General features: G+C 46.1%; 113 protein-coding genes, 1 rRNA gene, 1 other RNA gene and 1 pseudogene (1 of these 116 running past the window's edge). 64 read left to right on the top strand and 52 right to left on the bottom strand.

Annotation, left to right across the window (positions count from 1 at the left end; translation table 11 throughout):
• On the bottom strand, positions 1-115 hold the 5' end (the start) of the coding sequence (locus FTT89_RS11240) for a universal stress protein (protein ID WP_005178628.1). 329 nt of this gene lie to the left of the window's left edge; only the first 115 of its 444 coding nucleotides appear in the window; its start codon is at positions 113-115; the stop codon falls past the left edge of the window.
• Between the two features lie 284 nt (positions 116-399).
• Here FTT89_RS11240 and FTT89_RS11235 point away from each other — a divergent pair, with 284 nt between their 5' ends.
• Positions 400-1,419 carry an alpha/beta hydrolase gene (locus FTT89_RS11235; RefSeq protein ID WP_180006352.1) on the top strand — a complete coding sequence of 340 codons (1,020 nt, stop codon included), beginning with the start codon at positions 400-402 and terminating at the stop codon, positions 1,417-1,419.
• 25 nt (positions 1,420-1,444) lie between these two features.
• Here the strand turns inward: FTT89_RS11235 and FTT89_RS11230 are convergent, their stop codons facing one another.
• From FTT89_RS11230 to FTT89_RS11215, 4 genes are all read right to left on the bottom strand, one after another.
• Positions 1,445-2,623, bottom strand: a complete 1,179-nt coding sequence (locus tag FTT89_RS11230) for a benzoate/H(+) symporter BenE family transporter (protein ID WP_016659069.1) — start codon at positions 2,621-2,623, stop codon at positions 1,445-1,447.
• 108 nt (positions 2,624-2,731) lie between these two features.
• Complete coding sequence (gene leuE, locus FTT89_RS11225; protein ID WP_005178625.1) at positions 2,732-3,385, bottom strand: leucine efflux protein LeuE; 654 nt, start codon at positions 3,383-3,385, stop codon at positions 2,732-2,734.
• A gap of 91 nt (positions 3,386-3,476) precedes the next feature.
• Positions 3,477-4,460, bottom strand: a complete 984-nt coding sequence (tal, locus tag FTT89_RS11220) for a transaldolase (RefSeq protein WP_016659067.1) — start codon at positions 4,458-4,460, stop codon at positions 3,477-3,479.
• 95 nt (positions 4,461-4,555) lie between these two features.
• Complete coding sequence (locus FTT89_RS11215) at positions 4,556-5,446, bottom strand: LysR family transcriptional regulator (RefSeq protein WP_005178622.1); 891 nt, start codon at positions 5,444-5,446, stop codon at positions 4,556-4,558.
• A 98-nt stretch (positions 5,447-5,544) separates the two neighbouring features.
• Here FTT89_RS11215 and aceI point away from each other — a divergent pair, with 98 nt between their 5' ends.
• Positions 5,545-5,979 carry a chlorhexidine efflux PACE transporter AceI gene (gene aceI / locus FTT89_RS11210; protein ID WP_016659066.1) on the top strand — a complete coding sequence of 145 codons (435 nt, stop codon included), beginning with the start codon at positions 5,545-5,547 and terminating at the stop codon, positions 5,977-5,979.
• Positions 5,980-6,083: 104 nt separating this feature from the next.
• Here the strand turns inward: aceI and FTT89_RS11205 are convergent, their stop codons facing one another.
• Positions 6,084-7,592, bottom strand: coding sequence for an acetyl-CoA C-acetyltransferase (locus FTT89_RS11205; protein ID WP_016659065.1), 1,509 nt, complete (start codon positions 7,590-7,592; stop codon positions 6,084-6,086).
• 242 nt (positions 7,593-7,834) lie between these two features.
• On the opposite strand from FTT89_RS11205, the gene FTT89_RS11200 reads away from it, so the two are divergent.
• The 5 genes from FTT89_RS11200 (at position 7,835) to dnaX (ending at position 14,346) form a co-directional block, all read left to right on the top strand.
• Positions 7,835-9,226: a 3-oxoacyl-ACP reductase gene (locus FTT89_RS11200; RefSeq protein ID WP_016659064.1), complete on the top strand. Its 1,392-nt coding sequence runs from the start codon at positions 7,835-7,837 to the stop codon at positions 9,224-9,226.
• Between the two features lie 165 nt (positions 9,227-9,391).
• The gene (locus FTT89_RS11195) at positions 9,392-10,246 is read left to right on the top strand and encodes a MaoC/PaaZ C-terminal domain-containing protein (protein WP_180134096.1); all 855 of its coding nucleotides are present in this window, start codon (positions 9,392-9,394) and stop codon (positions 10,244-10,246) included.
• Positions 10,247-10,315: 69 nt separating this feature from the next.
• Positions 10,316-11,581, top strand: coding sequence for a serine hydrolase (locus FTT89_RS11190; protein ID WP_168397878.1), 1,266 nt, complete (start codon positions 10,316-10,318; stop codon positions 11,579-11,581).
• Between the two features lie 71 nt (positions 11,582-11,652).
• Entirely contained in the window at positions 11,653-12,096 is a 444-nt protein-coding gene (locus FTT89_RS11185) for a copper resistance protein NlpE N-terminal domain-containing protein (RefSeq protein ID WP_180006350.1), read from the top strand.
• Positions 12,097-12,231: 135 nt separating this feature from the next.
• Positions 12,232-14,346 (top strand): DNA polymerase III subunit gamma/tau, encoded by a 2,115-nt coding sequence (gene dnaX, locus FTT89_RS11180; RefSeq protein WP_180108516.1) that lies wholly within the window; start codon positions 12,232-12,234, stop codon positions 14,344-14,346.
• 24 nt (positions 14,347-14,370) lie between these two features.
• Here the strand turns inward: dnaX and FTT89_RS11175 are convergent, their stop codons facing one another.
• Both FTT89_RS11175 and FTT89_RS11170 read right to left on the bottom strand, forming a co-directional pair.
• Complete coding sequence (locus tag FTT89_RS11175) at positions 14,371-14,808, bottom strand: thioesterase family protein (protein ID WP_075166843.1); 438 nt, start codon at positions 14,806-14,808, stop codon at positions 14,371-14,373.
• A gap of 73 nt (positions 14,809-14,881) precedes the next feature.
• Entirely contained in the window at positions 14,882-16,042 is a 1,161-nt protein-coding gene (locus tag FTT89_RS11170; protein ID WP_005178603.1) for an iron-containing alcohol dehydrogenase, read from the bottom strand.
• Positions 16,043-16,160: 118 nt separating this feature from the next.
• Here FTT89_RS11170 and FTT89_RS11165 point away from each other — a divergent pair, with 118 nt between their 5' ends.
• Genes FTT89_RS11165 through FTT89_RS11150 form a run of 4 tightly spaced genes read left to right on the top strand, consistent with a single transcriptional unit; the run spans position 16,161 to position 19,906 of the window.
• The gene (locus tag FTT89_RS11165) at positions 16,161-16,667 is read left to right on the top strand and encodes a low molecular weight protein-tyrosine-phosphatase (RefSeq protein ID WP_005178601.1); all 507 of its coding nucleotides are present in this window, start codon (positions 16,161-16,163) and stop codon (positions 16,665-16,667) included.
• A gap of 15 nt (positions 16,668-16,682) precedes the next feature.
• On the top strand, positions 16,683-17,720 hold the full coding sequence (gene murB / locus FTT89_RS11160; RefSeq protein ID WP_180108517.1) for a UDP-N-acetylmuramate dehydrogenase: 1,038 nt from the start codon (positions 16,683-16,685) through the stop codon (positions 17,718-17,720).
• A 15-nt stretch (positions 17,721-17,735) separates the two neighbouring features.
• Positions 17,736-18,863, top strand: coding sequence for a YdcF family protein (locus tag FTT89_RS11155; RefSeq protein WP_127798850.1), 1,128 nt, complete (start codon positions 17,736-17,738; stop codon positions 18,861-18,863).
• Positions 18,863-19,906, top strand: coding sequence for an alpha/beta hydrolase (locus tag FTT89_RS11150; protein WP_168398689.1), 1,044 nt, complete (start codon positions 18,863-18,865; stop codon positions 19,904-19,906). The genes FTT89_RS11155 and FTT89_RS11150 overlap by 1 nt, the downstream gene beginning before the upstream one ends.
• A 41-nt stretch (positions 19,907-19,947) precedes the next feature.
• Here the strand turns inward: FTT89_RS11150 and FTT89_RS11145 are convergent, their stop codons facing one another.
• A complete protein-coding gene (locus FTT89_RS11145) occupies positions 19,948-21,618 on the bottom strand; it encodes an FMN-binding glutamate synthase family protein (protein WP_005178590.1) in 1,671 nt (556 codons plus the stop codon).
• 262 nt (positions 21,619-21,880) lie between these two features.
• On the opposite strand from FTT89_RS11145, the gene FTT89_RS11140 reads away from it, so the two are divergent.
• Both FTT89_RS11140 and FTT89_RS11135 read left to right on the top strand, forming a co-directional pair.
• Positions 21,881-22,567, top strand: coding sequence for a response regulator transcription factor (locus tag FTT89_RS11140; RefSeq protein ID WP_016659055.1), 687 nt, complete (start codon positions 21,881-21,883; stop codon positions 22,565-22,567).
• A complete protein-coding gene (locus tag FTT89_RS11135; protein WP_257227453.1) occupies positions 22,564-24,453 on the top strand; it encodes an ATP-binding protein in 1,890 nt (629 codons plus the stop codon). The genes FTT89_RS11140 and FTT89_RS11135 overlap by 4 nt, the downstream gene beginning before the upstream one ends.
• 4 nt (positions 24,454-24,457) lie before the next feature.
• Here FTT89_RS11135 and FTT89_RS11130 read toward each other — a convergent pair whose 3' ends face one another.
• The 3 genes from FTT89_RS11130 to FTT89_RS11120 form a co-directional block, all read right to left on the bottom strand.
• On the bottom strand, positions 24,458-25,639 hold the full coding sequence (locus tag FTT89_RS11130; protein ID WP_075166836.1) for a cupin domain-containing protein: 1,182 nt from the start codon (positions 25,637-25,639) through the stop codon (positions 24,458-24,460).
• A 169-nt stretch (positions 25,640-25,808) separates the two neighbouring features.
• Positions 25,809-26,399 (bottom strand): nucleoside triphosphate pyrophosphatase, encoded by a 591-nt coding sequence (locus tag FTT89_RS11125; protein ID WP_045795448.1) that lies wholly within the window; start codon positions 26,397-26,399, stop codon positions 25,809-25,811.
• Positions 26,399-26,782, bottom strand: a complete 384-nt coding sequence (locus FTT89_RS11120) for a DUF2237 family protein (RefSeq protein WP_034597805.1) — start codon at positions 26,780-26,782, stop codon at positions 26,399-26,401. The genes FTT89_RS11125 and FTT89_RS11120 overlap by 1 nt, the downstream gene beginning before the upstream one ends.
• 143 nt (positions 26,783-26,925) lie before the next feature.
• Here FTT89_RS11120 and FTT89_RS11115 point away from each other — a divergent pair, with 143 nt between their 5' ends.
• The 4 genes from FTT89_RS11115 to FTT89_RS11100 all read left to right on the top strand — a co-directional run bounded on the left by FTT89_RS11115 (position 26,926) and on the right by FTT89_RS11100 (position 30,663).
• Complete coding sequence (locus FTT89_RS11115; RefSeq protein WP_180061757.1) at positions 26,926-28,113, top strand: phosphoglycerate kinase; 1,188 nt, start codon at positions 26,926-26,928, stop codon at positions 28,111-28,113.
• Between the two features lie 132 nt (positions 28,114-28,245).
• Positions 28,246-28,521, top strand: coding sequence for a hypothetical protein (locus FTT89_RS11110; RefSeq protein ID WP_005178577.1), 276 nt, complete (start codon positions 28,246-28,248; stop codon positions 28,519-28,521).
• A gap of 137 nt (positions 28,522-28,658) precedes the next feature.
• Positions 28,659-29,696, top strand: coding sequence for a class II fructose-bisphosphate aldolase (gene fba, locus FTT89_RS11105; RefSeq protein WP_005178575.1), 1,038 nt, complete (start codon positions 28,659-28,661; stop codon positions 29,694-29,696).
• A 112-nt stretch (positions 29,697-29,808) separates the two neighbouring features.
• Positions 29,809-30,663, top strand: coding sequence for a DMT family transporter (locus FTT89_RS11100; RefSeq protein WP_160243054.1), 855 nt, complete (start codon positions 29,809-29,811; stop codon positions 30,661-30,663).
• Here the strand turns inward: FTT89_RS11100 and FTT89_RS11095 are convergent.
• Together FTT89_RS11095 and nfsB are read right to left on the bottom strand one after the other, a co-directional pair.
• Complete coding sequence (locus FTT89_RS11095; RefSeq protein WP_005178570.1) at positions 30,626-30,859, bottom strand: hypothetical protein; 234 nt, start codon at positions 30,857-30,859, stop codon at positions 30,626-30,628. The genes FTT89_RS11100 and FTT89_RS11095 overlap by 38 nt on opposite strands.
• Before the next feature lie 97 nt (positions 30,860-30,956).
• On the bottom strand, positions 30,957-31,610 hold the full coding sequence (nfsB, locus tag FTT89_RS11090) for an oxygen-insensitive NAD(P)H nitroreductase (protein ID WP_005178567.1): 654 nt from the start codon (positions 31,608-31,610) through the stop codon (positions 30,957-30,959).
• Between the two features lie 248 nt (positions 31,611-31,858).
• Between nfsB and hpaI the strand changes: the two genes are divergently transcribed.
• On the top strand, positions 31,859-32,653 hold the full coding sequence (gene hpaI, locus FTT89_RS11085; RefSeq protein ID WP_075166833.1) for a 4-hydroxy-2-oxoheptanedioate aldolase: 795 nt from the start codon (positions 31,859-31,861) through the stop codon (positions 32,651-32,653).
• A 63-nt stretch (positions 32,654-32,716) separates the two neighbouring features.
• Here the strand turns inward: hpaI and FTT89_RS11080 are convergent, their stop codons facing one another.
• Together FTT89_RS11080 and FTT89_RS11075 are read right to left on the bottom strand one after the other, a co-directional pair.
• Positions 32,717-33,436, bottom strand: coding sequence for a UDP-2,3-diacylglucosamine diphosphatase (locus tag FTT89_RS11080; protein ID WP_180134093.1), 720 nt, complete (start codon positions 33,434-33,436; stop codon positions 32,717-32,719).
• Positions 33,437-33,493: 57 nt separating this feature from the next.
• Positions 33,494-34,003 carry a peptidylprolyl isomerase gene (locus tag FTT89_RS11075; protein WP_005178561.1) on the bottom strand — a complete coding sequence of 170 codons (510 nt, stop codon included), beginning with the start codon at positions 34,001-34,003 and terminating at the stop codon, positions 33,494-33,496.
• A 166-nt stretch (positions 34,004-34,169) separates the two neighbouring features.
• Between FTT89_RS11075 and FTT89_RS11070 the strand changes: the two genes are divergently transcribed.
• Entirely contained in the window at positions 34,170-35,894 is a 1,725-nt protein-coding gene (locus FTT89_RS11070) for a glutamine--tRNA ligase/YqeY domain fusion protein (RefSeq protein WP_180172856.1), read from the top strand.
• Positions 35,895-36,035: 141 nt separating this feature from the next.
• Here FTT89_RS11070 and FTT89_RS11065 read toward each other — a convergent pair whose 3' ends face one another.
• Positions 36,036-36,566: a lecithin retinol acyltransferase family protein gene (locus FTT89_RS11065; protein WP_016659043.1), complete on the bottom strand. Its 531-nt coding sequence runs from the start codon at positions 36,564-36,566 to the stop codon at positions 36,036-36,038.
• 84 nt (positions 36,567-36,650) lie between these two features.
• Between FTT89_RS11065 and FTT89_RS11060 the strand changes: the two genes are divergently transcribed.
• The gene (locus FTT89_RS11060; protein ID WP_180172855.1) at positions 36,651-37,499 is read left to right on the top strand and encodes a phosphodiester glycosidase family protein; all 849 of its coding nucleotides are present in this window, start codon (positions 36,651-36,653) and stop codon (positions 37,497-37,499) included.
• On the opposite strand, the gene FTT89_RS11055 is transcribed toward FTT89_RS11060, so the two are convergent.
• From FTT89_RS11055 to putA, 4 genes are all read right to left on the bottom strand, one after another.
• Entirely contained in the window at positions 37,486-37,740 is a 255-nt protein-coding gene (locus FTT89_RS11055; protein ID WP_045795440.1) for a hypothetical protein, read from the bottom strand. The two genes, FTT89_RS11060 and FTT89_RS11055, sit on opposite strands and share 14 nt — an antisense overlap.
• 166 nt (positions 37,741-37,906) lie before the next feature.
• Positions 37,907-38,131, bottom strand: a complete 225-nt coding sequence (locus tag FTT89_RS11050; protein ID WP_005178553.1) for a hypothetical protein — start codon at positions 38,129-38,131, stop codon at positions 37,907-37,909.
• Positions 38,132-38,374: 243 nt separating this feature from the next.
• Positions 38,375-39,457, bottom strand: a complete 1,083-nt coding sequence (gene trmA / locus FTT89_RS11045) for a tRNA (uridine(54)-C5)-methyltransferase TrmA (RefSeq protein ID WP_087662276.1) — start codon at positions 39,455-39,457, stop codon at positions 38,375-38,377.
• A 252-nt stretch (positions 39,458-39,709) separates the two neighbouring features.
• On the bottom strand, positions 39,710-43,462 hold the full coding sequence (gene putA / locus FTT89_RS11040; protein WP_180134091.1) for a trifunctional transcriptional regulator/proline dehydrogenase/L-glutamate gamma-semialdehyde dehydrogenase: 3,753 nt from the start codon (positions 43,460-43,462) through the stop codon (positions 39,710-39,712).
• A 129-nt stretch (positions 43,463-43,591) separates the two neighbouring features.
• Here putA and FTT89_RS11035 point away from each other — a divergent pair, with 129 nt between their 5' ends.
• Complete coding sequence (locus tag FTT89_RS11035; protein ID WP_005178547.1) at positions 43,592-44,074, top strand: Lrp/AsnC ligand binding domain-containing protein; 483 nt, start codon at positions 43,592-43,594, stop codon at positions 44,072-44,074.
• A 92-nt stretch (positions 44,075-44,166) separates the two neighbouring features.
• Here FTT89_RS11035 and putP read toward each other — a convergent pair whose 3' ends face one another.
• Positions 44,167-45,675 (bottom strand): sodium/proline symporter PutP, encoded by a 1,509-nt coding sequence (putP, locus tag FTT89_RS11030; protein WP_180134090.1) that lies wholly within the window; start codon positions 45,673-45,675, stop codon positions 44,167-44,169.
• Between the two features lie 424 nt (positions 45,676-46,099).
• On the opposite strand from putP, the gene aspA reads away from it, so the two are divergent.
• Positions 46,100-47,548 carry an aspartate ammonia-lyase gene (gene aspA / locus FTT89_RS11025; protein WP_016659035.1) on the top strand — a complete coding sequence of 483 codons (1,449 nt, stop codon included), beginning with the start codon at positions 46,100-46,102 and terminating at the stop codon, positions 47,546-47,548.
• 89 nt (positions 47,549-47,637) lie between these two features.
• Here aspA and FTT89_RS11020 read toward each other — a convergent pair whose 3' ends face one another.
• A complete protein-coding gene (locus FTT89_RS11020; protein ID WP_180056947.1) occupies positions 47,638-48,342 on the bottom strand; it encodes a Sir2 family NAD-dependent protein deacetylase in 705 nt (234 codons plus the stop codon).
• Positions 48,335-49,294 (bottom strand): LysR substrate-binding domain-containing protein, encoded by a 960-nt coding sequence (locus tag FTT89_RS11015; RefSeq protein WP_005178537.1) that lies wholly within the window; start codon positions 49,292-49,294, stop codon positions 48,335-48,337. The genes FTT89_RS11020 and FTT89_RS11015 overlap by 8 nt, the downstream gene beginning before the upstream one ends.
• 247 nt (positions 49,295-49,541) lie before the next feature.
• On the opposite strand from FTT89_RS11015, the gene FTT89_RS11010 reads away from it, so the two are divergent.
• Together FTT89_RS11010 and FTT89_RS11005 are read left to right on the top strand one after the other, a co-directional pair.
• Entirely contained in the window at positions 49,542-50,765 is a 1,224-nt protein-coding gene (locus FTT89_RS11010) for an acyl-CoA dehydrogenase (protein WP_180056945.1), read from the top strand.
• Positions 50,766-50,769: 4 nt separating this feature from the next.
• A pseudogene (locus FTT89_RS11005) lies at positions 50,770-51,072 on the top strand (CoA transferase); the annotation flags it as partial.
• Between the two features lie 93 nt (positions 51,073-51,165).
• On the opposite strand, the gene FTT89_RS11000 reads toward FTT89_RS11005, so the two are convergent.
• Positions 51,166-52,074 (bottom strand): alpha/beta fold hydrolase, encoded by a 909-nt coding sequence (locus FTT89_RS11000; RefSeq protein ID WP_180056943.1) that lies wholly within the window; start codon positions 52,072-52,074, stop codon positions 51,166-51,168.
• Between the two features lie 21 nt (positions 52,075-52,095).
• Complete coding sequence (locus tag FTT89_RS10995; RefSeq protein ID WP_075166819.1) at positions 52,096-52,641, bottom strand: PadR family transcriptional regulator; 546 nt, start codon at positions 52,639-52,641, stop codon at positions 52,096-52,098.
• 134 nt (positions 52,642-52,775) lie between these two features.
• Here FTT89_RS10995 and FTT89_RS10990 point away from each other — a divergent pair, with 134 nt between their 5' ends.
• The 3 genes from FTT89_RS10990 (at position 52,776) to FTT89_RS10980 (ending at position 56,676) form a co-directional block, all read left to right on the top strand.
• Entirely contained in the window at positions 52,776-54,800 is a 2,025-nt protein-coding gene (locus tag FTT89_RS10990) for an NADPH-dependent 2,4-dienoyl-CoA reductase (RefSeq protein WP_180056941.1), read from the top strand.
• Between the two features lie 273 nt (positions 54,801-55,073).
• The gene (locus FTT89_RS10985) at positions 55,074-55,481 is read left to right on the top strand and encodes a nuclear transport factor 2 family protein (protein WP_075166817.1); all 408 of its coding nucleotides are present in this window, start codon (positions 55,074-55,076) and stop codon (positions 55,479-55,481) included.
• A gap of 82 nt (positions 55,482-55,563) precedes the next feature.
• Positions 55,564-56,676: a YheT family hydrolase gene (locus FTT89_RS10980; protein WP_168383749.1), complete on the top strand. Its 1,113-nt coding sequence runs from the start codon at positions 55,564-55,566 to the stop codon at positions 56,674-56,676.
• Between the two features lie 84 nt (positions 56,677-56,760).
• Here FTT89_RS10980 and FTT89_RS10975 read toward each other — a convergent pair whose 3' ends face one another.
• Positions 56,761-57,177, bottom strand: a complete 417-nt coding sequence (locus FTT89_RS10975) for an internalin (protein WP_127800152.1) — start codon at positions 57,175-57,177, stop codon at positions 56,761-56,763.
• Positions 57,178-57,402: 225 nt separating this feature from the next.
• Here FTT89_RS10975 and FTT89_RS10970 point away from each other — a divergent pair, with 225 nt between their 5' ends.
• From FTT89_RS10970 to rodA, 6 genes are all read left to right on the top strand, one after another.
• The gene (locus FTT89_RS10970; protein WP_005178510.1) at positions 57,403-59,040 is read left to right on the top strand and encodes a CTP synthase; all 1,638 of its coding nucleotides are present in this window, start codon (positions 57,403-57,405) and stop codon (positions 59,038-59,040) included.
• A 30-nt stretch (positions 59,041-59,070) separates the two neighbouring features.
• The gene (gene kdsA / locus FTT89_RS10965; protein WP_005178509.1) at positions 59,071-59,928 is read left to right on the top strand and encodes a 3-deoxy-8-phosphooctulonate synthase; all 858 of its coding nucleotides are present in this window, start codon (positions 59,071-59,073) and stop codon (positions 59,926-59,928) included.
• A 44-nt stretch (positions 59,929-59,972) separates the two neighbouring features.
• A complete protein-coding gene (gene eno / locus FTT89_RS10960; RefSeq protein WP_180172854.1) occupies positions 59,973-61,262 on the top strand; it encodes a phosphopyruvate hydratase in 1,290 nt (429 codons plus the stop codon).
• A gap of 7 nt (positions 61,263-61,269) precedes the next feature.
• Entirely contained in the window at positions 61,270-61,671 is a 402-nt protein-coding gene (locus FTT89_RS10955; protein ID WP_180006343.1) for a septum formation initiator family protein, read from the top strand.
• Positions 61,631-62,368, top strand: coding sequence for a 2-C-methyl-D-erythritol 4-phosphate cytidylyltransferase (gene ispD, locus FTT89_RS10950; RefSeq protein ID WP_168399943.1), 738 nt, complete (start codon positions 61,631-61,633; stop codon positions 62,366-62,368). The genes FTT89_RS10955 and ispD overlap by 41 nt, the downstream gene beginning before the upstream one ends.
• Before the next feature lie 106 nt (positions 62,369-62,474).
• On the top strand, positions 62,475-63,611 hold the full coding sequence (gene rodA / locus FTT89_RS10945; protein ID WP_005178500.1) for a rod shape-determining protein RodA: 1,137 nt from the start codon (positions 62,475-62,477) through the stop codon (positions 63,609-63,611).
• Between the two features lie 46 nt (positions 63,612-63,657).
• On the opposite strand, the gene FTT89_RS10940 is transcribed toward rodA, so the two are convergent.
• Positions 63,658-64,512 carry a YbgF trimerization domain-containing protein gene (locus FTT89_RS10940; protein ID WP_180006342.1) on the bottom strand — a complete coding sequence of 285 codons (855 nt, stop codon included), beginning with the start codon at positions 64,510-64,512 and terminating at the stop codon, positions 63,658-63,660.
• Between the two features lie 288 nt (positions 64,513-64,800).
• Here FTT89_RS10940 and ffs point away from each other — a divergent pair.
• An RNA gene (gene ffs / locus FTT89_RS10935) (signal recognition particle sRNA small type) lies at positions 64,801-64,897 on the top strand.
• A gap of 138 nt (positions 64,898-65,035) precedes the next feature.
• Here the strand turns inward: ffs and FTT89_RS10930 are convergent.
• The 4 genes from FTT89_RS10930 to yrfG form a co-directional block, all read right to left on the bottom strand.
• Positions 65,036-65,647, bottom strand: coding sequence for a regulatory protein RecX (locus FTT89_RS10930; RefSeq protein WP_180006341.1), 612 nt, complete (start codon positions 65,645-65,647; stop codon positions 65,036-65,038).
• Positions 65,648-65,736: 89 nt separating this feature from the next.
• Complete coding sequence (recA, locus tag FTT89_RS10925) at positions 65,737-66,780, bottom strand: recombinase RecA (protein WP_005178495.1); 1,044 nt, start codon at positions 66,778-66,780, stop codon at positions 65,737-65,739.
• Between the two features lie 145 nt (positions 66,781-66,925).
• Entirely contained in the window at positions 66,926-67,366 is a 441-nt protein-coding gene (locus FTT89_RS10920) for an RNA-binding S4 domain-containing protein (RefSeq protein ID WP_005178493.1), read from the bottom strand.
• Positions 67,359-68,045: a GMP/IMP nucleotidase gene (gene yrfG / locus FTT89_RS10915; protein ID WP_180134345.1), complete on the bottom strand. Its 687-nt coding sequence runs from the start codon at positions 68,043-68,045 to the stop codon at positions 67,359-67,361. The genes FTT89_RS10920 and yrfG overlap by 8 nt, the downstream gene beginning before the upstream one ends.
• Positions 68,046-68,057: 12 nt before the next feature.
• Here yrfG and FTT89_RS10910 point away from each other — a divergent pair, with 12 nt between their 5' ends.
• From FTT89_RS10910 to FTT89_RS10900, 3 genes are all read left to right on the top strand, one after another.
• The gene (locus FTT89_RS10910; protein ID WP_180006339.1) at positions 68,058-68,915 is read left to right on the top strand and encodes a 3'(2'),5'-bisphosphate nucleotidase CysQ; all 858 of its coding nucleotides are present in this window, start codon (positions 68,058-68,060) and stop codon (positions 68,913-68,915) included.
• Between the two features lie 55 nt (positions 68,916-68,970).
• Positions 68,971-69,705, top strand: a complete 735-nt coding sequence (locus FTT89_RS10905) for a histidine phosphatase family protein (protein WP_005178488.1) — start codon at positions 68,971-68,973, stop codon at positions 69,703-69,705.
• Between the two features lie 361 nt (positions 69,706-70,066).
• Positions 70,067-72,745, top strand: a complete 2,679-nt coding sequence (locus tag FTT89_RS10900) for a M66 family metalloprotease (protein WP_373684874.1) — start codon at positions 70,067-70,069, stop codon at positions 72,743-72,745.
• Between the two features lie 281 nt (positions 72,746-73,026).
• Here the strand turns inward: FTT89_RS10900 and rpsT are convergent, their stop codons facing one another.
• The gene (gene rpsT / locus FTT89_RS10895) at positions 73,027-73,296 is read right to left on the bottom strand and encodes a 30S ribosomal protein S20 (protein WP_005178484.1); all 270 of its coding nucleotides are present in this window, start codon (positions 73,294-73,296) and stop codon (positions 73,027-73,029) included.
• Positions 73,297-73,508: 212 nt separating this feature from the next.
• On the opposite strand from rpsT, the gene FTT89_RS10890 reads away from it, so the two are divergent.
• From FTT89_RS10890 to FTT89_RS10860, 7 genes are all read left to right on the top strand, one after another.
• Positions 73,509-74,174, top strand: coding sequence for an NAD(P)H-binding protein (locus FTT89_RS10890; protein WP_075167976.1), 666 nt, complete (start codon positions 73,509-73,511; stop codon positions 74,172-74,174).
• Between the two features lie 11 nt (positions 74,175-74,185).
• A complete protein-coding gene (gene rraA / locus FTT89_RS10885) occupies positions 74,186-74,698 on the top strand; it encodes a ribonuclease E activity regulator RraA (protein WP_005178481.1) in 513 nt (170 codons plus the stop codon).
• Between the two features lie 54 nt (positions 74,699-74,752).
• Positions 74,753-75,529 (top strand): glutathione S-transferase N-terminal domain-containing protein, encoded by a 777-nt coding sequence (locus FTT89_RS10880; RefSeq protein WP_168383755.1) that lies wholly within the window; start codon positions 74,753-74,755, stop codon positions 75,527-75,529.
• 123 nt (positions 75,530-75,652) lie between these two features.
• Positions 75,653-76,009 (top strand): hypothetical protein, encoded by a 357-nt coding sequence (locus tag FTT89_RS10875; RefSeq protein WP_005178476.1) that lies wholly within the window; start codon positions 75,653-75,655, stop codon positions 76,007-76,009.
• A 129-nt stretch (positions 76,010-76,138) separates the two neighbouring features.
• The gene (mfd, locus tag FTT89_RS10870) at positions 76,139-79,600 is read left to right on the top strand and encodes a transcription-repair coupling factor (protein WP_180006337.1); all 3,462 of its coding nucleotides are present in this window, start codon (positions 76,139-76,141) and stop codon (positions 79,598-79,600) included.
• A 218-nt stretch (positions 79,601-79,818) separates the two neighbouring features.
• Positions 79,819-80,253, top strand: coding sequence for an HIT domain-containing protein (locus tag FTT89_RS10865; protein WP_005178471.1), 435 nt, complete (start codon positions 79,819-79,821; stop codon positions 80,251-80,253).
• Positions 80,254-80,336: 83 nt separating this feature from the next.
• Positions 80,337-81,794: an adenylate/guanylate cyclase domain-containing protein gene (locus FTT89_RS10860; protein ID WP_171525163.1), complete on the top strand. Its 1,458-nt coding sequence runs from the start codon at positions 80,337-80,339 to the stop codon at positions 81,792-81,794.
• A gap of 95 nt (positions 81,795-81,889) precedes the next feature.
• Here FTT89_RS10860 and fdx read toward each other — a convergent pair whose 3' ends face one another.
• The 8 genes from fdx to FTT89_RS10820 all read right to left on the bottom strand — a co-directional run bounded on the left by fdx (position 81,890) and on the right by FTT89_RS10820 (position 88,061).
• Complete coding sequence (gene fdx / locus FTT89_RS10855; RefSeq protein ID WP_005178469.1) at positions 81,890-82,228, bottom strand: ISC system 2Fe-2S type ferredoxin; 339 nt, start codon at positions 82,226-82,228, stop codon at positions 81,890-81,892.
• Positions 82,229-82,243: 15 nt separating this feature from the next.
• Positions 82,244-84,103 (bottom strand): Fe-S protein assembly chaperone HscA, encoded by a 1,860-nt coding sequence (gene hscA, locus FTT89_RS10850; RefSeq protein ID WP_180006336.1) that lies wholly within the window; start codon positions 84,101-84,103, stop codon positions 82,244-82,246.
• A 39-nt stretch (positions 84,104-84,142) separates the two neighbouring features.
• Entirely contained in the window at positions 84,143-84,658 is a 516-nt protein-coding gene (gene hscB / locus FTT89_RS10845; RefSeq protein WP_016659013.1) for a Fe-S protein assembly co-chaperone HscB, read from the bottom strand.
• 104 nt (positions 84,659-84,762) lie between these two features.
• On the bottom strand, positions 84,763-85,083 hold the full coding sequence (gene iscA / locus FTT89_RS10840; RefSeq protein ID WP_160243069.1) for an iron-sulfur cluster assembly protein IscA: 321 nt from the start codon (positions 85,081-85,083) through the stop codon (positions 84,763-84,765).
• A gap of 37 nt (positions 85,084-85,120) precedes the next feature.
• Positions 85,121-85,507 carry a Fe-S cluster assembly scaffold IscU gene (iscU, locus tag FTT89_RS10835; RefSeq protein WP_005178460.1) on the bottom strand — a complete coding sequence of 129 codons (387 nt, stop codon included), beginning with the start codon at positions 85,505-85,507 and terminating at the stop codon, positions 85,121-85,123.
• Positions 85,508-85,609: 102 nt separating this feature from the next.
• Entirely contained in the window at positions 85,610-86,827 is a 1,218-nt protein-coding gene (locus tag FTT89_RS10830; protein ID WP_005178458.1) for an IscS subfamily cysteine desulfurase, read from the bottom strand.
• 1 nt (position 86,828) lies between these two features.
• Complete coding sequence (locus FTT89_RS10825; protein WP_005178455.1) at positions 86,829-87,302, bottom strand: Rrf2 family transcriptional regulator; 474 nt, start codon at positions 87,300-87,302, stop codon at positions 86,829-86,831.
• 111 nt (positions 87,303-87,413) lie between these two features.
• Positions 87,414-88,061, bottom strand: a complete 648-nt coding sequence (locus FTT89_RS10820) for a hypothetical protein (protein ID WP_160243070.1) — start codon at positions 88,059-88,061, stop codon at positions 87,414-87,416.
• A gap of 186 nt (positions 88,062-88,247) precedes the next feature.
• Here FTT89_RS10820 and FTT89_RS10815 point away from each other — a divergent pair, with 186 nt between their 5' ends.
• The 3 genes from FTT89_RS10815 (at position 88,248) to FTT89_RS10805 (ending at position 91,147) form a co-directional block, all read left to right on the top strand.
• Positions 88,248-88,715 (top strand): phasin family protein, encoded by a 468-nt coding sequence (locus tag FTT89_RS10815; protein ID WP_005178447.1) that lies wholly within the window; start codon positions 88,248-88,250, stop codon positions 88,713-88,715.
• Positions 88,716-88,873: 158 nt separating this feature from the next.
• Entirely contained in the window at positions 88,874-89,146 is a 273-nt protein-coding gene (locus FTT89_RS10810) for an HU family DNA-binding protein (protein ID WP_005178445.1), read from the top strand.
• A gap of 129 nt (positions 89,147-89,275) precedes the next feature.
• Positions 89,276-91,147 carry a SurA N-terminal domain-containing protein gene (locus tag FTT89_RS10805; protein ID WP_180006335.1) on the top strand — a complete coding sequence of 624 codons (1,872 nt, stop codon included), beginning with the start codon at positions 89,276-89,278 and terminating at the stop codon, positions 91,145-91,147.
• Positions 91,148-91,215: 68 nt separating this feature from the next.
• On the opposite strand, the gene FTT89_RS10800 is transcribed toward FTT89_RS10805, so the two are convergent.
• Positions 91,216-92,088, bottom strand: coding sequence for a DUF2797 domain-containing protein (locus FTT89_RS10800; RefSeq protein WP_075174536.1), 873 nt, complete (start codon positions 92,086-92,088; stop codon positions 91,216-91,218).
• Between the two features lie 35 nt (positions 92,089-92,123).
• Here FTT89_RS10800 and FTT89_RS10795 point away from each other — a divergent pair, with 35 nt between their 5' ends.
• Both FTT89_RS10795 and FTT89_RS10790 read left to right on the top strand, forming a co-directional pair.
• Entirely contained in the window at positions 92,124-92,594 is a 471-nt protein-coding gene (locus tag FTT89_RS10795; RefSeq protein WP_005178437.1) for a DUF6231 family protein, read from the top strand.
• Between the two features lie 107 nt (positions 92,595-92,701).
• Positions 92,702-93,313: a YidB family protein gene (locus FTT89_RS10790; protein WP_180006334.1), complete on the top strand. Its 612-nt coding sequence runs from the start codon at positions 92,702-92,704 to the stop codon at positions 93,311-93,313.
• 109 nt (positions 93,314-93,422) lie between these two features.
• Here FTT89_RS10790 and FTT89_RS10785 read toward each other — a convergent pair whose 3' ends face one another.
• The 5 genes from FTT89_RS10785 to FTT89_RS10765 form a co-directional block, all read right to left on the bottom strand.
• Positions 93,423-94,535: a porin gene (locus tag FTT89_RS10785; RefSeq protein WP_104487171.1), complete on the bottom strand. Its 1,113-nt coding sequence runs from the start codon at positions 94,533-94,535 to the stop codon at positions 93,423-93,425.
• Positions 94,536-94,887: 352 nt separating this feature from the next.
• Positions 94,888-95,301 (bottom strand): HIT family protein, encoded by a 414-nt coding sequence (locus tag FTT89_RS10780; RefSeq protein ID WP_180006333.1) that lies wholly within the window; start codon positions 95,299-95,301, stop codon positions 94,888-94,890.
• Between the two features lie 27 nt (positions 95,302-95,328).
• A complete protein-coding gene (locus tag FTT89_RS10775) occupies positions 95,329-95,598 on the bottom strand; it encodes a YARHG domain-containing protein (protein ID WP_045795400.1) in 270 nt (89 codons plus the stop codon).
• A gap of 82 nt (positions 95,599-95,680) precedes the next feature.
• The gene (locus tag FTT89_RS10770) at positions 95,681-96,553 is read right to left on the bottom strand and encodes an NAD(P)-dependent oxidoreductase (protein ID WP_180006332.1); all 873 of its coding nucleotides are present in this window, start codon (positions 96,551-96,553) and stop codon (positions 95,681-95,683) included.
• On the bottom strand, positions 96,550-97,656 hold the full coding sequence (locus FTT89_RS10765) for an alpha/beta fold hydrolase (RefSeq protein ID WP_180006331.1): 1,107 nt from the start codon (positions 97,654-97,656) through the stop codon (positions 96,550-96,552). Before FTT89_RS10765 ends, FTT89_RS10770 begins: the two co-directional genes overlap by 4 nt.
• A gap of 137 nt (positions 97,657-97,793) precedes the next feature.
• On the opposite strand from FTT89_RS10765, the gene FTT89_RS10760 reads away from it, so the two are divergent.
• The 9 genes from FTT89_RS10760 (at position 97,794) to trpB (ending at position 105,532) form a co-directional block, all read left to right on the top strand.
• Positions 97,794-98,981: an O-succinylhomoserine sulfhydrylase gene (locus tag FTT89_RS10760; RefSeq protein WP_005178426.1), complete on the top strand. Its 1,188-nt coding sequence runs from the start codon at positions 97,794-97,796 to the stop codon at positions 98,979-98,981.
• An 80-nt stretch (positions 98,982-99,061) separates the two neighbouring features.
• Entirely contained in the window at positions 99,062-99,391 is a 330-nt protein-coding gene (locus tag FTT89_RS10755) for a YbaB/EbfC family nucleoid-associated protein (RefSeq protein WP_005178423.1), read from the top strand.
• Between the two features lie 12 nt (positions 99,392-99,403).
• Positions 99,404-100,000: a recombination mediator RecR gene (gene recR / locus FTT89_RS10750; protein ID WP_005178420.1), complete on the top strand. Its 597-nt coding sequence runs from the start codon at positions 99,404-99,406 to the stop codon at positions 99,998-100,000.
• Between the two features lie 219 nt (positions 100,001-100,219).
• Positions 100,220-101,362, top strand: coding sequence for an HRDC domain-containing protein (locus FTT89_RS10745; RefSeq protein ID WP_168395830.1), 1,143 nt, complete (start codon positions 100,220-100,222; stop codon positions 101,360-101,362).
• Between the two features lie 129 nt (positions 101,363-101,491).
• The gene (locus FTT89_RS10740) at positions 101,492-101,800 is read left to right on the top strand and encodes a YcgL domain-containing protein (protein WP_005178417.1); all 309 of its coding nucleotides are present in this window, start codon (positions 101,492-101,494) and stop codon (positions 101,798-101,800) included.
• Between the two features lie 21 nt (positions 101,801-101,821).
• On the top strand, positions 101,822-102,205 hold the full coding sequence (locus FTT89_RS10735) for a hypothetical protein (RefSeq protein WP_045795396.1): 384 nt from the start codon (positions 101,822-101,824) through the stop codon (positions 102,203-102,205).
• Positions 102,206-102,242: 37 nt separating this feature from the next.
• Complete coding sequence (locus tag FTT89_RS10730) at positions 102,243-103,094, top strand: MoxR family ATPase (protein ID WP_045795395.1); 852 nt, start codon at positions 102,243-102,245, stop codon at positions 103,092-103,094.
• 15 nt (positions 103,095-103,109) lie between these two features.
• A complete protein-coding gene (locus tag FTT89_RS10725) occupies positions 103,110-104,297 on the top strand; it encodes a VWA domain-containing protein (RefSeq protein ID WP_104505803.1) in 1,188 nt (395 codons plus the stop codon).
• A 26-nt stretch (positions 104,298-104,323) separates the two neighbouring features.
• Positions 104,324-105,532 carry a tryptophan synthase subunit beta gene (trpB, locus tag FTT89_RS10720; RefSeq protein WP_016658999.1) on the top strand — a complete coding sequence of 403 codons (1,209 nt, stop codon included), beginning with the start codon at positions 104,324-104,326 and terminating at the stop codon, positions 105,530-105,532.
• Between the two features lie 111 nt (positions 105,533-105,643).
• Here the strand turns inward: trpB and FTT89_RS10715 are convergent, their stop codons facing one another.
• From FTT89_RS10715 to FTT89_RS10705, 3 genes are all read right to left on the bottom strand, one after another.
• Entirely contained in the window at positions 105,644-106,075 is a 432-nt protein-coding gene (locus FTT89_RS10715) for a CBS domain-containing protein (protein WP_005178410.1), read from the bottom strand.
• A 145-nt stretch (positions 106,076-106,220) separates the two neighbouring features.
• Entirely contained in the window at positions 106,221-106,595 is a 375-nt protein-coding gene (locus tag FTT89_RS10710; RefSeq protein WP_180006330.1) for a DUF2750 domain-containing protein, read from the bottom strand.
• A gap of 136 nt (positions 106,596-106,731) precedes the next feature.
• Positions 106,732-106,965 (bottom strand): hypothetical protein, encoded by a 234-nt coding sequence (locus FTT89_RS10705; RefSeq protein ID WP_005178404.1) that lies wholly within the window; start codon positions 106,963-106,965, stop codon positions 106,732-106,734.
• 224 nt (positions 106,966-107,189) lie between these two features.
• Here FTT89_RS10705 and FTT89_RS10700 point away from each other — a divergent pair, with 224 nt between their 5' ends.
• Together FTT89_RS10700 and FTT89_RS10695 are read left to right on the top strand one after the other, a co-directional pair.
• Positions 107,190-107,549, top strand: a complete 360-nt coding sequence (locus FTT89_RS10700; protein ID WP_005178401.1) for a hypothetical protein — start codon at positions 107,190-107,192, stop codon at positions 107,547-107,549.
• A gap of 102 nt (positions 107,550-107,651) precedes the next feature.
• A complete protein-coding gene (locus tag FTT89_RS10695) occupies positions 107,652-107,987 on the top strand; it encodes a hypothetical protein (RefSeq protein ID WP_005178398.1) in 336 nt (111 codons plus the stop codon).
• Here FTT89_RS10695 and FTT89_RS10690 read toward each other — a convergent pair.
• Together FTT89_RS10690 and FTT89_RS10685 are read right to left on the bottom strand one after the other, a co-directional pair.
• Positions 107,911-109,494, bottom strand: coding sequence for a pitrilysin family protein (locus tag FTT89_RS10690; protein ID WP_180134343.1), 1,584 nt, complete (start codon positions 109,492-109,494; stop codon positions 107,911-107,913). The two genes, FTT89_RS10695 and FTT89_RS10690, sit on opposite strands and share 77 nt — an antisense overlap.
• 11 nt (positions 109,495-109,505) lie before the next feature.
• Positions 109,506-110,900: a pitrilysin family protein gene (locus tag FTT89_RS10685; protein WP_180048501.1), complete on the bottom strand. Its 1,395-nt coding sequence runs from the start codon at positions 110,898-110,900 to the stop codon at positions 109,506-109,508.
• Between the two features lie 176 nt (positions 110,901-111,076).
• On the opposite strand from FTT89_RS10685, the gene ftsY reads away from it, so the two are divergent.
• From ftsY to FTT89_RS14455, 4 genes are all read left to right on the top strand, one after another.
• Positions 111,077-112,177 (top strand): signal recognition particle-docking protein FtsY, encoded by a 1,101-nt coding sequence (gene ftsY / locus FTT89_RS10680; RefSeq protein ID WP_016658995.1) that lies wholly within the window; start codon positions 111,077-111,079, stop codon positions 112,175-112,177.
• Positions 112,178-112,452: 275 nt separating this feature from the next.
• Positions 112,453-113,046, top strand: coding sequence for a nitroreductase family protein (locus tag FTT89_RS10675; protein ID WP_016658994.1), 594 nt, complete (start codon positions 112,453-112,455; stop codon positions 113,044-113,046).
• Positions 113,047-113,208: 162 nt separating this feature from the next.
• Positions 113,209-113,868 (top strand): DUF2057 domain-containing protein, encoded by a 660-nt coding sequence (locus FTT89_RS10670; RefSeq protein WP_005178385.1) that lies wholly within the window; start codon positions 113,209-113,211, stop codon positions 113,866-113,868.
• Positions 113,869-114,362: 494 nt separating this feature from the next.
• Positions 114,363-114,425 (top strand): 16S ribosomal RNA (locus FTT89_RS14455); the annotation flags it as partial.

Genomic DNA, 114,425 nt, shown 5'->3' with positions numbered 1-114,425 from the left:
GACTCACCAGACTCAGCTGACTGTTAAAGGCACGGGCAATTTCAGCTGCATGTTGCACCGCAGAATAGGAAATTTGAGAACCATCGACCGGAACGAGAATATGCTGATACGCCATGGAGAAACTCCTTATTGATATAATGAACTTAATGTTTAGCTATACTCTATAGATAGCACATCACCGGGGGGCATTCAATTTATTCCGGTGTTCTGCCTGCAAAAAAGATACAGATTTTCAATCACAATACCACTTAAGTAGGTCTTTGATTTAACAAATAATTCTGACTGGAATACTCTACATTGTCAGATCGCATTGTCGTGAAAAACCGGGTTCCATCTGCGCGGCGGCTGCTTTATAGTGAAGAAAAATAAAACAGCTGTATAAACAGGAAGATGGGTGAAATGAAGTATCTGATGTTAAGTCTGTGCATGAGCTTGCTGCTGGTGCTGAGTGGCTGCCAAAGCACAGCCGGTAATAGCCGTATTATTGCCGGCGCATTTAATCTGACCACCCAATTGCAACAGAAACTGATGGATCGGGATGCACCGCAGCAGGTGCGGGTGCTGGAAAATATCCAGTATCAGCAAGATCCGGATTTAAGCCTGGATGTCTATTTGCCAGCACAGACACCTGATGATACCGGATTACGCCCGGCCGTGGTCTGGATTCATGGCGGTGGCTGGATTTCCGGTTCCAAAGCCCATGCGCGCGGTTATTTTAAACGGCTGGCAGATGCCGGTTATCCGGTGTTTTCACTGCAATATCAACTGGCGCCAGCGGCGACTTATCCCACCCAGTTACACCAGATTAATCAGGCACTGGCCTATATTCAGGAACATGGCGCGCTGTTTGGTGTTGATGCCGAGCAACTATTTCTGGCTGGAGATTCTGCCGGTGCCAATCTGGCCAGCCATTATGCAGCCTTGTTGAGTAATCCGGAATTTGCCGCGCATTCGGAATTTGTGCCGGTTCTGGCCTTAACACAGCTGAAAGGGGTGATTTTGCACTGCGGGATTTATGATTTACCGTATTTTATTAAAACCGCGCCGGATGAAATCAAAATTGTCGAGTGGGGCATTTATAACATGGTGCAGGCCTATACCGGCGACCGCAAACAGGATGCGGAATTTCTGCAGCAGATTTCACCGATTCAGCATATTACTCCCGCGTTTCCACCGGTATTTTTAAGTGGCGGCAATAAGGATTTTCTGACTGATACTCAATCTTTACCGCTGTTAGAGGTGTTAAAGCAGCAGCAGGTGCCAGTAAAAGCAGTATTTTATCCCGACTCTAAACGCTGGCTGATTCATGAATATCAGTTCTTAACGCATCTGCCCGAAAGCCAGCAGACTTTTGAGCAGACCCTGTCATTTCTGGCCGATTATAGTAAAGCGGATCAGACAGATAGATCCGCGCCCTAAAATCTGCTGGTCATCATGTTAGTCTTTAGGATTTGGCTTTCCAGGGAAATTTCATCACCAGTAACACCACCACACCGCAAACCAGTCCCCAGAAGGCCGAGCCAATGCCCCAGAACTGGATGCCTGAAGCGCTTAGTAAAAAGGTCATTAATGCGGCTTCCCGGTCATCGGCCTCTTTAAAGGCAATAAAGGCGTTATGGCCAATGGTGCCAAACAGGGCGATACCGGCCAATGCAGTAATCAGCACTGCCGGAAAAGACATCAGCAGGCTGGTTAAGGTGGCGGCAAACAAGCCCATCAGGATATAAAACAGGCCACAGCTCATGCCGGCAATATAGCGTTTTGATGGGTCCGGATGCACCTGATGATCCAGACTAACGGCGGCACTAATCGCTGCAATATTCACGCTATAACAGCCAAAAGGCGATAACACGGCCTGCGCGGTACCGGTCCAGCCGAGCAACTGATTAACATGCGGCTGATAGCCATAGCTTTTAATAATGGCGATGCCGGGTAAATATTGCGAGGCCAGATTAATTACCAGCAACGGTAAAGCCAGACCTAAAATAGCGGGCAGGCTAAATTCCGGACTGATCCACACCGGTTGCGCCAATGACCAGCTCACCACAGGAAAATGGAAATCCAGTACCAGCGGGCACAGCAGCATCGCGGCAATTACGGTCAGCACAATGCTATAGCGTGGCCAGAAGCGTTTTGACAGTACATAGGCTGCTAGTAAAGACAGGATAAATGCCCATTCATGCTGAATGCTGGCGAACAAGGCAATGCCGAATTTTAGCAGTACGCCGGCCAGCATGGCGCTGGTCAGGCTTTGTGGAATATAGCGAAACAGACGTTCAAAAATCCCGAAAAAACCCAACAGTGCGGTCAGCACGCCGCACACCAGAAAAGCCCCAATGGCCTGATTCAGGCTATAACCACTGCCCGTGGCAATAATCAGGGCCAGCCCGGCGGTTGACCAGGACGTCGACACCGGATATTTGTATTTCCACGAGAGCAGCAAGCCAGACAGGCCAATGCCCAGACCCAAAGCCCAGAACCAGGAGGTAATCTGTTCGGCTGTGGCCCCTAAAGTTTGCGCCGCCTGAATCACCAGTACGGCAGAAACACTAATACCAATTAAAAAAGTGATAAATCCAGCAAAAACAGCCGGAATAGAAAAATCATGTATAAGCTTTTGCATAATCCGTTGCACAATAAAAATGGGAGAGAAAGCCGATAAATCATACGCCTTTCAATGGCCATCTAAAAGTTCAAATCTTTATCAGAAGTTAAAAAAATTGCTTGATTTTTATAGGGTCGAGCTGGCCAGTTTTAAGCCAAAACCACAAAACAGCAGGCCAACTGCGGCCACACCGCTCGCGGTAAGGCGGTAATTCCGGTTGAAATAGGTCGCCAGTTTCATTCCGGAAATAATCAGAATTGACAGATAACTCATGCTGATGATTTGCAGAATAATGGCCAGCAGGGTAAAAGTCAGCGCCGGATAAGGATAGGCCGGATCAACAAATTGCACAAAAAAAGACAGATAAAACAGAATCGCTTTCGGATTTAAAATACTAATGGTTAATGCGGTGCGAAAAGGATGAACCTGTTCTGGCGTACTGCTGCTATTCTTGGTTTGAGTCGAGCGGCTTTTTTCGGGCTGCCAGGTGCGATAGGCGGCAATCATCAGGCGTATGCCCAAATAACTTAAATACAGCGCGCCAATCATTTTCAGCGCTATAAACAGCCACGGAAAACTGTGTAGCACTGAAGCCGCACCAAAGGCAGTACACAGAATTAAAATCAGGTCACCGGTGTAAACGCCTAAAGCACCCAGATAGCCGGCTTTAATGCCAAAGCGCGAGGCAATTGACATCACATATAAAGAGTTGGGGCCGGGCAGGATCACAATTAAAATGGTTCCAATAATGAACGTCATTACGTCAGTGATACCAAACACAGGAAATCCAGAGAACTAAAAAGGCCGATGCAGCATTATATAGCAACATCGGCCTGGAATACGCGCACAGCGGCGCGGCTAAACAGGAAAATTAAGCTTTAATTTCGGCATCAATACCAAAGCTTTGGCGCAATAACTGGCTTAACTGTTCACGCGCTTTAATAAAGCCATCAATACCGCTTTGCAGTAACTGGAAGGCCATTAAGTCATGTTCCAGCTGCTGTTTAAATTTCTCTTTTGTGATCGGCTCCAGCTCGCCTTGAGCTTCAATCGTGTCACTTGAGAGTTGTGCTGTGACTTCACGCTCATCCTGTTCCAGTTCGGCCAGCAGGTTGGGTGAAACGGTTAACAGGTCACAACCGGCCAGCGCCAAGACCTGATCAATACTGCGGAAGCTGGCACCCATGATTTCAGTCTTCACCGCATGCTGTTTGTAGAACTGGTAAATCTTTTTCACGGACAGCACACCCGGATCTTTTTCAATTGGGTAGTACATGACATTTTCGGCTTTTTTGTACCAGTCCAGAATACGCCCGACAAAAGGGGAAATCAGCGTGACGTTGGCATCAGCGCAGGCATGTGCCTGATGCAGACCGAATAGCAAGGTTAAATTGGTATGAATGCCTTCTGCTTCCAGCTGTTTTGCGGCCTGAATGCCTTCCCAAGTTGAAGCAATTTTAATCAGGATGCGTTTCTGATCAATACCATATTCTTTATATAGCGCCAGCAGTTCTTTGGCTTTGGCAATAGTGGCATCTGTATCATAAGACAGCGAGGCATCTACCTCAGTCGATACACGGCCATCAATCAGTTTAAGAATTTCTACCCCGAACTTGACGGTTAAAATATCAATGGTGCGTTCAATCAGTTCGTCTTGCTGATAACCTTCTGCTTTGGCCTGATCAAAGGCTTCGGTTAAAAGCGGTTTACTGTCGGCCTGTTCAGCCGCCGCGGTAATTAAAGACGGGTTGGTTGTTGCATCTAAAGGACGAAACTTTTCAATGGCAGTTAAGTCACTGCTGTCGGCCACAATAGTTGTTAAGCGTTTTAATTGGTTTAAGGCGTTCTGTGTCATTGAATCCGCTTCTCTAGTTGTTCGGTTATTGCTTATGCAATTATTTATAACACAAACTGGATTTAACCCAAGTGAAAAGCGTTACAGATCAGTGTCTAATTTGTGCTTTTTCGTTGATTGCGCAAGTGATTAATCAAAAAACGAGCAGCCAGCCCCAGTTTGCTTTCACGGCTCCAGACCAGATCGACAAAATATTCAAACTTGGGCGAGAAATCCAGAAAGTCCAAAACCTGTAGTTGCTGCTTTAAGTTCGGGTTTTCATTCAGCATTTGCAGCGGCAACACACCCCAGCCCAGACCCTGTAAAATTAACGAGCAGGCAGTATGATGATTATCAGTGCGCCAGTACTGTTTGGAAAATAACAGTTCCGGCTGAATACGACGGTCACGGCTGGCCACCACAATTTGCCGGCTGTGCAAAATAGCTTCAAAGCTGACCGGTGCCTGTTGAGCCAAGGCAAAATCTCGGGCCGCCACCGGCACCAAGGCTTCGCGTTTCAGTTCTACAAACTGCTCGCCACTGTCGAGCTGTTCACGTTCAAACATCACTGCCAGTTGCGCCGACTGTTCGACCAGCATGTGCATGGCATCTTCCTGTGGCGCTGAAAATATATTGATCTGTAGCGTTGGAAATTCCTGCTGCAGCAGGGCAATGTACTGGGTCCAGTCGCTATGAATCAGCTCGGAAACCACCACAATATTCAGTTCTGATTCCAGCCCTTCACTTAACGCTGCGGCATGCTGTTTCCACTGGTTCATTTCAACCAGCAGTTGCTCGGTCTTTTCATACAGGGTTAATGCCTGTGCGGTCGGCACCGGTTCACGCCCGATACGTTGAAATAGATTCAAGTTCAGGTCAATTTCCAGATTGGCAATTGACATACTTACTGCAGATGGCACTTTTCCCAGTTGCCGCGCCGCTGCGGAAAAAGAACCGCATTCAATCACGGTTTTAAAGATGATCAGCTGTTCCTGGTTCACATTCATGGACAGCAACCTGTCAATAATATTGAAAGATTCTAACTCGATTTGTCGATAATTTAAAAATAAGATGGCAGCAATTGATGAAATAGATACGGTTTAACATGTTGTTGTCGAAAAGAAGATTAATTCATGCCTTGAGTTATGAACTGATTTTACTGGTGATTATTGCCCTGGCTTTAAGCCTGATTTTCAAGATGCCGCTGGAAGTGACCGGTAGCCTGGGTGTGGCCATGGCAGTAACCTCGGTCTTGTGGAATATGCTGTTTAATCATTTTTTTGAAAAATTTGAAGCACGCAGACAGCTCCAGCGTACGGTGAAAGTACGGATTTTACATGCCATTGGTTTTGAGGGTGGCTTAATGTTAGCCACCATTCCAATGGTGGCCTATGCCATGCAGATGAGTCTGCCCGAGGCCTTTTTGCTGGATTTAAGCCTGACCTTATGTATTTTGGTCTATACCTTTATCTTCCAGTGGGGTTATGACGCGATTGAGGTACGTTTGGACTATGCACCGGCCTATCGTGAGTCTGTTTAAAATACGTCTGATGAATTTAAGAGCAGACAATAAAAAGGTAATAAAACGTCCATAAAAAAAGCCACTGCACCAGGCAGTGGCTTTTTCAGTGAAGGCAGGGGAAATTACTTCTCGACAATCGCTGTTACACCTTGACCGCCTGCAGCACAGATTGAAATCAGCACACGACCTGAACCTTTTTCATTCAGCAGTTTGGCAGCAGTCGCCAGAATACGTCCGCCGGTTGCAGCAAATGGGTGACCAGCAGCCAGAGAAGAACCTTTTACGTTCAGCTTGTTACGATCAATTGAACCCAATGGTGCTTCTAGACCTAAGCGATCTTTACAGAATTTTGGATCTTCCCAGGCTTTTAAGGTCGACAGCACTTGTGAAGCAAAAGCTTCGTGAATTTCATAGTAGTCAAAGTCTTGTAGAGTCAGACCGGCACGTTCCAGCATCCGTGGTACGGCATAGGCTGGCGCCATAAGCAGGCCTTCTTTCTTCTCGACAAAATCAACTGCAGCCGTTTCCTGGAAGGTTAAGTAAGCCAGTACGTCATGACCATTGGCTTTGGCCCATTCTTCAGAAGCAAGCAGAACACAAGATGCACCATCGGTCAGTGGGGTTGAGTTGCCTGCGGTCATGGTACGCGCATCACCTTTACCAAAGGCTGGTTTCAGTTTAGCCAGTTTCTCTACTGAAGAATCCGGGCGCAAGTTGTTGTCACGCTCTAAACCTAAGAATGGTGTGATCAGGTCATCAAAGAAACCTGCTTCATAGGCGGCTGCCATTTTCTGGTGTGAAGATGCAGCAAGTTCATCCTGCGCTTCACGCGAGATGCCCCATTCCAGCGCAGTAATCGCCTGATGGTCACCCATTGACAGACCGGTACGTGGTTCACCATTTTTCGGTGCATCCATCAGGTCTTTGATATTGATTTTGGTCAGCGCTTTTAAGCGGTCTTTACCGGTTTTGGCAATATTCAGCTCCAGCAGGGCTTTACGTAAACCGTCACCAAAAGCAATCGGGGCATCGGAAGTGGTATCGACACCACCAGCAATACCGACTTCAATTTGGCCCAGAGCAATTTTATTGGCCACTAAAAAAGCTGCCTGCAAACCGGTTCCACACGCTTGCTGAATATCGTAAGCAGGTGTTTCAGGAGCCAATTCAGTGTTCAGTACACACTCACGAGTCATGTTAAAATCACGGCTGTGTTTGAGTACGGCACCGGCAACGACTTCACCAAGGCGTTGGCCTTCTAAACGATAACGTTCTACCAGACCATTTAAAGCGGCGGTGAACATATCGATGTTTGAGGCAGTGAAGTAAGCGCCATTTGAACGTGCAAATGGAATGCGGTTACCACCGATAATCGCAACGCGACGGACAGTGTTTTGGCTCATGGTATTATCCTGTTGACCAGATGTTTCAGTTGTAGTTTCAGAAGGAGGGGTTGTACTTTTTTTACGGGTAGATGCCGCACGGGTGCGTGCAGGTTTAGCCGCAGGGTTTGCTGACGAATTTGCCGTGCCAGAACTTTTGGTTGTACGCGTTGTACTTTTTGATGTATTTGACACAGTTTCTGTAGCAGAATTTTCGACCGCCGGATTTTCTTGAGTTGTTTTGCTCATAAGGCTTTTCCAAGCATGTTGATGATCTTCTTAGGGGTTACATTAGCATAATCTAGAATAGCCTGAATTGACTACAATGACATTGCAGAATGCTTTCAGGTCAAGTCATCTGTATATGATCTCAAGTATTATTCATAACAAACTGATCGATCTATTGAAATACAAAGTATCTGACATCATATTGAAGCTAAAGGATAACTTTAGATTAATCACAAATTCATTTTGTCTGAGAGATAATAATCATGACTGACCAATACCAAGCTTTTGCAAAATCTCCAATTGGTAAATTTGTCATTAAAAATTTAGGCCTGCCATCCCCAACTTTCCTTGAGCGTTTTGACAGCGCGACGCCTGTGGTCAAGGGTGCAGTTTTGTTGGGCGCAGCGCCGGAAAGCACATTATCAGGTGCAATTGCCCAGGTTCTGGCCAATATCCATGCCAACAGCTATGCCGGCAATAATGCAGAATTACAGCAGGCTGCTGCACAAGCCGGTTTAAACCTGTGTGCTTTTAACGCGGGCGATAAAGAATCTAAATTTAAAGCGGTGGTCTTTGATGCCTCAGGCATTCAGAACTCTGAACAGTTAAATGCGCTCTATAACTTCTTTAATCCGGTGGCGCGCCAGATTCAGGCCTCTGGCCGTGTAGTGGTGATCGGCACCACACCGGAAACCGCCAAAACGGTAAAACATGCAATTGCACAGCGTGCGCTGGAAGGCTTTGTTAAATCGGTCGGGAAGGAGTTTAAAAAAGGCATTGCCGCCAATCTGATTTATGTTGATGACGGCGCTGAAGCGAACCTGGAATCGAGCTTACGTTTTGCCTTGTCACCGCGTTCGGCTTATGTATCGGGTCAGGTGATTCGTGTTTCTAAAGCAGACACGGTCGATGTGGATTGGGCTAAACCACTGGCAGGTAAAACCGCGGTTGTGACTGGTGCCAGCCGTGGTATTGGTGAAGCGATTGCGCATGTATTGGCACGTGATGGCGCGCATGTGATTTGTCTGGACGTACCACAGCAACAAGCTGACTTGGACCGTGTTGCCTCTGAAATTGGGGGTTCAACCTTGGCAATTGATATTACCGCCGCTGATGCGGGCGAGCAGATTAAAGCGGCAGCTGCTGCACAGGGCGGTCTGGATATTATCGTGCACAATGCCGGTATTACCCGTGACAAGACACTGGCCAATATGAAGCCTGAACTGTGGGATCTGGTGATTAACATTAACCTGGCTGCTATTGAACGCGTGAACGACTATCTGCTGGAAAATGACGGTCTGAATGCCAATGGCCGTATCATCTGCGTATCGTCTATTTCAGGGATTGCCGGTAACCTGGGCCAAACCAACTATGCAGCATCAAAAGCAGGCGTGATTGGAGTGGTGAAATATACGGCACCGGTGCTGAAAAATGGTGTGACTATTAACGCTGTGGCTCCGGGCTTTATTGAAACCCAAATGACTGCGGCCATTCCGTTTGCCATTCGTGAAGCGGGCCGCCGTATGAACTCGATGAGTCAGGGCGGTTTACCGGTTGATGTCGCAGAAACCATTGCCTTCTTTGCCTCAACTGCATCTACCGGTTTAAATGGTAACGTGGTGCGTGTTTGTGGTCAGAGTCTGTTAGGGGCTTAATATATCCCTCACTCGGAATCCCCCCTAAAATCCCTCTTTAATAAAGGGGGACTTCTTCTCCCTTTTTGAAGGGAGGTCGGGAGGGATTTGAGGGAATTAAAATAGAAAACCCAATTCTTATTAAAGAAAGGGTGATTTAAAAGATAAATATTCCAAAGGTTCAGTATGAATACTCGCCATTTTAGTCAACTTCCCAAGCCGTATTTAGCCTATCCAAAAGTGATTCAGGGCTTAATTTTTAAAAAGCCGAAGGGTGAAAAAGTTCTGCCGCAAGTTGAATATGTGGTGGATTCATTCAAGGTCGACCAGAAACATCTGAAAGCCTATAACGAAGTCTGTGGTTTTAAAAATAACGGCTATATTCCGGCCATTTATCTGGCGGTGTTATCGCAAAGCCTGCAAATGCACATGATGACTGCGGAAGCTTTCCCATTTCCGATTTTAGGTCTGGTGCATATCCGCAATCAGCTCAAGCAATACCGTAAAGTTGGCGTGAATGAGCAGCTGACTTTATCCTGCAAGTTTGTTGAATTGCAGCCACATGACAAAGGCGTACAGTTTGATTTTATCACCACTGCCAAAGTCGGCAATGAAGTGGTGATGGAAGGTTTAACCACCTATTTGTCGCGTCAGAAAAGCGGCAACAAGCCCGCGGTCAAAGCAGCAGAAACTGCCGTACCGGATTATGTGCCGGCAGGACAATGGGATGTGTCGGAAAATACCGGTCGTCGTTATGCGCTGACATCGGGAGATTTTAACCTGATCCATATTCATGCGTTAACCGCCAAAGCCTTTGGTTTTAAACAGGCCATTGCACATGGTATGTGGAGTAAAGCCAAAGCGCTGGCCAATATCCAGTTGCCAGATGCGTATGAAGCTGATGTCTGGTTTAAGTTGCCAATGTATCTGCCATCTCAGGTGGAATTCTTGACGGCGCAGCAGGCACAAAATACTGACTTCCTGATTCGCAGCAAAAAGAATCAGAAGCCGCATGTCAGCGGTAGCATTCGCTCACTTTAAGTCATAGCGCCTAAGTCCAAACCGGATTTAGGCTTTTTTCATTGTTCACCATATTGCTGGAAAGGATGCATGAACAGCGTAAAAGATTATCTGCGTGCAGATATTCAGAATTATCGTGGTTCAGTGGAAGAACCATTTAAAGATTTGGCCCATCTATTTAGCCGTTTTCAGGATGCCCGCTCAACGCAAGGCGGCGCTGCGCTGGTGGTTTATTTTCAGGGTCATAAAGTCGTTGATATTTATACCGGTCAAAAATCTGCCAATGAAGCCTGGCAGCCGGATAGTCTGTCGGTCTGTTATTCCACCGGAAAAGGCGTGCTGGCCACGCTGGCGCATATTCTGGTGAGTCAGGGGCGGCTGGATTATGATGTGCCGGTGGCTGAATATTGGCCAGAATTTGCGTCGCAGGGCAAACAGCAGCTGACCTTAAGAAATATGCTGTGTCATCGCAGTGGTTTATACGATATCCGTAACCTGATTGCCGATGCCTCGGAAATGGCCGACTGGTCGCATATGCTGGAGGTCATTGCCGCGGCCAAACCACGTTTTCTTCCGAACAGTGAGGCAGCCTATCAACCCTTGACCTTTGGCTGGCAGGTCGGAGGTGTCTTGGAAAAAGCCTGTAATGAAAGCCTGGCTGTGCTGATGCAGCGTCATTTAAGCGAACCGTTGGAATTAAACGGAGCTTATTTTGGCGTGCCGGTAGAGCAGTTGGCGCGGGTAGCACGACCGTTTGCCACATCTCAGCCCGCCCAATCTGCCCAGCCTCCCAAAAAGCAGGCTGCTGCTAAACCTGCACGTACGGCATCGCCTTTAGAAAAGCTGCTGGTCTTCAGTGGGCAACATCCGCAAGATTTTCAGGATGCCATGATTCCCAAAGGCATGAAGAAATTTTCATTCTTTAGTGATGCCGGTTTACAGGCGATTGTGCCGGCAGCCTCCGGGGTATTTACCGCGCAAAGTCTGGCCAAAATCTATGCCATGCTAGCGCAGGGTGGCCAATGGCAGGGGCAGCGACTGATTTCACCACAGGTGTTTCAGGCCTTAAGTCAGGTGCAATATACCGCCCGTGACCGGGTGATGCCGCTGCCAATGCATTGGCGTTTGGGCTATCACCGCATTCTGAGCCTGGGCAAGTCGGCATCTTCGGGCTTTGGTCATATTGGTTTTAATGGTTCAGGGGCCTGGTGTGATCCAGAGCGGAATTTAAGTTTTGCTTATACCCATAATTTTCCGACCGGTTCCATCACCGGCGATTATCGCTTGTGGGGATTAACCCAGGAAACCTTACGCTGTGCCGATGGTGTTTTAAAAGGCCGAAAGGGCTGGTTTTAAACAGTTTGAGATGATTTTTGGTCCAGCCTTGTGCTATGTTCTGGCACTAGTCAATTTGATGTTGTGCAAAGATGAAAAAAGTCATTTTGATTCCGCTGGTGGCCAGTTCAGTTGTACTCGGATGTCAGGATCAAAACTCAAGCCAGTCACAGACGGTGGTGGAATCTAAGAGCGCAATTCCTGCGTGGGTTGGTGAGTTCAAAGGCACCACGCCTTGTATGGGCTGTTTATCGCGCTGTGATGATTGTCCGGGAATGGCAGTATCTTTAGAACTTCATCAGGATGAAACCTATACCTTGGTGCGTGAAAGTATGAGCGGGCACAATGCGCCGGAAGTGATTCAAGGGCGGATTCGCTTTGCAGATGCGTCGCGTCAGCAGCTTGAACTGCTGCAAGTCAACACCCAAAATTTGTTATATGTCGATCTTGAGAAACAATTGCTCGAGATTCGTGTAGATCAAACAGGCAAACGCTATCAAATGCAAAGTGATTTTATTCTGGCCAAGTCTGTTTAAATACTGGCTAAATATACTGATTTTTAATCCCTTTTTTGCTGGCGCGAACAAGGGATTTTTCTTTGGATGCGCCCGTCATTTATTTCACTATTTACTAAAAAAACAGTATGCTTAGACCTGTAAAAAGGAGCATACATGTATCAGGTACTTGCGCGTAAATATCGTCCACGTAATTTTAATGAGCTGGTGGGACAAAATCATGTTTCTCGTGCACTGACCAGTGCCTTAGAGCGTGGCCGTTTACACCATGCCTATCTGTTTACCGGGACTCGTGGGGTCGGGAAAACCACTATTGCGCGTATTTTGGCCAAATGCCTGAACTGTGAAACGGGTGTGACCTCTACGCCGTGTGAAGTTTGTCCGACCTGTAAGGCGGTGAATGAAGGCCGTTTTATTGATTTAATCGAGATTGATGCGGCATCACGTACCAAAGTGGAAGATACCCGCGAACTGCTTGATAATGTGCCGTATGCACCAACGCAAGGCCGCTTTAAAGTCTACCTGATTGACGAAGTGCATATGCTCTCGACGCACTCTTTCAATGCCTTGCTAAAAACGCTGGAAGAACCGCCAGAGCATGTTAAATTCCTGTTTGCCACCACCGATCCTCAAAAGCTCCCGATTACGGTCATTTCACGTTGTCTGCAATTTACCTTGCGTCCTTTGGCAGTAGATGAAATTACCGAGCACTTATCTTCAATTCTCAGCAAAGAGCAGATTCAGGCCGAGCAGGATGCAATCTGGCAAATTGCTGAATCGGCGCAAGGTTCATTACGTGATGCCTTGTCCTTAACCGATCAGGCCATTGCCTATGGTCAGGGTGAAATTCATCATCAGGATGTCAAAGACATGCTGGGGCTGATTGACCGTACCATTATTTATGACCTGATTCTGGCGATTCATCAGAACCAGACTGCGCGCGTGAGCGCACTGTTAATGCAGTTTCGTCAGCAGGCACTGGATGTATCACTGGTGCTGGATCAGCTGATTTCGACTTTGCATGAGCTGGCCTTATTGCAATATCTGCCGGATTTAAGCCTGAAATATAGCGCCGAAATTAACCAGAAAATTACCCAGCTGTCGCAGCGCATTTCGGCTCAGGATTTACAGCTGTATTACCAGATTGCCAGCAAAGGTCGCGCAGATTTACAGCTGGCGGTTACCCAGGAGCAGGGCTTTGAGATGTGCGTGCTGCGTCTGCTGGCTTTCCGTCCCTTACAGCCAAATGAAGTGCCCTTGACGCAGGTCAGCGCACAAAGCAACGCAGTTGCTGCAGCACCGGTAGTCGAGTCAGCTACCGCGCAGCCTGAACCGGTGCATCCCGTTGTTTCAGCTGAGGATGAATTAGAAGCTGAAACTGCTGCTATAAACCCACCCGTTGCTGAACCATCATCAGATGATTTTCTGCAGGATGAAGCGTTAGAGGTTGCTGAAGTTGCATCTCCATCCGAACCAGACCATCCGGTGACTACACCGGCAGAAGCGGCATCTGCGCAGATGATTTTTGATCCGGCGGCAGATGAAGTGCTGTTTGATTTAGATGAAGATGATCGTGCTGATCAGCCGGAAACGCAGGATGAGGCCAGCAGTGATGATTTCCTGTTTGATGAAATTGCCCCTTTACCAGAAACCACTCCTGCGCAGCCGATTCAACAGCCTGCTGAACTTGCAGCACCGGTTTCGTCTGTCGCACAACAGCCTGAGCTGACACATCCACAGGATTCCAGCCCGCAAGACAGTTTATTTGCGCAGCCAGCACCGACGTCATCCGTCAACCAGCCTGTCGTTGCTGCTGTAGACAATACCGCTATTCCACGTGCTGATCAGCGCCTGATGCCGCAAGATATTCTGCAACTGCCGGTGCAGTCCTTAGAGGGCGAATGGAGTGTGGAAAAATGGGAATACTGGTTCCGTAATAGTGATTTATCACCGGCAGTTCAGGAACTGGCCCAACACGGCCTGATGACCGGCCAGATTGAAGCTGAGTCGGTTTTCCATATTCCGGAGCAGTATCAGCAATTGTTAAATTCGCAGTTACAGCATTTAGAAGCAGCGCTGAAACAGCAGTGGCCGAACAGCTTCCTGAAAGTGCAGTATGGACAGGTCACAGAGGTGACACCGTATAGCTTGCAGCAGGAACGTAAAGTACGTGCTTATCAACGCGCCAGTGAGCTGCTGCATCAGGAGCCGCAGGTTAAATCGCTGCTCGAAAGTTTTGATGGCGAATTGCAGAATATCCAGTTGAAATAACCACCGTCAGACCATTTCAACCGTTTATTGAGAACGCAGATAAGGCAACAGGGCATTCCGCATTTCGCTTGGAATCGGGGTGCTTTTACGTTGCTGCGCATCGACAAAAACATGCACCATATGTCCTTGAGCTGAAGCCTGCTGCTGATGCTGCTTGAAAATTGCCAGATCATATTTCAGCGAGCTGTTGCCCAGCGCTGCAATCGCCACACCGACCTCAATCACTTCTGGATAACTCAGCTCGGCTAAAAAGCTGCAGCCAGAGTCTACCACCAGCCCCATAATCTCGGCCTGATGAATATTCAGTCCGGCTTTCTCAATCAGCAGTGCATTGGCGGCGGTATCGAAGTAGCTGTAATACATGACATTATTGACATGACCATACATGTCGTTGTCTGACCAGCGGGTTTGAATCGGTAAAAAGAAGGTATATTGATCGCGGGTTTTGGCTACCGGTTTCATAAAAAGACGTCATCCCTGAATAGATCGAAAATTTATATTTTTTGATTTACCACAACTTTAAATAGCTTCAGCCTTATTGATAAATCGCCTGATAGATGGCCAGCGCATCCTGTTTTTCCATGTCGCGTGGATTATTTTGCAGCAGGCGGGTTTGTAACATGGCATCCTCGGCCAGCTGTTCCAGCATGTTTTCAGGTACATTCAGGGCATTCAGTTTTAAGGTCAGACCACTGCGGTCCAGATAGTTTTGCATGTGGTCAATAAACAGATCACACAAGCCATCTACACAGCCTTTGCTGGATGGGTCGAGCAAGGTCATCAATTCGGCATACTGCTGCTTGGCGGCTGGTGCATTAAATTTCAGCACTTCGGTTAAGACCAGCGCATTGCTGTGCCCATGCGACAAATGAAAATGTCCACCCAGCGGATAGGCCAGTGCATGGACTGCTGCCACCGGTGCATTGGCAAAGGCCTGTCCGGCCAGCATCGAGCCGACCAGCATATTCTGACGGGCTTCCATGTTGTTACCATCTTTTAGCACCAGATGCAGATTCTGGTTCAGCAGTTTAAGTGCCTGAATCGCCAGCATATCGGCATAAAAGTTCTTTTTGTGTTTGGAGGTATAGGCTTCAATGGCATGTACCATTGCATCAATACCGGTGGCGGCCGTAATGTGCGCCGGCAGGTTTTGGGTAAAGTTGGCATCTAAAATGGTGACATCGGCATATAGGGCAGCAGATACAATGCCGGTTTTGGTGGTTTCGCCGGTGGTGACAATGGAAATGGGCGTGACTTCCGAGCCGGTGCCGGCCGTGGTTGGAATCAGAATAAGAGGCAAACGCGGTTTTTGCGCCTGATTGACGCCATACATGTCATGCAGTTGCTGTTTTTGTTCAGGATGGGCCAGCAGGGCAATAATTTTGGCCACATCCAGCGAGCTGCCACCCCCAAAACCAATGACTGTATCTATCTGGTTTTGCCGGGCGAATTCGGCGGCTTCCAGCACAATATGTTCCGGTGGATCGGCCTGTACGCTGGCATAAATGCGGTAATCACATTCGGCAGCTTCGAGAGTTTCCAAAACAGGTGCATGCAATTGTAATTGCACCATTCCCGGATCGGTCACCAGCAGCACACGTTGATTGTTCTGTTCAGTCAGGAGGGCTTTGAGCTGTTGGATGCTGCCCAGTCCGGCAATAATGTTGGGCACAGTCTGGAATTGAAATGGGCTCATACGCTTTATCCTTAATTTTTATACTTAAATCAACATTTATCTATAGTGACAATATAGGATTCATCCTGCAAATAACTTAACATAAGACACTTTAAAAGAAAGCAGTTTTGAGGTTGTTATGTCATCCAGAACGCCATACAAGGTGTTATGTGTCTGTTTGGGCAATATCTGCCGTTCACCTACCGCGGAAGTGGTGTTCAGACATTATTGTGATGCACAGCAACTGAATATCTGGGTCGATTCTGCCGGCACCAGTAATTATCATCCGGGCAAAGCGCCCGATGCGCGCAGCCAGCAACATGCCTTGCAGCGTGGCTATGATTTATCTGCCTTGCGTGCCCGTCAGTTAACTACGCGCGATTTTCTGGATTTTGATCTGATTCTGGCGATGGATCAGGAAAACCTGCAAAATATTCAGCATTTAAAGCGTCATGCGGCCGAAGAATATGGTGCAGAACTGCTACGTGCAAAAGTGGCGCTAATGAGCGAACATGATCCACAATATCCACGTCATGAAGTGCCTGATCCTTATTATGGCGAAGCCGATGGCTTTGAACGCGTGCTGGATCAGTGTGAGTCCAGCGCACAGGCCTGGATCAATATTTTAAAAACAGAATTGGCTTAAATCAGGTTTAAGAATATGAACATTCAACATCAGGTCCAGCTTAAGCCTTTTAATACCTTAAATCTGGCTGCAAATGCGTCTCATTATATTAAGGTACATTCTACCGATGATTTAATTGCGGCCTTAAACTATGCCAAGTTACAGCAGCTGAATGTGCTGATTTTATCGGGCGGCAGTAATATGCTGCTGCCAGAGCAGATTCAGGCGCTGGTGTTACATATGGATATTCAGGGCATTGAATTCCTGAATGAAGATGACAATTTCAGCACCATTCGCGTCGGTGCGGGTCAGGTCTGGCATGATTTTGTGCTCTGGACCACCACGCAGCAGTTATTTGGCCTGCAAAATCTGGCCTTAATTCCCGGTCTGGTCGGTGCATCGCCGGTACAGAATATTGGCGCTTATGGGGTTGAGGTTGGTGAATTTATTGAATCGGTACAGGTTTATGACCGTTATAACGGCCAGTTTAATTCGATTCTGGCCAGTGACTGCCATTTTACCTACCGTCACAGTATTTTCAAAGAAAATCCAAACCGCTATATCATCACCCATGTCACGTTCAAGCTGCGGAAACAGCCGGACTTGAAACTGAATTATGGCGATTTAAAAACCGCTGTGGGTGATGAGCAAACCGCGGAAAACCTGCAACGCCAGGTGATCCAGATCCGTCAAAGTAAACTGCCAGATCCACAGCAATTTCCAAATGTTGGCAGTTTCTTTAAAAATCCGGTGGTGACTGCCGCGGTCTATGAACAGCTGGCGACTCAATTCCCGAACATGCCGCATTATCCGCAACCCGAAGGCCTGGTCAAAGTTGCGGCTGGCTGGCTTATTGATCAGGCCGGCTGGAAAGGGAAACAGCTGGGTATGGTTGGTATGTTTCACAAGCAGGCGCTGGTGCTTGTCAATTATGCCAATGCGACCTTGGCCGATGTTCAGGCAACATATCAGGCAGTACAGCAGGACGTGTACCAAAAATTTGGGATACACTTGGAACCAGAACCGGTGCTGTTTAATGACGCCGGGCTGATTATTCCCCACAATACCTTTTAATCAGGTTAGGCATTTATGAATAGAACTCACTGGATGGTGCGTATCGTACAAATGGCGGCTGTGCTATTTGTGCTGATGGGCTGTCTGGTGGTTTTTATCTATTCGCCGTTTTATTCCAAATTTGTGATTAAAGTGCTGAATACCATTGTGCCGGTGGAGGTCAATGAAGTGGCCGCACAAAGCCAGCAGATGGGTGCACTGACCGATCAGGAAAATCTGGAACCTGGCTCGAATTTGTGGATTGCCCGGCAAGCTTATTTAAAAGTGATGGAAGAAGAGATTCAGGCCAAAAATTCACAGAATCTCACCACCATTCAGGCACGCTATAAAGCCTTGCAGGCTTTAATTCAGGATGAGCAGCGCAGTCAGCAGGAACAAGAGCAGGACAGCACACCGCAAATTCCATTGCTGGCCGATGTTTCCGCATCTGAGGCGCAACTTGCACAGCCTTCACAGCAGTTACAGGATTTATTGGAGTTAGACAGCTCTGAAAATCAGGCCCTGATGGAACAGTATCTGAAATTTTTAAGAACCCATGAAGTGGCAGCGGTTGAAACCGTACCGGTTGATGAAGAAATTTTTCAGGATATCGCACTGATTCAACAACAAAATAGCCAGAAGCCGCAAATAACTTCCCAGCCGTATGCAATTGTGGTTTTGGGCGGCGGTCTAACCTTACATGAAAATCAAAAAGATATTATTGTGAATAACTACACACGACTACGTTTAGAAAAAACCTTAGAAATTGAAAAACAGTATAAATTACCCATTGTGCTGAGCGGTGTTGAAGCACCTTATATGCAGAAATGGCTGGCGGAACGCGGGGTTGAAGCCAACTTGCTGGAAGATCGCAGTATGAACACCTGTGAAAACTCGCGTTTTAGTTCCTTGCTGCTACAGAAAAAAGGCGGCGCACCAACGGTGATTTTAATCACCGATCAATATCACATGCCGCGCACACGCCGTTTGTTTGCCTTAAACGGCATTGAAACCGTGCCGGTGGTCGCGCCAATTCCAACCGAGTTGACCCAATGGCAGCCTAGTGAGCAGAACTATGATCATAGCCGCCGTGCCAATTATGAAATGCTGGCCACCATCCGCGATATGCTGTTTGGTTCGAGCGACTGCCGGGAGGTGCCATAATGCCGAATATCCCGTTTTTAAATCCGAGTGTGCTGAAACAGCTGGATTTACCGGTTCCTAGCCGCGATACCACGCCGCAGGTGCTGGAGCCTTTAAACCTGAACCGGCCTTATGCGCCCACGGTGGATATTCAGGCCTATCGCCAGCTTTACGGTTTTGACAGCTTAGAGTGCGAGCATTGGCAGGGTTATGTGCAAATGCCGCTGTTTAAACTGCATGTGCAGGTATTTCAGCCTAAACTTGAAGTGGGTAAACTGGAAAAAAGCAAAGGCACGGTATTTTTACTGCATGGCTATCTGGAGCACAGCGGTATTTACCAGCCAATTGTCAAAGAAATTCTGGAGCAGGGCTTTAGTGTCTTGACTTATGATTTGCCCGGCCATGGTTTAAGTAATGGCTCACCGGCCAGTATCCAGAATTTTGATCATTACCAGCAGGTATTACATGCCATTTACCAATATGTGCGCAATGCCGATCAATTGCCTAAGCCTTGGCTAGGGGTAGGGCAAAGTACTGGTGGTGCGATCTGGATGCATCATTTACTGGAATTTGCTGAGCGCCGGGAAAATCCGTTTGTCGAGCGGGTGTTGTTATTATCACCTCTCATCCGTCCGGCCAAAAGTGCCTGGTGGCATAATTCGGTGGGCCTCGGAATTATCCGCCGGATTAAACGCGAAGTGCCGCGCCATTTTAGACGCAATAACCATAACCCGGAATTTTTACGTTTTGTGCGCTTAAAAGATCCGTTACAACCACGGATGATGGGCATGGACTGGATTCTGGCCATGTCCAAATGGATGCTGGAAATGGAACAGCGGCCAGCGTGTCGAATTCCGGTGTGGCTGGCCCAAGGCGCGCAGGATCAGACTGTGGACTGGCGTTATAACATCGAGTTTATCCGGCGTAAATTCCGCCTGCAAACCTTGCTGATGCTGGAAGAAGGGTCACATCAACTGATTAATGAGCGCCCGGATATTCGTGCGGCCTTAACCGGTTTGATTCCAGCCTTTTTGCATGCTTCGAATTCCAAGACTTATTATTAAGCTTTCCTCCATTTCATAAAAAAGAGGCGGGTGCCTCTTTTTTAAAATTCTTCCGCTTTGGCCAAATTCCACATGCGAAAATAAAAGTTTTCTTCATCTTTATTTTCACAGCTCAGTAATTCGCCTTCTTTGAGCCAGAAATGCAGCTGGGCATAGTTTTTAATTTCCCGGTCGTTAATTCGCTGCGCCAGATGATGGGCACGAATATCGGCCGGGTGTTTTAAACCGGCTGCCGCAATCATTTCCGACAGGGCATGCATGGTATTTTTATGGAAGTTATAGACCCGTTCTGCTTTGGATGGCACATGCAGCGCTTTTTGACGGTCTTTATCTTGGGTGGCGACACCGACCGGACATTGGTTGGTATGACAGCTTTGCGCCTGAATACAGCCAACGGCAAACATAAAACCACGGGCTGAATTGACCCAGTCTGCGCCTAAGGCAAAGGTACTGGCAATATCAAAGGCACTGATAATTTTACCACTGGCCCCGAGCTTGATTTTGCTGCGCAGGCCGGCACCGACCAGGGTGTTATGCACAAATAGTAAGCCTTCACGCAGCGGCGTACCAATATAGTCACTAAACTCAATCGGGGAGGCACCGGTACCGCCTTCTGAGCCATCCACCACAATAAAGTCAGGCACAATTTTGGTCACCAGCATGGCTTTGACGATACTCATAAATTGCCAGGGCTGACCAATACATAGTTTAAAACCCACCGGTTTACCGCCCGATAAATCGCGTAACTGCTGTAAAAACTGCAGCATTTCAATTGGGGTGCTAAAGCTTGGATGGCGCGAGGGCGATACACAATCGCGGTCACGTGGCACACCACGAATCTGCGAGATTTCTTCTGAAATTTTATGTTTCGGCAAAATACCGCCATGGCCCGGCTTGGCACCTTGAGAGAGTTTGAGTTCAATCATCTTGATATTCGGATTACCGGCCTGACGGGCAAACTTTTCCGGATCAAATAAACCTTCTGCGGTGCGGCAACCAAAGTAGCCACTGGCAATTTGCCAGACAATATCGCCGCCATATTCCAGATGATACGGGCTAAGGCTGCCTTCACCGGTGTCATGATAAAAGCCACCGAGTTTGGCACCTTTATTTAAGGCACGGATGGCATTGGCACTCAGGCTGCCAAAACTCATGGCAGAAATATTTAAAATCGACGCGCTATAAGGCTGGCTGCATTGTTCATTGCCAATATGAATCCGGAAGGTTTTTGGATCAGCCGGTGGACAGGGGCGCAAGGAATGCACAATAAAACGGTAGTCGGCTTCGTACACATCCAAAATCGAGCCAAAGGGTTTATCGGCATTTTCATTTTTGGCACGTTGATAGACCAAACTGCGCTGCATGCGGGAAAAAGGCTGGGCATCCTGATCGGCTTCAATAAAATACTGGCGAATTTCGGGGCGGAAATCTTCAAAAATAAACCGGAAATGACCCATAATCGGGTAGTTTTTCAGAATGGAATGCTTGGTCTGAATGACATCATACAGACCGACCAGACTCAGCAGCGTGGTGATCAGCCAGAGCGAGTTAATTACGCCATCGGACAGAAAATAATAAATATAATGTGGCTCATAAAATAGCCTAAGCCATGTAATGCCCAGCGCAATTAAAATACAGGCAAACCAGACCGAGTGACGGGAGAAAAAAGTATTTAAAAGTTTATGGCGAATGGCTTGGGCTGGACTTGGCATTGTTATGATTTTTCCATTGCGAATTCAATCTTGTATTACTGTGCAGATTCTGAATAGGGCATACAAGTAATGATTTGTGAAATTTGGCAAGGGCTTTAGCACAGCTTAAAAGTGAGCAATAAAATCTATAAAAATTAAAAAATAGCTGCTATGCTGAAATCATAAAAATAACAGTGCTAACACTCTGAAATTCCTTAATTCTAGGGATAGAGAACCGTTTAATAATATCGCTATATTGAAAGTTAAAAGATCGGGGAAGACAGTGGACATTACAGAATCAATATTACCGGCCCCTGTGCTGATTGTGGAAGATGAACCCATGATTCAGTCACGCCTCAGACATATCCTCCTTGAAATGGGCTACAGCAATGACATGCTGATTTTTGTTAGCCATTTAAAAGCAGCATTACAGAAAATTGAAGAACAACCGGTGTCTTTGGCGCTGGTCGATTTGGGGTTGCCAGATGGCAATGGGATTGAACTGATTGAACAGCTTCGGGCCAAAGACAGCAGTGTACTGATTCTGGTGATTTCGGCCTGGAGTACACAAAACAGTCTGTTTTCGGCTATTCAGGCGGGCGCCACCGGTTATGTATTAAAAGAACGCGATGATACTGAAGTGATCATGGCCATCCGCAGTATTTTAAGAGGCGGCGCACCGATTGATCCCTTTATTGCCCGGGAAATACTGTCACAGATTTCAGTACAGAAGCCGCAGGAAATTGCCAAGCCGTTTAAACAGCCCGATGAAGATATTGAACAGCTGACCAACCGTGAACATGAAATTCTAAATCTGGTCGCGCAGGGCCTGAGTAATCGGGAAATTGCCGAGCAGCTGTTTGTGTCGCGGTATACCGTGGAAAGTCATATCAAGCATATTTATCGCAAGCTCTCGGTGAGTAAACGTACCAAGGCAGTCAGTACAGCGCGCTCATTAGGCATTTTATGATCTACAGATTGCTCCAGTTTTGGTGCGGCTGTTGTCTTTATCTTTGTCTATCGAGTGCGTATGCAGAGCAAAGCTATGCCATAGACCCGTATTGTCAGGTTAATATTCAGTCGGTCAGCACCGTACAGACACCGGATATTCATAGCCATCCACATACAGGATGGCAACCTGTGACGTTGCCTGATCGCTGGAGTGAACGCTGGCCGGATTATAACGGTGGGGTGTGGTACAAAATTGTCTGGAACTGGTCCTGTCAGGAACCGGCCGTGCTGGATCAGTCGATTGTATTTTCTATTAATTATTTAAACAGTGCGGGTGCGGTGTTTTTAAACCGCGATTTAATCTGGTCAAACCGGCATCTGGAAGAACCACTCTCCAAAAGCTGGAATATGCCACGCTACTGGATTTTACCGATTAGCGGCCTGCGTCCCGACCAGAATGAAATTTTAGTTTATGTGCGGGGCTATGCCTTTCAATCTGCCGGTCTTGGTGATGTTTCCTTCCATAATGTCTATAACAGTTATACGGAATATCAGCAACAGATCTGGGATCGTCGTACCTTATTTGTGATTAATGCAATTTTATCGGCGACCTTGGGTGTGTTGTGTCTGGTAATCTGGCTGTTTCGGCGTAAAGAAGTCAGTTATGGCTGGTTTGCCTTAAGCTGTTTGCTGTGGCTGTTATTCGTCTCCAATATTATTAGTACAGAAACCTATCCCTTCCCGAATACGCTGATAGCGGCACAGGCCAATATCGCCTTTTTTGTGCTGTATATTCTGTCGTTCATTGTCTATTTGCTACGTTTTGTTGATAAAAAATTTCCGATACTGGAAGAAACCGCTTTTATCTGTTCGGTGGCGGTGATTATGGGCATTTTCGTAACGCCACTCGATTATGCACAAACCGTTTTCGGGCTGGTATTTTTAGGCTATAGCCTGTTATTTTTCGGGGTTTTCCTGTATCTGCTGCGTTTAACCTTCCGCGTGCCGCGGGTGGAAAATATCCTGCTGGTGATCTGTTTAAGCCTGATTATTATCTTTGCCGCTTTAGATATTGCACTTTTGGCTGCACCGTTTGATACCGATTTAAAGCCCTTATCGCCGTATACCTCACCGGTGGTGACGCTGTTTATTGCCTTAATTCTCGGGATTCGCACCACCAAAAGCATGCAGAAAATTGAGCAGTTTAACCAGCAACTTGAATATCGCGTGTTTGAGGTTCGTGAAGACTTAAAACAGAGCATGTCGGAAAAGCATTATCTGGAATTGGAAAATGTGCGTTTGCAGGAGCGGATTCATCTTTCGCATGATTTGCATGATGGCTTGGGTGCTTCGCTGGTACGCTCGATGATTATGGTCGACCAGAGCGAGCAGCCCATGAGTAACCGCCAGTTTCTGTCGATCTTGAAATTGCTACGTGATGATTTGCGGCAAATTATTGACAGTGGTTCCTCAATTGGTGCCAAAGTGCCGGAAACGCCGGTGTTGTGGATTGCGCCGGTGCGACATCGGTTCAGCCAGCTCATGGATGAAGTTGAGATGCGGGCCACCTGGAATATTGCCAGTGAATGGGTGGTGCAACCGACACCGCTGCAATGTCTGAACCTGATGCGGGTGCTGGAAGAAAGTCTGACCAATGTGGTGAAGCACAGTCAGGCCAAGCATGTACAGGTGACGCTAGATTTTCCCGATGAACAGACTTTATGTTTAAGTATTCAGGATGATGGGATTGGTTTTGATACCCATGGGGTGCTCGATCATGGGATGAGTATTGGCGTACGCAGTATGAAGCTGCGTCTGGCGCGGATAGGTGCAGAGTTAAAGGTGAACTCTACACCCGGTTATACTTTAATCAAGGCGATTTTAGTGGTATCACCTCAGGATTAAGCCCTTATTCGGCCTCATCTTCTGTATCTTCGGCAGGCAGCAGCATCAGCACAGAATCATTGAGTAACTGGGCCACATCTTCCAGAATGTCTTCATGGTACAGGTCTTCATTCAGCTCGACGAGTTCACCATCAGCAATCTGCTTCAGTAAAGGCGCAAACTCATCCGAAATATATAAACCTTCACCATTGGCCCAGAACAGCAACTCGCCATCTTCTTCGGTATAGAGCAGGCGTGAAGCCGGTTCTAAAATCAGTTGATAGCCCTGATCTAGCGCATCTTCCAGATCGCCAGTACCAATTTCTTCTGCTTCTGGAATATTGTCCGGATATTTTGGCTCTGACATCAGGCTCATGATGGCATCTTCCAGCACGGTCGAGTTGTGCAGTTGTGCCAGCAATTCGGCTTTTAAATATTCCAGTTCCGGCTGGGTAATTTGTCCAATCGGGCTGATCTGGTCGCGGATCAGATCTTGCAACGGATTTTTTAGCAACTGGTTGTCAGAAAACTTGTCACTGACGCGATCCATCATGTCGCTGATGTTTGGCATACGGAAACCGAAAGAGAAGGTCAGACAGTCATCTTCGGCCACGCCATAGTGCGATAAACCTGGTGGCACGTAAAGCAGGTCACCCGGTGCCAGCACTTCATCAAAATTGACATCCATCTCTGGCAGTAATTTCAGCGGCTGACCTGGAACAAATTCGGTTTCGGCATCACACATCTGGCCCAGTTGCCAGCGGCGATGACCATAGCCTTGCACCAGAAATACATCATAGAAGTCGAAGTGTTTGCCGACCGAACCGCCTTTTGGCGCATATGACACCATAATGTCATCACGGCGCCACTGCGGAATAAACGGGAATTTTTTCCACAGTTCCGCCAGATCAAAAGAGTAGTGATCTACCGCTTGGACCAGCAGCGTCCACAGCTTTGGCATTTTCTGGAAATCGGCTTTTAATAGCGGTGAAGATTTTACAGACCACTGGTTCGGATCACGATCTTTCTGTTTAATTAAGCGGGCGCTGATATTTTCGTCCAGTGCCAGCTCCATGACATCACTCGGCTCAAGAATATTGGCGATTTCAGGCAGGGCATTACGCACCAGCAGCGGTTTTTTTTGCCAATATTCGGCAAGGAATTGTTCAGCGGTGATTCCGCCTAAAACGTCTAAAGGTTGAGACATGTCAAATAACTACAACATAAATTTAGCTGTTATTGTCCCTTGAGTTGTGCGGTGGTGCAAGTGATGAACTTCATCTTAAGGAAATTTAGAAAAGTGGCAGAAGGGAAAAGGTGGCGAAAAAAATGATCAGGACAGGCACCTGATCATTTTGGGTATTGCATTACCGTGTTTAGGGAATCTGCAGATTAAGCTGGCGGAGAATCTGGCACAGCTGAATCATTGGCATACCCATCAAGGTGGTCTGGTCCTGGCCAATCATCTGTTCAAATAGGCTAATCCCCAGACTTTCGCATTTAAAACTGCCGGCACAATGCAGCGGCTGTTCCAGTGCCACATAGCGCTCGATTTCATCCAGGCTCAGTTTACGGAATTTGACCTTATAGTGTTCAACCAGGGTCTGTTCAAAGCCGCTGGATTTTTGCTGTACGCTTAATGCGGTACTAAAGTAGACAATTTTGTCCGAGTTGGCCTGCAGCTGGCGAATGGCTTTTTCCGGGCTTAAGGGCTTGCCAATAAAAATATCGGGCGCACCTTCACGCCACGCCACCTGATCGGAGCCAATCACAATGGCTTCAGGATATTGCTCGGCAATACTCTGGGCTTTTTCAAAAGCCAGCCGTTTGGCCAGATCATCGGCATGGCTTTCACCTTGCGGTGATTCATCAATGTCGGGTGTCATACACTGATAGTCGAGCTTTAAACGGTCCATCAGTTCTTTACGGGTCTGGCTGCTGGACGCCAGAATAATCGGACGCTTCATTAGACAGCATATTCCATCAAAATATCTAAGGGAACGTAAGACAGTACCGCCTGATGGCAGGCCTGAATTTTTACGGGTGGTGCTTTACCGGCCTGATAGGCTTCAACCCAGCGGGTCACACAAATACACCAGAAATCACCCGGTTTTAAGCCCGGAAATTCGACTTCAGGCAACGGTGTGATCAGGTCATTGCCAATTTTCTGGGAAAAGTTCAGAAATTCCGAGGTCATTTGTGCACAAACAGTGTGCTGGCCCAGATCCGTGGGCGCCGTATGGCAAAAGCCATTACGAAAATAGCCGGTAATCGGGTCAAAACAGCAGCTGGCCAAAGGCTCGCCTAAAACATTTAAACGGTTCAGGGTTGGATCTGGATGTATAGACATAGGCATAAAAATTATCAGGTCTGTTTTTTTCCTATCATAACAAAACTTTGGCAATCGTTAGCTTTTCTGCAAAAGAAGCTAACCTTTTTCTGCATAATCATTTAGAATCTTGGCGATTTTAATATCTAAAAAGTGAGCTATACATGAATTTTCAGCGTATGACTGACCTCGACCTGGCACAAAAGCGTGTTCTGATCCGCGAAGACTTAAACGTGCCGGTGAAAAATGGTGTGATTACCAGCGATGCGCGTTTACGTGCTGCCTTACCGACAATTAAAGCGGCTTTGGAAAAAGGCGCAGCCGTAATGGTGTATTCTCACCTGGGTCGTCCTGTTGAAGGTGAACCTAAAGCTGAACAATCACTTGCGCCTGTCGCAGCTTACCTGACCGAAGCACTGGGCCAGGAAGTCAAATTATTGACTGACTACCTGGATGGTGTAGAGGTAGAAGCAGGTCAAGTGGTGCTACTTGAAAACTGCCGCTTTAACGTGGGTGAAAAGAAAAACAATCCTGAGCTGGCAGCAAAATATGCAGCGCTGTGTGATGTATTCGTAATGGATGCCTTTGGTACTGCGCACCGTGCAGAAGCATCAACCGAAGGTGTGGCGCGTCTTGCTAAAGTGGCAGCAGCAGGTCCTTTACTGGCTGCTGAACTGGATGCACTTGGCCGTGCACTGCAAACACCAGAAAAACCAATGGTGGCCATTGTTGCCGGCTCTAAAGTATCCACCAAGCTGGATGTATTGACATCACTGTCTGACATTTGCGACCAGTTGATTGTGGGTGGTGGTATTGCCAATACTTTCCTGGCTGCTGCGGGTTACAACGTGGGTAAATCACTGTGTGAAAATGATTTGATCGACACAGCCAAAGCCATTGCTGCCAAAGTATCTGTACCACTTCCAACGGATGTGGTAGTTGCTGATGCGTCTGAAATCAACTTTGATGACTTCTTGGGTTCACTGGCAGCTGCCAAAGCAACCGTGAAAAAAGTAGAAGATGTGGCAGACAACGACATGATTCTGGATGTCGGTCCAGAAACAGCAAAAGTATTTGCTGAGATCTTGAAAACTTCTAAAACCATTCTCTGGAATGGCCCAGTTGGCGTATTCGAAGTGGATCAGTTCGGTGAAGGGACTAAAGCCCTGTCTTTAGCGATTGCTGAATCAGAAGGCTTCTCAATTGCAGGTGGTGGTGACACCTTGGCTGCCATCGACAAATATGAAGTTACAGACAAAATTGGTTATATCTCTACAGGTGGCGGTGCTTTCCTTGAGTTTGTAGAAGGTAAGACCTTACCAGCAGTTGCCGTATTGCTAGAACGTGCTTAATTCGCACACGCTTGCAAGATGACAAAAGGTTGACCTCGGTCAGCCTTTTTTATGCACTTCATTTTTTAGTCATAAAACTGTCATGTTTCTGAAATATTATGATCAAAAATCACCGGGTTGTAGGATATTCTGATGAACCAAAAATTAACTCTTGCCGCGTTACTTGCTGCATCTTTAGCTTTCACTGCATGTGCTAAAAAAGACGACAATGCAACAGCGACCACTGCAGATGCATCAGCAGCTGTAGCGTCAGAGCAAATTTCTGCAGAACAGCAAGCGGCGATTGATGCAATTGATCAGCCAGTACTTGATGAAAACAATACCGATGTGCCTGAAGAAGTGGCCAATGCACCAGCAGATGCCGCAACCCCAGACAGCGCAGCAGCGCCAGCATCTGAAGCGCAATAATCCTAAAAGCTCCACAAATTGTAGTAATTTGTATAAAAGTCCCTGCATTGGCAGGGATTTTTTTTAAATACGACGTTTTGTTGCTGAATTGAAACAAATCCCCATGTAGAATATGCAGCATTACCTGGGAGGATATTATGGCTCTTATTTCAATGCGCCAGCTATTGGATCACGCCGGTGAACACGGATACGGCGTACCAGCGTTTAACGTAAACAACTTAGAACAAATGCGCGCAATCATGTTGGCCGCAGATGCGACGAATTCACCTGTAATCGTACAGGCATCTGCAGGTGCCCGTAAGTACGCAGGCGCACCATTCTTACGTCATCTTATTTTGGCTGCAATTGAAGAATGGCCACACATTCCGGTGGTGATGCACCAAGATCACGGTACCAGTCCTGACGTATGTCAACGTTCTATCCAGCTTGGCTTCTCATCAGTCATGATGGATGGTTCACTGGGTGAAGATGGTAAAACTCCGACCTCATATGAATACAACGTAGATGTGACCCGTCGTGTGGTACAAATGGCGCACGCATGTGGCGTTTCTGTTGAAGGTGAAATCGGTTGTCTAGGCAGCCTTGAAACAGGTATGGCCGGCGAAGAAGATGGTGTCGGTGCAGAAGGTGTACTGGATCACTCTCAATTGCTGACTTCAGTTGAAGAAGCACGTTCTTTCGTAGCAGACACCAATGTAGACGCACTGGCAATTGCAGTGGGTACTTCACACGGTGCGTACAAATTCACCCGTCCACCTACAGGCGATATTCTGGCGATTGACCGTATTAAAGAAATTCATGCGGCACTGCCAAATACGCATCTGGTGATGCACGGTTCAAGTTCTGTGCCACAAGAATGGCTGGCAGTCATTAACCAGTACGGCGGTGACATCAAGGAAACTTATGGTGTACCTGTTGAGCAGCTGGTTGAAGCGATCAAGCACGGTGTGCGTAAAATTAACATCGACACCGACTTGCGTCTGGCCTCTACCGGTGCAATGCGTCGCTTCATGGCTGAAAAACCAAGCGAGTTTGACCCACGTAAATTCTTCGCTAAAACGGTCGATGCAATGAAAGATATTTGTGTTGCACGTTACGAAGCGTTTGGTACTGCGGGCAATGCCGACAAGATCCGTCCAATTTCTTTAGAGAAAATGGTAGATCGTTATAAATAATTCCTGGTGAAGTATTTATAAAAAAAAGCCCACATTGCGTGGGCTTTTCTGTATCTGAACCGCTATAGTGCAGCAGAGCAGATCACATAATGCATATAAATAAGAGTAGATCATGGAACTGATTTTAGCAGCGGCCATTTGTAGTGTGGTGGTGTCGATTCTCTTGAAAGTCGCAAAGAACCGCGGCTATTCACCTTTGCAGATGATCAGCTGGAATTATGCCTCGGCCAGTGTGCTGTGTTTTTGGTGGTTTCAGCCTAATGTACAACAGCTGTCCCTCACCGACACGCCGTGGCTGCTGATTCTGGCTTTAGGGGTATTATTGCCAAGCGTATTCCTGTTTTTAGCCAAAGCATTACAAACTGCCGGAATTTTAAAAACCGAAATTGCCCAGCGGCTGTCGGTGGTGCTGTCTTTAACTGCGGCCTATTTTATTTTCCAGGAACAGTTTAATAGCCTGAAAATTGTCGGGATTGCGTTGGGGATTGCAGCGGTACTGTGTATTTTATATTCGCATCGTGGCGGTGCATCGTCCGCCCAGGCGGGTATGCTGTATTTGGCTTTGGTCTGGGTCGGTTATGCGCTGATTGATGTGTTGCTGAAATACACCACCGGTTTAGGCCTGCAGTTTGCGCTGGTACTGAACCTGATGTTCATCTGCGCTTTTATTTTATCGTTGGGGTATATTCTGATTCAGCACAAAAGCTGGGGCAGTGGCAAAAATATAGCGGCAGGCTTAATTTTGGGGATGCTGAATTTTGCCAATATCGCGTTTTATGTCAAAGCACATATGGCTTTAAAAGATTCACCGGCGGTTGTATTTGCCGGCATGAATATTCTGGTGGTGATTTTAGGGGTAATCAGCGGTTTGCTGTTCTTTAAAGAAAAATTAAAACCCAGCACCGCCATCGGGCTGGGTCTGGGTATCATCAGTGTGATGTGTTTAGCTTATGCGATGACGGCTTGAATTTGATGAAGCTGGCAGCAAAAATCAGCGGATGTTTGATCAGGTCCTGAAGTTCGGCAATGCCCAGTAACAGACCGGCTTTCTGGCAGCTCGGACAATGAGGATAATGGCGTTTTTCCTGCTGATATTGATGCAAATACAGTTTATTGCATTGACGACATTCAAACTTCATTGGGAGCTGGGCAAGGATAGACATCTTTCTTCTCCGGTCTATTATTATTGTGTTGTGAAAGGGAAAGCAAAAATCAAGCCGAAATCAGGGACTTTCGTCCCTGTATTATGTAATGTAGTTCTTACAATTTGGTGAAAATTTCATCTTTATTCAGGCGTGACTTGGGTAGTTTAGCATTAAAGTCCTGCTCACTGCGATAGCCCAAGGTCAGCAGCACCGATGGAATTAAACCCTTGTCCTGTAATTCTAGTTCTTCCGTCAGAATCTGTTCATTAAAGCCGCCAATCGGGGTGGCATCTACACCTTCAATACCGGCAGCCAGTAACATCTGACCCAAGGCAATAAAGGTCTGGTTTTCGGCCCAGCGCTGAATATCACCTTTTTCATTGCGGTAATAATCCACATATCCGCTACGGCTGTCTTTCTGGCCCTGCTTGGCGCTGGCATCTTTAAAGCGGCCGCTGACATCATCTTGCTGCAACAAATTGTCCAGATGTTCATCGCTAATATCGGCTTTGGTACAGAACAAAATGGTGTGAGAAGAATCTAAGACTTTAGGCGCATTGTAGGCATATTTCCCGACCAGGGCTTTGGCAATGCGCTGCTTGGCTGCATCATGCTCGGCAATAAAAAAATGCCAGGGCTGGATATTAATAGAAGAGGGGGTAAAACGGAGAATTTCGAGAAAGCGTTCAAACTGCTCTTGAGGAATTTTTTTTGCAGGATCATAGGCTTTGGTGGTATAGCGGCTGCGTACGACGTCGAGCAAATCCATAAAGATACTCCAGCAATAAGGATAAATTGAGAAAGGCTGAACCTTCAGCATCATACGCCATTTTGATGGCTTTGATGGCATATTCGCTGCAATTTTATTGTCAAAATTAACCTTAAAATGTGCTCATCGTATTTTCAGTTATTGCCCGATTAAGTGTTAAATCAAATCACAACAGCGGTTTTGAATATTGGCAATTTTTAAAAATCGGCATTTAATGGAAGTAGGTGTGGACTATAGCGAGCCTGTCGATGGACTATCGTAATCACTTTAAACATAAATTAAAAACCCAGCAGCAGATTGGTTTATGGGTCGGTCTGGCCGATGCCTATGGCACTGAAATTGCGGCCAATGCCGGTTATGACTGGTTGCTGATTGATGGGGAACATGCGCCCAGTGATTTAAGAACCACACTGGCCCAGCTGCAAAGTATTGCGGCCTATCCGTCACAGGCGGTGGTCCGTCCGCCAATTGGCAGTGTGCAGCTTATTAAACAGTTGCTGGATATTGGCGCACAAACCTTATTGATTCCGATGGTGGAAACCGTGGAGCAGGCCGAACTGATGGTTAAAGCAGTGCGTTATCCACCGGAAGGGATTCGCGGTGTAGGTGCGGCTTTGGCACGTGCCACACGCTGGAACAGTATTCCGGATTATTATGCCACTGCACATGAAAATATCTGTTTGCTGATTCAGATTGAGTCAGTTACAGGGCTGGAAAATCTGGATAACATCTTAAAAGTCGAGGGCATTGATGGGGTATTTATTGGCGCAGTAGATTTATCTGCCACTATGGGTTATGAAGGCAATCCGAACCATCCTGACGTGCAAAACGCAGTGGTTGATGCAATTCAACGAATTCGCGCATCGGGTAAAGCGGCCGGGATTTTATCGACTCAACATGACGTGACGCAAAAATATATTGAACTGGGTACCGAATTTGTCGCTGTCGGTGTCGATACCAGCGTATTAATGAATTCCTTGCGTGAGCTGCTGGCCAAATATAAAACCGGAGCGAGCTGGGTAAAACCTGAAGGGGGGTATTAAGCGGTCATTATTAACCTGACAGATGATGCAGGAGGTGGGGATTTATAGTCATCCACCTGCTGCTTAATAGGTCCAGCGTTTCAGTTGCAGGTGAGTGGCGGGCTGTTCGGGATCAATTTCCAGAATCAGTGCCTCATGCGCACGCCAGTCCCCCAGCACAATCCGCTTTTTGCCATTCAGCTCATGGATGGCTGGTCGATGGGTATGACCATGAATCAGTACATCCACCTCGGCCAAAGCCTGCGTTACCGCAGCCGGATTCACATCCATCACTTCATACGATTTAACTTCTTTAGAAGCGCGGCTTTGTTTGCGAAAACCGTTGGCCAGTTTGCTGCGAAAGGACAGCGGAGTTTTTCTTAACAGACGCAGCACGAGCGGATGACGGATAACTTTTTTAAAGCGCTGATAGGATACATCATCGGTGCACAAGGCATCGCCATGTTCCAGACGATAGCGGGTCTGGCCAATAGTGAGGGTGTCAATTTCAGGTAATAATTGCCCGTTAAACTGCTGTAAAAAAACCTCATGCAGTGCGAAATCGCGGTTGCCGACCTGAAAATACAGCTGATTGCCTGCGGCATTAAACTGTTTTAAAGTGCTGACAATTTCATCCAGCCAAGGGGCGGTGTAGTCATCGCCAATCCAGGCATTGAACCAGTCGCCTAAAATATACAGCTGGGTGTTTTGATCCTGATAAGCACGTAATAAATCTAAAAACCCCCGAACGAGTCGAGGGTGATCAGGTGACAAATGTAAATCTGAAATAAACAGATAGGTCACAATCTTTTCCTTGGAATCTCCCAACGCCCTTAAATAACGGGAGGTTGAGAGGGATTCTTATTCAGAAATGATCTTGGCAGATTCGATGACCACATTTTCTAGTGGAACATCAGCGTGGTAACCACGGTTGCCTGTACGTACGCCTTTGATTTCAGCAACTACATCCATACCTTCAACTACTTTACCAAATACGGCATAACCCCAACCTTGTGCAGTTTTGCCCGTGTGGTTCAGGAAGGAGTTGTTTTTCACGTTAATGAAGAATTGAGCAGATGCAGAGTGCGGAGCCTGGGTACGCGCCATTGCAATGGTCCCTTCGTCATTGCTCAGACCGTTGTCTGCTTCGTTTTCGATTGAATCACGGGTTGCTTTTTCTTTGAAGTTTTCATCAAAGCCGCCGCCTTGAATCATGAAACCATCGATGACACGGTGGAAAATTACGCCATCATAGAAACCGTCACGAACGTATTGAAGGAAGTTCTCAGCAGTTTTAGGTGCTTTTTCAGTGTTAAGCTCAAGAACAATACGACCTTTGTTGGTGTTTAATTCGACTTGAGGAAAACTCATTGTGTTATCTCCTAATCATGGACAAAAAAGCCATGGGTTTTTTGGTTGAGAGAAGCATAAGCAAACTGTAAACTACAAGGCAAGTAAAAACGTTATTTTCTTTGTTAAAAAGTGGGAATAGCGTTTTAATTATCCTAAATTTTTATCTAGAAGTGATTTATTAACTATGAAGCCGAATGATGCTGTTTCATCTCTGCCTAACACCCCGACACCAAGTAACCATGCCTCTGTCGATGCTGCGCAGCAAGAACAACAGCCGGGCTTAGATTTTGTGCGTCAGGTCATTACCGATGATCTGGCAGCAGGCCGTACTGAAAAAGTGATCACACGTTTTCCACCAGAACCGAACGGTTACTTACATATTGGTCACGTGAAAGCAATTTGCCTGAATTTCGGGATTGCCGAAGAATTTAACGGTTTATGTAACTTACGTTTTGACGATACCAACCCGGATGCCGAAGAACAAGAATATGTAGATGGTATTGCCAACGACGTGAAATGGTTGGGCTTTAACTGGAATGGCGAGCCACGCTATGCGTCGAGCTATTTTGACCAGTTGTATAGCTGGGCGGTGCAGTTAATTGAACAGGGTGATGCCTATGTCGATTTGCAAACTCCTGAAGAAATCAAGCTGAATCGTGGTTCATTTGTCGAGCCGGGTAAAAACTCACCATACCGTGATGCGTCTGTAGAAGACAACCTGGCGCGTTTTGAACAGATGCGTAATGGTGAGCTGGGCGAAGGCCAAGCGGTATTGCGTGCCAAAATTGATATGGCATCGCCAAACGTACATATGCGTGACCCAATTTTGTACCGTGTGCTGCATTCCGAGCATCACCAGACCGGTGACAAATGGAAAATGTACCCAATGTACGACTATGCGCATCCATTATCCGATGCGATTGAAGGCATTACTCATTCACTGTGTACGCTTGAATTCCAGGATCACCGTCCGTTCTATGACTGGGTGGTGGAAAAGGTAAAATCAGCGGCGGTACCACGTCAGTATGAATCCAGCCGTTTAAACGTCGATTACACCATTACCTCAAAGCGTAAGCTGCGCCGTCTGGTGGAAGGTGGTTTTGTTAAGGGTTGGGACGACCCGCGTATGCCAACTGTAGTGGGTATGCGTCGTCGTGGCTTTACTCCGGAAGGCTTGCGTGATTTCTGTAAGCGCGTTGGTGTGTCGAAGTCTGACGGGATTGTCGATGTGGCAATGCTGGAATACTGCATCCGTCAGTCGCTAGAAAATACCGCAGCGCGTGGTATGGCCGTGCTGAATCCATTAAAAGTGACGTTAACCAATCTGCCAGCAGAAATGGATCTGACTCATTCGCGTCATCCAAACGTAGATATGGGCGAGCGTATCATTCCGCTAACCTCTGAAATCTATATTGACCGTAAAGATTTCGAAGAAGAGCCACCGAAAGGCTTTAAACGTCTGATTCCGGGCGGTGAAGTGCGTTTACGTCATGCCTATGTGATCAAGTGCGACGAAATCATTAAAGATGACAACGGTGAAATTATTGAGCTGAAATGTTCAATCGACCCTGAAACTTTAGGTAAGAATCCGGAAGGCCGTAAAGTGAAAGGTGTGATTCACTGGGTATCTGCCACTAAAGGCGTGAAAGCTGAAGTGCGTATTTACAACCGTCTATTCACCGAATCTGACCCAGAAGTCGGCGATGACTTCTTGGCGAATCTGAATCCGGACTCATTGAAAGTGGTACAAGCGGTTATTGAGCCGGCTTTAGCGCAAGCGCAAGCAGAAGATCGTTTCCAGTTTGAACGTGAAGGTTATTTCGTGGCAGATCAGTATGATCATTCCAGCGAAACACCAGTGTTTAACCGTATTCTGGACTTAAAAGACAGCTTCAAACCGGGCAAATAAAAGCGTATTTCGCTAGATGATTGAAAAAGCCTGCTGGACTCAGCGGGCTTTTTTATGCGGTGTTGAAAATGGAAAGTAAACGTTGAAAGGAAGTAGCACGTTAAATTAAAAAAAAATTTGATTTACAGATGATCCGGTGTGTTATTTCTTTTCATCGTGTTTATAAAACAGATGGGTCGGCATCTGCATTTTGGCTTTGTCGCGCAATTTCTTTTTAATATACAGCACCAGGGCAAAACAGGTGGTGGTCAGGGTCAGCATCATGCTGTTCATATAGCTCATTAAGGAGCTGACATAACCAATGGTGGTTAAGCGGTTCATCATCCGGAAGACTTGCGGACTGCTTTCCACGCCGGTAATGGCCCAAGTGCATAAATGTTCGCAGTTATTGATAATCAGGTGATAATTGTTTTCATGCATCCGTGAACGCATCCGGCGCACCACTTTACGGCCTTTATATTTGGGTTGATCATAATGCTGCACATGCACCGGTTTGCCATGACTGAACTTGTCTAGGCTGGTGATTTCAATCGGATGTTTTTTAAATAAATGTGCAAAACCGGAATAATGAATGACACGACCACGTCCAGCATAAATCCCGTGGTGGGTATAGCCGAAATGTTTGACAATCAGATGCGCCCCTAAAGGGAACCGTGTGTTCTGCTTGAGCATTGTGACATTAGTAAAGTGACAGGTGTATTTTAAAGCTCTAGTGTACTGCTTCTTGGCACAAGAATCGACAGGGTGGCGACAAGAATGGCTGAATTATACAACGATGAACAGGGAACAGATGCAATGAAAAAGTTAGGACAGTACTTTGCGCAAGTCACGGCCAAACCGCTGTTAAAACTGCTGATTCTGCTGGGTGCTTGCAGTGCAAACTGGGCACAGGCACAGCCGCAAATCTACAGCTGGCAGCTGAAACATACGCTGGGTGATTTTGATGTCACGGAAATCCGATCAATGGCGCAGCTGAAGCTGGTATTAAAGAATACAGCACAGCAGCCCTATCGTTATTTCACTGCGCTCCAGGATGATCTGCAACCGTGCCAGCAGCTGGAATTTGCCATGAATGCCGGGATGTTCCATGCCGATTATGCACCCGTCGGGCTGTATATTGAAGAGGGCAAGAGGGTAAGCCAGTTAAATACCCAGACCCAAGGCTGGGGCAATTTTCTGATTCAGCCGAATGGGGTACTGGCCTGGGACAAGCAGCCACTGTTGATGACCACCCAGCAGTATCCGCAGGCCAATGTGCAACCGAAATATGCCACCCAATCTGGCCCGATGCTGGTGATTGACGGAAAAATTAACCCAAACTTTATTCCGGATTCCGATTCCAGAAAAATCCGCAATGGCGTTGGGCTGAAAGACGCCACCCTGTATTTTGTGATCAGCCAGCAGCCAATAAATTTTTATGACTTTGCCCGGCTGTTTCAGCAGCAGCTTAAGACACCGAATGCGCTGTACTTGGATGGTTCAGTATCTTCTGTGTATATTGCGGCCTTAAAACGCCATCGCCAGTACCGCGCAGTTGGCCCGATGCTGGCGTATATTGATGATTCAGCCTGCGCGACTGAGCCAGAAAAATCTACTGGCCAATAATGCCTAAGGTCTGGGTTTGCTGGCTGCAGAGGCGTTTGGCATCTTCAGTCGACATTTCTTTGATTCCGGCCTCAAACTGTTTTTTCTGGAATTGACGTTGTTCTTCCGAAAGCCCCATTTTTGTGCTCAAGCTGTCCATCTTGTCCCAGGCTTCTTCACATTCTGCCGGCATACGGTCGCAGCCTGTGAGGGCCAGGCAGAGCAGTGGAAGGGTAAGAGCGCCGATCATTTTGTTATTCATAGCGGTATCCTTATTGTTATGTATTGAATTAAAAATACGATCAAGACTGATCTAAGCCCTTGAGCATACATGAAAAAAATTTCAAAACTAAGAAATCTGATTAAAATCAGACCAATAAAAAAGGCACCTAGATATTCTAAATGCCTTTTTCTGTGGTCAGACTCTGCTATTGCAGGGGTAAATGTTGAAGTTCATTCAACTCTTTACGGCTATAGCCGCGCGAAGCGAGAACCTTTTTAATACCGATAATCACATCTTCATCTGTCGCTTTTGCTAAAGCTTCAAGAAGCTGTTCATTTGTCTTACAAGAGCAATCATTTTCAACACAAGCAATCTGATTCTTATGCTCGTTTTGCTGTTCCTGAGCGAACAGCTTTTGCCAAAAACTCATAGAGCCTTCATTTGCAACCTAACATAGCTCGAAATATAGCCAATTTAAAAATTAATGCAAGTCGACTAAAGTGATAAAAGCAGCAAACAGACTCTAGAAATTTCGATAGCTTGTAACAGTTTAAACGTAATTATGATGGCTATAAGCCTTGATTATAACTAAGTTGCTTGTTTTTATAAGAAAAAAGGAAGATTAAAAAATCTTCCTTTTCGGACTGAATAATATAATTTGAAACAAATTGTTTTAGATCTTTTCCAGTAAGACACCAGATTCCACATGATGGGTATAAGGGAATTGGTCAAACAGGGCAAATTGGGTGATCTTGTGGGTGCTGGCCAAAGTCTGCAAATTGTCATGCAGCGTATCCGGATTACAGGAGATATAAATAATCCGCTCAAAACGCTGCAACAGTTTTAAGGTTTCGGCATCAATACCAGCGCGTGGGGGGTCTACAAACACGGTATCAAACTGATAGCTGGACATCTCAATGCCGGCTTCCTGCAAACGGCGGAATTCACGCTCGCCATTGTAGGCCTGGGTAAATTCTTCGGCAGATAAACGCGCCACCTGAATATTGTCAATCTGGTTCTGCTCAATATTCCACTGCGCCGCATAGACTGAAGATTTGGCCAGTTCTGTGGCTAAGACGCGATTAAAACGGGTCGACAGCGGCAGGGTAAAGTTACCATTGCCACAGTACAGCTCTAACAGGTCCTGATTGGCGTGTCCGGCGGCTGTACAGGCCCATTCCAGCATGTGCTGGCAAACGCGCGCATTCGGCTGGGTAAAGCTGCTTTCAATCTGTTTGTATTGATACTGGCGTTCAAAGACTTGCAGTTCTTCCACCACAAACTCATCGCTCAGTACCAGTTTCTGGCCACGGCTCCGGCCAATAATTTTAATCTGCAGTTGCTCGGCCAGCTGTTTGGCCAGCGCTTCCCACTCTGCAGTTAATGGACAGCGATAAATCAGTGAAACTAGCATTTCACCTTTTAAGGTTGCCAGAAAATGCACTTCAAACAGGCGATTGGATAACAGCGGTTCTGCTTTTAAGGCATTCAGCAGTACCGGCATTAACTGGTTGATGCTAGCATCAGCAATTGGAAATTCATCAATTCGAATGACTTTTTTGTTCTGCTGCTCATCGCGTTCAAACATGGCATAAAACAGGTCATCTTCGGTATGCCAAATCCGGAATTCTGCACGCATACGGAAATGCTGTTCAGGCGAGGCAAACACCTCCAGCGCTGGAGGGTTAAATTCGGCAAACTGTGCAGAAATACGTGCAACTTTGGCATCAAGTTGTTGCTGATAAGATGAAGTCATATGCAGTAAAAATCACAAACCCATTGAAACAGGGGATGGTAACAAAGTTTCAGGCAGATGCCTAAAGATATTCTGTGCAAACCTTAAATTGCGGTAGCGTGACGGGAGAAATCGAGCTTAGGCTCAACAGATCGGCAGATTAAAGCCGGGAAATAGATCACTTGCGAGAGCAAAGATAAAAAAAGCCAAACCAACAGAGACCAGGGAGAGTTGGTTTGGCAAAGAGGAATAACACCATGAAAAGGGGTGGCTTTAATCCAGCGTCATCAGGCTGGCGTTCCCTCCAGCTGCAGCAGTATTAATGCTGATGGCCCGTTCAATCACCAGACGTTCCAGCGGAATTTTCGGATCATTCGGTTTGAGATGGCTGATGCCGACAATCGCTCCGGCACGCTGCGCTACCGTTTGCTGTAACTCCAGCAATTGCACCGAGCTGCCATGATGCAGCACTGCATCATAATCGCCATGCAGCAAGTCTGGGATCACGCGAATCCGCTGGGCAATCTCTGGCGGCATTTTCGGCAGATATTTCAGCATGAAGCGGTTTTCTGCCAGAACCACCGGCTGACTGCCGACTGCAAAAATCGCCAGTAACTGATGAATCTGATCCAGCTCCTGTTCGGCCAGGGATAGTACGGCATGGCGGGGCAAAATCGTATACTGGTTACTTTCACCGGTTGGGCCAGTCAGGTTAAAACTCTGACCCGTGGCAATTTTTTCCGGTAGCTGAATCAGCTGCTGCGGGAACTCGGCCTGTACCCAGTCCACCAATTGGTTATACAGGGCAGGCATTGCTGCTGCATGTAGAGTCTGCGCCGCAAATGGTTGAGCCAGCTTTTTCTGCGAGCAGTATTGCATTAAGCGGTAGAGATACAGCGGTCCACCGGCCTTAGGTCCAGTCCCGGACAGGCCTTCGCCGCCAAAAGGTTGCACCCCGACCACAGCACCGACAATATTACGGTTGATATACAGGTTGCCGACTTCGGCCTGGGCAATTACGCTATGAATGGTTTCATCAATACGGGTATGCAAGCCCATGGTCAGGCCATAACCTTTGGCATTGATTTGCGCCAGCAGTTGATCAAGCTGTCCATAACGGTAGCGAATCACATGCAGTACCGGGCCAAACACTTCGCGCTCCAGATCATCCAGATGCGGCAGTTCAATCAGCGTTGGTGGTACAAAAGTGCCGTGTTGCAAGCTTGCATCGCTTTGCTTATTCCACATCAACTGATGCACCGGATAGCCCTTAATGCGCATTTTTTCAATATGACGCTCAATATTGTTCTGCGCTTCCAGGTCAATCACCGGACCAATGTCGGTTTTTAGCACATAAGGATTACCCACGCGTAACTGCTGCATGGCACCTTTGAGCATGGTCAGCACCGTGTCGGCATTATCTTCCTGCACACATAAAATTCGCAGGGCCGAGCAGCGCTGACCGGCACTGTCGTAAGCAGAGCTGACCGCATCCAGAATCACCTGTTCAGTCAGGGCTGAAGAATCGACAATCATGGCGTTTTGCCCGCCAGTTTCCGCAATGAGCGGAATGGCACCACCAGTCTGGCTTAAACGTTTGGCCACGGTCTGATTCAGGATTTTGGCGACTTCAGTCGAGCCGGTAAACATAATGCCCTGAATCCGTTCATCCTGACTCAGCTGCGCACCGACTGTTTCACCGCGTCCCGGCAGCAGTTGCAGTACATTTTGCGGAATGCCGGCATCCCATAAAATCTGCACCGCTTGCGCTGCAATCAGCGGGGTCTGCTCGGCCGGTTTGGCCAGAACGGTATTGCCAGCCACCAGTGCCGCGGCAATCTGGCCGCTAAAAATCGCCAGCGGGAAATTCCACGGGCTGATACACAGCACCGGCCCTAGCGGAATGATCTGGGTATTGATGTCCAGATCACGCATTTGCGCGGCATAGTAGCGCAGGAAATCAATTGCTTCACGCACTTCGGCAATGGCATTGGCATAGGTCTTGCCACTTTCGCGGCAGAGGAGCAGCATGAGCGGTTGCAGGCGTGCCTGCATTAAATCGGCAGCACGTTCCAGACATTGTGCGCGTTCATGTTTGGAAATATTGGCCCAGACGACTTGTGCCTGTACGGCATTTCCCAGCGCCTGATTGACTTGTGCTGCTGTGGCTTCCTGTACATGACCAACAATATCCTGATGCTGCGCCGGGTTTAAAATCGCGTGTACATCGGCACTGTCTTCGGTGGTTAAGCCTTCACCCATGGGCAGGGCAGTCCATTGATGCTGATGCAAACTCTGCGTGGTTGTATTTAATGCCGCCAAGTCCTGATCATTGGCTAAGTCCAGGCCGGCAGAGTTGTCGCGCTGCTCGCCATATAACTCATGCGGTAAGGGAATCGCCGGATGTTTCTGGCCGACTTTCTGTTCCTGTTGAGCCGTGGCTAAAATAGTCTGATGTGGATTTTCGATCAGATCTTCAATGTTCAGGGTCTTATCGGCAATACGGTTGACGAAAGAGGTATTGGCACCATTTTCCAGCAAACGACGCACCAGATAGGCCAGCAGGGTTTCATGGTTACCGACCGGCGCATAAATACGGCACGGCACACCGAGTTTCTGCTGCTGTTTCGAGCCGACCACATTTTCATACAATGGCTCGCCCATACCATGCAGACACTGGAATTCGTATTGGCCAGCGTAGTAACGCGCTGGATCGGCCAGATGATAAATCGTGGCCAGCGTCTGGGCATTGTGAGTCGCAAACTGTGGATAAATCTGTTCCGGTGCCGCCAGTAATTTTTTCGCACAGGCAATATAGGACAGATCGGTATGCACTTTACGGGTAAACACTGGATAATCCGACATGCCATCAATTTGCGCTTTCTTGATTTCGCTGTCCCAATAGGCGCCTTTCACCAGACGGATCATCAGACGTTTCTGGCTGCGTTTGGCCAGATCAACCACATAATCTACCACATAGAAGCAGCGTTTCTGGTAGGCCTGAATCACAAAGCCAATGCCTTTCCAGTTATCCAGTGCCGGTTCAAAACACAGACGCTCCAGCAACTCTAAAGACATTTCCAGTCGTTCAGATTCTTCGGCATCAATATTCAGGCCAATATTATAGTCTTTGGCCAGCACCGCCAGTTGCAGCACCTTGTCATACAGTTCGGTATGCACGCGGTCAATCTGGGCACGCTGATAACGTGGATGCAGGGCAGAGAGCTTGATCGAAATCCCCGGACCGGTATAAACATCTTTATCTTTAGAGGCCTGGCCAATGGCATGGATGGCATTTTGATAGTCATCAAAATAACGCTCTGCATCGTGTTCGGTCAGGGCCGCTTCACCGAGCATGTCATAAGAATAACGGAAACCTTTTTCTTCTAACGGTTCGGCATGTTGCAGGGCTTCGCTAATGGTTTCACCAGTCACGAACTGCTCACCCATCATCCGCATCGCCACATCTACCGCTTTACGGATAATACCACGGCCACTGCGCGCCAGCAGGCCAGTCAGAATACCGCTTAAGCTGTTCTGTTTCGGGGTTTCCATCAGCTTGCCGGTCAGCATTAAGCCCCAGGCGGCAGCATTTACAAACATCAGGTTACTTTGACCTAAATGCTCTTTCCAGTTGCCCTGGTTGATCTTGTCGCGGATCAGCAGATCACGGGTTGCGGTATCAGGAATACGTAATAGCGCTTCGGCCAGACACATCAGGGCGATGCCTTCTTGTGAAGAGAGGGAGAACTCTTGCAACAGGCCTTGCACCAGACCGGCTTTACCGCTGGAATTTTTACGTTCACGCAGGGAGTGGGCCAGCTGAAAAGCCAGCTCATAAATTTGGCTGTTCAGTGCATCAGGAATTTCACTGTGCTCGAGTAAATGGCTGACACATTCACTTTCAGGGCGACGCCATGCGGTATTGATGGCAATTTCTGCCTCATTTTTTTCTTTGAATTCAGTGATGTAATCCAAATGCGGTTTTGCGTCGTCGAAATGGGTTTCGCTATCCATCATGTTCATGCCAACATCCTGTGACGATATATTTTAGTTGAACGGTGTACCTTATATAATTTATGATCACAGAAAATATGCCGAATAACTCACTATAATTTTTGTTATTTTTAGAGATAAATACGGATTATGAATGGAATGATGAGTCTAGATCGCACTGACATTAAAATTCTGGATATTCTGCAAAAAGATGGCCGGATTTCAAATATTAAACTGGCCGAAGCCGTCAATTTATCGCCAACTGCTGCGCTGGCACGGGTACAGAAACTGAGCAAAGATGGTTTTATTCTGGGCTATGAAGCCAAGCTGAATCCGGAGTTGCTGAATAGCAGCTTTGTGGTATTTGTGGAAATTCTGCTGGATAAAACCACGCCGAATGTACTGGAAGAATTTTCAGATGCGATTTTGCAGCATCCGGAAATTGTGGAATGTCACATGATTAGTGGTGGTTTCGATTTTGTAGTAAAAATCCGCTGCGCCAATATGGAAGAATTCCGCAAGATTTCCGGGCAAATTTTATGGCAGTTGCCGGGGGTGAAAGAAACCCGCAGTTATCCGGTGATGGAAGTGATTAAGGAAAGCTCGCAATTGAAACTGAAATACCAGCACAAGGCCAAATAAACCGTCATCTTTGTCTGTATTTTCCGTTAAAACCCAAAAGGAGCCGAAGCTCCTTTTTTATGGATGATCAATCAATTCGGTAGATTGCTGTGCTAGCTGTTCATTTCCTGTATGGCTTTTTTGTACTCGGCATCTGACTGTTCAAAGCGCTCAATCACCTCTGTACTTGGTGCCCGGTCGAGCAGACTGACTATTACAATACTCAGACTGGCCAGAATAAAGCCGGGAATAATCTCATAGAGTCCGGTATCGGCCATGACATTTTTCCAGACAATCACGGTCATCGCACCGACTAGCATCCCGGCAATCGCGCCTTTCAGGGTCATGCGTTTCCAGAACAGCGACAGAATAATGAGAGGGCCAAAAGCTGCACCAAAACCGGCCCAGGCATAGGCCACCAGCCCCAGGACTTTACTCGATGGATTGCTGGCCAGCCAGATTGCCAGCATTGCAATCAACAGCACCATAAAACGGCCGACCCAGACCAGCTCTTTTTGTGAGGCATTTTTGCGTAAAAAGGCTTTGTACAAATCTTCAGTTAAGGTACTGGAGCAGACCAGTAACTGACAGCTGAGCGTACTCATCACCGCGGCTAGAATGGCGGCCAGAATAATCCCGGCAATCCACGGATTAAACAGGATTTTGGTCAGCTCCATAAACACGGTTTCCGGGTTCTGATTCACCACAGTCGCCAGTTCTGGAAATTGCTGGAAATAGGCAATGGCAATGAAACCGGCACCAACTGCGCCGCCCAGACAGAGAATCATCCAGCTCATACCAATTTTACGCGCCGCCGGAATGGTTTTGACCGAATCGGCTGCCATAAAGCGAACCAGAATATGCGGTTGTCCAAAATAGCCTAAGCCCCATGCCAAAGAAGATAAAATAGCAATAAAACTTAAACCGGACAGCATCTGCGTGGCATGTGGGCGCGCAGTTTCCAGTAACAGACCAATCTGCTGGCTATGATCACCCAGTGCCAGATAGGTCATGATGGGAGTAATCAGCAGGGCAAAAATCATCAGCCCGGCCTGGAAGGTATCGGTCCAGCTAATTGCCAGGAAGCCGCCAATACAGACATAGCTGATGGTGGCTATCGCGCCAATCCACAGCGCCGTGGTATAGGACCAGCCAAACAGGCTTTCAAATAAACGCGCACCGGCCACCATGCCGGATGCACAGTAAATCGCGAAAAATACCAGAATCACCAGTGCTGAACTGACGCGCAGGATTTTCTTGCGGTCGCCAAAACGGCTGGTGAAATAATCCGGCAGGGTCAGGGCATTGTTTTGTACTTCGGTATGAACCCGCAAACGCCCGGCGACCAGAAGCCAGTTTAACCATGCACCAATAATCAGGCCGATGGCGATCCAGGCTTCAGATAATCCGGCCAGATAGATTGCACCGGGTAAACCCATCAGCAGCCAGCCGCTCATATCCGATGCGCCGGCAGAAAGCGCAGTCACCACGCTGCCCAGACTGCGGCCCCCAAGAATATAATCCGAGAAATCTGTGGTGGCCTTGTAGGCATACAGCCCGATACCGATCATGGCCACGATATAAAATATAAAGGTAATTAATGTGGGATTCAGTTGACTCATATGCCCATCCTTTGTCTGTAAGCGTTCATCCATCCGAGATGATTTTTTGCGCATTTTTTCAAGGAGCTGATTCAAGCATGGAATTAAAATTACGTTCTGTAACATTTCGACGGGATTTATAGCGGTCTTATGTTGCAGTTTGTAGCTTTAGATACAATTGAAAAAATGGGAGCAATGAGCGGAAAATTATTAAGTCAAAATTTTGAATAAAGCGGTGAATATTTTTATTTTTGCAAATATGGAGAGAATCTGTTAAATCTTGCTTAAAAATGGAGTAAATTTACATTATGTTACATCCCGTACATTTAGAAAGAATATGTAATTAAATATTTCAAAAAGTGTATCAATCTTGTGTAGTTTCAGGATGGCACAGGTTTAAGATTTTCTTATGCACAATATTGGTGCGAAATAGTGAGTAAACAGTGTGATTACGGTTCAGACAGAGAAAACAAGAATAGAGCATGATTTGCTGGGTGCTAAAGAAGTGCCGGCAGACAGTTATTATGGTATTCATACCTTGCGTGCCTTGGAGAACTTCCAGATCTCCAATCAGCAGGTCGGTGAAAACCTGCATTTCATTCGTGCTTTGGCGCAAGTGAAAAAAGCATCTGCACAAACCAATTTACAGTTTGAAAAAATCTCCCCGCAGGTGGCTGAGGCGATTCAGTATGCCTGTGACCAGCTGATTGAACAGCCTGCTGCATGGCGTGCGCATTTCCCTTTAGATGTTTATCAGGGCGGTGCCGGAACGTCGATTAACATGAACAGCAATGAGGTGATTGCCAATATTGCCTTAGAACATCTGGGTCTGGAAAAAGGCAGTTATTTTTCTATTCATCCAAATGATCATGTTAATAAGTCGCAATCGACCAATGATGTCTATCCAACAGCCTTGCGTTTAGCGACTTATTACAGTCTGGATGATCTGTTCGTGCAGATGCGTAACCTGATTGACAGTTTCTACAAGAAAGTAGCTGAATTTCAGTATGTATTAAAAATGGGCCGGACCCAGCTGCAAGATGCCGTGCCGATGACCTTGGGGCAGGAGTTCCGTGCCTTTGCCACCTTGTTAAAAGAAGATTTAAAACTGATTGACCGGACCCGTCAGTTGTTACTGGAAATTAACCTCGGCGCTACCGCGATTGGTACGGGTGTAAATACTCCCAAAGGCTATGCCCAGGAAGCGGTGCAGGCTTTAAAAGAGATTAGCGGCTTGCCATTAATTGGCGCAGAAGATTATGTCGAAGCCACCAGCGACTGTGGGGTTTTCATCATTTTATCCAGCACACTGAAACGTCTGGCGGTGAAGTTATCGAAAATCTGTAATGACCTGCGTTTATTAAGTTCTGGCCCGCGTACCGGTCTGGGGGAAATCCGGTTACCGGAGTTGCAGGCCGGTTCTTCGATTATGCCGGCCAAGGTCAATCCGGTCATTCCGGAAGTGGTGAACCAGATTGCTTTTAAAGTGATTGGCAATGACCTGACCGTGACCATGGCGGCCGAAGCCGGGCAGTTGCAGTTAAACGTGATGGAACCGGTGATTGCCGTGTCGATTCATGAATCCATCCAGTTATTGACTCAAGCCATGAAAAGTCTGGATGAAAAATGTATTCAGGGCATTCAGGCCAATGAACAGGCTTGCCATGATGCGGTGATGCGTAGCGTCGGTATTGTCACTTTGCTTGATCCGATTCTAGGTCATGCCAAATGTGATGAAATCGGGAAACTGTGTATTGCTGAAAACAAAACCATTCAGCAGGTGGTACTGGAGCAGGAGTTGCTGACTCAGGAACAGCTGGATGAAATTTTTGCCCTGCATAATCTGGTCAGTGAGGTAACACCACCGGAAGCAGTTTTTGCCCAAGTCAGCTAAGACACTGACTGCTTCAGTAAAACAGCAAAGGCTCAAGGTCATATATTGGTTTTGAGCCTTTTGTGTTTGGCCGATGGTTTTGATTCAACTTACAGGGCAGCCAGCAGACGTGGTTTTAACTGTACCAAACCTTGGGTTGCAGTGGCGGCAATACATTCATATTGCGCCGGTAAATGCTGCTGATTGGCTTTCGGGTCAATATAATAGGCCTGACAGCTGGCCGGAATTTCATGAACCAGACCAGCCACCGGGTAGACTGCCAGACTGCTGCCAATCACAATAAAAATATCGGCATCCTGCACCCATTCAATCGCCTGTACATAGGCCGGTACCGCTTCACCAAACCAGACCACGTGTGGCCGTAGCGGATAACCCGCATCACAGACATCGCGTTCCAAATCCAGCTCGGCGCCTTCAATCGGGTAAAAGCGGGTAGTGGTTTGTGCATCGGGACCGGAGGTTTTGGCCAGCCGGATATTGCCATGCAAATGTAATACCTGCTGGCTACCGGCACGTTCATGCAGATCATCAATATTCTGGGTAATAACAGCCACATCAAAATACTGTTCCAGTTCGGCAATCAATTGATGTGCCGCGTTGGGGTGGGCATTCAGAATATTTTTGCGTCGTTCATTATAAAAACGCTGCACCAGCGCCGGATTTTTGGCCCAGGCTTCCGGTGTGGCCACATCTTCCACCCGATGCTGTTCCCACAATCCATCACTATCACGGAAGGTATTGATCCCGCTTTCGGCACTCATTCCGGCGCCGGAGAAAACAATCAGTTTAGGCATAGGCAGATTCCTGTGTGGCGATACTGTGCGTGACTTCCTGTTGCATCCATTCTACAAATTTCTGAATTAAAACTGAATTTTCCTGACTAGAATGTACCAGATAATAGGAGCGCCGGCCGCTGAGCTGCTGATCTGAGGCCAGTACCAGTTCACCGCTGGTTAATTCCTGCTGAATCAGCATTTGCGGGATGAGTGCCATGCCCATGCCATGACTGGCGGCCACAGCCAGCATCGAAAACAGTTCATGACGCTGTCCATCATACGGATGGGCATGCTCAATCTGCTGGGTCTGAAACCATTCCTGCCAGATGGTCGGTCGTGTAGTTTGCTGTAATAAGGGCAGTTGCTGCAATTGTTCAGCAGCCAGGTTATAACCATAGCGATGGCTTTTTTGTGCCGCAGGAAAATGCCGGGCAATCAGCTGCGGCGAACACACTGGCACCACATCTTCCTTCATTAAAAAATGGGTGTGGATTCCGGGCCAATGATCAATCTGCTGCTGCGTACCGGCATAAATGGCCGCATCAAAAATATTTTCATTAAATAAAAACGGCTTGGTGCTGGTTTCCAAATGGATAGTAATTTCCGGATAGCGCTGGTTAAAACGATGCAGCTTCGGCACCAGCCAGCGCGTGGCAAAGGTCGGTACCACACCCAGCTTTAAGGTGCCACCTAATCCTTTATGCGACATCACATCGAGCGTGCTTTGCTCCAGCCCCAGTAAATAGGGTTTGATACTTTTATAATAATGCTGTCCTGCAGGCGTCAGTTCGACTCCATGCCGGGTCCGGATAAACAGGCTTAAGCCAAGAAATTCTTCCAACTGCTGGATTTGCCGGGAAACCGCACTCTGGGTAATAAACAGTTCTTGCGAGGCATGGGTATAACTGCAATGCTTGGCTGCCGACTCAAAGCAGAGCAAGGCCTGTAAAGATGGAATATTACGCCGCATTTCAGATCATCCTTTATCTGCACAGGTATTTGAAAATAGCATAGATGAAGGCGCTATGATCGCCAATTTGGTTATTTTTTATTGTTTCTTCACAGGTTTTAACGCGATGCGCAGCTCCAGTATGAATATGCTTATTTAAGATATACGGAGAATGCATATCTGCATTAAAAAATCTCGTTTGAAAATATTATTTTTCACACATAGTATCAACACAAACAACGAGAACATTATTCAGGCAGAGGAAGCTATGAATCAAATGGTAAATTCACATTCAGGCCGTAAAGTACATTTTGACTGGCAAGACCCATTCCTGCTGGAGCAGCAGCTGACTGCAGAAGAACGCATGATCCGTGATACTGCTGCAGCCTATTGTCAGGACAAGCTGATGCCACGTGTATTAGAACAGTTCCGTCATGAAAAAACCGATCCGACCATTTTCCGTGAAATGGGCGAGCTAGGCTTACTAGGCCCAACCATTCCTGAACAGTATGGCGGTGCCGGTTTAAATTATGTCAGCTATGGTCTGATTGCCCGTGAAGTTGAACGTGTTGATTCAGGCTACCGTTCTATGGCCAGTGTACAAAGTTCGCTGGTGATGGTACCGATTAATGAATTTGGCTCGGAAGAACAAAAACAGAAGTATTTACCAAAATTAGCTACGGGTGAATATATTGGCTGCTTTGGTCTGACCGAACCGGATCATGGTTCTGACCCGGGCAGCATGCTTACCCGTGCCAAAAAAGTCGATGGCGGTTATCGTTTAACAGGCGCAAAAATGTGGATTACCAACAGCCCAATTGCCGATGTATTTGTGGTCTGGGCCAAAGAAGTTTCACCTGAAGGCAATGTCGGTGACATTCGCGGCTTTATTCTGGAAAAAGGCTGGGAAGGGCTGTCTGCACCTGCGATTCACGGCAAGGTCGGTTTACGTGCTTCCATCACCGGTGAAATTGTAATGGATAACGTATTTGTCCCAGAAGAAAATGCTTTCCCAGAAGTCCGTGGCTTAAAAGGTCCGTTTACCTGTCTGAACAGTGCCCGTTATGGCATTGCCTGGGGTGCGATGGGTGCGGCGGAGTTCTGCTGGCATACCGCACATCAGTACACCATGGACCGTAAACAGTTTGGTCGTCCTTTGGCAGCAAACCAGCTGATTCAGAAAAAACTGGCCGATATGCAAACTGAAATTGCCCTTGGTTTACAGGTAGCATTACGTTTTGGTCGCATGAAAGATGAAGGTATCGCGTCAGTTGAAGGGACTTCACTGATCAAGCGCAATAACTGTGGTAAGGCCCTGGATATTGCACGTCTAGCACGTGACATGATGGGCGGTAACGGCATTTCGGATGAGTTTGGTGTAGCCCGTCATCTGGTTAATCTGGAAGTCGTGAATACCTATGAAGGTACTCATGATGTACATGCCCTGATTTTAGGACGTGCACAAACCGGCATCGCTGCATTCTGTAATTAATGTAGAGGAATGGGTACGCCGGATTCATGCAGTCAAAGTGCCGGTCGGTGTAATTAACTCGATTGAAGATGCCTTGGCTGAGCCGCAAATTCAGCATCGGCAGATGCTGGTCAATTTGCCGCACAGTTTAAATGCGCAATTTAAAATGATTGCATCACCGATCAAGCTGTCAGATACACCGGTCGAATACCGGCAGGCACCACCGCAACTGGGTGAACATACGGCCTATATTCTGTCCCGCTTTAAATCTGCTGAAGAACTGCAGGCTTTAAAACAGCAGGGCATTATTGATGGGAAAATTGCCTAGTGCTTTGCCTTGATTGTTAGTCTTCACTTGCTTTTTGCCGAACCTTACACCGTTCGGCTTTTTTTATTCAGCTATAAATATTGATGTAGATATTTACTGATGCTGCAATAAAAAGCGTTTAAGTTCGCGGGTAAATTTCAGCGGCTCAGTCAGTAGCGGAGTATGCCCTGATTTTTCAAACAACACCTGCTGTGCCTGTGCCACACTTTGGGCAATCAGGGTTTGTCCCTGTACCGGATAGAGCACCGATTGCACCCCGCTAAAAAACACCGTAGGACAGTTCAGCTGGCTTAAGGCTTCACGATAATCTTCGGCATGTTCTAAATAGTTGCGGATATACCAAGTCATATAGTCCAGTCGAGATGAGGGTAACAGCAGATGTTGCAAGCGTGGCTGTTGCAGGATTTTACAAAAGATAGCTCGCTGGCGCGGGTTGTTATTTTGCAGCTCAATAAACTGCATCCATAAAGCAAACAGTTGATCTTTGGCTGTGTTATTTAAATCGTGAATCCACCGGAGATGTGCGTGTTCCGTAAATAGCGCGGACAGTTCAGATAAAATCTGTTTGAAGCGGCTGTGCTGCTGGCCAAACAGGCCATAGGCCCAGTGTTCATCCACCATGATTTTCGGGGTCTGATCAATATGCAAATAAGCTTTTAACTGCGTTGCTAGCTGTCCATATTGCATGCCATGCATGGCGGTGGTCGCGCCCATCGAATAGGCAATGATTATAAACTGTTGCAGCTGCAGTTGCTGAATTAAGGATTGCACATCCTGCCAGTGGCTGGAAATCGCATCCAGCTCCGGAATGCGGCACTGCTTCGAACCGCCAAAGCCGCGCCAGTCGGGAATAATAAAACGGAACTGTTTGCGTAGCGGCCACAAAAACGGCAACCATTGCCAGCTGTGCATGCCTAAGCCGGATAGCACCAGCACCGGTTGGCCCTGACCAAATTCACGCACAAATAAACCTTCGCCATCGGGCATGACATAATACGGCATGAGATTTCATTCCTTGAAATTTTATTGTTGTTGATCAAAAGCTTTTAGCGCCGGAATCACCGCGTCCAGCCAGCGAATCCAGCCGATTTCCTGCTCGATACCCAGCTGTAAAATCATTTTATGAATATATAAGGTACGATTTTCGTCGGTCTGCTGGGCAAAGTCTTTGGCATAAATGGCCTGATACAGCTGTAATTTTTCCTGATGCAACTGTAAATGCCGCTCTAGCTCGGGCAAGACCTCATTGCCGCCGAGTTGTGCTTCGGCCCGTAAACGCACCATCAGTTCTTCACGGAGCTGCGCCGGAGGACTTTGCTTGACCATCCAGTCGGCCAGTTCGACCCGGCCTGCGCCCTCAACCTGATAGGTTTTTTTACGGCCTTGGGCATCTTCTTCAGCCAAAGTGGAAATCCAGCCTTTGCTGAGCATGCTGTTTAATTCACGATAAATCTGCTGATGGGTGGCATTCCAGAAAAAGCCCATCGAGCGATCAAAGCGCCGGGCCAGTTCAATGCCCGTGCTGGGTTTTTCAATCAGGCTGGTGAGTAACACATGGGCTAAAGACATAGACGAGATCATGCAAGTATGAATCTAAAATATTATGCAACATGTTGCATAAAAGTCAAAATTCGCATATAAATTTATGCAACAAGTTGCATTAACATAAAAATAGCCCGCTTTTGGCCAGCCAAGGAGAGAATATGTCGAATTATCCGCATCTGTTAGCCCCGCTTGATTTAGGCTTTACCACCTTAAAAAACCGCGTACTTATGGGTTCTATGCACGTGGGTCTTGAAGAAGCACCAAATGGTTATGCACGGATGGCAGCATTCTATGCAGAGCGTGCCAAAGGCGGCGTGGGCCTGATTGTGACCGGCGGGATTTCTCCAAATGATGCCGGCTTAACCTTTGCAGGTGGCAATAAACTTGACACCTTGGCCGAAGCTGAAAAACATAAAGTGGTCACCCAAGCCGTGCATGAAGCGGGCGGTAAAATCGCCTTGCAGATTTTGCATACTGGACGTTATTCCTATCAGCCAGATATTGTGGCGCCATCCGCGATTCAGGCACCGATTAACCCGTCTAAACCGCATGCACTTACCTCGGCTGAAGTGCAGCAGACCATCGCCGATTTTGCCAACTGTGCCAAGCTGGCCAAATATGCCGGTTATGATGGCGTTGAAATTATGGGTTCGGAAGGCTATCTGATTAACGAGTTTATTGCCAAGCGTACCAATCATCGTGATGATGAATGGGGCGGCAGCTATGAAAACCGGATTCGCTTTCCAATTGAAATCGTGAAACGTACCCGTGCCGAAGTCGGTGAAAACTTCATTATTATCTATCGTCTGTCGATGCTGGATTTGGTCGAAGGCGGATCAAGTTTTGAAGAAGTGGTGCAGCTGGCCAAAGAAATTGAAAAAGCGGGTGCGACCATTATTAATACCGGTATTGGCTGGCATGAAGCACGTATTCCGACCATTGCCACCAAAGTGCCGCGTGCGGCTTTTAGCTGGGTCACAGAAAAGCTCAAAAGTGAAGTCAAAATTCCTTTAATCACCTCCAACCGGATTAACACCCCGGAAATGGCAGAGCATGTACTGGCGACTGGCCAGGCCGATATGGTGTCGATGGCGCGTCCATTTTTGGCAGATGCCGATTTTGTAGTAAAAGCCGAGCAGGGCCGTAGCGATGAAATTAATACCTGTATTGCCTGTAACCAGGCCTGTCTGGACCATATTTTCTCCATGAAAATTGCCTCCTGTCTGGTCAATCCGCGTGCCTGTCATGAAACCGAACTGATCTTTAAAGAAGCCAGCCAGCCGAAAAACATTGCGGTGATTGGAGCGGGTCCAGCCGGTTTAAGCTTTGCAATTTATGCGGCAGACCGTGGTCATGAAGTGACGATTTTTGAAGCCTCTAACCAGATTGGCGGGCAGTTTAATATTGCCAAGACCATTCCGGGCAAAGAAGAGTTTTATGAAACCTTGCGTTATTTCAAACGTCAAATTGAGTTGCAGCCACGCATTCAGCTAAAACTGAACCATACGGCCAGCTTTGATGAGCTGAGCAAAAGCAGTTTTGACGAAATTGTGGTGGCAACCGGGGTGACTCCACGTCAGCTGGAGATTGAAGGAATTGATCATCCTAAAGTTCTGAGCTATCTGGATGTGCTGAAAGAGCGTCGACCGGTGGCGAAACGGGTTGCGATTATTGGTGCCGGTGGAATTGGTTTTGATACCGCAGAATACTTAAGTCATGCTGGTGAAAGTGGCAGTCTGAATCCGGAAAAATTCTATGATGAATGGGGGATTGATACCGAATATGAGCATGTCGGTGGCCTGAAACCGGCACAGGTAGAAGCCTCCAATCATGAAATCTATTTATTGCAGCGTAAAGCATCTTCGGTGGGAGCAGGCCTGGGCAAAACCACCGGCTGGATTCATCGTACCGGCTTAAAAAACCGCGATGTTAAAATGATGGCCGGCGTAAGCTACCAGAAAATTGATGATCAGGGGCTGCATATTACGGTCAATGACCAGCCGATGCTGCTGGAAGTTGAAAACGTGGTGATCTGTGCCGGACAGGAATCATATATCGCTATGTACGATCAGCTGCAAGCTGCGGGTAAAAATGTGCATCTGATTGGCGGTGCCAAGGAAGCCGGTGAGTTAGATGCCAAACGCGCAATCCGTCAGGGCGCAGAGTTGGCGGCGAAAATTTAATGCAATTCCTTCACCCTCTCCCTATGGAAGAGCACTGGGGAGAGGGTGAATAACCGCCTCTGCCCTGTGCAGCAGGGTTGCTCATCTTCTGGACGCAGAGGGAATTCGCTGAATAGAATCAACTCCTTCCTTTGAAAAAGGGGGGGAGGGATTTTTGTAGAAAAATTCCCCTAAATCCCCCTTTCTTGCACTTCGTTGTAAAGCAATGCTTTAAAACTTGCTTAGGGGGAGTTTATATAGCAATGAAATATCAAAACAAAAAAGGACCCCAAAATGACCTTACACATCACCAAAACCGCGATTGCCCGTTGGCACCAGATGCTTGAACAGCGTGATATGGCCATCCTGAATGAACTGCTGGCCGATGAGGTGGTGTTTCGTTCTCCGGTGGCCTATCAGCCTTATGCCGGCAAGCAGGTGGTGTTTTTTATTCTGACCAATGTAATTCAGGTCTTTGAGAACTTTAGCTATCACCGTGAATTTTATGCTGCAGACGGTAACAATGTTGTGCTTGAGTTTTCTGCCCAGGTGGGAGATAAAAAACTCAAGGGTATTGATATGATCCGCTTCAATGATCAAGGTCAGATTATTGATTTTGAAGTGATGATTCGTCCTAAAAGCGGCCTCGAAGCTTTGGCTGCCGAGATGGGACAACGGATGGCACAATTTATGCCCACCTGATCTAAGCCCTGAACTCAACTGACTTCATAACATGAGAGAACTAGCATGATATAAGCCAAACCATACAAGGGGGGAACAAAACATGAAATTTGTGATCCAGAAAATGGCCCAGCTCACCCAGCGCTTGATTGATGAATGGACCGGCGCCGCAGAACCGACCTTATATTTTAATCCCGAAGGTCAAATCCGGCGCTGTATAGATGTTTTACCGCAACTGAAACAGAAATACCGGCCAACCCCGTGGCTGTCCAATACCCATGCGCATCTGCTTTATTTTGACTTAATCAAGAAAAAAACCATCCGCCTGCATTACGATGCCATTGAGCAGCTGAACATGTCCGATGGTGGCGTAACGGCTATTGCCTGGTACGGTCTGCATCTGCCACCACGCACCCCAACCATTATTGTAATGCACACCATTGTCGGAACTGCCGAGAGCATGAGCGAGCTGGTGCGGGATTTACATCAGCAGACCGGCTGGCGTATTGCCTTATGTTTACGCCGTGGTCATGCCAACTTGCCTATGCCGGTTCCAAAAATCTGCCTGTTTGGTTCCACCGAAGATTTACGGGAACAGATCCAGTTTATTCAGCAAAAATTCCCGGTTTCTGCCCTATATGGCGTAGGTTCATCGGCGGGCACCGGTTTGCTGGTGCGTTATTTAGGCGAAGAAGGCGATAAAACGCCGCTAAAAGCTGCCTTTGCACTGTGCCCGGGGTATGACACCGAAATTGGCTTTAACCATGTTCATCCGTTTTATAGCAAAGTCATGACCAAAAAGGTGATTCAGGCCTTTATTGATCCTTATCGGAGTAGCTGGCAGAAAACCAAATCGTTGGCCAAAGTCATTACCGCGCAAAACCTGGCTGAATTTGAACAGGCCTATTTTGAGATGGCTGGCTATCATGATTATGACAGTTATAGCAAAGCCATTAACCCGATTTATGTGTTCCAGAATGTCAAAATTCCCCTGATGATTTTAAACGCCGAAGATGATCCGGTCTGTCATATTAAAAATCTGGAACCATATAAAGAACGTATTCAGAAAATGCCAAATATTATGGTGGTGACCACCAAAAAGGGCAGTCATTGCGGTTTTTATGAAGGTTTAGGTGCGCCGCAGTCCTGGGCCACACGTTTAATGGCTGATTATTTAAAGAACCAGCATCAACAGGGTGAACGATCTTATTCCTGAATGGAACAGCTTCATAAAAAAGCCAATAAAAAAACCCAGTACATGGACTGGGTTTTTTTATGCAACAGTGCTTGAAGGCTGAAATCAGTTTTCAAGCGCTGGAGTAGCTGCGGCAATGGCTGCGGCAACAGCGTCATCTTGTGACTGGCTGTCTGGGTTCGGGTTGGCTGGACGAGCTTCTACCGGTTTGTCTTCAGCAGGAGCGGCCTGAGCTGGCTGAGGGGCTGGCGCAGGTTCACGCGGCGTCACTTCACGACGAATTTCAGTTGTGGTGTTTTCAGTTTCAGTACGTTCAACTTCGTATTCCACTGGCGCTTCAGTTTCAGACACTTCTGGCGTTTCTGCTTCAAGTGGCTCGAACTGGGCTGGCTCAGTGATCTGCTCAGTTTGCTGAACCTCAACTTCAACCTGTTCTTCTTCCTGAGGTGCTTCTTTTTTAACACAGGCACTCAGGAATAAACTGGTTGCAATTGCACCACAAATTAAAAATTTTTTGTTCATAATCTAAAAAAGGAGGGTTCAACGAGATGCGAGTATTATAACAGCAAAAAATCAGATGAAAATCCTATGAATAAAATCTAATTTTTTATCGGAAATGCTGATAGAATAACCAATTGTTTATTGTTCTATGAATTGATGCGGAATGACTTTGCTTTATAGGTGCAGAGTAAAGTAAAATTGCGCAACATTGCAGGCCAGTTTAGGCTCGATTGTACGAGAAACCCAATGACCCATTTTATTTTCGTGACTGGTGGTGTTGTTTCATCACTAGGTAAAGGTATTTCAGCTGCTTCAGTTGCTGCACTTTTAGAAGCCCGTGGTTTGAAAGTAACCATGGTCAAAATGGATCCATACATCAATGTCGATCCAGGGACGATGAGTCCTTTCCAACATGGTGAAGTTTTTGTCACAGAGGATGGTGCTGAAACTGACTTAGACTTGGGTTATTACGAACGTTTCTTGCGTCGTGCGAAGATGACGAAGTTAAACAACTTCACATCAGGTCGCGTGTACCAAGACGTCTTAAATAAAGAGCGTCGTGGTGATTATCTGGGCGGTACCGTTCAGGTGATTCCACACATCACAGATAATATTAAAGAGCGTGTCCTTCGCGCAGGTGAAGGTTATGACGTTGCCATCGTTGAGATTGGCGGCACGGTCGGTGACATTGAATCTCTCCCATTCATGGAATCGGTCCGTCAGCTCATGGTTGAGCTCGGTCATAAACGTACCATGCTGATGCATTTAACCCTGTTGCCATACATCAAGTCTGCAGCAGAGTTAAAAACCAAGCCAACCCAGCACTCGGTTAAAGAATTACTGTCAATCGGTATTCAGCCAGATATCTTAATCTGCCGTACTGAGCACGATGTAGACGCAGATACTACCCGCAAAATTGCACTGTTCACCAACGTTGAAGCGCGTGCAGTTGTGGTGTGCAAAGATGCCAAAACCATTTATCAAATTCCACGTACCTTCTATGAGCAGGATGTGGATGATTTGATCTGTGAACGTTTTGGTTTTGATGTGCCAGAAGCAGACCTGTCTGACTGGGATAACGTGGTTGAAGCCTTACTGAATCCGGAATACACCGTACGTGTAGCGATGGTTGGTAAATACGTTGAACTGCCAGATGCCTATAAATCGGTGAACGAAGCATTATTGCATGCCGGTATTCAAAACCGTGTCAAAGTACAAATTGACTATGTCAATGCAGAAGACCTGGAAAGCCAGGACGTTGCAGCCGTACTGAAAGATGCTGACGCAATTCTGGTCCCTGGCGGCTTTGGTGAGCGCGGTACTGAAGGTAAAATGGCGGCCATCCGCTATGCACGTGAAAACGGTGTTCCATTCCTGGGCATCTGTTTAGGTATGCAGCTTGCCGTGATCGAATACGCACGTAATGTTGCCGGTATTGCAGATGCGACTTCAACTGAATTTAACCGTTCAACCAAATCTCCATTAATTGGTCTGATTACCGAATGGTTAGATGAGCGTGGTGAAGTACAGCAGCGTTCAGTTGATTCTGACCTCGGCGGTACCATGCGTTTAGGTGCACAAAAATCAGAACTGGTTGAAGGCACCAAAACCTGTGAAGTGTACGGTTCAGCAGAAATTATTGAACGTCACCGCCACCGCTATGAAATGAATAACCGTTATATTCCTGTTCTTGAAGAAAAAGGCATGAAAATCTCAGGTTATTCACCAGTACAGCACTTGGTGGAAACAGTTGAAATCCCTCAACATCCTTGGTTTATTGCGGTACAATTCCACCCAGAATTTACCAGCTCGCCACGTGATGGACATCCGCTGTTTGCAAGCTTTATTGATGCTGCCAAAAAGCAGTACCAAAACAAGCACTAAGCGGTAAAAGGAATAAACCAGGAAGTTTAAATGTCACAATTAAAAGCACAAGAAGTTGTACGTTTAGGCGATATACAAATGGCAAACCACTTGCCATTTGTACTATTCGGCGGCATGAACGTACTTGAGTCCAAAGATTTGGCCTTTGAAATTGCAGAAACCTATATTGATATCTGCACACGTTTGAATATTCCTTACGTTTTTAAGGCCAGCTTTGATAAAGCCAACCGTTCAAGCCTGAACTCATTCCGGGGCCCAGGCCTGGAAAAAGGGATTGAGTGGCTGGCAGACATCAAAAAACACTTCAATGTTCCGATTATCACCGACGTGCATGAGCCGTATCAGGCTGCGCCGGTGGCTGAAGTTGCTGACATTATTCAGCTTCCTGCCTTTTTAAGCCGTCAGACCGATTTAGTTGAAGCTATGGCCAAAACACAGGCCATCATCAACATTAAAAAAGCCCAATTCCTTGCGCCGCATGAAATGCGTCATATCCTGCATAAATGTCTGGAAGCTGGTAATGACAAACTGATTCTTTGTGAACGGGGCTCAGCCTTTGGTTACAACAATCTGGTTGTTGACATGCTGGGCTTTGACATCATGAAAGAGATGAATGTGCCGGTATTCTTCGATGTGACCCATGCGCTGCAAACGCCGGGTGGCCGTGCCGATTCAGCAGGTGGTCGCCGTGCGCAAATCACCACACTGGCGCGTGCCGGTATGGCGACCGGGCTTGCAGGTTTATTCCTGGAAGCGCATCCAGATCCGGATGTGGCCAAATGTGATGGCCCGTGTGCGCTGCGCCTGTCACAGCTAGAGCCATTCTTGGCGCAATTAAAAGAATTGGATACTTTAGTTAAAGGATTCAAAAAGTTAGATACTCATTGATGCCCGCAACAGCATCTATTATTCAATCAACTGAGGAATTGTTCATGAGCCAAATCGTTGACATTCGTGCACGTGAAATTTTGGACTCTCGTGGTAACCCAACCATCGAAGCAGACGTAATCTTAGCATCTGGCGTAGTTGGCCGTGCATGTGCACCATCTGGTGCTTCAACTGGTTCTCGTGAAGCTTTAGAACTTCGTGATGGCGATAAAGCACGTTACTTAGGTAAAGGTGTGAAAACTGCCGTAAACAACGTTAACACGCTAATCCGTGATGCGCTGGTGGGTAAATCAGTATTTGAGCAAAAAGACACCGACAATACGATGATTGCTTTAGATGGTACTGAAAACAAAGAAAAATTAGGTGCAAACGCAACGCTAGCCGTATCTTTGGCTGCTGCACGCGCTGCTGCTGATGAAAAGAAAATTCCTCTTTTCCAATACATCGCAGATTTACGTGGTCAAACCATTTTGACTATGCCTGTGCCAATGATGAACATCCTGAACGGTGGTGCGCACGCAGACAACACTGTTGACATCCAAGAGTTCATGATTGAGCCAGTAGGCTTCACTTCATTCGCTGAAGCATTACGTTCAGGCGCTGAAGTATTCCATGCGTTAAAATCAGTATTAAAGAAAAAAGGTTTGAACACAGCTGTAGGTGATGAAGGTGGTTTCGCGCCGAACTTACGTTCAAACGAAGAAGCAATTACCGTAATTCTTGAAGCAATTGAACAGACTGGCTACAAGGCAGGTTCTGACATGATGCTTGCGCTTGACTGTGCATCTTCTGAATTCTACAAGAATGGTCAATACGTACTGGAAGGCGAAGGCAACAAAGCATTCACCAGCAACCAGTTTGCTGACTATTTAGCTGGCTTGGTAAACCAATATCCAATTATCTCAATTGAAGATGGTTTAGATGAATCTGACTGGGAAGGCTGGTCTTACCTGACGTCAATTCTTGGCGACAAGATCCAGTTGGTCGGTGATGACCTGTTCGTGACTAACCCTAAAATCCTGCAACGCGGTATCAACGAAAAAGTGGGTAACTCGATTCTGATTAAATACAACCAGATTGGTACCTTGACTGAAACTTTAGATGCCATCTACCTTGCAAAAGCCAATGGTTACTCGACTGTTATTTCTCACCGTTCAGGTGAAACTGAAGACTCGACCATTGCCGATCTTGCAGTAGGTACAGCAGCAGGTCAAATCAAGACTGGTTCTCTATGCCGTTCTGACCGTGTAGCGAAATATAACCAATTACTTCGTATTGAAGAATTGACGAATGCTGCATATCGCGGTAAAGCTGAGTTTAAAGGTTTAAACTAAGCGACAGATGTCAATGTTAAGTGTATTCGACTCGAAATCGAGTAAAGTACTGTTGGGCCTTGCGATCGTTCTGATCGCAGGGTTTCAATATTTATACTGGTTTGGTGAAGGTGGTTATCGTGAACATCAGGAACTGATCCAGAAAATACAACAACAAACCGAACTCAATAATGAATTAAAAGAACGTAACCGGGTTTTGGCCGCGGAAGTTTATGATTTAAAAAATGGTGTAGAAGCCATCGAAGAACATGCCCGTCTTGATCTGGGCTTAATTAAACCACATGAAACTTTTGTACAGATGAGTACCATCAGTACCCAATATAAGCCGATTTATATCAATCCGAATGCCCAGGTAGATTTACGTACCAATGAAGCACCACAGCCAGCTGCAACAACCCCTACACCATAAACTTTGGGCCGTTATTCCGGCAGCAGGCTCGGGCAGTCGCTTTTCCAAATCCGAACTCAAGCAATACCAGATGATCCAGGACCACACGGTGCTGGAGCATACGGTAGCGCGTTTAAATCAGTTGCCGCTGGCAGGTTATGTGCTGGCCATTGGTGCGCAGGATGATGTGGCCCAGCGTTTGCCGTTTGCACATCAGGATAAAGCTCATTTTTGTCTGGGTGGCGCAGAGCGGGTCAACTCGGTACTGAATGCCTTGCAGTATTTATCTGCTATTGCATCGGATGAAGACTGGGTGCTGGTGCATGATGCCGCGCGTCCCTGTGTGGCGGTTGAAAACTTATATGCATTGGTGAATCAGGCAGTACACAACAACCAGAGTGCTATTCTGGCCATTCCGGTCCGTGACACCCTCAAGCGTGTAGAAACGCAGCGGCAGATTCAGACCACGGTAGACCGTGCCCAGCTGTGGCAGGCGCAAACCCCGCAAATGGCGCGCTTAGGTGAACTTAAACGCGCGATTGAACAAGCATTGGCGCAAGAGGTGAATATTACCGATGAAGCCAGTGCACTGGAGCATAGTGGCTATCCGGTACAGGTGGTACAAGGCCGCTCGGACAATATTAAAATTACCTATCCCGATGATCTGGAGCTGGCGCGTTTAATTCTGCAAGCTCAGCATGCCGGAAGCACTGCATAAAAAATCTTTGCTGAAATCATGAGTCGGGTGTGTATTTCCGATTCACTCTGCGCATGGTTCATCCTATAATTGCCGATGATTTGTTATCTGGATTGAATGGGGCGCAATGATACCTTCTCAGCAGTATCGTTTTTTACGTCACTCTTTACGTGATGGAAGAAGCATTAAAAGCGATACCTCTCGCTGGACCAAACTACACCTCGATCCTTGGCTATTATGCTTCCTGATCCTGAATGCAATTTTAGGGCTGATGGTGGTGTATAGTGCCACCGCACAGGATATGGGAATGGTGATGCGTCAGGGCATCAGCTTTGGTATCGGCTTTATTGCCATGTTTATCTGTGCGCAGATTCCGCCCAAGGTCTATCAGGCCGCCAGTCCCTATTTTTATGCCCTGGCCGTGCTCATGCTGGTACTGGTGCTGCTGATTGGTGAAACCCGCATGGGGGCCAAACGCTGGATCAGTCTGCCCGGTATTGGTAGTATGCAGCCCAGTGAATTCATGAAATTTACCATGCCACTGATGATGGCCTGGTATTTTGCTCGTAAACCGTTTCCACCCAAATTCCTGCAAATCGTCGGTGCGCTGGTGCTGCTCGGTATTCCTTTTGTGCTGGTGGCACTACAGCCGGACTTGAACATTGGCCTGATTATTCCAGGCATTTTTGTATTGTTTCTGAGCGGTATGTCCTGGCGTTTAATTGGCGGGGCATTTGCGGCGATGGCCATTGTTGCGCCGCTGGCCTGGATGTTTTTATTACAGGAATATCAAAAGAAACGGATTTTAACCCTGTTTGATCCGGAATCTGATGCACTCGGCGCCGGCTGGAATATTATTCAATCCAAAATCGCCATTGGTTCGGGCGGCCTGACCGGTAAGGGTTATCTGGAAGGCACTCAGTCGCATTTGGGTTATTTGCCGGAGCATCATACTGACTTTATTATGTCGACCTATGCTGAAGAATTTGGGTTCTTTGGCGTCTTTTTACTGTTCGCGCTGTTTGCTGCAATTATTATCCGCTGCCTGATTATCAGCCTGAGCTGTTTTCATAATTTCGGTCGCCTATATGCCGGTGCAGTTGGCTTGACCTTCTTCTTCTTTGTGTTTTTAAACTCCGGTATGGTCAGCGGGATTTTACCGGTAACCGGCGATCCATTACCGTTAATGAGTTATGGCGGTACGGCTGTGGTCAGTCTGCTGGCCGGGATGGGCATTGTTATGTCAGTACATACCCATCGTTAAACACGATCCTGCTGTTATAAAAAAAGCCTCATCTGAGGCTTTTGGGTTATGAGCTTTTCACAAAGCTGGCTTCCTGGGAAGACGGGTATTTGGTCAGCAGGGTGCTACGATACTGTGCGGCCAGTGCATCATTCTTGTCGACATTTTTAGCAATGCTATACAGACGATACACCGCATTAGAGGCTTTAGACGAATTTGGATATTTGCTGGCAACAATTTCAAAATTCTTTTTGGCTTCGCTGTAATTGGTCGGTTCAATTGCCAGATTAAACTCAGCCAGCCAGAAATAGGCATTGCTGATATACACGCTATTCGGATGGTTTTTAATAAAGTTTTGCATTGGGGCAATGGCTTTTTTGGCACCGCCTTGTTTATAGGCATCCAAAGCGATGGTATAGGCCGCTTTTTCCAGTTCTTCCGTCGAGCTTTGTGTGCTAACCACGGTGGTCGCTGCTGGCGCTGGGGCAGCGGTATTATTTACGGGGTTACTGGCGGGTTGGCTGCTGCTGGTTGTACTGGGAGAACTATCCTGTTGATTATCCTCCTCTACAGTAGGTGCCGCTTCCGGATCAATTTTCTGGTTCAGCAGTTCAAGACGCTGGTCTAAATCGGTATAACGGTTGGTCAGTTCATGCTTGAGCTGGGCAATCTCGTTTTCCTGTTCTTCCATTTTGCCACGCAGGGTGCGAATATCATTTTCAAGCTGCTGGTTTTTTTGCATCAATTGCCAGTTCAGGTTGGTGGTGACCGGAGCGCCACTATTGGAGGCGCCAATGGCCGCCGGGGTGCTGGCACTGCCGCTGTTCTGGCTTAAGCCGCGTGATTCAATGGGAATATTGGCCAGTGCTGGCGCAGAGCAGAGCAGGGTGAGTGCACAGAGCGTATGCTTTTTTAGCATCATTTTCATATCCATCTTTTATCTTTACTGGGAATGTGCGGTCAGGAAAGGGCTCATTCCAAATCATCATGTGCACATTAAAAACGGCCCGAACCCGAATTGCAATAAGCTTTTACAAAGTTGTCATGAATTAGGCATCTGTCAAAATTCTCGGAATTCTGTTGCAAAATAACCAATTAAATACAAACTGTTTTTTTAATAATCAAATAGATGGCTGATTTATATAAAAGCGCAATCAGGACTTGCAAGTTCAATAAAATTGTCTATACTCTGTTTCTGCAATGGTAGCCCTGCCGGTTACTTCGCAATTTCACCCTGTGAACCCCGCCAGGACCGGAAGGTAGCAACGGTAGCAGACGTGGGATGTGCCGAAGCTTTGCTGGTAGGGTTGCCACCATTTTTATAATTCTTAGAATATCGCTTTTTTCTTTTTAATTTCCTTTCGATTTAATCCCTATATTATTTTCTTATATTTGTCGATGTTTCATCCTAGTTAGATGCTTATCTACATCTCTAGATTCAGTTTTTAATCTTCTGCTTTACGGTTAATCGCCTTCATAATCGCATCCATTTCAAAACCACGATACATTAAAAAGCGGATCTGTCTGGCTTTCAGTTTCGGGTCTTTCGTGACATCAGGACCAAACTTTTTAACTTTTAATTCGTAGGCTTGCTGCACCCAGTCGGTTTCTTTCAGTTCTTCTGAAATTAAAGCGGTATCAATTTTTTTGCTTTTCAGCTTCATTTTAATCTGATTGGGGCCTTTACCTTTGCGCTTTTGGCTGGACAGCAGGGTTTCGGCCACACGCTGGTCACTCTGGTAATTCTTGCGTGACAGTTCATCGACCAAGGCGACCACTTCTTCACGGTTTTCTGCATACAGCGCCAGTTTCTCAATCAGTTCGGCTTTGGAATATTCTTTACGGGTTAGGACTGCAAAAGCATAAGAGCGCAAACGCGAGCCGCTTAAACCCGGTTTGTGCTCCTGACTGTTATTATGTTCGAATAAGCGTTCTTCAGGATCAAATTCAGGCGGGGCAGCTGCAGATACAGATGGTGCTGGCTGATCTTCTGCATCGCCAAATTGCTGCTTTAAGGTTTCATAGTCCAACAGTTTAGTGAATTTCGCATCTGACATAAGCATCTCGCAGAAAAGGGCCACCAGCATAATAACAAAACGCCCCGTAGGGCGTATTGTGTAATGTCTAAAGTCTCAACAGTTGAGTCTTACAGATCTAATGAAAAGTCAGGTTCCTCTTCGTCTTTTTCTTCAACCACGTTGCCTGTGGTTAATAGCTGTTCACGAATCAGTTTTTCAATGGTCTGTGCCAGTTCAGGATGTTCTTCCAGATGGCGAATGGTATTGTTTTTACCTTGGCCAATCTTTTCACCTTGATATGAATACCAAGCACCAGCTTTTTGCACAATCTCTTGCTGCACAGCCAGGTCGACCAGTTCACCTAAATGGTTCACACCTTTGCCGTACAGAATCTGGAACAGCGCTTCACGGAACGGAGGTGCCATCTTGTTCTTCACCACTTTTACTTTGGTTTCAGAACCGACAATTTCATCACCTTCTTTGACCTGACCAACACGGCGAATATCTAAACGTACTGAGGCATAGAATTTCAGTGCGTTACCACCAGTGGTGGTTTCCGGGCTACCAAACATCACACCAATCTTCATACGGATCTGGTTAATGAAGATCACCATACAGTTAGAACGTTTGGCATTACCGGTAATTTTACGTAGCGCCTGGCTCATCAGACGAGCCTGCAGGCCCATATGTGAATCACCCATTTCGCCTTCAATTTCGGCACGAGGGGTCAGGGCCGCAACAGAGTCGACGACGATCAGGTCAATTGCGCCTGAACGTACCAGCATGTCGGCAATTTCCAGCGCCTGTTCACCATTGTCCGGTTGCGAGACCAGCAGGTTATCAATATCTACACCCAGTTTGCGCGCATATTGAGGATCAAGAGCATGTTCGGCATCAATAAAGGCACAGGTGCCGCCGGCTTTTTGACATTCCGCAATGGCTTGCAGGGTCATTGTGGTTTTACCTGAAGATTCAGGGCCATAAATTTCAATAATACGGCCTTTTGGTAAACCACCAATACCGAGCGCGATATCCAGCGTTAATGAACCGGTAGATACTGCTTCTACAGCTTGTACGGTATTGTCACCAAGACGCATTACTGTGTTTTTACCAAACTGTTTTTCAATCTGGCTTAGGGCAGCATTTAGCGCCTTGCTTTTATTCTCATCCATCTTACAACCTCAATACGATGTCACCAAACAATATACTCAAGTGGATGTATGTACTTCAAACTCTTTCCACCCGAGTATAGTGACAGAATTTATGTTTCTCTTCTATGAAAATCAGTGGCCTTGCGACACATTCTGACGCCCAAAATTAATCATCATGATATGACCAGGACTGGTCATAGGACTGATCATTTTCTTGTTTAAATTTACTGATTTGTCGTCGGTCTTTTTTACTTGGACGATGATCAGGCCGTGCTAGATTATGCAACTTTCTTTGTGATGCAATCAATTCCCGACGAGCAATACTGACCTCAGTTTCTTCATAAAGTTGCTGGGCCACCGGTGCCGGACCGCGGACTGCTGATAAAGACAGTACTTTGACCGTTTTGCGGTCAAAGCCCTGTTGTACGGTCAGCTCCATGCCAACCCGGATTTCCTTGGAAACTTTGACGCGCTCACCATTATGATGCACCTTGCCGCCTTCAATGGCTGCTTTGGCAATTGAACGGGTTTTAAAAAAGCGGGCCGCCCAGAGCCACTTGTCAATACGCATGCTTTCTACAGCTTCGTGTTGAGCAGATTTAGGCATATATTTTGTTTTCCTCAGCGTGTTGCAATAGGGGAATCAGGTCGGTCAGCGCATGCAGCATCGGATAACGGCTGTCTACACGGGCTGCTTTGCCTGATGAAGGCTGCTGAATGGTCAGCAGCTGTTGAATACCGAATTTTGCTGCACCATTGAGTACTTTTTCGGTATCATCAATAAAGTAACAGCGGGCAGGATCAAAAGGATGCTGCTGTGCCAGGTGTTGCCAGAACGCGACAAATTCTTTGGCATGTCCAACGGTTTCACTGCTGATCATGACATCAAAATAGTCGGCCAGACCAGTCTGCTCAAGTTTAAAGGCCAGGCCGGCGCAGTCGGCATTGGTGGCCAGCCAGATTGGATAGCCATTGGCTTTTAGGTAATCGAGCAGCTCGATACAGCCCGGTCTTAAAGCCACCTTATGTTTGTGCTCAATCTGCATGGCCAGTACATCGACCCCGACTTTACTGGTCCAGAAGCGCGATGAATACCAGTTGAGGGTATGGTTGTGTTCCTGATAAAACTGGAACAGGGTATCCCGGCTTTCCGCCAGACTGCATTGATGCAGCTCGGCATAGCGCGCCGGTAACAGCTCATTCCAGATGAAATCATCATAGGCAAGGTCAAGCAGCGTACCATCCATGTCAAAGATGATGGTGGGTTGATCAGAATAATTCGACATATAAGGCTATCTATGTTTAAAAAAACCACAGCACCACAAGATCCACTGATTTTGCAGCTGATGCCCATTGTGACACAGGCATGTGAAATCTTGCGAGAAGAATATCAGCGTTATTGTTCCGGTGCCGATTTTGATATTGAACACAAAAGCGATGAATCGCCCGTAACCCAGGCCGATTTTCGGGTGAATGCCTTCATTACAGAACAGCTGGCCCAGCAGTTTCCAGATATGCCGCTACTGTCAGAAGAAGGCGCAGTTTATGATCGGGCGCGGTGGGACACGTTCTGGCTGCTTGATCCACTCGATGGCACCAAAGAGTTTTTACATCAACGTCCGGAATTTACCATTAACCTGAGTCTGATCGAAGGCATTCATACCACCTTTGCCATTCTGGCGATTCCGGGCGAGCAAACGGTGTATATCTGCCCCAAACAGGGCCTGCCGCTACGGTTTAATATCCAGCAACAGCAATGGTACGCCTATCTATATGTAGACAGTGGTCCGCAGATTCAAGTCGGTTTAAGTCAAAGTAGCCAAAATAAACCGGTCTATGAGCAGTATCTACAGGCGCTCGCTACGATTGAACAGGACTATACGGTTTTTCGTGCTGGCAGTGCTTATAAGTTCTGCATGATGCTGGAAGATAAAGTGGATTTATATCCGCGTTTTCACCCAACCAGTGAATGGGACACCAGTGCTGGCCAATGCCTGATTGAACGGATTGGCGGTGGCCTGATTGATTTTCAGGGACGGCCATTTTTATATAACCATCGTGATACGCTGTTAAATGGCAATTTTATTGCCTATAAAAATGCCGAAATGAAAGAGATTGCCTTGCGTGCTCTAGCACTTATGGCGAATGAACATTGAGCTAATTTGCCAACATGCTATAGTGGGCTTAACACCTTTGTATTTGGCTTGATCCATGGCGTTAGAGCTGCTTCCACCGAGTATGTTAAAGGCAATTGATTTATTGCCCGATGTACATACTCCCGTGACCTTGTTTACCCGGCATTCCATTCGTGAAAATGTGGCTGGACAGGGACTGGCGGGCTATGATTTGCAGTTAACCGGTCCGGGGCGTGAACTGGCGCAAAAATGGGGGGCTTATCTCATTGACCATAGCGGACGCGCCATTCAGCATTGTATCTCTAGTCCAATCCAGCGCTGTGTCGATACTGCCGCCTTAATGATTGAAGGTGCAGATTCGGTACATATTGCGCCAAATACCCATCATATTGAAATTGTCGAGCAGGGTTTGCTGGTTGAGCCGGGCAGTTTTGTGCTGGACATCAAGCAGGCCGGGCCATATTTTCGTCAGCAGGGTGCGTTGGGCTTTATTAACAGCTTTGTCAATAATGCCTTGCCGGGCATGAAACATCCGATTCATGGCGTGGTGGATGTGCTGGAACTGATTTATAACACTCATCCTAACAGTCCGGGCGGCCTAAGTCTGGCGGTCAGTCATGACACCATTCTGGCTGCGATTATTGCGGTAATTTCAGGGCGTAATGAGGTGTCACAGGAAGACTGGCCACAAATGATGGAAGGGCTGTTTGTCTGGTTTGAAGGTGAAAATTTTCTGGAATCACAGTTGAAATGGATCTGGCGCGGCAAAGTACATACCTTGGATATCTCGCAGTTTCATCAAAAAGTTTAATATAAATTTGCGCTGGGGATGGTTTGTGAAGGTGAGCTATGGCTGGCTTTAATATATCTTGCTCACACTCAAAAAAAATTCACCTAAAATGACTATGTGCTACGCCTATTTCTATTGGGGTGTAAGAGTCTTGTCTGTCTAAAAAACGCCTAAATCAAAATTTTATTTTCTGCTGCATTTTTGTTCATCATTTAAAAAATAAAAATTAGCTTTCTCTGTATCTACTCAATAAAGTACAACACATTGCTTTGGACTCTAAACTACTTTAATATATTTAATTAAGTTATTGAAAAATATGTGTTTATTTTTTTATTTTTAGTCATAAATTGACATTGGGGTAAAGTAAATAGTGAAAAGTGTGATCAAGTTTCCGCTTAGTTTGTTAAGTGTAAGTATATTGTCGTTTATGCTGACGGCATGTGGCGGTGGTGGTAGTGATGGAGAAAGTCAACAGCCGAACAATGGGACAGCACCAGATGCTCCGCTGCATGGAAGTCATTATCCTGAGCCAACGCAAGATGTGGTAAGTCCATCTGTTTTGGGTTTTTATGATTTTAATGCCCAGTCTGAATCACGTGAAGTGCGTAATGATTTAACAGGTTCTTTGCAGGCGATGGTGCAGTTTGCCCAAGGCCATGTGGTTGACCCGAATGGTAACGAAGAGAAAAAAATGCCACGTTTAACCGCAGAACGGGAGGCATTGTTATTAATCACACCGATGCAGGAGATGGATCAGATTAATGCACTGCAGGTTGAGGTGTATCAGAATGAACGGCTGTTACGCCGTATCAACCTGGCTGATCCGACTCAAATTCCGGCCTCGGACCAGAGCAATCGTGATGGCCGTGCAGAAGTGCGCTACAGTAAACGGGCCTGGTCAGCGCGCTTAAACTGGGATGAAGTACGTCCGGGCTTAAAATTACGGATCATTGACAGCAAAAACCGCAGTGGTGATTTACTGGCAGAGCAGATTGATTTTGCTGCGCCTGGTGAACTGGTACTAAATAATATCCGGATTGGACTGCTCACTGCGCCGCCACATTCAACAGGACATGCCATGCTGCTTGAACCGGAAAATTCAGGCACAGACTATTTCCAGACCATTCCGGCAGCGCACATGACGGTGGCTAAATATGATGATATTCAGCTGGATCGGGTGATGGTGGCCAACGGCACCATCTACGACAGTCAAAGTGCAGGCGAAGGCGGTGTTTATTCGGGGGATATGCGTGAAAACACGGCGAAATCGACCTTTAGTGTGGGAATTAACTTGGCCAACTGGGGGGTGACCAGTGCTTCGATGCTCAGTCAGCAACAGCCTCAACTGACTCAAACTGTGGTAACTCACCATGCGCGGGGTAAATATAGCAATGGTGAACAGACCCATGGCTTGAGTGGCGGTAACGGCATGTTGACCCTGTATAACTCGGTGGGTAACGAATTTAGCCATGAAATTGGCCATCATTATGGTTTAGGCCATTATCCGGGCTCTTTTAAAGTAGATGATACCACCACCAATTATTTCTGGTCGGCACATCATGCCGATAGTGGCTGGGGCTATATAGGCTATCGCAACAAAATGCGCGGTAATTTGGCCTGGCAATCCTCCAATCTGGGCGATGGCAAAAACGGGGTGCCAAATTTCCTGAAACTGTATCCGTATGGTTGGGATGCCATGTCAGGCGGTGCCACCAATAGCAGTATTTCACGTTATACCCATTACACCGGTTATAGTACCTTTTTGCGTATCCAGCCGCATTTTACCAATCGTCATGTGTGGGATGAAAGCTCGCCATCCGGCTATAAACGCTGGAATCCGGACAGCCGCCAGATGGAAGTGGTCTATCCGAAAGTGCCGAATTCAAGCGAGGTCTGGTATAACAGCGCCGATGGCTATTATTTAAAACCGCGTTTATTTGGGGTGCCGGTGATTACCATTATTGGCGGCTATGATCCGGAAACCCAGCAAGGGGTGTTGTATCCGGCAGCACGCAGCAACTGGGGCAATGTCTATGATTTGCCGGCTGCACAGCGTGGCGCAGAGCAGGCGGCTTGCTGGTTAGATGTTCAATATACCAATCGCAGCCAGAACGTGGCTTTGGCACCTCATCGTATGCGTGGTAATGCCAATAAGCTGCATGTGAACCTGGCCATTGCAGATCAGCCGCAACAGGTTAATTTGTACTGCAAAAAAGCCAATGAAGCCGAGAAATTATTATCGACACTTACGATTCCTCAATACAGCACTGCCATTTCAGCTGCTGTAAAAATTGGACGCGCGGATGGTTATACGGCGCTTAGAAAAGTGGAATTGCCGGAATTCCAGCAGCAATTGGAAGCACAGGCCAATCAGGCGGTGATCGCTTTAAAGCCGGCTGCACAATTACTATATGATTCTTATGCAGAAAATCGTCATGAATTGAGTGCACTAGCTCAGCAGCAGTTGCAGCGTTATGAACAGCAGCAACAGAACATCTACCGTTTGAATCGCTGGATGAATGTCTACCGTGCCGATCTGGAGCATGCAAAACCTGAAGCGCAAACAGCGCTGGATGGCTTCGTGACGCAGTTGGGACTGGCCAATGAAGATCTTCTGGCTGAAGCAACGCTACTTAAAAACAGAAATAACTGTTTGAAAGTGGAAACTCTGGCGACAGGTCAGAAAAATGTCTATATCAGTGGTGCAAGCGCCTGTACCGGAGATGACACCGAGCAATGGATTTATGATGGTTTGGGCCGGATTCATAGTAAAGCCGAGATGGATCTGTGTTTAAGCAATAACGGCAATATGGTAACACTGGCCAGCTGTAGCACCACACAGGACAGTCAGGTGTGGACAATGCATACAGAAACCGGAACCATCCGCCAGGGTGCTCAATGTTTTGATCTGGAACATGGCTATTTAAAAGACAATCGTGCCCGTTTAATCCGCTATGGCTGTACCGGTGGGGCTAACCAGCAATGGACCCAGTTAAGCGCTAATAATAGTCTGCAACTGGCTTATTTAACCCCAGAAAACTTAAGACTGATGCTGAAATAACAATTCATATTCAACATTCTAGTCTGAATTATATAAACACCTTCTAAGTAGTTTAGGAGGTGTTTTTTTATGGGGGATGTTGTGGCAATCAAAAATATAGGGGGACAGATTTATTTTCTAGCGATGGTAGGTCGTGTGATGGTTAGATGTTTTTTAGACGGTTTAGTGTGGAATTGAGATGGAATCGATTGGGACGTAAACGTATTGAGGATAAGATCGGACCAAAATAAAATCTACAGATACAAAAAAAGCCCTGAATCAGGGCTCTTTCTGCTTTGCGATTAGTTAGAAGCTAATGCTTTAACTTGCGCGTTCAAGCGGCTCTTATGACGAGCAGCTTTATTTTTATGGATGATGCCTTTATCAGCCATGCGGTCGATTACAGGTACAGCTTTTTTGTAAGCTTCTGAAGCAACAGCATAGTCACCAGCAGCGATAGCAGCTACTGTACGTTTAAGATAGGTACGAACCATAGAACGCAAGCTTGCGTTATGTTTACGTGCTTTAACGTTTTGACGAGCACGTTTTTTAGCTTGAGCAGAGTTTGCCACTCGTGCACTCCTTGAAATAGATTGGTCTGGGCGGGCCGCAATTCAACTGAAAACCACATCAGCAGAATTTCACCAGCCCGTAAACAAGTGCCATATTTTGATTAAACAATGCGTCGAAGTCAAGTCTTGACAAGCTTTGACAACATTTAAGATGCAGAAAAAAATGAAAGGAAACGTTAGATTAGTGTGAGTGCCTGAATATTGGATAAAAAATGACTCAAATCATAAAAAAAGCCATTGTCATAGGATCGACCGGTTTGGTCGGTCGGGCACTGGTTTCTGCCTTAAATGATCATCCTGCCTGTCAGCAGGTTACAGCGGTGGTGCGTCGTCCGGATGCAGCCTTTGAACAGATGGCCAAAGTACAGCCATTGGTGCTGGAAGATTTACTGATGCTGAATGATCAGGATGTCAGCGAGCATAGTCATGGCTTTAGCTGTTTGGGTACCACCCTGAAAAAAGCCGGCTCAAAAGATAACTTTTATGCGACCGACTTTACTATCAATGCCCATTTTGCCGAGCTGTTGCAGCAAACCTCTGCCCATTATCTGCTGGTCAGTGCCTTGGGGGCCAATGCCAGATCGCCATTTTTTTATAATCGGGTCAAAGGTGAACTGGAACAGTACATTCAGAACTTATCTTTAAGCAAAGTTTCACTGCTGCGCCCATCGTTATTGCTAGGCGAGCGTCAGGATGCACGTTTTCTGGAAGATCTGTCACAGCAGCTGTTTCAGCGCTGTTCATCTTTTTTGCCTAAAAATTTTAAACATCGGCCAGTGACAGCCGGGCAGGTGGCTCATACTATGGTCGAGGCTGCCTTAACTCAAACTGAAAAGTTTGAAATTTATGATAATTTACGCATACAACATACAAAATGAGGGAAACACACGTGTCTACAGTCGCTTTCGTTACTTGTGATTTGCTGGATGATAACCCGGATAAACAGCTGCAAGTGGTCACCCCATCAATGGATGGCAAATTTTTCAAAAGCTATGGCGCGCGTAAAAGTTTTGGCGGTCAGGTGGTGACGGTAAAATGCTTTGAAGATAATTCGCGTGTAAAAGAATTACTGGCGACTGAAGGCCGGGGCAAAGTGCTGGTGGTGGATGGTGGTGCGTCAATGCGCTGTGCACTTATGGGCGACCTGATTGCCGAATCTGCAGTAAAAAACAACTGGAATGGTGTGATTATTTACGGTTGTGTACGTGATGTCGATGCCATTGCTGAACTGGATTTAGGCGTACATGCGCTGGCAGCAATTCCACAAAAAAGTAACCGTAAAGGCGTGGGTGAGGTCGATATTCCGCTCAGCTTTGGTGGTGTGAATATTCAGTCGGGTGATTATATTTATGCCGATAATAATGGTATTGTGGTGGCCAAAGAAGCATTGGTGGAGCTGTAATCAACCCGATTCGGCATTCATCTTCTAGAACACAACAAGAACAGGAAGGTCATGATGTTGCATCATCAAATTAAAGTGGTACAGGCATTGGCTTCTGCTTTGACCGAAGGCGGGCGCGGAAGCAATGGCACAGCATTTCCCAAGCAACCTGAGCAGCCGCTCAAGTTGTATGAGTTTGAAGGTTCACCATTTTGTCGACGTGTCCGCGAAGTCATGACCTTGCTGAATCTGGATTATGAAGTCTATCCCTGTCCTAAAGGCGGTAAAAAATACCGTCCGCAGGTCAAGGAATTGGGCGGTAAACTGCAATTTCCATTTCTGGTAGATGAAAATACCGGAGATCGTCTCTACGAATCGCAGCAGATTATTCATCATCTGTTTAAACACTATGGCAAAAGCGGGAAAACCCCGCGGCGCTATGCACATTATCCAAAAATTCCCTTTGTGGCCTTTGCTGGTACGCTGCTTAATGGTGCACGCGGGGTCTGGGTCAAGAAAAAGATTAAAAACCGTGCGGCACCAGAGCAACTGCTGGAGCTGTGGGGTTTTGAAGCCAGTCCGTATACGCGCATTGTGCGCAGTACCTTAACCGAGCTGGAATTGCCTTTTATTTTCCATAATGTGGCCAAAGAGCGCTGGCAGGATCAGGGGCTGGCCAAATTACGTTTAAAGCCAGGTAAATATGTACCTTTAAAGGGCGGTAAACGTGAGAAAGTCTTGGCACTGATGGGAGAGAATATTCAGGTGCCTTATCTGGTTGATCCGAATACCGGCGCTCATATGTTTGAATCGGATGATATTGTGCATTATTTGCAGCGCCAGTATGGTTAAAACTCTCAAGTTAAAAGCATCTTCGGATGCTTTTTTGTTTTTATGAAGATATCCGCGTTCAAACGCTGGATCTCCACGCTAAAGCCGATACACTAGGCACAGCGAATTTCAGGATATAACCATATGTTCAATAAAGTGGCGCAACTGTTTAAAAGCAAGCCCTCTCCAGAAGCAGAATTTCTGGCTGAACATCAGATTCAGTTTGATCCGCAACATGGCTATATCGTCGATGGTATTGTGCTGAATGATGCTTTATCGGAGCGGCTGGAGTATTTGTCTAATCGGCGTATGAACCGTTTTGATGACCTGAAAGAACTGTATTTTACCGCCATGCTGATCAATGAAAAAATTGATCTGGAAATTGCCACGCAAAGCTTTGTGACGCGTTTGGGCAACACAGAAGAAAACCTGTTGCAGTTTAAAAGTATCGTGAAACGCCTGAATGATTATTATCGTCAGTTTTTGCGTGAGAAAAAGTAAGCTTCAATCCATTTTTCAGCCAGATGCAGTCTCATTTTTTCAGATAAAGATTAAGAAAAATTAACGTAATGGATGGAAATGCTCGTGTTAGTATAAGCCGCATGTTGATTAGACCTAAAAGCTATATACATGTTCCAACACGAAAGCTCCCAACTCAATCTGAAACAATTAAAAACGGGCGAAAAACGCTGGGTGGGCAATTTGCAGGGCTCATCCGCGGCCTTGCTGATCAAGCAGCTGAGCACCCTGCATAAACAGTTATTGATTGTGGTGGCGCGTAACAGCCAGCATTTGGGGCAGTTGGAAAGCGAATTTGAGTTTTATGGTATTCAACCGACCATTTTCCCGGATTGGGAAATTTTACCTTATGACCGTTTATCGCCGCATCAGGATATTGTCTCTGAGCGTCTGGCGATTTTATCGAATATGCCACAGCAGGGCGTGCTGCTGGTGTCGGCTGCAACCCTGGCGCAGCGTGTGGCGCCAACCTCTTGGGTCTTAGGTGAGCATTTTGATATTCAGGTTGGCCAGAAATTTGAACTGGAACAGCAAAAGAAACGCCTGATTCAGGCTGGTTATCATCTGGTCGATACAGTCTATGATCATGGTGAATTTGCGGTGCGCGGCAGTATTATGGATATTTTTGCTTCAGGGCAAGAAGCACCAATCCGGATTGACCTGTTTGATGATGAAATTGAAAGCCTGAAGTTTTTTGATCCGGAAACCCAGCGGACCACCCAAACCATTCAGCAATTTTCAGTACTACCCGCCAAAGAGTTTCCTTTAAAAGAAGGCCGTTCGCTGTTCCGCGATCGTTATGCAGAATTATTCCCAAGCGCAAATCCAAAGAAAAGCCCGGTGTATCAGGATGTGCTCGATGGCATTGCCTCGCCAGGGATAGAGTTCTATTTTCCGTTATTCTTTAGCGCTCAGGCAATGGCTGCCGAAAGTACCTTAATGGCGTACTTACCTGAGAATGGCATTGTCATTACAGATAAAGGGCTGGAAGAAGGTTTAAATAGCTTCTGGCAGGAAGTAAACCGCCGTTATGAAGATCGCCGGCATAATATTGACCAGCCTATTTTACCGCCAGAGCAACTGTTTTTATCACCTCAGCAGGTGCTGGGACAGTTAAACCAGTTTGGCCGCATCATCGCCTCGGCAGATCATTTTGCTGAAAAAGCCGGTGTGGTAAATCTGGCCACTGAAGCACCGCCTAAATTGCCGGTCGATCCGAAACGGGAAAAACCGTTCAGTCTGGTCAAAGAGTATATTAACGCTGCCAATCATCCGGTGTTGCTGGTCGCAGAAAGTGCCGGTCGCCGTGAAACCTTAAAAGATGCGCTGCGTTCCAGTCTGGGAGAAATCCCAACCGTTGAGAACTTTGCCGAATTCCAGAAATCTTTATATGCCGTTGCCATTACCAACGCCCCTTTAGATCGTGGTCTGGTGATTCAGGGCCAGCTTTCGGTCATTTCGGAAAACCAGCTCTATGAACATCGTGTGGTTCAACGTCGGCGTAAACGTCAGCAGGAAGTCTCGGAAGAGTTTTTAATACGCAGTCTGACCGAGCTGAGTATTGGCGCGCCGGTGGTACATATTGATCACGGTGTGGGGCGTTATGCCGGACTGGTGACGCTGGAAATTGATCAGCAGGATCATGAATTCTTGCAGCTCGATTATGCCGATGGCGCTAAAGTCTATGTGCCGGTGACTAATTTGCATTTAATTAGCCGCTATAGTGGTGGCGATCCGGATTTGGCACCCCTACATAAACTCGGCACTGATGCCTGGAACAAGGCCAAGCGCAAGGCTTTGGAGCAGATTCACGATGTCGCAGCCGAATTGCTGCATATACAGGCACGCCGTCAGTCCAAGCCGGGCTATGCCTTTGAGCTGGATGAAAAACTGTATATGCAGTTTGCATCCGGGTTTGCCTATGAAGAAACGCTGGATCAAGCCAATGCCATTGAAGCGACCTTATATGATATGCAGCAGGCCAAACCAATGGACCGTCTGGTCTGTGGGGATGTTGGCTTTGGTAAAACCGAAGTGGCCATGCGTGCCGCCTTTGTCGCCGTGCAAAATAATAAACAGGTAGCGGTCTTGGTACCGACCACCTTGCTGGCACAGCAGCATTATGAATCCTTTAAAGACCGTTTTGCCGACTGGCCGGTGCGTATTGAAGTCCTGTCGCGTTTTGGTTCATCCAAAACCCATACTAAAATCATTGAAGATTTGGCCGAAGGCAAAGTCGATATTGTGATTGGTACCCATAAAATTTTGCAGGAAAATGTCCAGTTCAAACAGCTGGGCCTGATGATTGTGGATGAAGAACACCGTTTTGGCGTGCGCGATAAAGAGCGGATTAAAGCCTTGCGCGCCGATGTCGATATGCTGACCTTAACGGCAACCCCTATTCCACGTACCCTGAATATGGCCTTTAGTGGCATGCGCGATTTATCCATCATTGCCACACCACCAGCGCGTCGTTTAGCCGTAAAAACCTTTGTGCAGGAACAGACTGGTGATTCAGTCAAAGAAGCGATTTTGCGTGAATTGCTACGTGGCGGTCAGGTGTATTTCCTGCATAATGAAGTCGATACCATTGAACGTGCAGCAGAAAATATCCGCCAGCTGGTGCCGGAAGCGCGAGTCGCAGTCGCACATGGCCAGATGCGTGAGCGTGAACTGGAGCAGGTGATGCAGCAGTTCTATCATAAAGAATATAATGTGCTGGTCTGTTCCACCATTATTGAAACCGGGATTGATGTCCCGAATGCCAATACCATTTTAATTGAACGCGCCGACAAGCTCGGCCTGGCGCAATTACACCAGCTACGCGGCCGGGTCGGACGTTCGCACCATCAGGCTTATGCCTATTTGCTGGTGCCGTCGATTAAAGGCTTAAAAGGTGATGCTGAAAAACGTCTGGATGCGATTCAGCGTGCATCGACCTTGGGTGCCGGTTTTATGCTGGCCACCGAAGATCTGGAGATTCGTGGTGCCGGTGAACTTCTCGGGGAACAGCAAAGCGGTTCGATGCAGGCCATTGGTTATAGCCTGTATATGGAAATGCTGGAAAAAGCCACTAAAGCCATTCAAAAAGGCAAAACCCCAAATTTCGATGCGCCGTTGTCGTTAACAGCGGAAATCAACCTGCACATGCCAGCCTTGATTCCGGATGAGTATCTGGGCGATGTGCATCAGCGTTTATTATTCTATAAACGTATCAGCAATACCGATACACAGGAAAAACTCGACAACATCCGTATGGAACTGATTGACCGTTTTGGTATTCCACCACAACCGGTAAAACAGCTATTTGCCGTGCATCAGCTGCGTCTGAAAGCCGAGCAGCTTGGTATTACCAAAATTGATGTGGGTGCCAATGGTGGCAATATCGAGTTTTCACCAGATACCCCGGTGCAGGCAATCAGCATTATCCAGATGATGCAGAAACATCCGACCTATTTCCGGATGGATGGCGGACAGCGTTTAAAAGTCATGGTGCTGCTGGATGAACATCAAAAACGGATTCAGTTTATTTCCGATTTGCTGGAGCAACTGCTGCGTGAGCTGCCAGCCTGAGTTAGCGCTCAGTCCTGATGCAATTCCTGCTGTTTATTTAATCGCTGACTGCGCAAAGAAGTCTTGATTATTTAAGGAAATTTATTGAAGATAGGGGATTGCTCTGGCTGGCTGCAAATAGTGTGTTATTTGTGGTGAAACGGCCGTTATAGAATATTCACGTCCTTTGGGATGTGATAGTATTAGCCATCATTCTAATTTGCGTCATTTATAAAGATATGTTTAGTTTGCATCCACAACTTGCTCAAGATACTTTTTTTGTAGGCGACTTTCCCCTGTCAACATGTCGTTTAATGAATGATATGCAATTTCCTTGGCTCATTCTTATTCCACGTGTGCCGGGCATTACCGAACTCTATGAATTAAGCCAGGCCGACCAGGAACAGTTCCTGCGTGAATCGAGCTGGTTATCTAGCCAACTGTCACGTGTATTCCGTGCCGATAAAATGAATGTCGCTGCACTGGGCAACATGGTGCCACAATTGCATTTCCATCATGTGGTGCGTTATCAAAATGATGTGGCATGGCCAAAACCGGTCTGGGGAACACCAGCAGTACCGTATAACAATGAAGTGCTGAACCATATGCGCCAAACGCTAATGTTGGCACTACGCGGTCAGGGCGATATGCCATTTGACTGGCGAATGGACTGATATTCGTGTTTGCATCATGCAGGGATGTATGGTGTGACCAGATCCGCTAAGGAGAGTAGAGTACGGTGTCACTAGGTTATTGGATGGATCGAGATCCTACACAATTTGATTACCTGCATCGGGTTATGGGCTATGCCAGTTTATCGCTGATCCTGATTGTCTATCATTACACCTATCCAGACACCCAGTACCAAATTTATATTCCGGTTTTATTGGCATTTTTGCTGTTTATTACCCCGAAACTGTCGCGCTGGCTACAATCTAAATATAACTATCAGATTAAAAGAAATATCTTATTTATTATAGATATTATGATTGTGGCCATCTGTCTGTCGGCCGTGCATTTAAATCTGGTCCTGACCTTTGCGGCTATTTTTGCCTTGCTGTATACCGCCATTAACGTCAAAGTGTCGTTCTTTTTGGTGTCGCTGGCGGCTTTATTTGCAGCGTCGGTATTCTATCTGTGCAATATTTTCGTATTTGGCTTTGGTGAATATTTTGAATACACCACCAATGAGCTGACTATTCTGGCCTTCCTGTGCATGATCGTGTATTTCGGTATGGGCAGTGTTTATCAGACCCGCCGGATTCGTGCGTCTAACCATAAGCGTGAGCATTATTATCAGCAAATGAACCGCTATATGGAGTTTGCCAACCAGTTGAGCCGTTATGCGCCGCTTCAGCTCTGGCATTCGATCATGAAAGGCGAGTCAGAAGCCAAAATTGAATATAAACGTAAAAAACTCACCATTTTCTTTTCCGATATTCAGGGCTTTACCGAGCTGTCTGAAACCCTGATTCCAGATGATTTAGCCTACCTGCTGAATGACTATTTGAGTCATATGACTGAAATTGCCAAGCAGTATGAAGCCACCGTCGATAAGTTTATGGGGGATGCTATCCTGATTTTCTTTGGTGATCCAAGCAGTCAGGGTGTGGAAAATGATGCCAAGACCTGCGTTGAAATGGCCATTGCCATGCGCCAGCAAATGAAACTGCTGCGTGAACGCTGGATTAAAATGGGCTATCCGCCGTTACATATCCGCATGGGCATCAGTACCGGTTATTGCCACGTGGGTAACTATGGTGCGGCGCATCGGATGGCCTATACCATTGTCGGCCGCGATGCCAATCTGGCAGCGCGTTTGCAAAGCGCAGCCGAAGTTGATGAAATCCTGCTGTCAGATGATACCTATCAACTGGTGAAAAATGATTATCTGTGTGCGCCGAAAGCGCCAATTTTCCTGAAAGGTATTCAGGGTCCGGTGAAAACCTGGCAGGTGATGGAAAAATATGCGGCCAGAAAATCCGATTATCAGCGCTGGTTTGACTATGAATACAAAGGTTTTCATCTGTTGCTGAATCTGGATGAAGTGCAAAACTTTGAATATCCGGAACTGATTGGTGTGCTGGAAAAAATGATTAAACGGATTCAGACCCAGCAAAAACTGACCAACTCGCAGGGTATTGTGAAATTAAAACTGGAAGATGAAGTGATTGAAGAAGTCGAGGTTAATCGACCAGATCGGGAATTTCATTAAATTATAAAGATAGATGATCTGCTTGATCGAAGATTGTTGAGTGTTCTATCAAGTCAAAAAAACCACGCCGGAGCGTGGTTTTTTTGTTTTAAGTCTTAGTGATTTTCAGAAGCATGGTTAATGGTGTATTTTGGAATTTCAACTTCCAGATCTTCATCAACCACCTGTACCTGACAAGATAAACGTGAGTCAGGTTCTAGACCCCAAGCACGATCTAACAGATCAGCTTCGACATCATTCATTTCTTCCAGGCTGTCAAAACCGCGGCGTACCACCACGTGACAGGTGGTGCAGGCACATGACATATCACAGGCATGTTCAATTTTAATGCCGTTTTTTAACAGGCTTTCGCACAGGTTGGCATTTTGTTCAACTTCAAACTCAGCACCTTCTGGGCAGAATTGCGCATGTGGAAGTACTTTAATACGTGGCATAGTCTTTACCTTAAATTAGTTTGAGTTTGACCAGTCGTCGAGCTTGGTGCCTTTAAGAGCAGCATCAATATGCTGGTTCATGCGAAGCGCAGCAAAAGCATCACTGTGTATTTTAAGCTGTTCAACAGCCTGTTCAATAGCCTGAATATCGGTTGTTTCAAGCTGGCTGTACAAATGGGTTTTCGCACTATTCAATGCGTCCAGTTGCTCTGCGCTCAATAGCTGTGCATCAACTTTTAGTGCCTGCTCCAGAGCTTCCAGTTCACGCTGTGCTTCGACCTTGGTTTCCTGTAAATGACGCAGGTGTTTGTCTTCTTCTGCGTATTTGAAACCGTCAAGCAGTAAACGTTCGGTATCTTCGCTCGATAAACCATAAGACGGTTTAATGTCGATATGCGCGGAAACGCCAGAAGTCGTTTCTTTGGCAGAAACACTAAGCAGGCCATCGGCATCAACCTGGAAGGTGACTTCAATACGCGCCTGACCGGCAGTCATTGGTGGGATACCCTGCAGGACAAAACGGCCTAAACTACGGCAATGCTCAACCAGATCACGTTCACCTTGCACCACATGAATCAGCATGGCGGTTTGTCCATCCTGATAAGTGGTGAATTCCTGACGACGCGCAACTGGAATTGCAGTATTACGTGAAATTAAACGTTCGACCAGACCGCCCATGGTTTCCAGACCTAAAGACAGTGGGGTGACGTCTAACAGCAATGAGCCGTCTTTGGTATTGCCAATCAGCTGATTGGCTGTAATAGAGGCGCCAATCGCAACCACTTCATCCGGGTTGATGGTGCACAGCGGTTCTTGGTTAAACACTTCGCGAACAGCTTTTTGCACCGCATAGGAGCGGGTAGAACCGCCAACCAGTACCACGTTTTGAATATCGGTCAGTTCCAGTTTGGCATCGCGCAGCACGCGTTTGCAGACGCTAATGGTCTTGTCTAACGCCACCTGAATAATGCTTTCAAAAGTTGCACGATCCAGTGTCAGTGTTTGATCGAGTAGTTGCAGTTCTACTGATTTCGCATCCGATAGCGCTTCTTTGGCCTTACGCGCTGCAACGACAAAGTGGGCATATTCGGTGTCATTTAATGTGTCAATATTCAGCTGTTTTTTCGCCCATTTGACAATTAAACGATCTAGATCATCACCACCTAATGCAGTATGACCGCCGGTCGCCAGTACTTCAAATACGCCTTGCGAGAAGCGTAAAATTGATACGTCAAAGGTACCGCCGCCTAAGTCATAAATCACATAGTTGCGATCGGTACTTAAATTGCTGTCCTGATCCAGACCATAGGCTACTGCAGCAGCAGTCGGTTCATTGAGTAAACGCAGCACATTCAGACCGGCCAGTTGAGCTGCATCACGTGTGGCTTGACGCTGGGCTTCATCAAAATAAGCCGGAACGGTAATTACTGCGCCATTGACCGGATTTTTCAGGCTGTCTTCAGCACGGTCTTTCAGCTGTTTTAAAATTTCAGCCGAGATTTCTACTGGTGTTTTACGACCCTGCGCAGTTTCAAAAGCCGGCATTTCATTGGCTTCACCCACTAAATCGTAAGGGTGCTGAAACTTGATGTCTGCCTTGGAGCGACCCATAAAACGTTTCACTGAAACAATGGTATTTTTCGGATCGCTGGTGATAAACGGTTTGGCATCGTTGCCATATTGCGTGGCATTTTCGGCATAATGAACAATTGAGGGAAGTAACACACGACCTTGTTCATCATGAAGGACTTTGGCTTGCGCCGAAAGAACAGTGGCCACCAGTGAATGTGTGGTACCTAAATCAATTCCAATCGCAATGCGATGTTCATGCGGTGCGCTTGATTGTCCTGGTTCTGCAATTTGCAAGAGCGCCATTGTGTTACATCCTTTGCACGTTAATTTGAAAAAATAAAATTAAAAATCGTCATCTAAGTCAAAGCTGTCATCGTCGAGGAAACGATCTTCAGCCTTGTCAATATCGGTCATGACTTTCTGGAAGAAACGCAATTTACGTACTGTATCGCGTGCTTCGCCCCAGTCTTCATCTGCATAATCAATTTTAAATTCGCGAACCAGACCATCAATCCATTGCTGGACTTCGGTTTTCAGGGAAGCCAGTTCATCGGCAGAGCGGGCATCATCCAGCTGCTCACGAATTTCCAAGGCAGACTGTAAAAACTCGAAATCACTGATCGACTGATCCAGATGATAATCCTGTTTTTTTAAGCTCAGTAAATAACCTGCGCGGCTGTCAACCTGAGATAAAACTTTATACGCCTGGTTGATTTCGCTGGACTGAATCAGCGCCTGGTCTTTATCTTCGGCTTTATCGGGGTGATATTGTTGCTGTAACTTTAAAAATTCTGCTTTTAAAGTAGCCAAATCAATATCGAGTGCTACAGGCAGGTTAAACAGCTCAAAATGATTCATGGGAGAGATAATCCGCGATTGATTGCAAAAAAGGACTGCATAAATGCGATTAAAACAGTGTACAAGACACTGTTTTAATCTGCAAAAGAAGGGAAGGTCGGGAGTTAAACCGTGAAGGATTCACCACAACCACATTCACCTTTTTTATTCGGGTTATTGAATTCGAAGCCTTCATTCAAGCCGTTTTTGACATAGTCCATCTCTAAACCTTCAAGATAGACCAAACTTTTCGGGTCAATGAATACTTTTACACCGTGCTGTTCAAATACCTGATCGTATGCATTGACGTCATCAACAAACTCAAGCACATAGGCCAGACCCGAACAGCCGGAAGTTTTCACGCCAACGCGAATACCTTCACCCTTACCGCGATTCTTTAAGTAATTGCTGATATGAGTTGCAGCATTTTCAGTTAAATGGATCATGAAAACTCCGTTAATCTGTCTTTAAAACGAGAAACAATTAAGCTTTTTGCTGTTTGGTACGATAGTCTTCAACAGCCGCTTTAATCGCGTCTTCTGCAAGTACAGAGCAGTGTACTTTAACTGGTGGTAAAGCCAGTTCGTTTGCAATATCAATGTTTTTGATGGCTTGAGCTTCGTCCAAAGTTTTACCTTTTAACCACTCAGTCACCAGTGAGCTTGATGCAATTGCCGAACCACAGCCATAGGTTTTAAAGCGTGCTTCTTCAATTACACCGTCATTATTCACTTGAATCTGTAAACGCATCACGTCGCCACATGCTGGTGCACCGACCATGCCTGTACCTACGTTGTCTGCATTTTTGTCTAAAACACCAACGTTGCGTGGGTTTTCGTAATGATCAATTACTTTTTCGCTATATGCCATTTTGCTTCTCCAAACCTCGGGGTCAGCGTTAATATTAATATGGGGTCAATATTCGTTTTATCAATGAGATGAAGCTGAATAAAGCTTCATCTCAGTGTCGAATTAGTGTTCCGCCCACTCAACTGTAGAAAGGTCGATACCTTCCTTATACATATCCCAAAGCGGAGAAAGTTCACGTAATTTCTCAACAGCAGCTTTGGTAATTGATAACACATGATCAATATCTTCTTCAGTGGTGTATTTGCCAAAACTGAAGCGAATTGAACTGTGCGCAAGCTCGTCAGACAGACCTAGCGCACGCAGTACATAAGATGGCTCAAGCGTTGCAGACGTACATGCAGAACCTGAAGATACTGCTGCATCTTTAAGCGCCATCATTAACGATTCACCTTCAACAAAGTTGAAGCTGACGTTTAAGTAGTTGGCTACGTTTTGAGTCGGGTGACCGTTCAGGAACACTTGTTCAAGGTCTTGCAGGCCATTCCAGAGTTTGTCACGTAACACGCGTAAACGGGTTTGTTCAGCTTCCAGGTTTTTACCTGCCAGCTCAAATGCTTCGCCCATACCTACGATTTGATGGGTCGCCAGCGTACCAGAACGCATACCGCGCTCATGACCGCCACCGTGCATTTGCGCTTTCAGACGCACACGCGGGCTACGGCGTACAAATAAGGCACCAATGCCTTTAGGGCCATAGATTTTGTGTGCAGAGAAGCTCATTAAATCAACTTTTAAGGTTGAAAGATCAATCTCGACTTTACCCGCAGCCTGTGCAGCATCAACGTGGAAGAAGATTTTGTTGGCACGGGTAATTTCACCAATTGCAGCAACGTCAGTCACGGTACCAATTTCGTTGTTCACCATCATCAGGGAAACAAGAATAGTATCTGGACGAATTGCGTCTTGAACCATTTCCGGGGTAATTAAACCGGTTTGTGGTTGTGGCTCAAGATAGGTAATTTCGAAGCCTTCAGACTCAAGCTCGCGGCAGGTATCTAAAATTGCTTTGTGTTCAATTTTAGAGGTAATGATGTGCTTGCCTTTAGATGCATAGAATTGAGCCACACCTTTTAGGGCAAGGTTGTCAGATTCAGTTGCGCCTGAAGTCCAGACAATTTCACGTGGGTCAGCTTTGATCAAGTTCGCAACTTGTTCACGTGCATATTCCACTTTTTCTTCTGCTTGCCAGCCATAGGCATGTGAACGAGATGCTGCATTACCGAAGGTGCCTTCGAAAGTTAAGCATTCCATCATACGTTCTGCAACTTGAGGGTCTACAGGAGTTGTTGCTGCATAGTCAAGATAGATCGGACGTTTCATGTCAAATACCTGTAACCGATAAAAGGGCTGAATCAAAAGATGCTGAATTTTGGCGAATTGCAACGGCTTGAACGTTGTCACGAGCTACAAGGTCAGCAAGGGTGATTTTTGCAAGATAATCGGCAATATGGTGGGAGAGTTCTTGCCATAAATCATGGGTTAAGCACATTGCACCATTCTGGCAGTTGCCTTTATGGTCACAACGGGTGGCATCAACCGTTTCATTTACAGCTTCAATGATTTCTAATACGGTGATTGTATCGGCACTGCGCGCCAGGTGATAACCACCATTGGCTCCACGAATACTGGAAACCAGGCCGTGACGCTTTAATTTCGCAAATAACTGCTCAAGGTAAGCGACAGAAATAGATTGTCGAGCTGCAATTTCTGCAAGAGTGATCGTTTGTTCAGTTGGCTGCAAAGCTAGATCAAGTAGAGCAGTCACTGCGTAGCGACCGCGAGTGGTTAAGCGCATGATTCGATACACATGGTTGGACTAGATGTGTAGATTCTATGAATCCTGACTAAAATAGTCAAGTTTTTTTATTATTCGGATATTCGATTCAATCACAGGGAAATTAAGGATTTAAACGATCCATAAATTATACACTAATAACGCAATTAATAGCAGAGTAATTAGACTAAAAGCCAGATTAATTCGCTTTTGGTTGCGCTGCATGCGACGAATGCGGTTTTTATACTGTTTAACTTCTACCTGCAGGGTATTAATCGTCGAGCGTTGCAGGTCAATTTTCTCTAATAACGGGGCAATCCGGCGTTTAGAGGTTTCCAGTTCCTGCTCTTGTTCAGGATCGGCCAGCCATTGACGCCAGTCCGAAAGTACTTTAGGGATACTGAATAAGGTCAGCAGGTCGCGGAATTCATCTTTTAAGGTCGGGTCGCCTTCAATGCGCATGGCACGAATACTGCGGCGATTTCCCAAGACAAAAATTTTAATCAAATCCAGCAGGGTGGTGCGGACATCTAACTCGACGGCTTTTTCAGGTGCTTTTAGATCAAACAGGATGCCGTGTTCACTAAACTGCACATAGAAGTCAAAATACGGAATATAGCTGTTAATTTTGACCGCAATTTTCTGGTCTACAAATTTTTTGGCCTGAAGTGCAACAACACGATCATATTTCAAGATAAAGCTAAAGATTGTTTCCAGAACAATCATCACCATCGTCAGCAACAAATGTGATTCATTTTGTCTTTGTTGCGATTCATTCATACAATTTAGTCCCTAACCAGATCGAGTCGTGCATATCCAAGCAGTGCATTACCAGGAAGTAATACATAATATTCTTGCTTTGTAGAACAGTTTAACAAAACGTTCAAGTGCTTAATTTGCTATTATAAGAGCATTTTGTTGGTTTATGATATTGAATGGTATACAAAATAAGCAGGAGAAATGCGAATGGATGAAGCAGCAGTAGAATCGCCAGAACCACAAAACGAAAATGAAAAAGCGTCTAAAAACAAAGCAAGAGTACGTTCAGGGCGTAAATCGGCGCTAGATTTTCGCAAATATACCAAACAGATCTGGCTGGCCGGCTTAGGCGCATTTTCCCGTGCTGAAGAAGAAGGCAATAAATTATTTGACTCACTGGTCAAGGTGGGGGAAGAACTGGAATCCAAAACCACCGAAATTGCCGATCAGACCGTAGAAAAAGTTTCTGAAAAGGCCAAAGAATCGGTAGTCGATACAAAAGATAAGGTCGAACGGATGATTGACCATAGTGTTCATCATTCCTTGAACCGTATAGGGCTGGTAACCGTGAAAGATATCCAGCATTTAGAGCAGCTGGTGCTGCAACTGCACAGCAAAGTTGATGCTTTAATTGAAGAAAATAAGCAATTAAAAGAACAACTCCTGAAAAAGTGAAAATCTCGACAGCTTTGGCAGATTTTTGCAACTTATTTTGTATAAATGCGTCTGGGGAGTATTGCTTTTACCCTCAAAGCATTGCTATAAAGGCATTACGGTAACTTAAACGAAATCTTTGGACCTTAAATAAACGATATTAAGAGGACGTAATCTTCATGAATAAATCAGAATTAATTGATGCAATTGCAGAGAAAGGGGGATTGTCTAAGACTGACGCTGGTAAGGCTTTAGACGCTACAATTGCTTCAATCACTGAAGCGCTGAAAGCAGGCGACACAGTGACTTTAGTGGGCTTCGGTACTTTCAATGTGAAAGAACGTGCTGCTCGTACAGGCCGTAACCCACAAACTGGTGAAACACTTGAGATTAAAGCAAGCAAAGTACCTAGCTTCAAAGCGGGTAAAGGTTTAAAAGATTCTGTAGCTTGATCTTTTAAGCAGTATTAAACGCGCCTCCTGGCGCGTTTTTTATTAATAATCAGAGTTTCGGGTTTTAATACATTCATTCGCTGAGGGTTTTCGGTTAAAATCCTGCACAAGTAAAATATTGGAATACTTATGGAATCTTTTCGTAATGTTATTAAGGGCTGGTTGGGCAAGGTTTTGCTCGTTCTGTTTCTGATCCCTTTAGCACTTGTAGGTATTGAAGGATATTTTAGTGGCGGCAATTCTGCCGACTCGGCAAAATCAGTAAATGGGCAACAGGTTTCCAAACAGGAATTAGAAGCCTTAACCAACTCATTAAAACAACAATATCTCAGCTATACACAAGGCGATGAGACCTTGTTGAATCAGGCGTATATTGAAAATAAAGCACTCGATACTCTGATTGCACGTACCTTGCTGTTACAACAGACGGAACATTTGGGTATTTCCTTAAGCGATGCGCAAATTGAGCAGATGATTGCCCAGCAACCAAGCTTTCAGGAAAATGGCCAGTTTTCTGAAGCACTGTATGCCAATTACCTGCGTTCAGTGGGCATGAGCAGTCAGGCTTTAATCCAGAGCCTGCGTCAGGATCATGCCTTGAAAATGCTTAGCGCGAGCTTTATGGATCATGCCTTGGTGAGCGAGCTGGATATCCAGCAGATTGCCAATTTACAAACCGAACAGCGTACCTTGCATTTATCCAGCATTAAACTGGATGAATATAAGAAAAATATTCAGGTTTCAGCGCAAGAAATCAGTGATTATTACAATAAACATTCGACCCTGTTTAAGCAGGTCGCCAATGTTGATGTCGACTTTATTATTCTGACGCCAGCACATATTTCCGCGACTGAAGCTGCAATCACCGATGCAGAATTGCAACAGGCCTATGACAAGTTTGTTGAAGCCCAGCAAAAAAATGCAGCGCGTGAGGTTAAACATATTTTAATTACCACCGATGCACGTGATGATGCAGCTGCCAAAAAACTGGCAGATCAGGTGTATGCTGAAATCCAGCAGGGCACCAGCTTTGCCGCTGCTGCTCAGAAATACTCAGAAGACCCGGAATCTAAAGATAAGGGTGGCTTATTCGAAGCTTATGACGTGGGTGCCTTTGGCAATGCCTTTGATCAGGCAGTCACCAGTCTGAAATCAGGTCAGATTTCTCAGCCGGTGAAAACCCAATATGGTTATCATCTAATTCAGGTTGAAACCGATGCAGTTCAGGTGCCTTCTTTTGAAGCGGAAAAAGCCCGTTTAACTGCAGAACTGAAAAAGACCAAACAGCAAAATGCCTTCTCGGATACGGTAAATAGCCTGAATGAGATGGTGGTGGGTAGTGATGCGCTGGATGTGGTATCTCAGGAAGTCAAAGGCACCAAGGTTGAATCGGTAAAAGGCTTTAGTCTGGCCTCTCAGCATCCAGTATTATCTGATCCAAGTGTGAAGGTGAAACTGTTTAATGATGATGTGAAAAACGGCGATCGTAACGCTTCAAGTAACATTCAAATGGCCAATGGTAATGTCGTTTGGGTGAAAGTACGTGAGTATCATGCTGCGGGTGTGCAAACCCTGGATGAAGCAACACCACGTGTACGTGCCAAACTGATTGAAGAAAAAGCCTTTAATGCAGCCAAAGCCAAAATCCAGAAATCACTGGATGAGTTCAAGATGCAACCGGCTGCAGAAGTCTTGGCTCAGCAGCAAATCCGTTTTGAAGATGCTGGTGTATTTACCCGTGCTGAAGGTCGTTTAAAGCGTGAAATTGAGCGTGCTGCATTTAGCTTGATGCCACCGAAGCAAGGGATGTGGTCTGTGACCACGGCAGCTTTGCCAAATGAACTGGTGGTCGTGGCAGTATCGAATGTGAACCGTACCACTTCAAATGCTTTAACGCCTGAACAGTTACAGGAGCTGGCCAAGTTGTATCAACAGCTGCGCGCCCAGCAAGAACTGGATGACTATACCCAGTATCTGAAAGCTAAAGCAGATATTGAATAAGTCTGACAGTATCAAAAAAACCGGCGCAAGCGCCGGTTTTTTATTGTGCTCATATTTATGAGGCAGGGTTATTCAGTACGGATAATCAGTTCATAGCCGGTATATTTACGGATATTAATTACGCCAGTATCTAAAATTAAATATTGACCTTTAATCCCGAAAAGTTTGCCGCGAATCACTGGGGTCTTATCCAGATTATGCGATTTAATTTTTTCAGGATACTGTTCCACCGGATAAATAAACTCACGTGGACGTTCCTGCTCCATCAATTCCAGCGTTTCATTAAACTCAAGATTCTGGTTAAATTCTTCACGAATGGTGCTGATTTTTGGTGCAAATTCTTCAATCAGCTGGTCACGGGTCGCAATTAAATCGACCGGTTCAGCTTCACCTTTGAGCAGTTTGCGCCAGTCAGTTTTATCGGCAATTTGTGAACCAAACATGATTTCCAGTTGCCCAGATAAACGACGAGAGCCGACTTTCATAATCGGTAAGGCCTGAGTCGCCCCTTGATCCAGCCAGCGTGTTGGCATTTGGCCAATACGGGTAATCCCGACCTTTAAGCCACTGGAGTTGGCCAGGTAGACCACATGCGGTTGGAAGCAGACAGATCGTGCAAATTCTTCTTCGCGGCAAGTGCCTAAATGATAATGACAGGTTTCCGGTTTCATAATACACATGTCACAGGACGCTTTGGTTTTAAAGCATTTAAAGCAGTGACCTTGTGAATAGGATTTTGGGGTTTTGCTGCCGCAAGAAACACAGTAAATATTGCCGGTCCATTCAATTTCTATTTCTTGACCCAAGCGAAAAGGCAGTTCGATTTCTGAGCGATCCAGAATAAATTTATATTCAACATTTGCCCGGTGTGTCTGTTGATCAGTTACACTAAGGTCCTTTAGACCTGCATGCATTTTATGGCAAATGCCTTGTAGTTCCATAAAAAATACTCACTTTCATCATAAGGAATGCAGTCATGGCTGAGATGAATGTCATCACTTCTATGCTAGACGATTTAACCCAGGAGCAGCCAGTTTCTACTGCATTGTGTATTGGTCAACATCTTGAACAATACGATCATCATCAGACAATTCAATGGCAATATTTTAACGTAACTACGCTTTTAAATCTGCCTTTTACCCAGCGTTTTGATTTGGCTTTTGTACTACTCGATACTGAAGAAATGGCAGATTTGAGCAGCGCGCAGAAATCGCAGCTTTTGGTGAAACTGCGTGATTTGCTGGCCAAACGTATGGTGGTGGTGACTAAACGTCAAGATGAACCTTTATTACGTGCCTTGGGCTTTACCCAACTGATGGATAAAAGCCAGCCGCAGCATGACCTAATGTTGTGGCAATTTAATATTTTGACCTATAAGCATGTACCGGACTGGTTTAATTCCAAATTCTGGGCTAACCCGGAAAACTGGGATAAATATCGCTGGTAATGCTCAGCTTTTCTGCGGTTTTTGCAAAAACATAACAATTTCGGATGTTTCAAATGAATGAAGCATCGTATGCTGAGTGAATGTCATTAAAGGAAGAAATAAAAATCATGACAAACTTAAGCAATATTGTGGAAATTTTGGCGAAACAGGCCTTAGGTTCAAATTCCAATCAGCACCAATCCCAACAAAGTGCTGGGCTAGGCGGTATTCTCGGTTCAGTTCTAGGTCAACTTGGAAATAATCACCAGCAGAGTGGGCAAAGCCAGCAAGGCGGTTTGGGTGGGATTTTAGGCTCTGTGCTGGGCCAATTCGGTGGTTCCAGTCAGGGGCTAGGTGGTAGTTCTAAAACTTCTCTTCTGGTTGCGGTATTGCCTTTGGTGCTGGCCTGGATTCAAAAGCAGGGTGGTTTGCAAGGTGCACTGGACAAATTAAAAGGTCAGGGCCTAAGCAGCCAGGTGGATGACTGGGTTTCGACCGGGCCGGGCGAGAATGCCAGTGTGAATCCGCAGGAAGTCCAGAATCTGTTTGATGATGAAGAAGTGGAACAGGTAGCGCAGCAAACCCATGCCCCTAAACAGGATATTTATGGCGCAATTTCACAGGTGTTGCCACAGATTATTGACTCTTTAACTCCACAGGGTGAGCAGACCAGTAAAACTGAAGCCAATAATGATATTCAGAATGTGCTGAATATGGTGTCAGGTTTCTTGAAAAGATAAGCCTGTTTATATAATGAAGCCAACCTGAGGTTGGCTTTTTAAATCCATAAATCTGGATATAAAAAACACGCCGAAGCGTGTTTTTTTGCTTTTTAGGTAGAGGTTAGACTTAGAAGTCGTAACGGAAACCTAGAGAAAGACCGAATGCATCTTCACCACGTGTACCACCTACGCTATTTGAGCGTCCTTGAGACCATGGAGTCAGATTTGAGTTTTCATCATTCAGTACAGTAGCCAAGTTACCATATACACGTACTGCTTTGTCTAGGCGATGTTCAAGACCCACTGCAAGAAGAGTTGCATTTGCATCATCTGCATCTACATCACGGTGGAACACTTGACCACGTAAATAAGTTTTTGGTGCAAATTTATAGTCAGCAGCTACACCAAATACTTGGGCATCTGGGTTTGCAACATCGTTATCATGCGTTAAATATTGGTATAAACCACCGAAGTTTAATTCAGGTGTGATTTTATATGCAGCTGCAACACGGAAACCATCACGTTCGCCACGGCCTGCATCTTCTTCGTAGTGTTCATACGCAGCAGCAAAATCAACCGGACCTTCTTTATAAGTTAAAGCAAGATCGTAGGCTTTGTCTTTTTTGGTGTCGCCTTTTTGTGCGATGATAACATCTTGTTCTACACCATTCGCATCTTCAACAGTCTCTACAATTGTGCTTGGGTATCCTGCACTATTACCTTCATGTAAAGAAAGAGCAGCTAAAACGTTAAAGCCACCACCAAATTTTGGTGATTTATATTCAATTGTATTGGCATTACGTTCATCAAAACGTAAGTTACCTGCACGTGTTACGTTACGGATATCACCTAATTGGTCACCAAAGAAGTTGACTGGACCGCGAGCAACTTTAAACGGGCTGTCAAAGCGACCTACACGTGCCTGACCAAAATCACCTTTTAAACCAACGAAAGTATCACGTGTAGCAAACTCTAAATCATCATTTGCTGAACCGCTAGCGAAGTTAATTTCTTGTTCGATTTGACCAAAAACAGTCATGCCGTTTTCTAATTTTTGTTCAGCTTTGAAGCCTAAACGAGAGGAGTTTGAAGATAGTCCAACTTCGTTGTAGTCTGCACCATCATCAAGATAGTCTAAAGATACGTGTGCACGACCATATACTTTTACATCAGCAGCCATAGCTAATGCTGGTGTAAATAAGGTTGCCCCAACTGCTAATGCGCAAAGCGTTTTTTTCATGTGTAGCTCCAATACAGACTATTGTTTTTAGTCCTAAACATTGTTCAGAAGTAGGATTGATCTACCCCCGTTCTCTATTGGTGCTAAGTATTCCTTACAAATGCGACAGTAATATTAAGGAAATATTTCAAAAATATTAAAAAGCACAAATCAGATCAAAAACTTACTTTTAATCGCAAATTTTAAGTGAACAGGTTTTTAAATTTAGAAAAAATTTATGAAATGAATAACTTAATTGCAAGGGGGTGACATATTATTGTCATCAATGCTGTGGTTAATCGAGAAATTAAACATGAAGCAAAAAAAATGGAGCGAATGCTCCATTCATTTTTACTACAGTTTTGGAAATATTTTAAAGCGCTGCTTTTATTTTTTCGGCCTGTGCTAGGATTTTTTCCTGGTCACCCATCTGCGCAGCATGTTTACCGAGTTGATGTACCGAGGTTGGAATGAGGTGGAAATGAACATGCGGTACAGTTTGTCCCGCAGCAGCGCCAGACAGCTGCATTAATACAATTCCATCTAGCCCTAAGGCTTTTTCCATGGCTTTGGCAACTTTCTGCACCACCTGAATGGTGTAGGCTGCCACTTGTGGATCTAAGTCGAGCAGGGTAACCGCAGGTGATTTCGGGATGACCAGTGTATGACCATCTGCCTGAGGCATGATGTCCATAAACGCAAGAACCTGATCATCTTCATAGACTTTAATTGCAGGCAGTTCTCCACGCAGGATTCTTGCAAAAATATTTTGATCATCGTAAGCCATGATATTTCCTTTAATCAATGCATTGAATTATTTACAGTTCAATTCTTTCTGACGCGCCTTGATTTCGTCAAGTCGTTGTTGCTCTCTTTCAGAAAATTTTGGCTTGGTGGTATAGCAGTTGTCATTGCCAAACTTGGCTTTGGCTTCAGGATCTTTAAAGCAGAAGCCTTTTGATGCATAAATTACATCATGATCATTTTTCAGCTTTTGACATTCCTGTGCTGAAGCAAAAGCCGTGGTATTTGCCCCAATGAATGTTGCAAGACTGGTCAATAATGCAACAGTGAGCTTATTCATACGAGTTTCCTCTGTAATAACATTGTGGGTAAGCATCTACTCACAATATTAGGTTTTATTCTGATTATTCAATGGCCAGATCTTACTCAATTGTAATCTTGCTCCAGGCCTCATACATTTTAACGGCGCTGGAGAAGTCGCTATCTGGTTCAGCAGTAGCATTGGCAGCCTGTATCAAACTTTGGGCCAGCCCCAGTACCGGTGCTGAAAGTTTTGCATCGCGTACCAAGTCTAAAGCAATTCCGGTATCTTTGGCCAGTAGCGGCAGAGCAAAGGTCAGTGGAAATGCGCGATTAAGAATACGTTGAGGTAGCACCATTTCCGTTACCGCGCTTTTGCCGCTTGAGGCATTAATACAATCCAGCGCTTCGTTTAAGTTTACCCCATGCGCTTTTAAGGTGGTAAATCCTTCGGCAACGGCGCATAAATTCACAGCCATCAACATGTTGTTAATGGCTTTAACAGCAAAACCAGCGCCCGGTTCACCGACATGCTTGATCAGTTGTCCAAAAGCCTGCATTGCGGGTAGGGCTTTTTCAAAAGCTTGCGCATCACCGCCCACCATCACGGTTAAGGTGCCTTTTTCTGCACCGATGGTTTGTCCACTCACAGGTGCATCCAGAAAATTTACCTGTTGTGCTGTGAGCTGCGCAGCCACTTTTTTGGCAGAATCTGGAACACCGCTGGTACAGTCCACCCAGATGGAGCCGGCTTTTAGCGTCAAACCCTCTAACAGATGTTCTACATCCTGGCTGGTCGGCAGGCAGGAAAAAATCACATCGGCCTGTACGGCCTGTTCAAGCTGAACCGCCTGTGTAGCATATTCCGCTGCGTGTTGCTCGGCTTTGGCAAAATTACGGTTCCAGACATAGACTGTATCAAAATGCTGGGGTAAATGTGCGGCCATGCGGTATCCCATAGCGCCCAAACCAATAAATGCAACGGACTGAATCATGCGGTTTCCTTGTGTATTTTTGTTGATCTTTGCTCGAGCCAACGAGTCAGCTTGGGCCAGAATTCATTGGCACTTTTCTGGCTGGACATCAGGCCTAAGTGACCACCCGGAATAAGAGTAAACGTGACATCTGTACTACTTGTCAACTGGCTTAAAGGCTGTGCAGCGGCAGCCGTCACAATCTGGTCGCTTTGCCCGGCCCCGACAAATAAAGAACAGCGAATATTTTTTAGTTCAATATGTTCATCCTTCAGGCGGATAATGCCGTTTTTCAGCGGATTTTGCAGCCAGACATTCAGTACCATGTCCTGATTAATCCCGCCCGGATAATCAATCATATTGTTCAGGAAATTCCCCAGCGTGGCATGTTCATGCAGTATTTGCGGATCATGCAGGTTGAGCAACAGCTGGCGCTGACTGTCCAGCCAGCCTTTAGGATCTAGAATTTTAAAACCTAAAGCGTTGATGATGCCGGGCGTATGAATGAAATGTGGGGGAATAGAGCCCTGATGTAAGGCCTGTTTTAATTTGTGATTACGTGAAATCAGCTGGTTGCTGCGTTTAAACAGCTGGCCGATACGACCGGAAGCATAACTGTCTACCGGGCTGCCCAGCACCATCAGGTTTTTCACAATCTGAGGTTGACGATAGGCGGTATACAGCATCACAAAGACGCCGGCCATACTCCAGCCATGTAGGGAAATCTGCTCGCTATGGGAGTGCTGTCGAATCTGCTCAATACAATGCGGAATCGCAGCATTAATAAAGTACATAAAATTTAAATGACGATGGGTATAGTTTAAACGTCCCCAGTCAATCAGGTAGACATCAAAACCGCTATGCTGGAAATGCTTGATTAAAGAGCGATAGGGATACAAATCATAAATCGCCATATTAATCGCCAGCGGCGCAACAAAGACCAGCGGCTCCTGATAGGCTTTATTGGGTGAAGCGTAATAACGGATTTGTGTGTGTTGGTATTCGCCAATGATCTCATACGGTGTGGTTTGGGAGATCACCAAAGTCTTGCTGTTAAAAAGCCGGGTCGATAAGTTTTTTAACTTCTTGCGTTGATCTGCAAATTTTTTCTGTACTGGGTTCATAGCCTCTATCTGCTTGTCATGACGCTGAGTTGGATGAAGTCTAAGCGATATTTCCATATTTTACCTTGACCTTAAACACCTTGGGCGCTCAAAATGTTGGCAATTCTTATAACGGTAGTCTAAGGGCGAAAATCGAGATGAGCGAACAAGACGAGATCGAATATCAGTTAGATACTTTGGCAATTCGTACTGGTCATGACCGTACCTTCGAGGGTGAGCATAGTGAACCCATCTTTTTAACATCGTCTTTTGTTTGCGAAAGTGCAGCTGATGCAGCCGCCAAATTTTCTGGGCAAATTGAAGGGAATACCTATTCCCGTTATACCAATCCGACTGTCCATACTTTTGAAAAACGCTTAGCAGTGCTCGATGGCGCAGAACGTGCCGTGGCCACCAGTTCAGGTATGGCTGCAGTACATGCAATTACCCTGGCCTATTTAAAAGCCGGCGATCATGTGGTGTGTTCACGCGCGGTATTCGGTTCGATCATTTCATTATTTGAAAAATACGTCATGAAATTTGGCGTAGATGTAACCTTTGTTGATCTGGAAGATTTAGCGGCCTGGCAGCAGGCGATTCGCCCAAATACACGCTTACTGTTTATTGAAACCCCATCTAATCCATTGGCACAAGTGGGTGATTTGCAAGCGATTGCCGATATTGCCCATGCAGCCAATGCCTTGTTTGCCGTTGACAATACCTTCTGTACCCCGGTTTTACAGCAGCCGATTAAATTTGGTGCGGATTTAATCATTTATTCATCAACCAAATATATTGATGGTCAGGGTCGTGCCTTGGGTGGTGCTGTTGTCGGTAATCATCAGTTATTGGAAGAAATTAATGGCGTGATTCGTACCCTGGGTAACTCGATGAGCCCGTTTAATGCCTGGGTCTTCCTTAAAGGTCTGGAAACTCTGAACCTGCGAATGAAAGCCCACTGTGCTAGTGCACAGAAGCTGGCAGAATGGCTGGATGCCCATCCAAAAGTGGAAACCGTATATTACGCCGGTTTGCCGCAGCATCCGGGGCATGAATTAGCGAAAAAGCAACAAAGCGGTTTTGGCGGTGTTGTATCGTTCGTGGTGAAAGGTGAGCGTGAAGGCGCATGGACCGTCATTGATAACACGCGTTTCTTATCCATTACCAGTAACCTTGGCGATGTAAAATCTACAATTACCCATCCTGCTACCACCTCACATGGCCGTATGTCTGCCGAAGCCAAACAGCAAGCCGGTATTTCAGAAGGTTTAATTCGTGTTTCTGTGGGTCTGGAAGATATTGATGATATTATTCGCGACCTTAGCCGTGGTTTAGACCTGATTTAATTTATAAATTCTGACATCTTTTTGCTGAATTTTCGTGTAGAGTGCTTAGCCAAAGATGTCAGTTTTGTTCGGAGATTTTTATGAACATTAATATGTTAATGCAGCAAGCGCAGCGCATGCAGAAAGAAGTAGAAAACAATATCAAGAAAGCCAAAGAAGAACTGGCACAAACTGAAGTGCATGCCGAAGCGGGCGGTGGTCTGGTCAAAGTAACCATGACCTGCCGTAACGTGGTAAAGCGTATTGAAATCAATCCTGAACTGTTACAAGACGATCCAGACATGATTGAAGACCTGATTGCTGCGGCCATGAATGATGCAGCGCGTCAGGCAGAAACCATTTCTGAAGAACGTATGAAAGCAGCGAATTCTGGTATGGGCTTACCACCAGGTTTGGCAGGCATGTTCTAAGGTAGCGCATCTGTGTTCAGCGATCGTTTTGATCAACTGGTACAAGCCTTGCGTATTTTGCCAAGTGTTGGGCCAAAATCGGCCCAGCGCATGGCCTTGCACCTGATCATGAAAAACCGTGAAGGCGCGCTGGGTCTGGCTTATGCCTTAAATGAGGCGACCACGCATATTCACGAATGTTCCATCTGCCATTCTTTAACCGAAGATGAAGTGTGCAATATCTGCGCATCTTCGGAGCGTGATGAAGAATTACTCTGCGTGGTGGAATCACCAGCCGATGTCATGGCAATTGAACAAAGTGGCAGCTTCCGCGGTAAATATCATGTCTTGGGCGGGCATTTATCGCCGCTTGACGGGATTGGCCCGGAAGAAATCGGGATTCCAGCTTTAATTCACCGTTTAAGCTCGGGTCAGGTCAAAGAAGTGATTCTGGCGACCAATGCCACGGTAGAAGGTCAGGCGACGGCGCATTATCTGGTCGAAGCGACCAAGCATTTACCGGTGCAGATGACCCGGATTGCTCAAGGCGTGCCGCAAGGTGGTGAACTGGAATATATCGACAGTCACACTTTAAGTCAGGCTGTCCATAACCGTATGCGCATGAAATAAGTACTCCGGTGCTTATTTCATCAGATTTCAACTTTTTAAATTGGGTCTTAATCAAATATTGAAACTTTAACTAAGATATAAAAAATATAAACTTTTGTTTATCTTGAGCTTAAACTTTAAAAAAATCAGCAAAATATACCGTAAGTTTTATTTTTTTATAGCTAAATTATATTTATTGGTTAAAATACCCCTTGAGAAACTTTAACGACTCTCTCTGCTATGTTCCAATTTATTCAACAGCAACAAGACTTTGAAAATGTTTTAACATTAATGAGTCAAAACTCTACCTATGGACTGGATACCGAATTCATCAAGGTTGATACCTTATGGCCCAAATTGGGGGTGTTCCAGATTAATGTCGCAGGAAAAGTTTATTTGCTGGATGGAACAACGCTGAATCTTTCGGCGTTCTGGGAAAAAATCTTCCAGGCGCAGCAGAATATTTTCCATGCTTGCGGCGAAGATATTGACCTGATCTATCATTATGCCCAGCAAAAATCACTAAAAAACGTATTTGATACCCAGGTTGGCATGTCCTTTTTGGGCTATGGTTTGCAGGTCAGCTATCAGAATGCTTTAAAGCAGGTGCTGGAAGTCGATATTGACAAAGATCAGACCCGTTCGGACTGGCTGGCGCGACCATTATCACCGGAACAGTTGCAATATGCGGCCAATGATGTGCTGTATTTAATGCAACTGGCAGAAAAAGTACAGCAGGACTTGCAGCAAAAATCGTTACTGAATCTGGTGGTAGAAGACTGCCGTCATTTAACCCAGGAAATTGGGGAAGATACACCGCTAGAGCGTTTGTATCAGGATGTCGGCAATTACCGCCATTCACGCCGTCAGCTCATGCAGTTACAGCAACTGGTGGTCTGGCGTGAACAGATGGTTAAGGCTTTGAACCAGCCACGTAGCTTTATTCTGAAAAATACCACCTTGCTGGATCTGGTTGAGAAAAATCCGAAAAACAATTTCCAGCTGTCACACGTGAAGGAAATCCGTCCAAATATTTTACGTGAACATGGCAAAACCATTTTAGATCTGTTGAAATTCCTGCCCGATCCAGAGCACTGGCCGCTGCGCATGGCGCGTCCAATTCGCCATTCTTCCAAAGAAGTCGGGCAGCACATTGAGCAGGTGATTCAACGCGGCGTCAATGAAACCGGCATCCCTAAAGAAGTGCTGATGCGGAAAAAATGGCTGAATGCCCTGTATCAACATGTGGTATTTAAAAATGATGAGCAGGATTTACCAAGCTATTTATTGGGCTGGCGTTATGATCTGCTGACCAAGCCGCTGATTGAAGTGCTGCATCAAGATCAGCAGTATTTATCCAATCATATGATAGTGATGGATTAAAAAAACAGCAAACTGCTGCCAGAATTATGATTTGTACACAATCACGACTGATGCGTTAATAATCACTAATGTATCCGTCTTTTTTTTGATGTATGCTTTGGCCTGAGTTAAACGAGTATTGTGCTGAATATGTTCTGTTCAATTTATAAATCGAGCAAAAAAGATGAAATGTATCTTTATGTCGCTCGTATTGAAAGCCAAGATGATCAAGCAGAAGCGGCAGATCCGCTTGAAGTGGTACCGGAAGTACTGCGTACTGCATTTGGTCGTGCAACGTTTGTTATGGATTTAGAATTGCATGAAAACCGTAAACTCGCGCGGGCCAATATTCTGCATGTCATGGATTCGATTCAAACCAAAGGCTTCTTTATTCAAATGCCGCCAGAAGGTTTAATCAATCCGAATGCGGTTGAGCCAGAAGGCTTACGCGGTGCCTAAGTTAAATTCAGGAGTTGAGTGATGGAAAATTTAATGACTTTTTTAGAATCAATTCCTGAAAATACCATTGCCGTTACGGTCTATCTATTGGGTAGCCTGATTATTTTATGGTGCTGGTATGAAATTGCCAAACGTCTGCCTCATCCACTTGGCGGCGTAAGCTGGATTGTGGTCTTTGCTATCTTGCTGACGCCTACCATTTCCGAAGGGCATAATGCAGGTATTGCACCGGCCACCTTTGGTTTGCTGTTTGGTGTATTAACCAAGGAAATGCCGCTGGTCTGGTCCAATTTATCTGCCATTCTGGTGGTGATTGGTTTAGGACTGGTGGTTGGTTATTTCTGGTCTAAATATAGCCAGCGTAAGGCAGGTCTTGCTGCCAAGAACAACAGCACAGCACTTTAATTACAAAAATAAGTTTAAATTGAAATAAGGTTATCTCATGTCTGTAGATACACAACACTTCACTGGTACTGATCAATACATCGCCACTGACAGCTTAAAGCTGGCGGTGCAGGCGGCACGTCGTTTACAAAAGCCCCTGTTAATTAAAGGTGAACCGGGTACCGGTAAAACCTTACTGGCCGAGCAGGTCGCGCAAAGCCTGGGACTGAAACTGATTACCTGGCATATCAAATCGACCACCAAAGCCCAGCAAGGCCTGTATGAATATGATGCTGTGTCGCGTTTACGTGATAGCCAGCTGGGGGATGACCGGGTTTATGATATTAAAAACTATATTAAGCCGGGCAAACTGTGGGAAGCGTTTAGCAGTGAAGAGCGCTGTGTACTGCTGATTGACGAGATTGACAAGGCCGATATCGAGTTTCCAAACGACTTGCTGCATGAGCTGGATAAAATGTCCTTTTTCGTTTATGAAACTGGCGAAACCATTAGCGCAACGCAGCGTCCGATTGTGATCATCACTTCCAATAATGAAAAAGAACTGCCCGATGCCTTCTTGCGTCGCTGTTTCTTCCATTATATTGATTTCCCTGATGAAGCCACCATGCGTGACATCATCAATGTACATTTCCCGAATATCTCCACGACTTTGGTGTCAGAAGCTCTACAGGTGTTCTTTAAATTACGCCAGATTCCAGGTCTGAAAAAACCGCCTTCAACCTCTGAGCTGATTGACTGGCTAAGCCTGTTAATGGCGGATGACATGCCGGACGATATTCTGCGTAATGCTGACAAAACCAAAGCCATTCCACCGTTGTACGGTGCGCTGATTAAAAACGAGCAGGATGTTCAGTTACTGGAACGCTTAGCCTTTATGGCTCGTCGTTAAGGGAGTAATCGCCACATGTTTGTGCGATTGTTTTATACCTTAAGAAAATACGGCATCCCGGTCACCACCCGCGAACTGATTGACCTGAACCGTGCAGTGGCAGAAGGTCTGGTCTTTGCCAATCAGGATGAGTTTTATCATCTGGCCAAAACCATTATGGTCAAGGATGAGCGCTTTTTTGACAAGTTCGACCGGGCCATGAAAGATTACTTTGATGGTATCTCGACCTTTGATCTGGATGAATTGCTGAATCAGGTCCATAAGCTGCCGAAAGACTGGTTTGATCTGGAGCTGCTGGAAAAGCATTTAACCCCGGAGCAGCGCGAAGAACTGAAAAAAGCCGGTTCACTGGAAGAACTGATGAAAATGCTGGAAGAACGTTTACGCGAACAGCATAAAAAGCATCAGGGCGGTAACCGCATGATTGGGACCGGTGGAACCTCGCCGTTTGGTGCCTATGGTGATCATCCTGAAGGGGTGCGTATAGGCGGGCCGGGCCGTAAACGTTCAGCGGTTAAAGTCTGGGAACAGCGTCAATACCGTAATCTGGATGATGACCAGCTGCTCGGTTCACGGCAAATGCAAATGGCGCTGCGCCGTCTGCGCAAGTTTGCCCGTCAGGGCGCGGCTGAAGAATTAGATGTCGATGGCACCATTCGTGAAACCGCCAAACAGGGTATTCTGGATGTGCAACTGGTACCCGAACGGCGTAACCGGGTTAAAGTGTTAATGCTGTTTGATGTCGGCGGCTCCATGGATGCGCACATCGCCCAGTGTGAAAAGCTGTTTAGTGCGGCCAAAACCGAATTTAAAACGTTGGAATATTTTTATTTTCATAACTGCCTGTACGATTATGTCTGGAAAGACAATGTACGCCGTTCACACACCCGTATGAATACCTGGGATTTATTCAACACCTACGGACGCGACTATCGTGTGATTGTGGTCGGGGATGCCAGTATGGCACCTTATGAGCTGAATGCCGTTGGGGGTTCAGTGGAATATATGAATGATGAGGCCGGGCAGGTGTGGTTGCGCCGTTTACGCCAGCATTTTGATAAAACCGCCTGGCTGAACCCGGAACAAGAGCAATATTGGCACTACACCCAGACCATCGGTTTAATTCAGCAAATTTTTGAAAATCATATGTATCCCATGACGTTAAAGGGGATTGAAGATTTAACCCGTTATTTGGCGCGTTAAGCTTCATAAAATAGAAGGAATACTGCATGAACTCTCAGATGAATGGCGTTGCCTTACCCAATGAAGATGGCTTTTTTGGTGAATATGGCGGGCAGTTTATTCCACCGCATCTGAAAGCGGCGATGGATGATATTAAAGTGGCCTACGAAGAAATTCGTCAGACTCCGGAATTTCAGCAGGAACTGGCTGAGCTATTCGCACATTATGTGGGTCGTCCAAGTCCGCTATTTCATGCCAAGCGTTTATCTGAGCAGTTGGGCGGGGCACAAATCTATTTAAAACGTGAAGATTTAAATCACACTGGTGCACATAAAATTAACCATTGTTTAGGTGAAGCCTTGCTGGCCAAATATATGGGCAAAACCAAAGTCATTGCCGAAACTGGCGCTGGTCAGCATGGCGTGGCATTGGCAACCGCCTGTGCCCTGGTCGGTATTCCATGCGAAATTCACATGGGTCAGGTCGATATTGAGAAAGAACATCCCAATGTCGTAAAAATGAAAATTCTGGGCGCCAAGCTGATTTCCGTGACCCGCGGCACTGCAACCTTAAAAGATGCGGTAGACAGCGCCTTCGAAGAATACTTAAAAGATCCGAAAAACTATATTTATGCGATTGGTTCGGTGGTGGGACCGCATCCATTCCCGATGATGGTACGTGATTTCCAGGCCATTATTGGTGATGAAATTAAAGTTCAGGCGCAGGAACGTTTTGGTGCACAGCCGGATTATATTGTGGCTTGTGTCGGTGGTGGTTCTAATGCTGTGGGCGCTTTTACCGCGTTTCTGAATGATCCGGAAGTAAAACTGGTTGGTGTTGAGCCAGCCGGTCATGGCCTGAATACCGATATGCACTCTGCAACCCTCACCTTAGGTAAACCGGGTCAGTTACACGGTATGGCCTGTTATGTGCTGGAAGATGAGCAGGGTGAGCCACTCCCGGTACACTCGATTGCATCTGGGCTGGATTATCCGGGTGTAGGGCCACAGCACAGCTTCCTGAAAGATGCTGGTCGTGTCGAATATACCACTGCTACTGATCAGGAGTGTCTGGACGCCTTTATTCAGCTATCACGGGTTGAAGGGATTGTGCCGGCACTGGAAAGCTCGCATGCGGTCGCATGGGCAATGCGTGAAGCACCAAAAATGTCCAAAGACACCAATATTGTGGTGAACCTGTCTGGTCGCGGTGACAAAGATGCGGACTATGTGGCACACAAGCTGGGCTTGAATTAATCCTGTTTAGTCTCTTTTAAACGAGCAGTTTTAAAAAAGATCGTTTTTTAAAAGGCTAGCCATAAAAAAACTCTCTTGAAGGAGAGTTTTTTTGTTTTTTATATTGTCTGTTTAGCTGGCAATATATTGTTGTAGCTGGTCGATCAGTTTACGTTGATCATCCATCACTGCTTTTACCAAGTCGCCAATCGACACCAGTCCAACCAGTTTGCCATCTTCTACTACCGGTAAATGACGTAAATGACGATCGGTCATCAGGCTCAAACAGTCTTCTACACTGGTGCTTTGGGTCACGGTCAGTACCTTTGCGGTCATAATCTCATTGACGGTGGTGTCATAAGAAGAGCGTTCCATCAACGCAATTTTACGGGTGTAGTCACGCTCGGATAAAATCCCGACCACTTGGCCTTCATGGGTCACTACAAGCGCCCCGATGCCTTTATCGGCCATAATTGAAATTGCTTCGAGTACAGTTGCTTCTGGACTAACGGTGTATATTTCCTGGCTATGCTTATCTTTTAATACGTGTGTTACATTGGTCATTCTGTCTGGTCCTTGCCATTTTTGTTCTTGGTATGGGTTCTAACTTAACCTCAATTTTGAAAAATGCCAATAGTTTTATCATTAGAGGCCATAATCAGCAGTCATATTGTTTTCATTGAGGTTTAATGGTGCATGAATCTCTACGTTAAGCGGTCTTTAACTGGGCGTCATTAAAGAAAAAGTGTTTCATTTGCTGTGTGGTCAGCTTGAATTGCTGGCTGGAACAATGACACAGCGCCGGTGTAACTTTTAAACGGGTTAAGGTCGGTAGCAGGGAATTCTGAAAATCCTGCGGGCTAATCTGGCGCGGAGTGTAGTTTGGCCAGTGTTTCTTGGCATATTTATAGGCTTGGACACCGTTTAACCAAAAGGGAAAAATAAAATCATCCTGATCGGAGGTCATGGCCCAACCCTGATGATATAGCCCCCAAAGTACCCCGCAATACATCATTGATTTTAGAATACCGATTTTCATGTGAATATCTTGGGCAGCGGGTTTTAAAGACTTAATCTGGTTCATGTCATATAAACACTAATGTGGTGCCTGTATTGTAGGAAATTCAGATGAATAAAGCGTTTAAGCTTTGCGTTAAATCGTAAACAAATATAAAAAACAAATTTCAGGCATTAAAAAACGCCACCTAGGTGACGTCTGTTTATGCTTGCATGGTGGCCATATTCTGCCAGTACTGTGCTTTGAGTGAATCGCGTTCTACGCGGAAGCCTTGATAGTACAGTTCAGCTAAGAACATAGCGGCTTTGCCATGACCCGCGCGGGCAACCTGTTCAAGTTCAGCCACAGCATCTTGGAAGTTCATCTGTGATTGAATGGTGTTAACCGCATTTGCATATGCAATTTCAAGATCATGGTGAGAGATACTCTGAATCATATAAAACTCCTTTATTTTAATTATGATCGCAATAAAGACTGTATAGCCAGTCTAAATAATAGTTTATCGAGGTTGTGTTAAACTAATATTACACATTCGTGGAAATGTCAACTAAGAGATGGGGCAGATCCGTGATATTTCAAGTTTACATGATTAAACATTGAACACTCTATAATTTTATTATGATATGCATATAAGAAAGGTAACATAAAAAGGAGAGCCACATGACAAATACAATAGACGGTTTTAACTTTGATCTGCCTTTACGTGCGGAGCAGATTATCGAGCTGGCCCATCATCACCGTAAAAAACTCGATGAGGCGGTGTTCCATCAGGAAATTCATTTAGGTGAGTATTGTCTGGCGCAGCGTAAACGTGTGCATGACTTTACCAGTACACTCGATCCACAGCAGCGTGAAGAATTCTACCGTATTTATAATGGTGAGCTAATCAGCATTGCCGATGATGATGAACTGCATCCGGCTGATGCCGAAAAAGGGGTCAGTATCTTTGCCATCTTCATTGTGCTGGCCATTGTCGCGGGTATTATCCTGTATACCGTATTCCGCGCGCTGATGACTTAAGCAGCAGTGGCTCAATTTTACTCGCCAGTTCGGGTAAAATTGGGTCATCTATCTTGTGCAAATACCGCTAGCATCCTACACTACGGCTATTCGAGGTAGGCTATGCATGACGCAATACAAAAAATTTCTCAATTATTCATTCAATTAAAATCACGACTCACGTTAGAGCAAATTTATAATGGGGTAGTGGTCAGCATTATTGTCATTATTCTCCTGTTATCTTCCATTGCACTTTATCGCCCGGTCGGGTCCGTACAATTTCAGAATATTGAGTATCTGTCACAGCAGTCGATGTATCCTGAAACTCAGGAGATGGCTGTGCGCTTAATGCAGCAGCCACAGGTGCGTTATGGGCAATATCTTAAATTGATGCAGGCCCATCAGATGGAACTGGGTCAGGCAAAACAACTTCCTCCTCTGGATGTGGAGGCATATTAATCGCCGGAATATCTTCAACCTGAGGAAGCGATTGACTGCCGGTGGTCTGTAAATTGTGTTGTAAAACTTGTTCTAAAGCCGCTTTGTCTAAACTTTCACTGACTACAATCACGGTCAGATGTTCCGGATGCAGATGCCGGCGTACCGCAGCTTGCACATCTTCGGCGCTAATTTTACTGAGCTGCACTGAATATTCACTCAGGCTCTGTGCCGATTGTCCATAAAATCCCAAACTGCCGAGCTGGGCATTAATACTGGCATTGCTGCTGTAATGGTTGGGATAGGCTCTTAACAAGCCGTTTTTGGTTTCTTCCAGCTGTTTCGGATCAATCGGTTCACGGACAAAATCGACCAGTGCCTTATGCGCGACACGAATACTGTCCATCAGTTGATCTTGCCGGGTTGAGTAGCTGATGTGAAATACACCCGGTGCCTGACTAAAACTCATGCTGCTGGATGCGCCATAGGTATAGCCGCGTTTTACCCGCAGTTCTTTCATCAAAACAGAATGAAAGCCGCTACCGCCGAGCATACGATTGGCCACTTCTAGAGCCAGCCGGTCTGGATCATGACGTGTGGTGCCAATATGACCGAGCACAATATGCGCCTGACTGGACTGATAGGGCATGTGTACAATCTGAAAGCCATTTGCTGTGATGGGTGTGGGGAGTGGTGCAGCCGCCTGACCTTGCGCTAAGTTGCCGGCAATACGTTCTGCCAGATTTAAAGCTGCTTTGGCCTGCATTTTTCCGGTAATGGCAATATTCATATTCTGCGCCACCAGAAACTGCTCACGGAACTGTTGCAGATGTTTGGGCTGAATCCGCTGAATACTGCCATTGGTGCCGTTAATTGGCTGGGCATAAGGATGTTGCCCATATAAGCTGCGATACAGTTGAATCTCCATCATCCGGCTGGGATTTTCTTTCAGCTGTTTTTGCCCCAGCTGGTTATTGCTGACCACCATGCCAATACTCTGTTTTTCAAAGGTGGCATGTTTGAGCAGTTCCATCATCATGGCTAAAGCCGGTTCCAGTTTTTCCGGGTCAGACAGCACCCGTAATTTGACAATAAACATATCTCGATAGGCTCGCGCACTAAACTGCGCACCGACCTGTTCAAACACGGCAGCCACTTGTTGTGCGTTATATTTGGGCGTGCCTTCATCTAAGAGCTGGGCGGCCATATTGGCCACGCCGTATAAGCCGCTTTCAATTTCCCGATCACGTGCGGCACCGGCATTAAAGGTCAGCTGTATATCCAGAATTGGCAAGTCCTGTGTTTCCGCAAACAGGGTTCTGACCTGATAACGGTTGTTCAGGTCATGCACATAAGGCGCGCGATAATCCAATTTCTGCTGATTAATATTTCTGAGACTTTGCAGCAGTGGCAGAGATTGTAAGGTATTTGGATTTTCATCCACTTCGGTGGTGGTATTGACATTGGCCTGCGCAGAACTGATCGCAAATAAGCTGGCCACCAGAACGCAGGAACGGAAATAGGGCATGTCGGTATCCTTTAGGGTGACTTGCTGTGTGGACGCAAATATAAGGTGGTCAAATTGTCACGCACAAAATAGACATTGGCGACGCGTTGAATGTCTTGCGGGCGTACTGTTTCAAAATGCTGGGGCAGCTCATCCATCAGGCGATAACTCAATCCATTCACCTCCAGATTACCCATCATCTTGGCCTGTCCCGCTAGATCATCCTGACTATAAAGCAAATTCGACACAAACTTGGCTGTCACGCGTTTTACTTCCGGTTCATGCACCAGCTCGGTTTTCAGGCGTTCAATTTCAGCCTGAATCGCCTGTTCGGCTTGGGCCAGATCCACGCCATCCACCGGTAAAGCTGAAATGGTAAACAGGCTGTCGCCACGATTATATGGATCATAGCTGACGCTTAAGGCGCTTAAGAGTTTTTGCTCACGAATCAGACGCTGCTGCAGACGAGAAGAAATGCCGCTGTCTAATAAATGCTGAATAATGGTGAGTGCATAGGCATCTTGCGGATTGGTCGCAGTCGTTAGCGAACGGACATTCCAGGCCATATACAAATTCGGCACCTGAACCGGAAAATTCAGTTCCATGTGCCGATAGCCCAGACGTTCAAATTCGCGGACATCATTGCGGGCTGGCAGGCTGCGCGCTGGAATATCGGCAAAGTATTTTTGCGCCTGCAGCAAGGCCGCTTCAGCATTAACATCGCCGACAATAATTAAAATGGCATTATTCGGGCTATACCACTGCTTGTACCACTGACGTAAATCCTCCAGCTGGATATTTTGCAGATCTTTCATATGCCCAATAATTGGCTGGCGATAATGACTGGTCGGGTAGGCAATCCATTTAAACCGTTCAAAAGCCAAAGCACGCGGATTGTCATCGGTACGCTGGCGCCGCTCTTCCATCACCACTTTGATTTCGGTGGCAAAATCCTGCTGGCGCAGCAATAAATTACGCATCCGGTCGGCTTCAAGCTCCAGCGCCATCGGAAAATAGGTTTTTGGATACAGCTGATAATAATTGGTGTAATTGGTAAAGGTCGAGGCATTGACCCGGCCGCCGTAAATCCGGCTGAGTCGGGTAAACTCATCATTCGGCACTTTATGTGTGCCTTTGAACATCATGTGTTCCAGTGCATGGGAAATGCCGAGTAGATTTCCCGACTCATCACTGCTACCAACTTTGTACCAGATTTGAGTCATCACCATCGGCGAACGATGATCTTCACGAATAATGACTTTTAAACCGTTTTTTAACGTGGTTTCAACGGTACTGCGTGCCAGCTCGCTTTGAGTATTGGCCGCCAAAGCGCTCGATGAGAAACCGATCAGAAGTAGGGTAAGGGCGAAACGTTGTTGTTTTAAATGATGAACCACAGCAGGCAAAATTTTATTGTTCAGTATCACAAAGATGATCCGCAATGCATCTGTATTTGCTTTCATTCTTCAGAAACGGGGCAGTGAAAGCAAGGGAATCCTGTAACTTTTTGCAGCCTGCGACACATGATTGGCAATGACAAGTCAAAGCGGGCAGTTTATGTTAGAATCCAACTTTTTAACGCACTGCTTTTCAAGGATTCGGCATGCAACAGCAATCTAATGGGCAAAATAAATTTTTGATTGATGCTGATATCGGGGATGACGATGTCACTTTACCAAGTTTACCTGCGGTAAATGTACCTATCGTTGAAACACCTAAAGTAGAACAAGCACCTGTTTCTGCGCCTGTAGCCACAGAAGCAGCTGAAGAGAAATCAAAAGGCGGTTTCTTTAGCCGTATGAAAGAAGGGTTAACCAAAACCCGTAAAAACTTTGCCGATGGGATGGTCAACATCTTAATTGGTGGCAAAGAAATTGATGATGAACTTTTAGAAGAAGTTGAAGAGCAATTGCTGGTGGCCGATATTGGTGTTGATGCCACCAAAACCATTATTGCCAACCTGACTGAACGTACTGCGCGTGGTGATCTGATTTATTCACACTCGTTGTATAAAGCCTTGCAGGAAGAGCTGGTGGCTTTACTGGCGCCGCGTGTTAAACCGTTGCATATTGATTCGAATAAAAATCCATATGTCATTCTGGTGGTGGGCGTGAATGGCGTGGGTAAAACCACCACCATTGGTAAGCTGGCCAAACGTTTACAAGGTGAAGGCAAGAAAGTCATGCTGGCCGCTGGTGATACCTTCCGTGCCGCAGCGACTGAACAGTTGCAAATCTGGGGCGAGCGTAATGATGTTGCTGTGGTCGCGCAAGGTCATGGTGCAGACAGTGCCTCGGTCATTTTTGATGCCTTTGAAAGTGCGCGTGCCAAAGGTATGGATGTCTTGATTGCCGATACTGCAGGGCGTTTGCATAACAAAGGTCATTTGATGCAGGAACTGACCAAAGTCAAACGCGTGATGCAAAAAATTGATGCCACTGCACCGCACGAAGTAATGCTGGTGGTAGATGCCGGTACCGGTCAGAACGCGATTAACCAGGTTGAAATGTTTGATGAAGCGGTTGGATTAACTGGCTTAACTATTACCAAACTGGATGGTACCGCCAAAGGTGGTGTGCTGTTTAATATTGCCAGTCGTACCCATGTGCCTATCCGCTTTATTGGGGTAGGTGAAAAAATTGATGACCTGCGTCCATTCTCAGCCAAGTCCTTTGTGGCAGCGCTGTTTGAAACAGACAAATAAGCAGCTCAAAAAACTCCGCGATTTGCGGAGTTTTTTATATATCCTTTAAACTGAAATTAAGCCCAAAGGCTGATATAAACCTAGAGCAGGGATGATGCTCCATCCGCTTTGACGTGCTTTAAAATTTAACTTGTTTTCATAAAATCTACGATAAGCGCGGTTATTGTTCCATAAATGCAACACATTGTTATAAAACTGGGGCTATTTTCCAGCCCAGGCAGCCGTTAAGATAAATCCATCTGTTATAAACACAAGACCATACCAAGGAAAAAGATATGTCATTTAAAGATCATTTACTTAAACGCCGTACCATTTACTCAATTGGTAAAAATGTGGCGCTAGACGAAGCGAAAATTGAAGAAATTATTAAAGAAGCCGTTCGTTTAAGCCCATCTTCGTTTAACTCGCAAACTTCACGTGTGGTGATTCTGTTTGGTGAGTCACATGCCAAATTCTGGGAAATTGTACGTGAAACCTTGCGTAAAATGGTGCCGGCTGAAAACTTTGCATCAACTGACAGCAAAATCAGCAGCTTTGCCGCAGGTTTTGGTACTGCGTTATTCTATGAAGACCAAGATGTCGTGAAAGCACTGCAAGAACAATTTGCACTATATGCAGATAACTTCCCGGTATGGTCAGAGCATTCAACAGGGATTGCCCAGTTTGCAACCTGGATTGCGCTGGCAGAAAACAACATTGGTGCATCGCTACAGCATTACAACCCGATTATTGATGAAGAAGTTGCGGCGACCTTTGATGTACCAGCCAACTGGAAATTAAGAGCGCAACTGGTGTTCGGTTCAATTGAAGCACCAGCGGGTGATAAAGAGTTTATGAATGATGCAGATCGTTTTAAAACTTTTCACTAAGTTGCATAGCTAAACCAAAGAAAGGGCGCATTCAGCGCTCTTTTTTATGGCAAAACGACACTAAAAAGAGAGAAATTGGGCTTTCCCCATTTTTGTCATAAAACTGTCATTTCAGCGCTGCATAGTGTAACTAAAATTGAACAATCGACTAGAGTGAACAGCATGGCTTTACGTTTATCCTTCGCAGCACTGGCTTTAAGTTTAAGTAGTACAGCTTTTTCCGCAGTGACCATTACGGCACCGGAAGAAATTAAGGTTGAAGGTTTAAATGGTCAGGAAGTGAAAAGCCGTCTGTTTAGCAGTAATCATAACTATAGCGTGCAGCCTGGCGAGAATGTGCTGAGCGTACGTTATGTACAGTTTTTTGAAGAGCATCCGGGCATTGGTTCACACGATATTGTACGTTCGGGCATCGTGCATATTAAAACTCCGGTTTTACAAGATAAAGCCACATACCGTTTAGGGCTGGTGAATCCACCAAAAACGCATGATGATGCCAAGGAGTTTGCCAAGCAGCCGGTATTCGGTTTATTTGATGCGAAAAATCAGCTGCTGGTGCAGCAGGCTGGAGCCAAAGATTTAAACCGTGGCATTTTACAAAACTTATTTAGTACTTCTTCAACAGAATCTGCGCAGGCCGCACCTGTATCGGTGACACAACCAGCAGCGGTGTATAGTCCGCAAGCAGTCGTGACAACCAAACCCGTTGCAACTGTTAGCAATGTTGCCGGTGCAGATCAGCAACTGATTCAGCTGTGGCAACAAGCGTCTAAAACAGAACGACAAAAATTTATGTCGTGGCTGGCAGAACAGGCCAATTAAAAACCGCAATAAAATGAAAAGATTATAAAACCAGCTTCGGCTGGTTTTTTATTTATAGATTTAAAGTCTAAGTGGACTACTTTATTTTTATAATTACTTAGCTAAACTTAGTAATACAGATGAAATATGCAGCAATCTGGTTTAAAAATAACCAGACAGGTACTTTTTTCTTAAAACTTTATAAAATGTGCTTGCAAAGCTTTTAAATTTCTCTAGAATGCACCCCATACCGACGAGATAGACGGAAACGAACGAAGCACGAAGTGCTGAGTTGTTAAGTTTATTAAGTCCAGCTTCTGGCACTGACGAGGTGTTGGAAAGATCATTAAGAGATTATGAAGAACAACTTGTGTGGATTTTTACTGGTTGATTAATCGAATATATTTTCATTAATTGATTGGTTTAAATTACTCGAAGTTTATTTGAGCGAAATTTAAGTCAGAAAATTGATGAGCCAAGTTTAAGAACTTTACTTATAAAGTTCGAAATGATTTTAACTGAAGAGTTTGATCATGGCTCAGATTGAACGCTGGCGGCAGGCTTAACACATGCAAGTC

Source organism: Acinetobacter sp. YH01025, from assembly GCF_013420185.1.
Classification (GTDB): domain Bacteria; phylum Pseudomonadota; class Gammaproteobacteria; order Pseudomonadales; family Moraxellaceae; genus Acinetobacter; species Acinetobacter indicus.
The sequence above is the reverse complement of the archived record's forward strand: the minus strand, read 5'-3'. Positions and strand labels throughout refer to the sequence as shown.

Excerpts from the sequence above, each read along its gene's own strand:
- FTT89_RS11235 (WP_180006352.1), top strand. The coding sequence starts at position 400 with ATGAAGTATCTGATGTTAAGTCTGTGCATGAGCTTGCTGCTGGTGCTG.
- FTT89_RS11230 (WP_016659069.1), bottom strand. The coding sequence starts at position 2,623 with ATGCAAAAGCTTATACATGATTTTTCTATTCCGGCTGTTTTTGCTGGA.
- tal (WP_016659067.1), bottom strand. The coding sequence starts at position 4,460 with ATGACACAGAACGCCTTAAACCAATTAAAACGCTTAACAACTATTGTG.
- FTT89_RS11215 (WP_005178622.1), bottom strand. The coding sequence starts at position 5,446 with ATGAATGTGAACCAGGAACAGCTGATCATCTTTAAAACCGTGATTGAA.
- aceI (WP_016659066.1), top strand. The coding sequence starts at position 5,545 with ATGTTGTTGTCGAAAAGAAGATTAATTCATGCCTTGAGTTATGAACTG.
- FTT89_RS11205 (WP_016659065.1), bottom strand. The coding sequence starts at position 7,592 with ATGAGCAAAACAACTCAAGAAAATCCGGCGGTCGAAAATTCTGCTACA.
- FTT89_RS11200 (WP_016659064.1), top strand. The coding sequence starts at position 7,835 with ATGACTGACCAATACCAAGCTTTTGCAAAATCTCCAATTGGTAAATTT.
- FTT89_RS11195 (WP_180134096.1), top strand. The coding sequence starts at position 9,392 with ATGAATACTCGCCATTTTAGTCAACTTCCCAAGCCGTATTTAGCCTAT.
- FTT89_RS11190 (WP_168397878.1), top strand. The coding sequence starts at position 10,316 with ATGAACAGCGTAAAAGATTATCTGCGTGCAGATATTCAGAATTATCGT.
- FTT89_RS11185 (WP_180006350.1), top strand. The coding sequence starts at position 11,653 with ATGAAAAAAGTCATTTTGATTCCGCTGGTGGCCAGTTCAGTTGTACTC.
- dnaX (WP_180108516.1), top strand. The coding sequence starts at position 12,232 with ATGTATCAGGTACTTGCGCGTAAATATCGTCCACGTAATTTTAATGAG.
- FTT89_RS11175 (WP_075166843.1), bottom strand. The coding sequence starts at position 14,808 with ATGAAACCGGTAGCCAAAACCCGCGATCAATATACCTTCTTTTTACCG.
- FTT89_RS11170 (WP_005178603.1), bottom strand. The coding sequence starts at position 16,042 with ATGAGCCCATTTCAATTCCAGACTGTGCCCAACATTATTGCCGGACTG.
- FTT89_RS11165 (WP_005178601.1), top strand. The coding sequence starts at position 16,161 with ATGTCATCCAGAACGCCATACAAGGTGTTATGTGTCTGTTTGGGCAAT.
- murB (WP_180108517.1), top strand. The coding sequence starts at position 16,683 with ATGAACATTCAACATCAGGTCCAGCTTAAGCCTTTTAATACCTTAAAT.
- FTT89_RS11155 (WP_127798850.1), top strand. The coding sequence starts at position 17,736 with ATGAATAGAACTCACTGGATGGTGCGTATCGTACAAATGGCGGCTGTG.
- FTT89_RS11150 (WP_168398689.1), top strand. The coding sequence starts at position 18,863 with ATGCCGAATATCCCGTTTTTAAATCCGAGTGTGCTGAAACAGCTGGAT.
- FTT89_RS11145 (WP_005178590.1), bottom strand. The coding sequence starts at position 21,618 with ATGCCAAGTCCAGCCCAAGCCATTCGCCATAAACTTTTAAATACTTTT.
- FTT89_RS11135 (WP_257227453.1), top strand. The coding sequence starts at position 22,564 with ATGATCTACAGATTGCTCCAGTTTTGGTGCGGCTGTTGTCTTTATCTT.
- FTT89_RS11130 (WP_075166836.1), bottom strand. The coding sequence starts at position 25,639 with ATGTCTCAACCTTTAGACGTTTTAGGCGGAATCACCGCTGAACAATTC.
- FTT89_RS11125 (WP_045795448.1), bottom strand. The coding sequence starts at position 26,399 with ATGAAGCGTCCGATTATTCTGGCGTCCAGCAGCCAGACCCGTAAAGAA.
- FTT89_RS11120 (WP_034597805.1), bottom strand. The coding sequence starts at position 26,782 with ATGTCTATACATCCAGATCCAACCCTGAACCGTTTAAATGTTTTAGGC.
- FTT89_RS11115 (WP_180061757.1), top strand. The coding sequence starts at position 26,926 with ATGAATTTTCAGCGTATGACTGACCTCGACCTGGCACAAAAGCGTGTT.
- FTT89_RS11110 (WP_005178577.1), top strand. The coding sequence starts at position 28,246 with ATGAACCAAAAATTAACTCTTGCCGCGTTACTTGCTGCATCTTTAGCT.
- fba (WP_005178575.1), top strand. The coding sequence starts at position 28,659 with ATGGCTCTTATTTCAATGCGCCAGCTATTGGATCACGCCGGTGAACAC.
- FTT89_RS11100 (WP_160243054.1), top strand. The coding sequence starts at position 29,809 with ATGGAACTGATTTTAGCAGCGGCCATTTGTAGTGTGGTGGTGTCGATT.
- FTT89_RS11095 (WP_005178570.1), bottom strand. The coding sequence starts at position 30,859 with ATGTCTATCCTTGCCCAGCTCCCAATGAAGTTTGAATGTCGTCAATGC.
- nfsB (WP_005178567.1), bottom strand. The coding sequence starts at position 31,610 with ATGGATTTGCTCGACGTCGTACGCAGCCGCTATACCACCAAAGCCTAT.
- hpaI (WP_075166833.1), top strand. The coding sequence starts at position 31,859 with ATGGACTATCGTAATCACTTTAAACATAAATTAAAAACCCAGCAGCAG.
- FTT89_RS11075 (WP_005178561.1), bottom strand. The coding sequence starts at position 34,003 with ATGAGTTTTCCTCAAGTCGAATTAAACACCAACAAAGGTCGTATTGTT.
- FTT89_RS11070 (WP_180172856.1), top strand. The coding sequence starts at position 34,170 with ATGAAGCCGAATGATGCTGTTTCATCTCTGCCTAACACCCCGACACCA.
- FTT89_RS11065 (WP_016659043.1), bottom strand. The coding sequence starts at position 36,566 with ATGCTCAAGCAGAACACACGGTTCCCTTTAGGGGCGCATCTGATTGTC.
- FTT89_RS11060 (WP_180172855.1), top strand. The coding sequence starts at position 36,651 with ATGGCTGAATTATACAACGATGAACAGGGAACAGATGCAATGAAAAAG.
- FTT89_RS11055 (WP_045795440.1), bottom strand. The coding sequence starts at position 37,740 with ATGAATAACAAAATGATCGGCGCTCTTACCCTTCCACTGCTCTGCCTG.
- FTT89_RS11050 (WP_005178553.1), bottom strand. The coding sequence starts at position 38,131 with ATGAGTTTTTGGCAAAAGCTGTTCGCTCAGGAACAGCAAAACGAGCAT.
- trmA (WP_087662276.1), bottom strand. The coding sequence starts at position 39,457 with ATGACTTCATCTTATCAGCAACAACTTGATGCCAAAGTTGCACGTATT.
- putA (WP_180134091.1), bottom strand. The coding sequence starts at position 43,462 with ATGAACATGATGGATAGCGAAACCCATTTCGACGACGCAAAACCGCAT.
- FTT89_RS11035 (WP_005178547.1), top strand. The coding sequence starts at position 43,592 with ATGATGAGTCTAGATCGCACTGACATTAAAATTCTGGATATTCTGCAA.
- putP (WP_180134090.1), bottom strand. The coding sequence starts at position 45,675 with ATGAGTCAACTGAATCCCACATTAATTACCTTTATATTTTATATCGTG.
- FTT89_RS11020 (WP_180056947.1), bottom strand. The coding sequence starts at position 48,342 with ATGCCTAAACTGATTGTTTTCTCCGGCGCCGGAATGAGTGCCGAAAGC.
- FTT89_RS11015 (WP_005178537.1), bottom strand. The coding sequence starts at position 49,294 with ATGCGGCGTAATATTCCATCTTTACAGGCCTTGCTCTGCTTTGAGTCG.
- FTT89_RS11010 (WP_180056945.1), top strand. The coding sequence starts at position 49,542 with ATGAATCAAATGGTAAATTCACATTCAGGCCGTAAAGTACATTTTGAC.
- FTT89_RS11000 (WP_180056943.1), bottom strand. The coding sequence starts at position 52,074 with ATGCCGTATTATGTCATGCCCGATGGCGAAGGTTTATTTGTGCGTGAA.
- FTT89_RS10995 (WP_075166819.1), bottom strand. The coding sequence starts at position 52,641 with ATGTCTTTAGCCCATGTGTTACTCACCAGCCTGATTGAAAAACCCAGC.
- FTT89_RS10990 (WP_180056941.1), top strand. The coding sequence starts at position 52,776 with ATGTCGAATTATCCGCATCTGTTAGCCCCGCTTGATTTAGGCTTTACC.
- FTT89_RS10985 (WP_075166817.1), top strand. The coding sequence starts at position 55,074 with ATGACCTTACACATCACCAAAACCGCGATTGCCCGTTGGCACCAGATG.
- FTT89_RS10980 (WP_168383749.1), top strand. The coding sequence starts at position 55,564 with ATGAAATTTGTGATCCAGAAAATGGCCCAGCTCACCCAGCGCTTGATT.
- FTT89_RS10975 (WP_127800152.1), bottom strand. The coding sequence starts at position 57,177 with ATGAACAAAAAATTTTTAATTTGTGGTGCAATTGCAACCAGTTTATTC.
- FTT89_RS10970 (WP_005178510.1), top strand. The coding sequence starts at position 57,403 with ATGACCCATTTTATTTTCGTGACTGGTGGTGTTGTTTCATCACTAGGT.
- kdsA (WP_005178509.1), top strand. The coding sequence starts at position 59,071 with ATGTCACAATTAAAAGCACAAGAAGTTGTACGTTTAGGCGATATACAA.
- eno (WP_180172854.1), top strand. The coding sequence starts at position 59,973 with ATGAGCCAAATCGTTGACATTCGTGCACGTGAAATTTTGGACTCTCGT.
- FTT89_RS10955 (WP_180006343.1), top strand. The coding sequence starts at position 61,270 with ATGTCAATGTTAAGTGTATTCGACTCGAAATCGAGTAAAGTACTGTTG.
- ispD (WP_168399943.1), top strand. The coding sequence starts at position 61,631 with ATGAAGCACCACAGCCAGCTGCAACAACCCCTACACCATAAACTTTGG.
- rodA (WP_005178500.1), top strand. The coding sequence starts at position 62,475 with ATGATACCTTCTCAGCAGTATCGTTTTTTACGTCACTCTTTACGTGAT.
- FTT89_RS10940 (WP_180006342.1), bottom strand. The coding sequence starts at position 64,512 with ATGATGCTAAAAAAGCATACGCTCTGTGCACTCACCCTGCTCTGCTCT.
- FTT89_RS10930 (WP_180006341.1), bottom strand. The coding sequence starts at position 65,647 with ATGTCAGATGCGAAATTCACTAAACTGTTGGACTATGAAACCTTAAAG.
- recA (WP_005178495.1), bottom strand. The coding sequence starts at position 66,780 with ATGGATGAGAATAAAAGCAAGGCGCTAAATGCTGCCCTAAGCCAGATT.
- FTT89_RS10920 (WP_005178493.1), bottom strand. The coding sequence starts at position 67,366 with ATGCCTAAATCTGCTCAACACGAAGCTGTAGAAAGCATGCGTATTGAC.
- yrfG (WP_180134345.1), bottom strand. The coding sequence starts at position 68,045 with ATGTCGAATTATTCTGATCAACCCACCATCATCTTTGACATGGATGGT.
- FTT89_RS10910 (WP_180006339.1), top strand. The coding sequence starts at position 68,058 with ATGTTTAAAAAAACCACAGCACCACAAGATCCACTGATTTTGCAGCTG.
- FTT89_RS10905 (WP_005178488.1), top strand. The coding sequence starts at position 68,971 with ATGGCGTTAGAGCTGCTTCCACCGAGTATGTTAAAGGCAATTGATTTA.
- FTT89_RS10890 (WP_075167976.1), top strand. The coding sequence starts at position 73,509 with ATGACTCAAATCATAAAAAAAGCCATTGTCATAGGATCGACCGGTTTG.
- FTT89_RS10880 (WP_168383755.1), top strand. The coding sequence starts at position 74,753 with ATGTTGCATCATCAAATTAAAGTGGTACAGGCATTGGCTTCTGCTTTG.
- FTT89_RS10875 (WP_005178476.1), top strand. The coding sequence starts at position 75,653 with ATGTTCAATAAAGTGGCGCAACTGTTTAAAAGCAAGCCCTCTCCAGAA.
- mfd (WP_180006337.1), top strand. The coding sequence starts at position 76,139 with ATGTTCCAACACGAAAGCTCCCAACTCAATCTGAAACAATTAAAAACG.
- FTT89_RS10865 (WP_005178471.1), top strand. The coding sequence starts at position 79,819 with ATGTTTAGTTTGCATCCACAACTTGCTCAAGATACTTTTTTTGTAGGC.
- FTT89_RS10860 (WP_171525163.1), top strand. The coding sequence starts at position 80,337 with ATGGATCGAGATCCTACACAATTTGATTACCTGCATCGGGTTATGGGC.
- fdx (WP_005178469.1), bottom strand. The coding sequence starts at position 82,228 with ATGCCACGTATTAAAGTACTTCCACATGCGCAATTCTGCCCAGAAGGT.
- hscA (WP_180006336.1), bottom strand. The coding sequence starts at position 84,103 with ATGGCGCTCTTGCAAATTGCAGAACCAGGACAATCAAGCGCACCGCAT.
- hscB (WP_016659013.1), bottom strand. The coding sequence starts at position 84,658 with ATGAATCATTTTGAGCTGTTTAACCTGCCTGTAGCACTCGATATTGAT.
- iscA (WP_160243069.1), bottom strand. The coding sequence starts at position 85,083 with ATGATCCATTTAACTGAAAATGCTGCAACTCATATCAGCAATTACTTA.
- iscU (WP_005178460.1), bottom strand. The coding sequence starts at position 85,507 with ATGGCATATAGCGAAAAAGTAATTGATCATTACGAAAACCCACGCAAC.
- FTT89_RS10830 (WP_005178458.1), bottom strand. The coding sequence starts at position 86,827 with ATGAAACGTCCGATCTATCTTGACTATGCAGCAACAACTCCTGTAGAC.
- FTT89_RS10825 (WP_005178455.1), bottom strand. The coding sequence starts at position 87,302 with ATGCGCTTAACCACTCGCGGTCGCTACGCAGTGACTGCTCTACTTGAT.
- FTT89_RS10820 (WP_160243070.1), bottom strand. The coding sequence starts at position 88,061 with ATGAATGAATCGCAACAAAGACAAAATGAATCACATTTGTTGCTGACG.
- FTT89_RS10815 (WP_005178447.1), top strand. The coding sequence starts at position 88,248 with ATGGATGAAGCAGCAGTAGAATCGCCAGAACCACAAAACGAAAATGAA.
- FTT89_RS10810 (WP_005178445.1), top strand. The coding sequence starts at position 88,874 with ATGAATAAATCAGAATTAATTGATGCAATTGCAGAGAAAGGGGGATTG.
- FTT89_RS10805 (WP_180006335.1), top strand. The coding sequence starts at position 89,276 with ATGGAATCTTTTCGTAATGTTATTAAGGGCTGGTTGGGCAAGGTTTTG.
- FTT89_RS10800 (WP_075174536.1), bottom strand. The coding sequence starts at position 92,088 with ATGGAACTACAAGGCATTTGCCATAAAATGCATGCAGGTCTAAAGGAC.
- FTT89_RS10795 (WP_005178437.1), top strand. The coding sequence starts at position 92,124 with ATGGCTGAGATGAATGTCATCACTTCTATGCTAGACGATTTAACCCAG.
- FTT89_RS10790 (WP_180006334.1), top strand. The coding sequence starts at position 92,702 with ATGACAAACTTAAGCAATATTGTGGAAATTTTGGCGAAACAGGCCTTA.
- FTT89_RS10785 (WP_104487171.1), bottom strand. The coding sequence starts at position 94,535 with ATGAAAAAAACGCTTTGCGCATTAGCAGTTGGGGCAACCTTATTTACA.
- FTT89_RS10780 (WP_180006333.1), bottom strand. The coding sequence starts at position 95,301 with ATGGCTTACGATGATCAAAATATTTTTGCAAGAATCCTGCGTGGAGAA.
- FTT89_RS10775 (WP_045795400.1), bottom strand. The coding sequence starts at position 95,598 with ATGAATAAGCTCACTGTTGCATTATTGACCAGTCTTGCAACATTCATT.
- FTT89_RS10770 (WP_180006332.1), bottom strand. The coding sequence starts at position 96,553 with ATGATTCAGTCCGTTGCATTTATTGGTTTGGGCGCTATGGGATACCGC.
- FTT89_RS10765 (WP_180006331.1), bottom strand. The coding sequence starts at position 97,656 with ATGAACCCAGTACAGAAAAAATTTGCAGATCAACGCAAGAAGTTAAAA.
- FTT89_RS10760 (WP_005178426.1), top strand. The coding sequence starts at position 97,794 with ATGAGCGAACAAGACGAGATCGAATATCAGTTAGATACTTTGGCAATT.
- FTT89_RS10755 (WP_005178423.1), top strand. The coding sequence starts at position 99,062 with ATGAACATTAATATGTTAATGCAGCAAGCGCAGCGCATGCAGAAAGAA.
- FTT89_RS10745 (WP_168395830.1), top strand. The coding sequence starts at position 100,220 with ATGTTCCAATTTATTCAACAGCAACAAGACTTTGAAAATGTTTTAACA.
- FTT89_RS10740 (WP_005178417.1), top strand. The coding sequence starts at position 101,492 with ATGTTCTGTTCAATTTATAAATCGAGCAAAAAAGATGAAATGTATCTT.
- FTT89_RS10735 (WP_045795396.1), top strand. The coding sequence starts at position 101,822 with ATGGAAAATTTAATGACTTTTTTAGAATCAATTCCTGAAAATACCATT.
- FTT89_RS10730 (WP_045795395.1), top strand. The coding sequence starts at position 102,243 with ATGTCTGTAGATACACAACACTTCACTGGTACTGATCAATACATCGCC.
- FTT89_RS10725 (WP_104505803.1), top strand. The coding sequence starts at position 103,110 with ATGTTTGTGCGATTGTTTTATACCTTAAGAAAATACGGCATCCCGGTC.
- trpB (WP_016658999.1), top strand. The coding sequence starts at position 104,324 with ATGAACTCTCAGATGAATGGCGTTGCCTTACCCAATGAAGATGGCTTT.
- FTT89_RS10715 (WP_005178410.1), bottom strand. The coding sequence starts at position 106,075 with ATGACCAATGTAACACACGTATTAAAAGATAAGCATAGCCAGGAAATA.
- FTT89_RS10710 (WP_180006330.1), bottom strand. The coding sequence starts at position 106,595 with ATGAACCAGATTAAGTCTTTAAAACCCGCTGCCCAAGATATTCACATG.
- FTT89_RS10705 (WP_005178404.1), bottom strand. The coding sequence starts at position 106,965 with ATGATTCAGAGTATCTCTCACCATGATCTTGAAATTGCATATGCAAAT.
- FTT89_RS10700 (WP_005178401.1), top strand. The coding sequence starts at position 107,190 with ATGACAAATACAATAGACGGTTTTAACTTTGATCTGCCTTTACGTGCG.
- FTT89_RS10695 (WP_005178398.1), top strand. The coding sequence starts at position 107,652 with ATGCATGACGCAATACAAAAAATTTCTCAATTATTCATTCAATTAAAA.
- FTT89_RS10690 (WP_180134343.1), bottom strand. The coding sequence starts at position 109,494 with ATGCCCTATTTCCGTTCCTGCGTTCTGGTGGCCAGCTTATTTGCGATC.
- ftsY (WP_016658995.1), top strand. The coding sequence starts at position 111,077 with ATGCAACAGCAATCTAATGGGCAAAATAAATTTTTGATTGATGCTGAT.
- FTT89_RS10675 (WP_016658994.1), top strand. The coding sequence starts at position 112,453 with ATGTCATTTAAAGATCATTTACTTAAACGCCGTACCATTTACTCAATT.
- FTT89_RS10670 (WP_005178385.1), top strand. The coding sequence starts at position 113,209 with ATGGCTTTACGTTTATCCTTCGCAGCACTGGCTTTAAGTTTAAGTAGT.